A 115,343-nucleotide genomic window follows, 5' to 3' on the forward strand; every position below is an offset into this window, starting at 1 on the left:
GCCGTGGTCCCGGCCCGCGCGCCGAGCGCCCCGACGGTGACGAGGGCGAGCCCCGGACAGAGAACGGTGACGGTCCCCCGGGCCGGCAGAGTGGCCCGGGGCGGGTCGCGTCCGGGCCGGCGAACTCCGCCGAGAGGTGACTGATCGCCTCCCGGCCCGCGAAGGCGAGGAACAGGACGCCCGCCGCGATCCCGACGGAGGTCCGGCCGTACGGCAGGAAGGGGGTGAAGTGCGCGGACCGCGCATGGGTGCCCGACACGGCGATCGTTACCGCCGGCAGCGCCGCCAAGACCCCCGCCAGGAGCGGCCGCAGACGCCCCGGCAGACGCGGGCCGGCCGGGTTGGCCCCCGTAGGCGGTGGCGATCCCGGCCGGGGAGGCGGCACGGTCCCGGCGCGACGCCGAAGCGGGTGGGGAAGCGTTTTCCGCCGCTCTCAGGAGCGGCGGTGGTAAGCCTTGTTGGCGATGCGCCAGCCGTCGTCGACGCGGACCAGAAGGAAGATGTCGGTGAACGTGTCCGCGCCGTGCGAGAGCGTCATGGTGGCGGTCGCGACGGTGCCGTGGACGTCGACGGCGTCGATGCGACGGGACCGGGCCGGCTCGTCCGGGGCCGGCCGGCCCGGGAAGAGGGCGCAGTACTCGTCCAGGGGCCACGAGACGAACACTCCGTCCCGGATGCCCTCGATGTGGGCGGTGGGCAGGAACGCGTCGCGGAAGTGGGCGGGGTCGCCGGTGGCGTGTCCGCGGATGTAGGCGCGGAGCGGTTCGAGCACGGAGTCCTCCACGGCGGGGACCGTGGCGGCGACGGCGATGTCGGCCTCGGCGGCGGCAGGGGCGTCGGCCAGGCCGGCCGCGCTGCGCAAGGGGGTGTTCGACGCGGCGGCCAGCAGTGCCATGTCTTTGGCCAGCGCTCCGATCGTGAACTCGGCCGCGGTGGCGTCCGCCCGGCCGTCGAGGAAGGGGCGCTTGTGTGCCACGAGACCGCCGAGCCGGCCGAGTTCGAGGACGTCCAGCACCTGGGCACGGGGCAGGCCGAGGGCGTCGGCCTGCCGCAGGGAGTCGCGCAGCGCGAGGACGGCACCGGCGAGGCTGCTGTTGGCGATCAGCTTGAGCGCGGCGGCGGTGGAGGCGTCGTCGACGTGCTGCACGGTGCCCAGCGCTTCCAGGACCGGCCGGGCCCGGTCGAGCGCGTCCCGGCCGCCGGCGGCGAGAATCCGCAAAGCACCGGCGGCGACGGCCGGCACGGAACCGAGCACGGGCGCGTGGACGTAGGAGGGGCCGAGCCACCGGGCCAGCCGTGCCGCTTCGGCGGGGGCGATGGTGCTGGTATTCAGCACGATCGCGTCCGCTCGCAGCGAGTCACGCACCTCGTCGAGGACCTGCCGGCAGGCCGGGCCGTCGAACAGCGACAGGAGGACGAGATCGGCCTTCGCCACGGCGTCGTTCGGATCAACCGTCGTCTCGACGGCGCCCGGTGCGCGCCCGGAGCGTGTCCAGCCGACGACGTGCCGGTTCTGGGCGGTGAGCCGGGTCGCGATCGCGACGCCCATGCGCCCCAGGCCGAGGACGGCGATGGTGTGCGGTGTGGTCATGCGCGCCAGCGTGGTGCACCACGACGGCTGCGACAAGCGCAGATCCGGAAGGCCCGCCCTGCGGCTCGCGCATACCGCCTGGGCATACTGACGCCATGGATCTGACGGTGTGGCGAGCCTTCGTGACCGTGTGCCGGCTCGGGTCGCTGTCGGCGGCGGCCGCCGAGCTCCATCACACGCAGTCGGCCGTCTCCCGGCAGATCGCCGGCCTGGAGCGGCAGCTCGGCGTGCCCCTGCTGGAGCGCCACGCGCGCGGTGTGCGCCCCACGCCCGCCGGCGAGGCGTTCCGGCGCCACGCCCTGGCCACGCTCAACGAGGCCGACCGCGCCGTCCGTTCCGCGCGGGACGTTCGCGACGGGACGCTCTGCCGGCCGCTGGCCGTCGGTGCCACCCCCTCTTTGGCCGCGGGAATCGTCCCCGAGGCCATCCGGGGCCTGCTGGAGCGGTCCGGCCCCCTCCGGTGGAGCCTGGTCCCCGGCCTGAGCACACCACTGCACCACCGGGTGCTCGCCGGCGATCTCGACATCGCCGTCGTCACCGACGCACCGCCGGGGCTGCCCGCCCATCCACAGGTCGAACAGCGGTTCCTCGGCCTGGACGACATGGTCGTCGTCCTGCCCGTCGGCCATCCGCAGGCCGGTCGGGGCCCCGTGCACATCCGGACGCTGGCCGACCAGACCTGGGTCGAGGACAACGACGGCTCGGCGGCGCTCCTGCGCCGGCACGCCGCCCGCGCCGGAGTCGGCGCCCGCATCGACCTCACCGCCGCCGACCTGCTCGGCAAGCTCGCCCTGGTCGCGACCGGCCACGCCATCGCGCTGATACCCGGGGTGCTGACGTGCGCGCTGCGGGCCGACGTCACCACCGTGGCCCTCGTCGACGCCCCGACCCGCGGCATCTACACGATCACACCGCGCCGCGACCCCCACCCCTGCGCGGCGCTCCTGTTCGACCAGCTCGCCACGGCCTTCGCCGCGGCCCGCCCGGCCCAAGCCGCTCACCGGCCGACCGCGGCGAACCCCCACGCCGCCGCGCCGGAACTCCACGACGGCGTCACCGACTCGTGAGCCGGGCTCACCGGGATCTCACCGACCGGCCTTACGGCTGCCTTGTTTCCTCGGACTCGGGCAGAACGTCGAACGCACCCCGGAACGACGAAATCCCGCCCGATCCGAAGATCGTGCGGGATTTCGTCAACCGTCCCGAGCTGACTCGGGATCGGCGCTGCGGTGGACCTGAGGGGATTTGAACCCCTGGCCCCCTCGATGCGAACGAGGTGCGCTACCGGACTGCGCCACAGGCCCTTGCAACGAGTGAAACTTTAGCATCCCGATCGGCCTGCTCAAAAACCCGTGCTCCTCACGGCGGCCGGGAGCGACGCAGGTCACATCGGGGGCCGTCGGCCTACTCGTTGGCGGCGCGGGGCCGGTCGCCGTCCTCGTACTGGTCGAAGAGGGGCGTACGGCCGCGTTCGCGGGCGCGGCGGGCGAAGGCGGCCCGGCGGGGCCCGGTACGGGCCGGGTTCTCCGCCCGGTCGTCGGGGCGGCTCGGCTCGGGAGCCGGCACGAGGCCCTCGGCCGGCGCGGCGCCGGCCGGCCCGTCCGCCCCCGGGGCCATGGAGCCGGACCGCGCCGAGCTCCAGGCGTCCGGGGCGCCGAGGTCCACGTCGGCCGTGGCGCGCGGGGCGACGGGGGCGGTGACGTACGTCGGGAGCGGTACCGGGACGGGCTCCCAGCTCTCGCCCTGGCCGGGCCGCCGCTGCCGCTCCCGCTGCTGGTCGACCCATTCGGCGTGGTCGGTCTGCTCCACCAGCGCCCGCCGGTCGGCGGCGAGCGCCTCCAGGCCGGGGTCGGTCTCCGTACCGGGGTCCTCGTCGAGTTCCTCGGTGTCGGGGTCGGCCGCCGGGCCGGCGGCGGGGCGGCGGCGCGGCTGGCGGCGCTCCCGCAGGCGCTGCGCCGCGACCTCGGCGCGGCGGCGGTCCATCTGGAAGGCGAAGCGGCGGCGCTCCTGGCGGCGCAGGTAGGCGATGTACGCGCTGAGCAGCACGGCGGGCACGCCGGGCGCCCACAGGAACGCCAATCCGCCGACGGCGGCGACGATCGACCCGAGGGTGAAGGCGAGGAACAGCACCACGGTGGTGCGCCGGCGGCGCGCGAGCACCTTCGAGCGCCGGGCGCGTGCCGCCGCCGCCTGCGCGGCGGGCGTGGGCCGGGCGGTCTGCCCCTGCCCCCGGGCCGGCGCGGAGGCCGGTTCGCGCTCGTCGCCGTGGACCGGCACGCCCGTCTCCCCGTACGCCTGCCCGGACCGTTCCGGGGCGGGCGGCCGCACGGTCACCTGGGTCTGCCGGCGGGTCCGGGACACGGCGAAGGCCCGGACGTCCACCGAGTCGGTGACGGCGTCCGGGTCGACGTCGCACTCCGCCTCCTCGGCGGAGCGCGCCCGCAGGTCCTTGGCGTACCGGCGCTCCATGCCCGCCCGCCCGGACAGGAGCCGGATGGCGGTGCTGAAGCGTTCCGTCGGACGGGCTTCGTTCAGCTCGTCCTGCCTACGGAGCCACATCGGCACCAAGTAGGCGGCCCAGGCCCCGACGATGACTGCGTAGATGAGGCCGCTGCTGCTCACGCCTCACACGGTAGAGGGGTTTGCTTGGGGCCATCTGCCAATTGAGCCGGTGTGTCGCACGATCTGGCTGATATTTCGAACTTTTTTTGCGACCGATGTGATCGCCCGGACACCAGGCCCACGAATTTCAATACCGCGCGGCGACCGCCATCCGATCAATTTCGAACATTTATTCAATTCCAGTTTCCGGGGCGGGTGGGATTCCCCGGAGTGTTCTGCCCGTTCTGCGCGTTATGGGCATCCTGCTCACGCCGGGCGCGGGTGCGGTGCCAGCGGCTCAGGAGCCCCTCCGGCACCTCTTCCGCGGTCAGGGCGAAGACGAGGTGGTCGCGCCAGGCGCCGTCGATGTGGAGATAGCGCGGGCGCAGGCCCTCCTCGCGGAATCCGAGTTTCTCCACGACCCGGCGGCTCGGGCCGTTCTCGGGGCGAATGCAGACCTCGAGCCGGTGCAGGCCGACGGTGCGGAAACAGTGGTCCACGGCCAGCGCGACGGCCGTCGGCATCACCCCGCGGCCGGCCACCGCCTCGTCCACCCAGTAGCCGACGTGCCCCGAGCACATCGAGCCCCAGGTGATCCCGGCCACCGTCAGCTGGCCCACCAGACGGCCCTGGTACTCGATGACGAACGGCAGCATCCGGCCCGCGTTCGCCTCGGACCTCAGGTGGCGGACCATCTGGCGGTAGGTCGGCCGGTGCGCGATCGGCCCGCTCGGCGTGGGCGGCGGAATGGTCGCCTCCCAGGGGCGCAGCCAGTCCCTGTTGCGCCGGTTGACCTCACGCCAGGCCCGCTGGTCGCGCAGCTTTATCGGCCGGAGGAGGACATCGCCGTCCGCCAGCACCGCGGGCCAGAACGCGCCGTTCAGCTCGCACCCCCGCCGGGTCCGGGATGGTCGCCGCCGCGGATCTGGTCGACGGCGTGGATCAGCAGGGGCTCCAGCACGGCCAGTCCGTCCCTCACGCCGCCCGTGGAGCCCGGCAGGTTGACGATCAGTGTCGTCCGCGCCACGCCGGCCAGGCCCCGGGAGAGGGCCGCCGTCGGCACCTTGTCCCGGCCGTGGGCCCGGATCGCCTCCGCGATGCCCGGCACCTCGCGGTCGAGGACCGCGCGGGTCGCCTCCGGGGTGCGGTCGGTGGGCGAGACGCCCGTGCCGCCGGTGGTGACGACGACGTCGTACCCGGCGGCGACGCCCTCCCGCAGGGCGGCCTCGACCGGGTCGCCGTCGGGGACGACCCGCGGGCCGTCGACGGCGAACCCCAGGCGCCGCAGACCGTCGGCGACCAGCGGGCCGCCCCTGTCCTCGTAGACCCCGGCGGCGGCCCGGTTGGAGGCGGTGACCACCAGCGCGCGATACGTCATGACCGGCTCCAGTCGCCCGACTTGCCGCCCGTCTTCTCCTCCACCCTCACGTCCGTGATGACCGCTCCCTTGTCGACCGCCTTCACCATGTCGATCACGGTGAGCGCGGCGACCGAGACCGCGGTGAGGGCCTCCATCTCGACGCCCGTGCGGTCCGTCGTCCTGACGGTGGCCCGGATCTCCACGGCGTCGTCCGCGACCGACAGGTCCAGTTTCACACCCGACAGCGCCAGAGGGTGGCACAGCGGGATCAGATCGGGGGTCCGCTTGGCGCCCATGATGCCCGCGATCCGCGCGGTGGCCAGGGCGTCGCCCTTGGGGACGCCCTCGCCGCGCAGCAGCTCGACGACGCGGGGCGCCACCAGGACGCGTCCGCTCGCGCGGGCGGTGCGCGCGGTCACGTCCTTGTCCGACACGTCGACCATGCGGGCGGCGCCCGTCTCGTCGATGTGCGTCAGCCGTTCCTGCGTACCTGGGTCCTGCGTACGTCGGTCCTGCGTGCTCATGCTCGTGTGGCGCTCCCGGTCCGGGCCCGGCGCGGTGCGGCGCGCGGGCCTGCTGTGCGCGACACGGTACCGCCACCCCCCGCGGGTCAGCCGAGCAGGACCACCTCGACCTCGGCGCCGGGCTCGACCGACTCGGTGTCCTCGGGGACGACGATCAGCGCGTCGGCGAGGGCGAGGGCCGCGACGAGGTGGGACCCGGCGCCGCCGACCGGGGTGACGGTGCCGTCGGCGTACCTGCCGCGCAGGAACTGCCGGCGGCCCTTCGGCGAGGTCAGCGCCTTGTCGGCGGTCAAGGTCGCGCGGGTGGTGGGCCGGTGGACGTCGTCCAGGCCCATGAGGGCGCGGATGGCGGGGCGGACGAACAGCTCGAAGGAGACGTACGCGGAGACCGGGTTGCCGGGCAGGGCCAGCAGGGGGGTGTGGTCGGGGCCGATCGAGCCGAAGCCCTGGGGCTTGCCGGGCTGCATGGCCAGCTTGCGGAACTCCACGCCGCCGCCCGGCTCGTCCGCGTCGCCGACGTGGGCGAGGGCCTCCTTGACGACGTCGTACGCGCCGACGCTCACGCCGCCGGTGGTGACCATCAGGTCGGCGCGGACCAGCTGGTCCTCGATCGTGTCGCGGAGGGTCTCGGCGTCGTCGGCGACGGCGCCCACGCGGTAGGCGATCGCGCCGGCGTCGCGGGCGGCGGCGGTGAGGGCGAAGCTGTTGGAGTCGTAGATCTGACCGCCGCCCAGCTCCTCGTCGGGCTGGACGAGCTCGCTGCCGGTGGACAGGACGACCACGCGCGGGCGCGGGCGGACCCGGACCGTGCCGCGGCCGATCGCGGCGAGCAGGGCGATCTGCGGCGGGCCGAGGACCGTGCCGGCCGCCAGGGCGCGGTCGCCGGCCTTGACGTCGCTGCCCCGGGCGCGCACATGCGCGCCGACCCCGGCCGGGCGGTACACGTGCACGTGGCCCTCGGCGCCCTCGGGCGCGAGGGCGCGGGCGCGCATGCCGCTCACCGGGCCGCCGCCCAGGCCGCCGTCGGTCCACTCCACGGGGACGACCGTCTGGGCACCGGGCGGCAGCGGCGCGCCGGTCATGATGCGGGCGGCCTGGCCGGGTCCCACGGGCGGCGGGTCGGCCCGGCCGGCCGCCACGTCGCCGACGACCTCCAGGACGGCCGGGTACTCCTCGCTCGCGCCCGCGACGTCCGCGACCCGCACCGCGTACCCGTCCATGGAGCTGTTGTCGAACGGCGGCAGGGAGAGGGGCACCGTGACGTCCTCGACCAGGACGCAGCCCTGGGCGTCGAGCAGGTTCAGCTCGATGGGTTCCAGGGGGCGGACGGTGGTGAGGATGTCCTCCAGGTGGTCGTCGACCGACCAGAGGCGGTCCGGTCCGGCGGGGTCGTGGCCGGTGGTGCGGGGCGCGGCGCTGCTCAACGTTCCTGCATCTCCTCGGCTACGTAATTGCGGAGCCAGGTCCGGAAGTCCGGGCCCAGGTCCTCACGTTCGCACGCGAGCCTGACGATGGCACGCAGGTAGTCGCCGCGGTCGCCGGTGTCGTAGCGGCGGCCCTTGAAGACCACGCCGTGCACCGGGCCGCCGACCTTCTCGTCCGCGGCGAGCTGCTGGAGGGCGTCGGTGAGCTGGATCTCGCCGCCGCGGCCGGGCTCGGTGGTGCGCAGGACGTCGAAGACGTGCGGGTCGAGGACGTAGCGGCCGATGATGGCGTAGTGGGAGGGGGCGTCGGCCGGGTCGGGCTTTTCGACCAGTCCGCTGACCTTGACCACGTCGGCGTCCTGGGTGGTCTCCACGGCGGCGCAGCCGTAGAGGTGGATCTGCTCCGGGGCGACCTCCATGAGGGCGACGACGCTGCCGCCGTACTGCTCCTGGACCTCGATCATGCGCTGGAGCAGCGGGTCGCGCGGGTCGATCAGGTCGTCGCCGAGCAGGACCGCGAAGGGCTCGTCCCCCACGTGCGGGGCGGCGCACAGCACGGCGTGGCCGAGGCCCCTGGGGTCGCCCTGGCGGACGTAGTGCATGGTGGCGAGGTCGCTGGACTCCTGGACCTTGGCCAGGCGCTCGGTGTCGCCCTTCTTCTCGAGGGCGGACTCCAGCTCGTAGTTGCGGTCGAAGTGGTCCTCCAGGGGACGCTTGTTGCGGCCCGTCACCATGAGGACGTCGTCGAGGCCCGCGGACACGGCCTCCTCCACCACGTACTGGATCGCCGGCTTGTCGACGACCGGCAGCATCTCCTTGGGAGTGGCTTTCGTGGCCGGCAGGAACCGGGTGCCGAGGCCGGCCGCGGGGATGACAGCCTTGCTGATCCTGGGGTGCGACTGAGTCATGGCGCCACCTTAATCGGTGCCCTGCACGTAATCGGCGGCTCCGGGGCAATTGCCGCTCATATGAGCACACTGTGAAAGGAGGGGAAGCCGCATGAGCCACGAGGGGTGCGCGGCCGGGCCCGACAAGCGGTCCCTGCGGCGGGAGGTGCTCGCGGCGAGGAACGGGCTGACCGGGGACGACGTGCGGGCGGCGGCCGTCGCGCTGGCCGGGCGGGCACTGGAGCTGCCGGAGGTGGCGCACGCGCGCACGGTGGCGGCGTACGTCTCCGTGGGCACCGAGCCCGGGACGCTCGCGCTGCTGGACGCGCTGCGCGCGCGGGGCGTGCGCGTCCTGCTGCCGGTGCTGCTGCCCGACAACGACCTGGACTGGGGCGAGTACGGCGGGGAGGGCTCCCTCGCGCGCGTGCGGCACGGCGGGCGGATGGCGCTGCTGGAGCCGGCCGGCGAGCGCCTGGGCCCGGACGCCGTGACCGGGGCCGACGTGGTCCTGCTGCCGGGGCTGGCCGTCGACGGGCGCGGCCTGCGGCTGGGGCGCGGCGGCGGGTCGTACGACCGGGTCCTGGCGCGTCTGGAGCGGGCGGGCGCCCGGCCCGCGCTGGTGGTGCTGCTGTACGACGCCGAGGTCGTCGCGCGGGTCCCCGCCCAGCCGCACGACCGGCCGGTGGACGCGGTGGTGACGCCGTCGGGGGTGCGCAGGTTCCGCTGACGCGGGCGCGGCCGGCGCGCCGAGAACGGGAAACGGCCTCCACGCGTGCGTGGAGGCCGTTTCCCGTGCCGTTTCCCGGTCCGGGCCCGGGGTCAGGGCTTGAGCACCAGCGTGTCGCTCGTGCTGCCGTCGACCGCCTTGTCCGAGAAGGACCACGTCAGCAGTTCGCCCTTGACCCACTTGCTCGTCTGGTCGGTGTAGTGGGCGCTGTAGGCGTGTCCGGAGGCGCCGGTGAGGTTGATCCAGCGGGACTTGTCGAGGTCGCCGAGGTTGACCACCATCCGCATGGACGGCACCCACACCACCTCGTAGCCGCCGGCCGCGTTCCAGCCGGTGGCGTTGACGGCCGCCTCGCCGCCGCCGAGCTTCCAGGGGCCGCGGTTGAGGGCGTACTGGAGGAAGCCGGGGCCCTCGGTGCCCAGGGTCTGGTTCCTCAGGAACAGGCCGTGCAGCCGGCCCCAGCTCCAGGTGTCGATGTCCTTGCCGAGCTTGGCGGTCAGCTCCCAGCGGGCGTCGATCATGGCGCGCTTGAACAGCTCGTCACGGTTGTCGGCGCCGGGGCGGGTGCCCGACTTCGGCGTCGTCCACCAGTCGTTGTCCGGGTCGTCCATCAGGGTGCGGACCACCTCGAACCAGCGGTCGCCGCCGTCGGGCTGCGCCTGCGCGGCGTCGCGCTGGCCGCACTCGCGGACCTTCGTGGTCTCGTCGGCGGGCCCGGTGGTGTTCACCGTCTCCACCCACAGGCACTGACCCTTGACGCGCAGCTCCTTGGGCAGCTTGTTGCCGAAGGCCAGCTTGAGGACGTTGCGCCAGACCGCGTTGAAGTAGGCGGCGGCGGCCGAGTCGGCGTCCTGGGTGTAGTCCCAGCCCTCCAGCAGCTTCTGCGCCTGGCGGACCTCCTTGTCCCCCGTGTCGATCTTCAGCAGCTTCGGCACGAGCAGCTTGGCGATCTCGCTGCTGTTGTCCAGCTGCATCTGCCGCATGTCGTCGGTGGAGATCTTGCCGCCGTCGTCGATCTTCTGCTGGATCAGGTCGGTGATCCGCTGGCTGCGGGTGCCGTAGCCCCAGTCCGTGGTGAGCGTGTGGGGGTACTCGTCCTGGTCGACGACGGCCTGGTTGGCGGTGACGATGTAGCCGCGCTCCGGGTCGTACTCGTAGGGCAGCTCGTCCTGGTCGATGTAGCCGGTCCAGCGGTACTTCGAGTCCCAGCCCGGCGCGGGGACGGAGCCGTCGTGCCCCTCCGCGCGCGTGGGGATCTTCCCGGGCAGGGTGTAGCCGATGTGGTTGTCGGTGTCGGCGTAGATCAGGTTCTGCGAGGGCACCTCGAACAGCGTGGCCGCCTCGCGGAAGTCCTGCCAGTCCTTCGCCCGGTTCATGGCGAAGACGGAGTCCATGGTCCGGCCGGGCTCCAGCGCGGTCCAGCGCAGGGCGACGCCGTAGCCGTCGCCGCGGTCGGGGGCGGCGGTGTCGACGGTGGCCTTCTTGCCGACCTTCACCAGCTCGTCGTCGCGGTCGGACAGCAGGGGGCCGTTGTCGGTCTCCCGCACCACGATCTTCTTGGAGGCGCCGCCGGCGACCTTGATGGTCTCCTCGCGCGTCTCGAACGGCACCACCTTGCCGTCGAGCTGGTAGCCGTTGCCGGTGATCTTCTCCAGGTACAGGTCGGAGACGTCGACGCCGGAGTTGGTCAGCCCCCAGGCGATGTCCTGGTTGTGGCCGATCACCACGCCCGGCATGCCCGCGAAGGTGTAGCCGGCGACGTCGTACTGGCACTTGGCGGAGACGCTGCGGCAGTGCAGGCCCATCTGGTACCAGACCGAGGGCAGCGACGGCGCCAGGTGCGGGTCGTTGGCCAGCAGCGGCTTGCCGGTGATGGTGTGCTCGCCGCCGATCACCCAGGAGTTGGAGCCGATGCCGTTGCCGTTCACGCCGACGGCGGTGGGCAGGTCGTCCAGGACGTCCTGGAGGCCGGACAGCTGGCTCCGCAGGGCGGAGGCACCGGAGGCGCCGGCCGTACCCGTGCCGATCCCCGTGCCGGTGCCGGTGCCGGTCCCCGTGCCGGTGGTACCCGGGGCGCCGGTTCCGGTGCCGGCCGACCCGGACAGGCCCGTGCCGCCCGCGGAGGCGCCGGACGAGGAGCCGCCGCCGGACCCGAACGTCTCGGTGAGCTCGTCGTACCGGCCCTCCTGGACGATCGCCTTGTTGCGGCTGTAGGGGTACCGCGGATACAGGTCGGCGATCTGCTTCGGGCCGAGGCGGCTGGTCATCAGGGCGCGGTCGATCTCGTCCTGCATGTTGCCGCGCAGATCCCACGCCATCGCCTTCAGCCAGGCGACCGAGTCGACCGGCGTCCACTTCTCGGGCTTGTAGTCGTGGGTGAGCCCGAGGGCGGCGTACTCCAGGGAGATGTCCTTGCCGTCCTTGCCCGCCAGGTACGCGTTGACCCCCTTGGCGTAGGCCTGGAGGTACTTCTTGGTGGAGTCCGACAGCTTGGTGTCGTACTCCTCCTTCGCGATCCGGTGCCAGCCCAGCGTGCGCAGGAACTCGTCGTTGTCGACCTGGCCCTCGCCGAACATCTCCGACAGGCGCCCGGCCGTCATGTGGCGGCGCACGTCCATCTCGTAGAACCGGTCCTGCGCCTGGACGTAGCCCTGCGCCATGAACAGGTCCTCGTCGGAGGAGGCGTAGACCTGCGGGATGCCGTAGCCGTCTCGCTTGACGTCGACGGGGCCCGACAGGCCCTCCAGCGTGATCGAGCCCTTGGTCTGCGGGAAGGAGGCGCGGACGGTGCTGATCGACCAGTAGGCCCCGTAGGCGAGGCCACCGATGATGGCCAGCACCAGCAGGAGGATGATCAGTCGGGCCTTGCGCCCCTTCTTCCTGCCGGACTTGCCGGGCGGCTTACCCGAAGAGGCGGTGTTGGTGGGGGGCATCGCTGTCCTTGCTGTCCTAACACGAGCGGCAGGTCGGGCTGAAATTCTGACTGAGCGCTGGAGCAACCATAGGCGCAGGGCCCGCCGCCCCTTGACGCGGAGTCGGGAACCGGCGCGGACGGACGTTCGATCTTGCCAAGGCAAGCGTCAAGAAATCGTCAAGAGTTAGGTAAGGTAACGAAGTAGTCGGCCACGGATGCGGTGACTCCGTGTGCCATGGAGAGGTGTGGTGTGGCGTCGCCGGGCGCCCGTGCCCGCCTCACACGTCCACCACTCGCCCGCACCACGTCCACCACTCGCCGGCACCACGTACGCCGCCCCGCGCGAACCGCGCGCCTCCCGCGCGCGACCGGCGGGCACACGCGTGCGTGGCGCGGGTACACCGGGGCGTACACCAGGGAAGGGAACGGCCGCTGACTGTCCACCACCTCAACCAGCTCCTGCTCGTCTGCTCGCTCGTCCTGCTCGTCGCCGTCGCGGCGGTGCGGATCTCCTCGCGCAGCGGGCTGCCCAGCCTGCTCGTCTACCTGGCCATCGGCATCGCCATGGGCCAGGACGGCATCGGCGGCATCCACTTCGACAACGCCGAGCTGACCCAGGTCATCGGCTACGCGGCCCTGGTCGTGATCCTGGCCGAGGGCGGCCTGGGCACGAAGTGGAGGGAGATCCGGCCGGCCCTGCCGGCCGCCTCCGCGCTGGCACTGGCCGGGGTCACGGTGAGCGTCGGGGTGACGGCCGCGGCCGCCCACTACCTGGTCGGACTGGAATGGCGGCAGGCACTGATCATCGGGGCGGTGGTGTCCTCCACGGACGCGGCGGCCGTCTTCTCGGTGCTGCGCCGCATCCCCCTGCCCGCGCGCGTGACGGGCACGCTGGAGGCCGAGTCCGGCTTCAACGACGCCCCCGTGGTCATCCTCGTCGTCTCCTTCTCCACCACCGGGCCGGTGGAGCACTGGTACGTGCTGCTGGGCGTAATAGCGATGGAGCTGGCCATCGGCGCGGCCCTCGGCCTCGCGGTGGGCTGGCTGGGCGCCTGGGGCCTGCGGCACGTGGCCCTGCCCGCCTCCGGCCTGTACCCGATCGCGGTCATGGCGATCGCGGTCACGGCGTACGCGGCGGGCGCCCTCGCCCACGGCAGCGGCTTCCTGGCCGTCTACCTCGCCTCGATGGTCATGGGCAACGCGCGGCTCCCGCACTGGCCCGCCACGCGCGGGTTCGCCGAAGGACTCGGCTGGCTGGCGCAGATCGGCATGTTCGTCCTGCTCGGCCTGCTGGTCACCCCGAGCGAACTGGGCGACGACATCCTGCCCGCCCTCCTCATCGGGCTGGTGCTGACCGTGGTGGCCCGTCCGCTGAGCGTCGTGGCGTGCCTGCTGCCGTTCCGGGTGCCCTGGCAGGAGCAGGCGCTGATGTCCTGGGCGGGGCTGCGCGGCGCGGTGCCCATCATCCTGGCGACCATCCCCATGGTGGAGGGCGTCGCGGGCAGCCGCCGGATCTTCAACATCGTCTTCGTCCTGGTCGTCGTCTACACCCTGATCCAGGGGCCGACGCTGCCGTGGCTGGCCCGCAGGCTCCACCTGGGCGACGCCTCGGAGGCCGCCGACCTCGGCATCGAGTCGGCGCCGCTGGAGCGGCTGCGCGGGCACCTGCTGTCCGTGACGGTCCCCGCGGGGTCGCGCATGCACGGCGTCGAGATCAACGAGCTGCGGCTGCCGGCCGGGGCGGCCGTCACCCTCGTCGTGCGCGAGGGCACGTCGTTCGTGCCGCTGCCCACGACGGTGCTGCGGCACGGGGACGAACTGCTCGTGGTCGCCACCGACCCGGTGCGGGACGCCGCCGAGAAGCGGCTGCGGGCCGTCACCCGGGGCGGCAAGCTCGCCGGATGGCTGGGCACGGCGGGCGGGGACGACCCACGCGGGGGGCGGTGAGAGCGGGGACGGGCCCTCGCGGAGGCGGTGGGCGCGGGGAATCTCCGTGAGGGCGGTAATCGCAGGTGGAGACGTGCGGAGTGCTCGCTTTCACAGGAGGCGCCGCCCGTGGCCTCTGTAGTATGAAGGCGTCACCTGATCGAACCAACTCTGCCTGACGCAGAGCTGGCGCGACCGTATGGCGGCCGGAACGCCCCCTTCCGCGACGGGCGCCGGTATCTACCGCAGTCCGCGCAAGAGGACAGCTCTCGGCGCCCGCGCCCCGCTTCGAGGGGCCGCGCTACCAGGCGGCGGAAAGGCACGGCCGTGGGATCCACGGTCACCACGTCGAAGAACTCGATGGACTCGCAGAACTCGATGGACGCCGGGCGGCCGGAGACCTCGGCAGCCCCCTCCCGCCCGGGGTACGGGCAGCTGCTGCGCACCCGCGGCGCCTGGACGTTCCTGCTGCCCGGCTTCGCGGCACGCCAGCCGTTCGCGATGCTGACGCTCTCCATCGTGCTGCTGGTGCAGCACACGACCGGTTCCTACGGCGCGGCGGGCGCCGCGGCGGCCGTCACCGGCGTCTCCATGGCGGTGTTCGCCCCCTACAGCGGCCGGCTCGCCGACCGTTACGGGCAGCGCGCCGTCCTGCTCCCCGGCGTGCTGGTGCACGCGGTGTCGGGCCTGGCCCTGACCGCGCTCGCCCTCGCGGACGCGCCCCTGTGGGCCCTGTTCGCGGCGGCCGTGCCCACGGGCGCCTCGGTGCCGCAGATCGGGCCCATGGTGCGCGCCCGCTGGGGCGTGAAGCTCAAGGGCTCCCCCCTCATGACCACCGCGGCGGCCTTCGAGTCCGTCACCGACGAGCTGACCTTCGTCGTCGGCCCGCTGCTGGCCACCGCCCTGTGCACGGCCGTGGACCCGGCCGCCGGCCTGGTCACGGAGGCCGCGCTGACCCTGGTCGGCGGCCTGCTGTTCGCCGCGCAGAGGAGCACCCAGCCGCCGGTCGGCGCCGACGGCGGCGGACACGCGCGCGTGGAGCACGCCTCCGCGCTGCGCGTCCCCGGGGTGCGCGTGCTGATCGTGACCTTCCTGGGCATCGGCTCCGTCTTCGGCGGCATGCAGGTCTCGCTCGCCGCGTTCACCGAGTCGATCGGCGAGCCCGGCCTGAACGGCGTCCTGTACGGCATCTTCGCCGCGGGCAACATGCTCTCCGGCGTCGTCTGCGGCGCCATCGCCTGGAAGGTGTCCCCCCAGCGCCGCCTGCTCGTCGGCTACACCGCCCTCGCGCTGACCGCGTCCGGCCTGTGGGCCGCGCACTCGGTGCTCGTCCTCGCCGGTCTCGGCCTGCTGGTCGGCATGTGCATCGCGCCCGCCCTGATCACCGGTTACACGCTGGTCGAGGGCCTGGTCCCGGCCGGTGCCCGGACCGAGGCGTTCACCTGGCTGACGGGCGCGGTGGCGCTCGGCCAGGCCGCCGCCGTGACGGTCTCCGGGCAGCTGGAGGACCGCTTCTGGGGCGGCGCCGGGTTCCTGGTCCCGATGGGCGGCACGGTGCTGGCCCTGGTGACCCTGCTGGCACTGCGGTCCCGCCTGGCGGCACGCCCCCACGACCGCGCCGCCGCACGTGGTGTCGGTCACCGCACCCCCGCCGCAGTGGACTGATCTCGCGGAATACGTCACTATGGATCGTCGTTAGCACTCATTGAGTGAGAGTGCCAGGAGGAAGACAGTGCCGACCTACCAGTACCAGTGCACCGAGTGCGGCGAGGGCCTCGAGGCGGTGCAGAAGTTCACCGACGACGCCCTGACCGAGTGCCCGAGCTGCAAGGGCCGCCTGAAGAAGGTGTTCTCGGCGGTCGGCATCGTCTTCAAGGGCTCCGGCTTCTACCGGAACGACAGCCGCGGCTCCTCGTCGAGCAGCTCGCCGGCGGCGTCGAAGTCGTCCTCCTCGTCCTCCTCGGCGTCCTCGGACTCCGGGTCGTCGAGCACCGGCAGCTCGGCCGGCAGCACCGCCGCCTGAGGCCGCCCGGCTTCCCACGCGCTTCCACAGGACCCTGTCGCCGACGGCGACGGGGTCCCCGGCGTTTCCCGGCGGCGGGGACCGGCGCGTTCGGGGCGGCGGCTAGGGTGCGGGCATGGCGAACAACCTGAACGCCGAGATCGGCGTGATCGGCGGGTCCGGTTTCTACTCGTTCCTCGACGACGTGACCGAAGTCCAGGTGGACACCCCGTACGGGTCCCCCAGTGACTCCCTCTTCCTCGGCGAGGTCGCCGGCCGGCGGGTCGCCTTCCTGCCCCGGCACGGACGCGGCCACCACCTGCCGCCGCACCGGATCAACTACCGGGCCAACCTGTGGGCGCTCAGGTCCGCCGGTGTGCGCCAGGTCCTCGGCCCCTGCGCGGTCGGCGGCCTGCGCCCCGAGTACGGGCCGGGCACGCTGCTGGTGCCGGACCAGTTCGTCGACCGTACGAAGTCCCGGGTCTCGACCTACTTCGACGGACTGCCGCTGCCCGACGGCACCGTGCCGAACGTGGTGCACGTGTCGCTGGCCGACCCGTACTGCCCCACCGGGCGGGCCGCCGCGCTGAAGGCGGCCCGGGACCGGGACTGGGAGCCGGTGGACGGCGGCACGCTGGTCGTGGTCGAGGGACCGCGCTTCTCGACCCGCGCCGAATCCCTCTGGCACCAGGCGCAGGGCTGGTCGGTGGTGGGCATGACCGGCCATCCCGAGGCGGCCCTCGCCCGCGAACTGGAGCTGTGCTACACCTCCCTGACCCTCGTCACCGACCTCGACGCCGGCGCCGAGACCGGCGAAGGGGTCTCGCACGACGAGGTGCTGCGGGTGTTCGCGGCCAACGTCGACCGGCTGCGGGGCGTGCTGTTCGACGCGGTGGCCGCCCTGCCGGCGGCCGGGGAGCGGGACTGCCCGTGCTCGACGGCGCTGGGCGGGATGGACCCGGGGATCGCCCTGCCGTAGACGGGCGGGTGCGAACGGACGGGCGCGGACGGGCGCGGACGGGCGCGGACGGACACGGGCGGACCGGCGGACCGGCGGACCGGCGGACCGGCGAGCGCGAACGGATACGGGCGGGGGACGCACACGGGCGGGCCGACGAGCGAACCCGGACGGGGCGGATGCGGGCGGACCGGTGAACGCGGGCGGACACCGGCGGACCGGCGGACACCGGCGGGCCGGCGGACGTCGGCGGGCCGCCATGGAACTGCTCGTTCGGGTGAGGGAGTTGTCCACAACCGGCCGGTAGCACACGGGTTCCGGCGGACGGTGGCGCGAGACCCCATCGTGGAGGGCGCCAGCCGGTCCCTCGTCGCAGGTGGTGGTTCCCGTGCCCTTCGCCCACTCCTCCCCGTCCTCCCCGTCTCCCTCGTCCTTCTCGTCCCTCCTTCCCGCCTCTTCCTCCGCTGCTCCGTACCCGCTCGGCGCCGACGCCCCGCCCACCCGCGAGGTGCCGCGGTTCGACCCCGTGCGGGTACGCGGCGGGAGGTATCCGCTGCACCGGCTGGTACGGCACCGCGGGCGGGCCGTGGCCGCCTGCCTCGCCGTGACCGCGGCGGCCCTGGTGGCGGCCGGGCCGCGGGACGCCGACCGGGCCCGCGGGCATCCGCAGGGGCAGGCGTCCCGCCCCGCCCACGCGCAGCCGGCCACGGCGCCCGCGCGGGAGCGTCCCGTACGACCGCACGGTGCCGTCGGCACCGTGACGGTGCCGGTGCGGATCGCCGACGCGGCGACGGCCCGGCTGCTGCGGCCGGGCGACCGGGTCGACGTCATCGCCGCCGAGGACACCGCGGCCGGCGGTGGGGCACGGGTCGTCGCCCGCGAAGCGCGGGTGACGAAGGTGCCGGAGGCGGCCGACGGCCCGCAGGACAGCGGGGCGCTGGTCGTGCTCTCGGTGCCGCGCGCCGCCGCGACCCGCCTCGCCGGGGCGGGCGTCACGGCACGGCTGGCGGTGACCCTGTGGTGAGCCGCGTCCTCGCCTTCCTTCGCCGCCTGCGGTCAAGGCCCTTGGGCGAGGAGACGGATTGGACAGGACCGCCCAACGCTCACGTAGGTTGCGGAGCGTTTTGTTCCACACCCTGTGCGTGCGAGGAGATCCCCCGAGGTGAGCGAGAAGAAGGAACCGGGCGTCTGGCAGGGCTTCAAGGCCTTCCTGATGCGCGGGAACGTCGTCGACCTGGCGGTGGCGGTGGTCATCGGTGCCGCCTTCACCAACATCGTGAACTCCGTGGTGAAGGGAATCATCAACCCGCTGGTCGGCGCGTTCGGCACCAAGAACCTGGACGGCTACAGCTCCTGTCTCAAAGGCCCGTGCACCGGCACCGGGGACACCGCCACGGGCGTCCGGATCCTGTGGGGCTCGGTCCTCGGCGCCACCCTCACCTTCCTGATCACCGCGGCCGTCGTCTACTTCCTGATGGTGCTGCCCATGTCGAAGTTCCTGGCCCGGCAGGAGGCCCGCAGGAGGGCCAAGGAGGGCGCGAAGGAGGTCGTGGAGGTCACCGAGCTGGAGGTGCTCAAGGAGATCCGCGACGCGTTGGTGGCGCAGGGGAACCCGGGAGGGCCGGGACAGAGCCGGCCGGAGCGGCAGCAGTAGCAGGGGAGGCGGCGGTGCGGGGCGCGGCGTCCGCGGCCCGCACGGCTCACAGGTGGTGCGGCGGCTTCTCGTCGAGGAAACGCTTCAGGTCGCCCGCGCTCTCGCCGTCGGCCCGCTCGCCCCACCCGCGGTCGGTGTCGTCCGAGGACTGCTGGTCCAGCGGGTCGTCGAAGATCAGCGCGGCCTTCGGGGCGCGCGGCTCGGGCTCGGGGGCGGTGCTCATGCCCCCAGGGTACGGCCCCGGCCGCGCTCCCCCGGCGGTGTGCCGCGGACCGCGGCCACGGGGACGGGCGCCGCGGGCGCGGGCGGAGGCGGGATACAGGAGGGGCGGGGCGGAGTGCAGCAGGGTGGGGCGGGGCCGGGTGACACCGTCGGTGCTCCGCCTGTCGGGCCCCGGTGGCCGGACACACTGGCGGCATGACAGCAGAAGACGCCTTGACGGACGTGGCCGGGCTGCGGGTGGGACACGCGACGCGCACCGGCGGCGGGTGGCTGACGGGCACGACGGTCGTCCTCGCGCCACCGGGCGGGGTGGTCGCCGCCGTGGACGTGCGGGGCGGCGGGCCCGGCACCAAGGAGACCGACGCCCTCGACCCGCGCAACGTCGTGCGGACGGTGGATGCCGTGGTGCTGACCGGCGGCAGTGCGTACGGGCTCGACGCGGCGGCCGGGGTGATGGCCTGGCTGGAGGAACGGGGGCGCGGGGTGCGGGTCGGGCCGGACCCGGCGCACGTGGTGCCGGTGGTGCCCGCCGCCTGTCTCTTCGACCTGGGGCGCGGCGGCGACTTCAAGGCCAGGCCCGACGCGGCGGCCGGGCGGGCCGCGGTCGAGGCCGCCGCGGCGAGCGCACCGGGCGCGCCGGTGGCCCAGGGCTGCGTGGGCGCGGGCACGGGCGCTGTGGCCGGGCTGCTGAAGGGCGGGGTCGGCACCGCGAGCACCGTGCTGCCCTCGGGGATCACGGTGGCGGCGCTGGTGGTGGTCAACGCGGCGGGATCGGTGCTGGATCCGGAGACGGGGGTGCTGTACGGGGAGTTGTTCCAGGGCCGGCCGGTGGACCACCCGGAGGCCGGCGTCCACCGGGCCGCGCGGCGGCGTCTGGCCGAGGCGGCGGAGCGGAACGCGCCGCCCCCGCTGAACACCACGCTCGCCGTGGTCGCCACCGACGCGGACCTGTCCAAGGCGCAGGCGCAGAAGCTGGCCGGCACGGCCCACGACGGCATCGCGCGCGCCGTACGGCCGGCGCATCTGCTCAACGACGGGGACACGGTGTTCGCCCTAGCGACCGGTGGGCGCCCGGTGGACCCCGCGCAGCCGCTCGCGCCGAACGAGGTCCTGGCGGCGGGCGCGGACGTGGTGACGCGGGCGATCGTGCGCGCGGTACGGGCCGCGGAGCCGGTGGACGGGCCCGGTGGGGCCTGGCCGTCGTACGGGGAGTTGTACGGCGGCCACCGGCCCGAGCGGACGCCCGGTGACGGGTGACGGACGCCCGGTGACGGGTGACGGACGCCCGGTGACGGGTGACGGACGACGGGTGACGGGTGGGTGACCGGACGGCAGGCACCCGGTCCGGGCGGCCGATTGTCCCGGTTCTGTCACGTGCCGGCGACCGGGGCCGCCGGGGGGAACCGGGCCGTCCGACGGTCCCTCTTCTCCCACGCACGGAAGCGGAACAGACATACGTGAATGGGGAGAAGCCCGTGACAACGCCGTACGCCGCGCGTCGCGCACTGGGGGCCTGCGCCGCCCTGACGATCGGCGCCCTCACCCTCACGGCCTGCGGTGGCGACGCCGAGGCCGACAACCACGACGGCCGGAACGGCGAGGGCTCCGCCAAGGCCTCCGCCGCGAGGATCACCATCTCCGCGAAGGACGGCTCGACCGGCGCGTCGATCACCTCGACCGGCGTCGAGGTGGACGACGGCAGGCTGACCGAGGTGACGATGACGGTGGCGGGGACGGGGGCCGCCGTACCGGGGACGATCTCCGCGGACGGCCGCAACTGGAAGCCGAAGGAGCAGCTGGAACGCGGGACCGAGTACGAGATAACGGCGACCGCGAAGGACGCGGACGGGCGGACCGCCGCGGCCGACTCCACCTTCACCACGGTCACCCCGGCCAACAGCTTCGTCGGCACCTACACGCCGGACGACGGCACGACGGTCGGTGTGGGGATGCCGGTGTCGTTCAGGTTCGACAAGGCGATCAGCGACCGGAAGGCCGTCCAGTCGCACATCACGGTGACTTCCAGCAGCGGGCAGAAGGTGGTCGGGCACTGGTTCGGGGCGCAGCGGCTGGACTTCCGGCCCCAGGAGTACTGGAAGGCCGGCTCCAAGGTCACGATGAGGATCGATCTGGACGGCGTCGAAGGGGCGAACGGCGTCCACGGGGTGCAGAGGAAGACGGTCACCTTCACCGTCGGCCGCTCGCAGGTCTCCACGGTCGACGCCGCGACGCAGACCATGACGGTGGTGCGGGACGGCAGGACGCTCAGGACCGTCCCCATCTCGGCGGGCAGCGCCGAGAACCCCACCTACAACGGGCAGATGGTGATCTCGGAGAAGTCCTTGCAGACGCACATGGACAGCTCGACGGTCGGTTTCGGCGACGAGTACAGCATCCCGGACGTGCCGCACGCGATGCGCCTGACCCGGTCCGGCACCTTCCTCCACGGCAACTACTGGTACGACCCCGGCAATCCGCCCTTCGGCCGGCAGGGCACCAGCCACGGCTGCGTCGGACTCCGGGACGTGCAGGGGGCACAGGGCGACACGCCGGGCAAGTGGTTCTACGACAACTCCCTCGTCGGGGACGTGGTGATCGTGAAGAACTCCCCCGACGAGACGGTCGCACCGGACAACGGGCTCAACGGATGGAACATGCCGTGGAGCGAGTGGATCACCGGAAGCGCCCTGTGACGAGCGGTTTTTGACCACCCGTGAGGCCGCGCGGGAATTTTTCGCGCGGCCTCCGCGTTTTCCATGCGTACGTTTTCTCGGTTCCCGGACACGTTGTCCGACCGAGGGGCTACGGTATGCACCCACAAGGTGACATGCAGCAACGCCGGGAGAGACCTTGAGCGTTCCGTACGAGACGGCACCGTACGAACCATCCGAGTCGCCCGATTCCCCGGAGGGGCATCTCGCGCGGCTTCTGGGCCGTGCCCTGAACTCGTTCGAACTGCCCGACGAGACGATACGGCGGCTGGACTGCGCGCTGGCGTACGACGGTTCGCTGCACTCCGCGCACCACAGCGCGGGCCTGCACCGGGAGACGTACCGGCACACGTGGCTGCTCGCCGACGGCTCGGCGCTCACGCTCTGGGAGCTCGTCCACAACACCGGGCCGGGCCGGGAGCCGCGGGCCGAGGTCTACGACGACGAGGAGGAGCTGCGGGCCGCCACCGCCCGGCTGCCGCTGCCGCCGGAGACCCCGGACTTCGAGCTGCCGGTACTGGTGCAGCTGCCCCCCGTCCCCGGACCGCGGCACGTCTACACGCCGGACGACTCGGCGGACCACGCGCGCCGGCTGCTGCGCCGCGCGGAGAACCCCGACCGGCCGGGCACGGAGACGGCCGCTCTGCTGGCGCAGGCGTCCGCGCACCGGATCACCCAGGCGTTCGGCCGCCCCGGCCCCGCGGGGCGCGCGGGGCCGGGGCGCGCCGGGCTGTCCTTCTCCTTGTACGAGCACGCGTTCCTGCTCCGTGACGGACAGGAGGTCTCCCTCTGGGAGGTCGAGCACACGGCGACCCCCGACGGCCGCCACATGTGCGAGGTGTACGTCAGCGAGGAGGCCGCCCGGGAGGCGATGGAGCGGCGGGCGGCGCAGGTGTCCTGAGCGGCGGGCGGGCCGCCGGTGCGCCGGGTCGCGGGCGGGGCGGACACGGCGCAGCCCGGATGGCGGTGGCGGGGGCCGGGCGGACATGACGCGGGCCGGCCGGGTCCCCGGGGACGGGGGGCCCGGCCGGCCCGCGGTGGCTCTTGCCGCTACGCGGCCACCGGCTGCTTCGCCGTCCCGGTCCCGGCCGGCGTGTCCGCGGCGGTGCCGGGACCCTGCTGTCCCGCCCCCGGCACCGGTCCGCGCAGGCTCTTGAGGGCGATCACCCCGGCGGTGGTGACGCAGACCCCCGCCGCGATGGCGACCAGGTACAGCAGCGGGTTGCCGATCAGCGGGACCACGAAAACGCCGCCGTGCGGGGCGCGCAGGGTGGCGCCGAAGGCCATCGACAGGGCGCCGGTCAGCGCGCCGCCGGCCATGGACGCCGGGATGACCCGCAGCGGGTCGGCCGCGGCGAACGGGATCGCGCCCTCGGAGATGAAGGAGGCGCCCAACACCCAGGCGGCCTTGCCGTTCTCCCGCTCGGCGGCGTTGAACAGCTTGCCGCGCACGGTCGTCGCCAGGGCCATCGCCAGCGGCGGGACCATGCCGGCCGCCATCGCCGCGGCCATGATCTTCATGGCGGAGTCGCTGGGGTCGGCGACCGCGATACCGGCGGTGGCGAAGGTGTAGGCGACCTTGTTGACCGGGCCGCCGAGGTCGAAGCACATCATCAGGCCGAGCAGGGCGCCGAGCAGGATCGCGTTGGCGCCGGACAGGCCGCCGAGCCAGTCGGTCATCGCCTTCTGCGCGGAGGCGATGGGTTTGCCGATCACGACGAACATCAGGAATCCGACGACGGCCGAGGAGATCAGCGGGATCACCACGACCGGCATGATGCCGCGCAGCGCCGCCGGGATCCGCACCCGCTGGATCGCCATCACCACGGCACCGGAGATCAGACCGGCCGCCAGGCCGCCGAGGAAGCCCGCGTTGATGCTCAGCGCGATCGCGCCGCCGACGAAGCCGGGGACCAGGCCCGGTCGGTCGGCCATGCCGTAGGCGATGTAACCGGCCAGGACCGGGACGAGGAACCCGAAGGCCACGCCGCCGATCTGGAACAGCAGCGCGCCCCAGCTGTCGGCCTGGGTCCACACGAAGTGGTCCATCACCGACGGGGCCTTGTTGATCTCGTAGCCGCCGATCGCGAAGCCGAGGGCGATGAGCAGACCGCCCGCGGCGACGAACGGGACCATGTAACTGACACCGCTCATCAGCCACTTGCGCAGCTTGGTGCCGTAGCCCTCGTCCGGCTCGCCGGCGCGTTCGACGGGCGTCGCGGCCGGGGACGCGGAGGTGGTCTCTCCGCGGGCCGCCTTCTCGCGTACCTCGGCGATCAGTTCGCCGGGACGGTTGACGGCCGCCTTCACGCCGGTGTCGACGGTCGGTTTCCCGGCGAAGCGGCCCTTGTCGCGCACGGGCACGTCGTGGGCGAAGATCACGCCGTCCGCGGCCTCGATCAGCGCCGGGTCCAGCCGGGTGAAGCCGGCCGAGCCCTGGGTCTCGACGGTGACCTCGACGCCCGCCTCGCGGCCCGCGTTCTCCAGCGCCTCGGCCGCCATGTAGGTGTGGGCGATGCCGGTGGGGCAGGAGGTGACGGCGACGATACGGAACGGGCGCCGGTCCCCGTCCGAGGATCCCCCTGGGGTCTCCCCCGGGGTCTCCTTCGGCGTCTCTTCCGGCGGTGTGGTGCCGTCAGTGCCGTCCGTGCTGCCCGTGCCCTCCGTGCTGCCCGTGCCGGCAGTGGCGGCGGGGGCGGCAGTGGCGGCGGAGGTGGCGGGGGCGGCGGCCGGGGGTTCCTCGCCGCGGATCAGCGCCGCCGCGGCCTGCGCGTCCGTCACCGACCGCAGCGCGCTCGTGAACTCGGCGTTCATCAACTGCCGGGCGAGGGCGGACAGGATGGTCAGGTGGGCGTCGTCGGCGCCCGCCGGCGCGGCGATCAGGAAGATCAGGTCGGCCGGGCCGTCCGCCGCGCCGAAGTCGATGCCGTCGGCGCTGCGGCCGAAGGCGAGGGTCGGCTCGGTGACGTGCTCGCTGCGGCAGTGCGGGATGCCGATACCGCCGTCGAGGCCGGTCGGCATCTGCGCCTCGCGGGCGGCCACGTCGGCGAGGAAGCCGTCCAGGTCGGTCACCCGGCCCAGGGCCGCCATCCGCTCGGCGAGGGCGCGCGCCGCGGCTTCCTTGGTGTCGGCGGACAGGTCGAGGTCGACCAGGTCCACGGTGATCATGTCGCTCATCGCGGGCTCCTTCGCTCGCGTATCGCCCGGGGCGTGGGGTGGGCGGGGAGGGTGACGGGGGTGGGGGTGGGGGCGGGGGCCAGGGGGTGGGGGCCGCCGGGGAGGGCCGAGGGGTGAGGGGCGGTGGGGCGGGGGGCGGTCATGACGCCGGCTCCGTCAGGGCGCGGTCCACCGGCACCCGGTCCGTGACCGTCACCGCGGCCGGGTCCAGGTCGTCCGGCGCCGGCATCACGCTGCCGGGCAGCCCGACGGCCGCGGCGCCGTGGGCGACCGCGGAGGCGAGCGCCTCGGGTCCGGTGCCGCCCGCGACGAGGAATCCGGCGAGGGAGGCGTCACCGGCGCCGACGTTGCTGCGCACGGCGTCCACGCGTGCGTGGCCGTACCAGCTGCCCGCGTCGTCCACGAGCAGCTGCCCGTCGGCGCCCAGGCTGGCGAGTACGGCTCGGGCGCCGCGTCCGCGCAGTTCCTCGGCCGCCTTCAGCGCGTCGCCGACGGTGGCCAGGGGACGCCCGACGGCCTCGGCGAGTTCGTCGGCGTTGGGCTTCACCACGTCGGGCCGCTCGCGCAGCGCGTGCAGCAGCGCGGGCCCGGAGGTGTCCAGCGCGATGCGGACGCCGGCGGTGTGCGCCCGCGCGACCAGGTCGGCGTACCAGGACGGGGCGAGCCCGCGGGGCAGGCTGCCGCAGCAGGCGATCCAGTCGGCGCCGTCCGCGTGCCGCCGGACCGTCTCCAGGAGCAGTTCCCGCTCGCCCTCCGACAGCTCCGGCCCCGGCGCGTTGATCTTCGTCAGGACGCCGTCCGCCTCCGCGAGGGCGATGTTGGAACGGGTGGCCCCGGCGACCGGTACCGGGGCGACCTCGATGCCCTGCGCGTCGAGCAGGTCGGCGACGAGGGCGCCCGGCGCCCCGCCCAGGGGCAGGACCGCGACCGTGCGCTGTCCGGCGGCGGCGACCGCGCGGGAGACGTTGACGCCCTTGCCGCCCGGGTCCATCCGCTCGCCGCCGGCACGGACGACCTCGCCGCGGGCGAGGGAGGGGATCTCGTAGGTGCGGTCCAGGGACGGATTGGGGGTGACGGTGAGGATCATGCGCGTACCACTTCCGTGCCGCCGCTCTCGATGGCGGCGGTGTCGTCGGGGCTCAGCCCGCTGTCGGTGACCAGCAGGTCCACGTCGCCCAGACCGCCGAAGCGGGCGAAGTGCTCCTGGCCGTGCTTGGTGGAGTCGGCGAGCAGGACGACCCGGCGGGCGGCGGCCACGGCGGCCCGCTTGACGGCGGCCTCGGCGAGGTCGGGGGTGGTCAGCCCGTGCTCGGCGGAGAAGCCGTTGGCGGCGACGAAGAGGACGTCGGCGCGGATCTCGCCGTACGCGCGCAGCGCCCAGGCGTCCACGGCGGCGCGGGTACGGTGCCGGACGCGGCCTCCGACGAGGTGGAGCTGGATGCCGGGGTGGTCCGCGAGGCGGGCCGCGATGGGCAGGCTGTGGGTGACGACGGTGAGGGACGCCTCCAGGGGGAGGGCGGCGGCGAGCCGCGCCACCGTCGTACCGGCGTCGAGGATGACCGTGCCCCCGGCGGGCAGTTCCGCGAGGGCCGCCTGGGCGATGCGGTCCTTCTCGCCGGCGGCGGTCGACTCGCGCTCGGCGAGGTCCGGCTCGAAGTCGAGGCGCCCGGCCGGGATGGCACCGCCGTGCACCCGGCGGACGAGCCCGGCGCGGTCGAGGGCCTTCAGGTCGCGGCGGATGGTCTCCGCCGTCACCTGGAACGTCTCGGCCAGCGACAGCACGTCCACCCGGCCGCCGTCCCGGGCGAGCCGGAGGATCTCCTGCTGCCGCTCCGGCGCGTACATGTCCGTTTGCCTCCGGCCGTGCCCGAATGTGTGGTTTCACTTCGGAGGCTACGTCGGGATGTCCGAAAAGTAAACACCTTCGGGCAGAGGCGGGCGCAGTACGGGCACAAATGGGCGTTCGTCGTAGGCGGGGTGGCGGGGGGCGGCAAGGAGCGGGAGAAGCGGGGAGGGCGGGTAGGGCCGGGGCCGACCGGAGAAGGCCGGGAGGAGCGGGGAGAGCGGTGACATGGCGGGGGCCCGGCGCCGATGCGCCGGGCCCGCCGTGTCGCGTCGCGCCCCGGATCAGGACGCCGGCACCGGTTCCTTCCCCGGCTCCGCCGGCCGCTGTTCCCCGGCCGGTCCCTCCACATGCCGCGCCGGCCGCTTCGGCAGCGCGAACATCAGCAGGAAGATGGCGCCCATCACGGCGGCCACCCAGCCCAGCGCGTGCCGGAAGCCGTCCACGTACGCCGGGCCGATCCGGGACGGCGCCGGGTGGTCGCCGATCACGCCGAAGAACACCACCGACACCAGGCCGAGGCCGAGCGCGTTGCCCATCTGCTGCACGGTGTTGACCAGGCCCGAAGCCGCCCCCGCGTGCTCACGCGGCACCTCCGACAGCACCGCGTCCGTCAGCGGGGCCACGATCAGGCCCATGCCCGCGCCCATCACCACCAGCGGCAGCGCCATCCGCCACGGGGTGATGCCGAGGCCGTACCGGCCGGACTGCTCCGCGTAGAGCAGCACGCCGGCCGCGAACGTCAGCGCGCCCGCCTGGAGCACCTTGCGCCCGAAGCGCGGGACCAGCTTCTGCACCGACAACCCGGCGGCCACGGACACGGCGATCGAGAACGGCACGCCGGTCAGACCGGCCTTCAGCGGGCTCCAGCCCAGTCCCATCTGCAGGTACAGCGTCCACACCAGGAAGAAGATGCCGAGCCCGATCCCGAAGACGGTCTGGACGGCGATGCCCGCGGCGAAGCTCTTCACCCCGAACAGCGACAGCTCGACCAGCGGGGAGCCGTCCCGCGCGGCCTTGCGCCGCTCGTGGGCCACGAGCACCGCGAAGACGCCGAACGCGCCGGCCATCGAGACGTACCCCCACAGCGGCCAGCCCAGCTCGCGGCCGCGGGTGAGGGGGTAGAGCAGCATCAGCAGGCCGAGGGTGACCAGGGCGACGCCCACCAGGTCCAGCTTCAGGGTGCGCGGTGCCTTGGACTCGGTGATGAAGCGGCTGCCGAGCACCAGACCGGCGAGGCCGACCGGCAGGTTGATGAGGAAGATGGGCCGCCACTCCAGCCCGAACAGGTTCCACTCGGTCAGCAGCGCGCCGAGCAGCGGGCCGGATACCGAGCCCAGGCCGACGACCACGCCGAACAGGCCGAAGACCTTGCCGCGTTCGTGCGCCGGGAAGGTGGCGTGCACGATCGACAGGACCTGCGGCACCATCAGCGCCGCCGTGGCGCCCTGCAGGATGCGCGAGGCGACCAGCATCTCCGGGTTCACGGCCAGGCCGCACAGCGCGGAGGCGATCGTGAACCCGCCGATGCCGAGAAGGAAGATCCGCTTGCGGCCGTGGATGTCGCCGAGCCGGCCACCGGTGATCAGGCCGGCGGCGAAGGCGAGCGCGTACCCGGCGGTGATCCACTGGATCTGGCCGAAAGAGGCGCCCTCGTTCCGCTGGATGGACGGGATGGCGATGTTGACGATCGTGACGTCGACCAGGTCCATGAAGGCCGCGGTCATGACGATCGCGAGGGCGAACCAGCGGCGCCGGTCCCCGGCACCCGCCCCGCCGCCGGAGGCGGGGTGGTCCGGCCGGCCGGACCGGTCGCGGTGATCGGGCCGGGCGGCCCCGTTCGGCCGCCCCGTGGCGGCGTTCTGCTTCTCGCTGAAGGACATGCCCTCGAAACTAGGCCGCCTGTAGGACGGATCGCGTCCTATTGCTGCGACATGCTCGGACGCATGACGACGGATACTCCGGCCCGGCTCCTGACGTTGCTCTCCCTCCTCCAGACGCCCCGTGAATGGCCCGGCGGCGAGCTCGCCGAGCGGCTCGAGGTCTCCCGCCGCACGGTCCGGCGGGACATCGGCCGGCTGCGCGAGCTCGGTTATCCCGTGCAGGCGACCAAGGGCGCCGACGGCGGCTACCGGCTGGTCGCCGGGAAGGCCATGCCGCCGCTCGTGCTCGACGACGAGGAGGCGGTGGCGATCGCGGTCGGGCTGCGCGCCGGGGCGGGACACGCGGTCGAGGGCGTGGACGAGGCGTCGGTGCGGGCGCTGGCCAAACTGGAGCAGGTGCTGCCGTCCCGGCTGCGGCACCGGGTGGCGACCCTCCAGGCCGCGGTGACGCCGCTGACCCACGGGGACGGCCCGGGCATCGCGCCCGAGACGCTGACCGTGATGGCCTCGGCGGTGGCCGGGCGGGAGCGGCTGCGGTTCGCCTACCGCGCCGGGGACGGCACCGGGTCGCGGCGCCTGACCGAGCCGTACCGGCTGGTGTCGACGGGACGGCAGTGGTACCTCGTGGCGTACGACGTCGACCGCGCCGACTGGCGCACCTTCCGGGTCGACCGGGTGAGCGAGCCGTTCGCGACCGGGGCCCGGTTCGCCCCGCGGGAGCTGCCGACGGGGAGTGCGGCGGAGTACCTGCGGCAGTCGATGCGGCGGCGCAACGACTCCTACGAGGTGGTCGTCGCGTTCGACGCGCCGGCGCGGACCGTGGCGGCCCGGCTGCCCGGCCGGCTCGGGCCCCTGGAAGCCGTGGACGGCGGTTCGTGCGTGCTGCGGGCCACGGTGTCGGACTCCCCGGAGTGGATGGCGATACGGCTGGCCATGCTGGGCCTGGACTTCCGGGTGCGGGAGCCGGAGGAACTGGTGCGGTGCGTGAGCGAGTTGGGGGGACGGCTGGTCCGGGCGGCGGCGGGGAGGAAGGCGGCGGTCCCCTCCCCCGGGGGCCGGAGGGGCGACGAGAGGACCGAGCAACCGTGAGAAGACCCGGGAGGAAAAGGGGGGAGCCGGGCTGCGGCGCCCGGGGGGAAGGAGCGCCGAGCCCGGCTCGGGGAGAGTCCCGGCGCTGGGGGGGGAAGCGTCGGGACGTGGCTCTCGGACAGGCGGGGAACACGACCCCGGCCTGGGGCGGTGGAACCGGACGTACGGAGTCGCCCGGTCCCGTGGGTCCTCGGCTCCTCCGAACCGGCGGGCCCGATACTCTTGTTCCCGGCGTCCGAACGGTTGAAGCAGCGTTACACGGCCATGTTTGCGCGGTCTTTCGCCACCCGGCGCACGCCATCGCCGCCGAGTACGCCACCCCACGCCCGCCGGCCGCGCCGGGCCTGCCGGGTCCACCGTGCCCATCGGGTCCACCCCGGCCTACCGGTCCCGCCGGACCGGCCGTACGGCCCGGGCCGGCCGGCCGTACGGCCCGGCGGGCCGCACGACGCGCGGCGCGTCACGCCGCCGCTTCGAACCCGGTGTCGCGGGCCAGCTTCTTCAGCTCCAGCAGCGCGTGCTTCTCGATCTGGCGGATGCGCTCGCGCGTCAGGCCGTGCTCCTTGCCGACCTCGGTCAGCGTGCGCTCCCGGCCGTCCTCGATGCCGTACCGCATCTTGATGATGGAGGCCGTGCGCGGGTCGAGGCGGCCGATGAGGCTGTCGAGCTCCTCGCTGCGCAGCAGCGTCAGCACCGACTGCTCGGGCGACACCGCGGAGGTGTCCTCCAGCAGGTCGCCGAACTGGGTCTCGCCCTCGTCGTCCACCGACATGTTCAGCGAGACCGGGTCACGGGCCCAGTCGAGCACGTCGGTGACGCGCTCCGGCGTGGAGCCGAGCTCGGCGGCGATCTCCGCGGGCTCCGGCTCGCGGCCGTGCTCGCGGTTGAACTCGCGCTGCACGCGCCGGATCCGGCCCAGTTCCTCCACCAGGTGGACGGGCAGCCGGATGGTGCGCGACTGGTCCGCGATCGAGCGCGTGATCGCCTGGCGGATCCACCAGGTGGCGTACGTCGAGAACTTGAAGCCCTTGCGGTAGTCGAACTTCTCCACCGCGCGCACCAGGCCGGCGTTGCCCTCCTGGATCAGGTCGAGCAGGGGCAGACCGCTGCGGGGGTAGCGGCGGGCGACGGCGACGACCAGCCGGAGGTTGGAGCGGATGAAGATGTCCTTGGCCCGCTCGCCCTCGGCGACCAGGGCCTCCAGTTCCTCGCGGGTGGCGTCCGCCCCGGTCTCCTCGTAGCCGTCGAGGACCTGCCGCGCGAACACACCCGCCTCGATGATCTGGGACAGCTCGACCTCCTTCGCGGCGTCGAGCAGCGGGGTCCGCGCGATCTCGTCGAGGTACATACCGACCAGATCGCGGTCCGCGAGCTCGCCGCTGGTGGCGCGAACGCTGCTTGCCGAGTCGGCCGTCTCGCCGGTGGCGGACTGACGACGGGCGACGGCACGGGTTGCCATGCGTGCTCCCTTGCGTCTGGGGTCCCTCCAGGCCCTTGAGGCGCTGGAGGAGGGTCAGCGGGTGGTCCTTCGGACGTTCGGCACGTCCGCGGACGTCTCCGGACCTGTCTCCGGACTCTCCACGGGTGCCCTGCATCCGAGGGAAACAACGACTGGAATCCGGACAGAATTCCCAAGCCGCCCCTCAATTTTTCTGATCATGCAGTACCCTGTGCCGCCACACGAGGAGGCGTGATGCGGCACGAAGCCACGGAGGTCCAGGTCAGACCGGGAGCCGAGGAGGACCTCGCGGCCCTCACCGACCTCTACAACCACTACGTGAGTGAGACGCCCGTCACGTTCGACACCGAGGTCTTCACGCCCGAGGAGCGCCGCCCCTGGCTGCTCTCCCACCCTGAGGACGGGCCGTACCGGCTGATGGTTGCCACGGACGCGGAGTCACAGGACGTCCTGGGGTACGCCACATCGAGCCCCCACCGCCCGAAGCCCGCCTACTCCACGTCCGTGGAGACCACGGTGTACGTCGCCCCGCACGCGGGCCGGCGCGGCATCGGCACGCTGCTCTACGCGTCCCTGTTCGAGGCGCTGGCCGGCGAGGACCTGCACCGGGCCTACGCGGGCATCGCGCAGCCCAACGAGGCGTCGACCCGGCTGCACGAGCGCTTCGGCTTCCGGTACGTCGGCACATACGAGCAGGTCGGCCGCAAGTTCGGCAGGTACTGGGACGTCGCCTGGTACGAGAAGCCCCTGTAGTTCGCCTCGTCCCCGCCGGCCGGACCGCGCGGACCGCCGGCCGGCCCCGCGCCTTGTTTGTTTAACTTTAAAATACAGGTCTCGTAGAGTGGGACACATGAACACGGCACCCGCATCCGCATCCACGCAGGAGCCCCGCTGGCTCACCGACGAGGAGCAGCGCGTCTGGCGCTCGTACATCGAGGCCGCCACCCTGCTGGAGGACCACCTGGACCGCCAGCTCCAGCGCGACGCCGGCATGCCGCACATCTACTACGGCCTGCTCGTCAAGCTCGCCGAGTCCCCGCGCCGACGGCTGCGGATGACGGAGCTGGCCCGGCACGCGAAGATCACCCGCTCCCGCCTCTCGCACGCCGTCGCCCGCCTGGAGAAGAGCGGCTGGGTACGCCGCGAGGACTGCCCCTCCGACAAGCGGGGCCAGTTCGCCGTGCTCACGGACGAGGGACACGAGGTGCTGCGCCGGACCGCGCCGGGTCACGTGGACGCCGTGCGCCAGGCGGTGTTCGACCGTCTCTCCCCCGAGCAGCAGAAGTCCCTCGGCGAGATCATGAGGATCATCGCCGAGGGACTCCAGCCCAGCGAATCGGGCGCGGACCTGCCCTGGCTGCGCTGACCGCCGGTCCGCGACCGCCGATCCGCGGCCGGCGGCCCGCGACCACCGGCCCGCGCGGAAAACCGCCTCCCCCGCCGCACGAGGCGCGGCGTGGCGAGGCGGCCCGGGGGGCGCGTCCGCGGGGACGCGTCCGGAGCGTCGCCGTCAGTGGGCGACGACCGGCACCCGCACCTCGTCCTCGGCGCCCTCACCGGACCCGGTCGCCGCGGACATGTTCGGCCGTCCGGCGTTGACGAAGGTCAGGGCGATGGCCGCCGCCGCGACGAGGATGCCGACGGCGAACCAGATGGCGCTGGTGTAGCCCTGCACCATGCCCTCCAGCCGGACCAGCTGCTGCTGCGACGGGGAGGCCGCCGAGCCGATGTGGCCGGTGATGTAGGACGTGGTCGCGGAGGCCGCGATCGTGTTCAGCAGCGCGGTGCCGATGGCGCCGCCCACCTGCTGCGAGGTGTTGACCATCGCGGAGGCGACACCGGCGTCCTGCGGGCGGACGCCCTGCGTGGCCATGGACATGGCCGGCATGAACGCCGTACCCATGCCGAGGCCCAGCAGCAGCATGCCGGGCAGCAGCACGCCGGCGTAGGACGTGCCGATCTCCAGCCGGGTCAGCAGCAGCATGCCGACGGCGGCGGTCAGGAAGCCGGGGCCCATCAGCAGCCGCGGCGGGACGCGGGTCAGCAGGCGGGCGCCGATCTGGGTGGAGCCCGTGATCATGCCCGCGACCATCGGCAGGAAGGCGAAGCCGGTCCTCACCGGCGAGTAGCCCTTCACGACCTGCAGGTAGTACGTGAGGAACAGGAACAGGCCGAACATCGCGATGATCGCGAGGCCGAGCGAGAGGTAGACACCGCCGCGGTTGCGGTCGGTGACCACGCGCAGCGGCAGCAGCGGGGCCTTGACCCGCGACTCGACCAGCACGAAGGCCAGCAGCAGCACGGCGGAGGCGACGAACATGCCGATCGTCACGCCCTCGCCCCAGCCCTCGGACTCGGCGCGGGTGAAGCCGTAGACGAGCGCGACCAGGCCCAGGGTGGACAGGACGACGCCGGGGATGTCGAGCGCCGAGCGGTTGCGGCTGCCCTCCGGCTCCCGGATGACGAACCAGGCGCCCGCCGCGGCGACCAGGGCGAACGGGATGTTGACGAAGAACGTCCAGCGCCAGTTCAGGTACTCGGTGAGGAAACCGCCGAGGATCAGGCCGACGGCGGCGCCGCCACCGGCGATGGCGCCGTAGATGCCGAACGCCTTGGCACGCTCCCTGGCGTCCGTGAACATCACGGCGAGCAGGGAGAGCGCGGCGGGCGCGAGCAGCGCGCCGAAGGCGCCCTGGAGGGCGCGGGAGCCGAACATCATGGCCTCGTTGGTGGCCGCGCCGCCCAGCGCGGAGGCGGCGGCGAAGCCGGCCAGGCCGGTGACGAACGTGCGCTTGCGGCCCCACAGGTCGGCTATCCGGCCGCCGAACAGCAGCAGGCCGCCGAAGGCGAGGGCGTAGGCCGTGACGACCCACTGCCGGTTGCCGTCGGAGATGCCGAGGTCCTGCTGGGCGGAGGGGAGGGCGATGTTCACGATGGTCGAGTCGAGGACGACCATCAGCTGGGCGAGCGCGATGAAGACGAGCGCCTTCCAGCGGCCGGGATCGGCGGCGCCGGGAGCCTTTGCGGCTGTTTCAGACATGGATGTACCCACTTCGGGACTTCGGAGCTTTCCGGACTTCGGAGCTTCAGGTACTTCGGACGGTCGATAGGGGGCGGGCGAGACGCGACGCCGGGAACGGAGGACGACGTGGAGGAGAACTCGGGACTCGGTCCCGGAGGAGGAGCCGGGAGGGGGCCGGCGCCCGGCACGGGACCGGGAGCGGCGGCTGGGGAGCGCTGAACTGATCGGTCAGGTCTGGCGCAGGTCCTCCAGGGTCACGGCGGTTCCCGGCAGGGCGGAGCGGGCGGGTGCCCGCAGCCCGTCCAGGAACAGCTGCAGGTGGCGGTGGACGAAGCGGTCGACCCGGAAGCACGACGTGCCGGCCGGCGGGCGGCTGAGCTGGGCGGTGGCGACCATCAGGTCGCCGACGTCCACGTCGGCGCGGAGCTGCCCGGCCGCCTTGGCCCGGTCCATGATCTCGGCGACGAGCCGGTCGATCCGTTCACGGGCGGCGACGAGGTCGGGGTGGTGCCGGTCGAAGGTGCTGGACATCATCGGGCACAGGGCGCTGATCCGTTCGTCGGCGGCGGTGTGCACGAAGTGCTCCAGCACCGCGAAGGCGTCGCCGTTCTCCGCGAGCGCGTCCTCGGCCGCCTGCGCCGTGCGGTCCATGACCGAGCAGACGACCTCGCGGACGAGGGCGTCGCGGTCCGGGAAGTTGCGGTACACCGTGGCGTTGCCGACGCCGGCCCGGCGGGCGATCTCGTCGAACGGCACGTCGGGGCCGTGTTCGACGAACATCTCCCGGGCGGCGGTGACGATCCGCTCCCGGTTGCGCAGGGCGTCGGCGCGCGGCCGGGTCGCCTTGTGCGGCACGGGGGAGGCGGTCTGCACGGCGTACTCCTTCGGGAGGGGCGCGGAAGAGCTCGGAGGGAGCGTGGCGGTCACGATCCGGGGACCGAGTCCCCGTTTCGCTCGGACACTCGGCTAAACGGGGAACCGATCCCCGGTTATTTCCACCGCGCCGAACATCCTCCTGTGACCTGCACCACACGCCAAGTGCGGGCTACCGGCGGGAAACCCACGATCGGTCTCCTCCAGCGCGCGCCCGCGCACCCTCCGGACCAGGGTGATCGCAAGGGGTGCAGCCGGAGACCGGCGGCTGCCGTGGTGGCCCGGGAGGTCCGCATGCAGGCCCAGCGCCGTCGGATACGCCTCCCCCGCCCGGCCGCCCTGCCGAACTCCCGCCGCGTGACCGCCCTCGCGTCCGTCACCGCCCTCACCCTCGCCGTCAGCAGCTCCGCCGGCACCGGCCCCCTCACCCCCGGCACCACACCGGCCGGCGCGGGCCCCGTCCCCCTCTCCCGTTCCTCCGCGCACGGCCCCTGCATGATCAGCGGCGGCCCCGAGGTCCAGATGTCGGAGGGCGTCCCCACCTCCGGCGGTTACGCCCGCTCCACCGGCACCGTCCGCGCCCTGACCCTGATGGTCGACTTCCCCGACGCGCCCGGCCAGGGCAGCGCCCTGGCCCGTTACGGCGAGTTCTTCCCGCAGACCGAGCAGTGGTTCCGCACCAGCTCCTACGGCCGTCTCGACTACCGCCCCGAGACGCCGATCCGCGACTGGCTGCGCATGCCGAAGCCGTTCCGGGAGTACGGCATAGAGCGCGGCGCCCCCTTCGACCCCGGCTACCGGGAACTGGTCCAGGACATCGTGGCGATGTCCGACACGAAGATCGACTTCCGCGCGTACGACCTGATGAACGTGCTGGTCACCCCGAACGCGGGCCCCTCCGCCCTGGACACGGTCCTGTCCGTCACCTTCGCCGGCAACCCCGAGGCGCCGGTCGCCGACGGCGTCCCGGTCGCGAACGCGTCCTTCGTCTACTCCCGCCAGGACGACGGCTCCGGCTCCTACCGCAGGACCGGCTACCGCGTCCTGCCGCACGAGAACGGCCACGTCTTCGGCCTGCCCGACCTCTACACCCAGGAGGGCGGGGGCGCGGTCGGCCACTGGGACATCATGAGCGAGGACTGGGGCGCCAACAACGACCTGCTCGGCTGGCACAAGTGGAAGCTGGGCTGGCTGGACGCGGCCCAGGTGCACTGCGCGGCGGCGCCCGGCACGCGGGAGTACACCCTGACCCCGCTCGCCCGCGCGGGCGGCTCGAAACTGGTCTTCGTCCCCCTGGACGCCCGCTCCGGCTACGCCGTCGAACTGCGCACCCGCGGCGGCAACGACGAGGTGGTGTGCCGGCCGGGCGTACTGGTCTACAAGGTCGACGCGGACGTGGACACCGGGATGGGCCCGGTGCGGGTGTACGACTCCCGTCGCGACAGCGGCGGCTGCACCCGCGCCCCGAACGTGCACGCGGAACTCTCCGACGCCGCCTTCACCCCCGGTGAGACCTTCAAGGACCCCCACCGGGGCATCACGATCGTGGTGGCGGGAGCCGACCTGTCGGGGGACCACCGGATACGGGTGACACGGAACTGACCCCCACACCGGTCCAGGGACCGGCGGGGGAACCGGCGGAGGGACCGGCACGGGGACCGGCGGACTACCGTAGGGGCCCTCCCCGACCCGACGGACGCCCGACCGCCGCACCGAAAGACCCGATGCCCCCCATGACCCCGATGGACACCCCCGAGGGCGCCGGCGCCGCACCCGCCGAGGCGGTCGCCCCGCTGCTGCGCGGTCTCGCCGTACTGCGGCGGCTGACCGAGGCGGGCGGCACGCTCAGCCTCAGCGACCTGGAACGGGCCACCGGCCTGGCCCGCTCCACGGTCGACCGCGTCACGGCGACCCTCTCCCGCATGGGGTACGTCCGTCCGGACGGCCGGGACGTCACCCTCGCCCCCCGCCTGATGGAGCTGGGCAACGCCTACCTGGCCGCCCTGCGCCTGCCCGCCCTGCTGGACGCGCGCGCGGACGCCCTCGCCGACGAGCTGGACGAGTCGGTGTCCCTGGCGGTCGGCGACCGGGACGGCATCCGCTTCATCCACCAGGCGACCCGCCGCCGCGCGATGTCCCTGAGCTTCCGCATCGGCGACCTGCTCCCGGCCGAACGCACCGCGCCGGGCCCGCTGTTCGCGACCGAGTGGACGGACGCCGACTGGCGTCGCTGGCGCGCCCGCCGGGCGGCCGACCCGCACGACCACGGCTTCCCCGCCGTACCCCCCGCCGAACGGCCCGCCCCCGACGCCGACTTCGAACGGCGTACGGCGCGGGCGGCGGCCGAGGGCTGGGCGCTGGACGACCAGTTGATCGAGCCGGGCCTGGTCGCCGTGTCCGTACCGGTGCGCGACCCCCGCACCGGCCGGGTGGCGTGCGTGGCGAGCGTGGTGAGCCACACCAGCCGCCACACGGCCGAGGAGCTGCGCGAGGCCCTCCTCCCGCGCCTGCGGTCGGCGGTGGCCCGCATGGAGGACGACCTGCGCACCGCGCCGCCGCCGGTACCCGGCGCGGCCCCCTCGGGCCTGGCCACCTGGACGGGCGCGTCGAAGCAGGAACTGGGCCGGGAGTTCGTCGAGTCGCTGGCGCGCGGCCTCACCGTCCTGACCGCCTTCGGCGAGGGCCGGGCGGAGCTGACCCTCGCCGAGGTCGCGAGGGCCACGGGCCTGGCCCGGGCGACGGCCCGCCGGGCACTGATCACGTACGAGTACGCGGGCCTGGTGGCGCCGGCCCCCGGCCGCACGTTCACCCTCACCCCCCGGGTCCTCTCCCTCGGCTTCCCGCCCCTCTCCCGTACGAGCCTCCCCCAGATCGCCCAGCCCCACCTGGCCGCCCTGGCGGACCGCGTCCAGGAGTCGGCCTCCCTGGCCGTCCTGTCGGACCGTCCGGCGCCGGACCGCGGCGAGACGACCGGCCCCGGCCCGGGCGCCGACATCCGGTACACGGCGCGGGTGACCCCGAGCCGTGTGATGAGCGTCGACATCACGGTGGGCACCCGGCAGCCGGCGTACGCCACCGCCCTGGGCCGCGTCCTGCTGGCCGACCTGCCCGAACCGGGCCGCGCCCTCGGCGACCCGCGCCCCCTCACCCCGTACACGGTCACCGACGCCGCGGAGCTGGCCCGCGTGCTGGAACGGGTCCGGGCGCAGGGCTACGCCCTGACCGACCAGGAGCTGGAGGAGGGCCTGCGCTCGATCGCGGTCCCGGTCCGCGACGGCACGGGCCGGGCGGTGGCCGCGGTGAACGTGGCGATGCACGCGGCCCGGCGGACGCTGGAGGCGTGCGTCGACGAGATCCTGCCGGAGCTGATGGAGACGGCGGGCCGGATCGAGGGCGACCTGCGGGTGGCGGGGAGATTCAGACGGGTGCCCCTGACCTGACCCCGCGGGGACGCCGCCACGGCTTCTGCGGCGGGTGCCGTGAGGGCCGCCGTACGCCGGACCCGCCCCGGACACGGCCGGGGCCTGAGGATCCCGGGCGGTGGGAGTCCCGTTCCCTCACTCCGCCTCCGCTCCGACGCCGGCGCGATCCACCCGATCCGCCATCATGCCGACGCATTCGTCAAGCGCCGCGTGCAACGGGGGCACGAAGGCGGCGAGTTCGACGTCCGAAGCCTCACCCGACTCCAGTACGGCACCGACGACCGCCACCAGCACGGCGGCGGCCTCCAGGGCGTGCAGGTCTGCCAGCGTCTCGAGGAAGCCGCCGGGGCGCGCGACCACGAACGCCTCCTTGCCGGTGGCCGGATCGACGCCGATGCTGCGGGGACGCCACACGTTCATACGGCGGCCTCCCCCGAGAAGCGGCCCCGGCCCGGCTCCGCGCGGACTGCCACCCGGCGCCGCTCCCCCTGAAAGCACCACCGCTCATGCCCGTCCCGCTCGCGCTCCCCTACGGCGACGTACGGCCGGACCAGCGGCAGACCATCGATGGCGATCATCTCCGTGTGCGGACAGGCCGAACGGGACAGGCGGAACGGCCGGGACGTGCACGAAAGCACGGGACGACACCCGGAAACGGCCGCACGGGCGGTGGGGAGCGGCGGCGCGACGGCGCGGTGCGCTCCACCGGGAGGCGGAAAGAGGTGCGGAATTGCGGCCAGTAGGCTGCGCATGGGTCGACTCCCACTCAGTCGGCTCAGGCCCTGGCAAGGAAGTAGCCGCTTCCCGCCGGGGCCGTTCTGTTTTCGGAGCTCACCATAGCGTGGATAACTGCAGATAACTGCGGATGCGTGGAATGCTGCAGTAATCCACGCTGAAATCATGGATCTTGATCGCACGCGTCCGTTGTGGAGGCAGATCGCAGCGGAGATCATCCGACGCATCCAGGACGGCACGTACCCGCCGGGCAGCCGCGTACCGTCCACCCTGGAGATCGCCCAGGAGTTCGGCGTGGTGAACGCGACGGCGGCGAAGGCCATGCGTCACGTACGCGAGCAGGGCTGGACCCGGGGCGAGGTCGGACTCGGGACTTTCGTGGCGGACCCTCTGCCGCCGTCGTCCGGGGCCTCCGCATAGGCGAAGCCTCCCCGGACCAGCCGTGGGCGGGGCGCTCCACCCGCCCGCCGGCCACCGCGCGCTTCCCCTGCCACGGGAAAGCGCAGGCCCACGCCCCACCCCCGAGCGGACGCATCCGCTACCCTGTCATGAGTCAGCCGGTCATCCGGCGACGTCCCTGTCCGGGGCTTCCCGGCAGGCGTCGCGGGAACCATCCGGCCGGCAAGCTTGCACGACCGACCCGAAGACCCGATCAGCGGGCCTCCGGCAAGGTCCTCCGCAGGTCCCGCCTTCGTGGGATGTGTGGAAAATTCCGTCGCCGCAGGTCAGACCGGGTGGCGTGCGACGCCCCAAAACGCGACAGCCTCGAATCTCAAACGCCGTTTCAGCGTTTTCGCAGCTCATAGCGCGTGCGCAGGGTGCAGTGCGACGCCCGGATTCAGTGCGACGCGCGCACGCCGATGAGGGCAGGCCGCGGCCTGTGGCGCACATCTGGCACTACCCGAGTGAACCTGTCACCCGAGGGACGGCATTCGGATTGCTACTTGAGTAGCTAGGCGACAGCCTGGACCGCATGGCAACCTCCCACGCTCCGTCAGCCCCGTCGGTAGTCGACCGCCGCGTCCTCCTCCTGCTCTTGGATGACCAAAATCGCCTAATGCTGTGCGGCGGGTGCTGCGGCGGCTGGACAGTTCCACAGACGCTGCTCGCCGCCGGCACAGGTTTCAAGGACGGGGCCACCCAGCATCTCGCCGAGCGATTTCACATCAGGAACCCTCGCTTCGGATCCCTCTACGGCGTTCACGAAACACGGGAGTCGGACTGCTGGGAACATGACCAGCAAACCGTTTCCCAGGTTTACGTTGTGCGGATCAGCGCGGAAGAGTCGGACTCGTTTCAAACAATGTCTCCGTCACACGCCCGGTGGAAAATCGGCGAGCTCAAGACTCGCCATCGTGACGTATCCCCTGAAGGCGTAGCTCTTCTGGTCGCCGGATACGTGGAAGGTTGGCTTCCCGACGGCCCCATCTCGCTCTACTGATCTGGAGTTCCTGTGCCTCTGCACGCAATCGAGATCATCCTGACTCGGACCGTACGCGGAGTCGAGCTAAAAGCAGCGCGACAGGTCAGCGGCATGCCAATGGCATCGTCACCCGATGGAAAGAGCATCGCAGTTCTCGTATCTGCACGAGACGAGGAGCGTGCCATCGGGCAGGTATGGAGACGACTCCAGGACTCCCTTCCCGTTGACGTGCTGTGCACTTTCTTCCCAGGCGCGGACGGGATGCTACGGATGAGCATCCCCTTCGCACCTGGAGTGAAGAGGCGAATCCGCGCCTGGGCCAAAGCATCGGGAAAGAGCACAGAGGAATTCTTGAGCCAGGCGATCAAAGAAGCATTGGCTCGCGATCGTTCCACGGAAGCAGCCCGTCAGGGATGCGCGTTGAATTTCATGCTCCACACCTGCGCTTGGCTGGATTCACCGCCGAGCGTCCCGGACCACGTTCCCGTTTCGCGACTGCCCACGTCACTCGGAGACCTTTTCCGAAGGATCTCCAATTCCGGAACGCGCATCGTCTTCACCGACGTCACCGGGCCCATTGCCTCACTGATCAGCGAGCGAGAACTGAGGGGACTCGAAGACGCTCTCGCGATTGCGGAATGTGAGGCGCGGAAGACCGACTCCTCGTCCTTCACGCCGCACGACGAAGCAGTTCAGGAGACGCCGGCCGATATCGAGGCCGGGGAGGACGGGGACCCGCATGGAACTGGCTGATCCCCGCGTACTGGTGTGCGGCGACCGGCGGTGGGCCTGGCCCGGCACGGTCGTCGCGGTGTTGGACCGCCTGGAGGCGCGTCACGGAGATCGGCTCGTCGTGATCGAGGGCGCCGCGTCAGGTGCGGACTGGGCGGCGCACGTCTGGTGCGAACGGAACGGGCTCGGTGATGACCGCCATCGCTGTCACCCGGTGGACTGGCAGGCCGCACGACGCGCGAACCCGAGGACCTGGCGCTCGGCCGGGCCCGAGCGGAACACCCGGATGCTCTTGCGGGAGCACCCACAGCTGATCATCGCCTTCCATGCTCGCCTGGGCCCCCGGTCCGGTGGCACGTCGGACATGTGTCTGCGCGGTCTGCTGATCGATGTTCCCACCTGGCTTGTGACCGGGCTGGACCCCGATGTCGGAAGGTGGCTGCTGCTGGCAGAGTTCCCTGAATGGCGCAGGGGCCGTGTGCGTGACGAACTCGATGTGGCCCGGCAGGCGTGGCTCGCTGTTCAAGGTGACGACGATGCCAGCGGGACTGAATAAGGACGCTGACAGGTCCCGCCCCAGGGACACGGGGGACAAGGCCCCTCGACGATCCTTGGCAGTGGCCAGTCACAACTGGTCGAGCCAACGTCGACGACATCTGGGGCCAAAGGCCCGCCGTGTGCTGCCAAGCAGACATCTGAACGCTGGAACGACCCGTTGTCGGTGGTGCCGTTTATCGTGTTACCCAGGTGAAGTACCGGTACAGGCCGCGCACTTCAGGGGGACGTGGGCACAAGCCCGAGAGCGGGGCAGCAGTGGCACAAGGGGACAGCAGCCGTATAGAGCCGGACGACCTGATCCGGGACCGCGAGGTCGACAACACCCAGGGTGACCGGCTGGCTCACAGCCACATCGCTGAGCAGCTGTACGACGTGGTGCTGTCCGTCCCCACGCCGACCAACATCGCCGTATGGGGGCCTTGGGGCAGCGGCAAGTCAGGCGTAGCAAATCTCCTGAAGGGGCTGCTGGAGAAGCAACGGGACGTGCGCTTTGTGCGGTTCGACGCCTTCAAGTACGCGGAGAACCCGCTGCGCAGGAACTTCATCATCGCGGTCGCCACCGCCCTGGGGATCAAGGACGCGAAGTTCCACGACGAACTCTATGGCGGACGGGTCGCCGTGAAGCTTCAGTTCGAGCGGGGCGCAGTATGGCGCCTGCTGAAGATGTTCGGCTGGATGTTCGGCGCTGTTGTCGCCTTCTTCGCCGTTACGATGGCGCTCTTTGCCTGGTTGCACGGAGGGGCCTTCCGACCGACGTTCGCCAACATGCTGGCTGGAGCACTGAAGGCGGGTATCGCGCCAGCGGCCCTGTTGACGTCTCTGATGGTCCTGGTCTCGCGGACCCTCACGCGCGAGCACAAGACGGAAGCAGCCGACAGTGACGAGCAGTTCGAAAGGCTCTTCGCCGACCTCGTCACGCACTCCCGCGTAGAACGGCTCGTTGTCTTCGTCGATGAACTGGACCGCTGTAAGCCCTCCGATGTCGTGGCGACGCTGGACGCCCTGCGCACGTTCCTGGGAGCTGACCGCTGCGTCTTCGTCGTCGCCGCCGACCAGCAGGTTTTGGAAGAGGCACTCACGCGTGCTCTGGAACAGGCCACGCCCCAGGATGCCGTCAACCCGTACTACAGCAGCGGAAGCGGCTACCTGGACAAGGTGTTCCAGTACCAGCTCAGTCTCCCTCCGCTGCTGGTGCCGAAGGTGACCAGCTTCGCCGCCGATTTGGTTCGTGGGCGGGGTGGCGTGTGGGCGGCAGTGGACGTCAACCTTGTGGTGAGCATTCTCGTGCCCTCGCATGTGCGCAGTCCCCGCCGGGTCAAGGCGCTGCTGAACACATTCGTCCTGACGTACCGGCTGGCTCAGCGGCGGGCTGCGGACGGGCTGTTGGAGATTGACCCCGCCACGCGGGTGGAGGAGATCGCCAAACTGGTCTGCCTTCGGGTGGAGTTCCCGCTGTTCGCCAGGGATCTGCTGCTCGACCACCGGCTGTGCGCCTTCGTACTGGCGCTGGATGCCAACCCCGAGGCCGATCTGGGCTTCCCCGTGAGCGAGCAGGTCAAGGACGCCGCCCGCCGCTACGCGAACCTCGACGCACCCGTCGACCAGCATCTCAGTGACCCTGAAGACCTTGACGAGCACGAGAACGAGGACGAGGACAAGAAGGCGGCCGACGTCCGAAAGCACCACGGCCAGCAACTGGTGGCCTATCTCAAGAAGACACGGAACGTGCTGGGCCCGGGCCGTGATCTGATCTTCATGGAGACCAGCGGCAGCGTGTTCCAACTGCCTGCCACTGTGGCCGAGACATTGGAGCAGCAGGCCCAGAACGCCGAGTTGGACGCGGTGCTCCCCTCCGTCGGCGGTCTTCCGGCCGAGGACCGCTCTGCCGCGCTGGCTCTACTCCTACAGCAGGCACGGGACGCGATCGGTCTGGAGGAGGAGAACGTTGCCCATGCCGTCCTGGCCGTCTGCGGTGACACAGCTGTCTCCCTGGACGGCACGGCGGACACCGCGGTCGAGACACTCACCCCGATCCTGACGAATTCCCCGCACGCACTGCCGGACGAGGTACTGCCCGGATGCTGGCGGCTGGCAGTGGCAAGCGACCGTCCGGCGGCAGTCGAGATGCGCACGATCGTCCTGCAGCACTCTGCCGTCCGAGACAACTCCGCCACAGCCGCCATGGTGATGCGCCAGGTCGAGCCAGCCCTCGCAGCAGACCCCGGCCTCGTGCAACAGCTGGTGTCGCATCATCTGCTGGGAGAGGAGGAGGACATGGCTGACATGCTTGCCGAACTCTCCTCTTCTCAAGCAGCAATCCTCATGGAGCAGGTCGGGCCCCACATCGCCAAGGAACTGCGGGCGCTGATCGAGACGCACGAAGAATGGACGAAAGCGCAAGGCCAGCCGACAGCTGTACCGCCGGCTGCGCCTACAGAGCCGGCATCTCCCGACGAGGCGTTGCGGAGGCTGGAGAAGCTTCTGGAGCACTGGTGCGAGGAATGTCCTGAAGCGGCACACGCCGTAGTAGGACTGCTGCTGGCGTTGGACAGCAAATCGGGCCGGGACATCGTGGAACGGAACGCGAACGATATCCCCGTAGTACGGGAGACCGCCTTGGCCCGGGCGGTGCTGTCCAGCGTCCACCGACGTTCGATCAGCCACTGGCCGACGTGGCTGGGTCTGCTGGATCCGCGATCATCCATCGCCGAAATGACCGTCGAGTTCGACACTCCGCTGAAGAAGCTATGGTCACTGGCCAGCAAGTCCGACAGCAGTCCAAAACCCGAGGAGATCGGCCGCGCCGCGGACAGCTTCATGAGGCTTTTCGACGACCAGCCTCCGGGCCGGCATCCGCACATCACTCCTTTCGTCCTGCCTTCGCTGTCCCGACCCTCGACCGACGAGGAAGCCGAGGAGCAACTGCGACTGCTCGACGCGCTTCGGCCACTGGAGAACAGCGGGCTACTGCAGCGTGCGGCCTTTGTCCGCCATCAGGCGGCAAATGTCACCGAGTTGCTCGCCGACGGGGAGAGCCTCCTCGTTTCCGACGACAGCACGATCGTGACCTACATCGAGTCCCTCGTGAACGACTGCCTGCGTGACCTGAGTTCTCCTGGTTCTGCTCCGTTGGCCCCCGAGGAAGCCCGCGCTCTGGTAACGGCACTTGATGAGGGCGGCTGGCTGCCCGGGAATGAGCACACCCGCCTGCAGGTCCGGGCTCGCCACCTGCTGGTGACCGGCGGCGTCGACAGGGACGGTCTTCAGCCGCTGCCGACGGCGGCCGACATGGCCGACTACGCCAGACGCCGTCCCGAGTACGCCGGCCAAACACTGGCCGCGTGGATCGCGCTCGAACAGCCTTCGGCATCGGATCTGCTCAAGGCCGTCTCGGCAGGCCTGCGGCAACTGTCGCCTATGCAAGCCGACGCTGCGTTGCTTCAGGCAGTGGCGTCACGGCTGGCTGCTCTGCCCGCGCAGGACCAGGCCGGCTTCTGGAGAGATCTGCTGGCAGGCCCGGGCACTCGCCTGCCGGCGCAGATGCTGACCTCGGCCGGATGGCCATCGCTTCCGGACGCCTTTACGGCCGAACTGCTGATCGAGCGGTACGCCCGCGCCTCAAGGAATCCCGACCGCCGCGCCGTTCTCGACCTGTGGCGGGCCGCGCACGTCACGAACCCAGCCGCCCGCCGCGAATTGATCCAGACGATCCTCCTGCCCATGCTCGAGGGCAACCAGGGATCCGCCGAACTCGCCATCCAGTATCTGCCTCAGCTGATGGAGTCCGTCCCCAAGGGGATGGGTAAGGCCGTGCGCGAGGCCGTCGAAGCCAGCGGCAAGAAGTGGCGCAGCCTCGAAGAGCGCGGCATCAAGGCACTGACGGCCGTCGGCTACCGCACCGAGCGCACCGGTCTGCTGAGAACGCGTCGCATCAGCCGCAGCAACGACGACTAACGGGCCGACGGAGGCAGCCACCCCTGAGGCCGCACCGTACAGCCGGGCGGGATTCGACCACCCCGTCCGGTACATCGCAGCGACTCCTCGACCCGGCGCGCCAGCGCAAGCTCCTCCAGCCGGGCTGCAGGGAGGAAGGCTCGGCCACTGCGAGCAGCTGCCTCACGGCGTCGGCCGGTGCCGGACCACTCCGTTGACGATCATGATGGAGTGATCCGACCATGCGGTGTGGCAGCTGTCACACACCGCTTTGATCCATCCGAATTCGGCGTCCCCTCGCCGCCGACGGCGTCCAGGCTGCCCGCAGAACTCGCAGATCGTCGCGGACCGAACCTCAGCTGAAAGGACCAGGCCCCGTATCTCGGGAGGCATGGCGGCACCGGAGATGCGGACGCGGACCGCGCTGAGCTTTTCCTTCAGGTCATCGATTCGGTAGCCCGGATCGACGGTGACGATCTGCTCGTGCAGTCGCAGGAGCAGGGGATGCCAGCCCGGCCCGACGGCACGGAGTCGATCCAGCACCTGCCAGGCAGGCCGGCCGCTTCCAATCTGAGGAACTTGCATGCACTCATCCTGCTGCTGCGGCGGGCTTCCGGCCTGGTGCACACCACGCCGGCTTTCCAGAGCCGAAGCGTGCCGACAGTCACGCCGGTGGTAAGCGATGCCCACCAGTCATCGGACCAGGCCGTCCTGGTCGATGCCGAGGGCAGTCCCTCCGTCATCGTGCGTATACCGCGCTCACTCTGCTCACACCAGCTCGCCCTACTTCCGGACAATTACTCAAAGTGGCGCTTTGGCCAAGTTGCGCCGTAGCTGAAAGCTGAACCGCCGCCCATCCTGGGGTTTACGGAGGCTTGCTCAGCACAGCACTGCGCGCCTCGAATCCGAACCGGCCGGATCTGTCTGCTTGGCAGTTACTCATTCCGGTATGTGGCAAATACTTTCGATTGCCGACTCTCACGCCGAGATCCACCCTGATGTGTCGAATATGCCGCCGACCCCTGCACGCCCGCCGAGCAGGGGAAACGACCATGACCATGGGGGACGCGTTGGACATCATGCAGGTCGCGGGTTTGGGGGCCGGTGCCCTGGTCGCCGAGATGGCGAAGAGCACGTGGGAGTCCATGCGGGTCGGCGTGGCCCGGCTCTTCCGGCGGGGTGGCGAGGAGAGCGCCGCGCAGGAGCTGCGGTTGATCGATTCCGCGCGGCAACGGCTTGTCGACAGCTCGGAGAGCGAGCGCGGATCGGTAGAGGACCGGCTGCGGAACGAGCTGATGATCCAGCTGGCAGCGTTTCTGCAGAAGCATCCGGACGCAGCGCAGGAGCTTCAGGACCTGGTTGACCAGGTCAAGGGTGCAAACGACGGCGATGGGGCGCGGACGAGCGTGCACCACAACACCGACAGCATGGTCGTCGTCTCGGGCGGCGACATCAACGCCTCAGGCGGCTTCCACTACCGCGCGCCGGAGCAGAGCCGGTGAGCGAGGAGACCTTCCCGGGGGCCGTCCCGCCGCCACCGCCTCCCCTTCCTGTCACCCCGCCGACACCCGGTTTCCAGGTAAAGGTGGGCGGCAACCAGAACTCGAAGATCATCATTGCGGCCGGCTCCATCACGATGAAGGACAAGCCGCAATTGCCAGTGGTCCACATCCCGCAGGCCGATCTCGACGCCGTACGACGGGCGTGGGTGGAGCTGGATGTGCGCGACGAGCCCGTGCGGACCGCGGAGAAAGCCATCGCCCATCTCACCGGGGAGGGGCCTCGTCTGGCAGTCGTCACGGGCCCGCCCGGATATGGGAAGCGAGCTGCCGGGATCAAGGCGTTGTGGGAGGTGTCCCGGGGGCAGTCGCTCAAGCTTCAGGAGATCGTGCCCGACTGGGAGAAGCCCGGCTCCCCGGACATCGCTGAGCTTCCCAGTGAGTCGGGCACGGGCTATCTGCTGGACGTGGCTGGGGAGATCAGCGCCTGGCAGAATCCCGGCTCGGTTGCTCAGCAGCTGGTGAGTTACGCGCAGGAGCTGAGGTTCTCGGGTTCGTTCCTCGTCGTGATCGCCGACGAACACGGCTGGCCTGAGGCAGTTTCAGGAGCGGTCGCGGGCGTCGTCGTCCGTGCCGTGGCCCGGCCGTCCGCTCTCCGCGTTGCCAGGTCGCATCTGGAGTACCTGCACCGTCAGCCGGGCCGTCTGCCGTGGCTGTCCGCCACAGCGTCGGACACCGGCCTGGCCAAGGAAGCCGCGCAGCAGCTGACCGACGGCAGCCGCCCTGCGGACGCAGCCGACTTGGCCGCCGAACTTGCCGCCGCAGAAGACTCCCCAGAGGGCCTCAAGAGAGCCTTGAGCGCCTTCCAGGAATGGCGCACCGACGTGCGGGACGTCTTCTCTGCGACCGAGAACAACCCGGATGACCGAGCCTTGCTGATCTCTGCTCTGTTCCTCAACGGCAAGGACGCCCTGACGGTTCAGGACGGTGCTCGGGCGCTGCTGGGCGAATCCCCGGAGACGAACGTACGCACGATCCTGACGGGCCCTGATCTGACCAGTCGGCTGACAGCGATGGGCGCAGAGGTCACCGGGCGGACCGTGTCGCTGGACCACAAGCCCGGATACGCCCGAGCCGTCCTGCTCCACCTCTGGCAGCAGCGCGCCGATCTCCACCCGCACCTGCTGAAGTGGCTGGACGTAATCACCTCCCAGAAGGCGGTAGGTGCTGACCGGCTCGCCGCCATCAGCAACCTCCTCGTCGAGCTGGCCATCGCCGAGAACGACGTCCGGGTCGTCCAAAAGGTCCACGCATGGATCGACAACGGAGCCGACAGTCCCGAGCACCGCGCGCTGATCGCCCGCTTCCTGACGGTCGCCGCCGAGTCGGCCACGTTGGGCGCCGCAGTCCGTAGCCTGCTGTTGGACTCGGCTCAGGACGATTCAAAAGCCGTGGCGACCGTCGTCGCCCTGGTCTGCCAGGGCGAATTCGCCCGGCACTACCCGCGCCAGGCCCTCGTCCGTCTGCGTCACATCCTGGACCGGCCCGAGCCGGACGAGGCCGTACGGACGGCGCAGGCGGCGCTGCGGGACATCGCTGCCCGCGAGGGCCAGTTGCCTCGTGTGTGGAGCACGGTCATCAAGTGGGCCACGGAGAAGAAGCTCTTGGCGGGGCACCGGGCGTTTCTGTCGCTGCTTGATCCGCGCGTGGACCCGTACGTTCTGCAGGTCATGCTGGCCGCGGCCGAGCAGAAGCAGGACATCAGGGAAGCGCTCGTCGACGGTTGGAACGCGGCCCTGGCCGACCCTCGGGTCGAAGGTGACTGCCGGCAACTGCTGGCCGCCTGGGCCGAGGTGCGCAAGACGGAAGACGTACCGACCGAGCTCATGACGGAACTCCTCAACCAGATCATTCTGGAGCGCCTGTACGCCACTCCGGTCTCGGCCCTCATCTTCGGTGAGCCGGGAGTCGCCGATGGCGAAGCGGTCATCGATCTGCGCAAGGAACTACGGCTGCCCCCAGCGCTGTCGTCCCTGGTCGCCACGCACGAGCGCGCTTCGGCGGAGGCCTGACCCATGGCCTCCACGCGATGGTCGCGCCGCCGTGCGCGTACAGCGGTCCGGCGTGGCCTGGCCCGCTTCGAGGTCCGGCTGCGCAGCGCATGCCCCGGGATCGGCTTCACCGCCTGGATCACGGCCACGGTCCTGACCGAGCCGCCCTACCCAGGCCCGGTCGAGGAAATCGCAGGGGCAGTGCGCACCACGCTCAGGGACGCTGCGGGCGAGGTCTCGAAGAGATGCGACCCGGCGGACCTCGCCTCGGCGCGGGATGTCTGCGGCCAGCACCTCGCCCGACTGCGTCAACTGCCGACCAACCCTCCCGTCGAGTTCACGGCCGAGCTCACACTCGATCTGCTGCCGGACGACCGGGCCGCCGTAACCGCTCAGCTGGCTGCTCAGCGCCAGCAGGCAGTGACCGACATCCTTCGACGGCAGAAGACCGATGCTCTCGCCGTGGAACTGGCCGACCCCGCAGCCCTGTTGGTGCGATGGATCGAGCGGGACAACGCCGATTGGTCTCAACTCCCCGCCCTCGCCGACAAGGTGAACACGGTCGCGGAGGTGTTCGCCCAACACCGCCCCGAGGACGAACGGACCGTCGAGCACGAAGCCGTCGGAGTGCTGCGCGAATTCCTCGCCAGCTTCCCCGACCACACCCAAAAGCAGATGCTGTTCACCCTCCTGGCCGCCGGCATGGACAGCGCCCAGCGACCACACCACGCCGCGAAGGCGCAGTCCCTGCTCAACGGGCACGCGGGCGATCCGGCGGGTGCATCGTGAGGACGGCGGCGAACATCCACCTCGGGCTCGCGGGAGTGGTGGTTCGGTGAGGACATCCGTGTGGCGGTGGCTGCTTGCTCCGTGGACTAGTTGGCGTGCGTGGCGGCTGGCACGGGCCAGCCAGGGGAATCTCTCCTTCGACGCGGCATGGCGACGTACCAGGCTTGAGAAGCACCCTGATGAGATGCCGTACCAACGGCACGGCCATCTTCCGGCGGACGATGGCGCCGACGACCCGACCGTGCGGCAGCGCTGAGTTCAGGCGCGCTCGCCCCTGCCCCAGCATCTGATGACGAAGCTACCGCGGTTCGGCACCGCTTTGCTGACTTACTTGCGCCTCTGCCGGACAACTGGAAGTCGGTTGGGAAATGGCGTTGTAGCTCACCGCAAGGATGAAGACGCCGAGAGACACGGACTCGTGGATTGCGACCGGCGGACAGCGGACGTGGGAACGGCCCACATAGATACACTCGCATCTTGACGCTAGAGAAAGCCTACTGGATGCTCAGTGGCGCCTCAACGGCCCTTCCAAGGAGCCACGTAGTCCGAAAGGCGGCCGCGTAATTGAGCACGCTGAACAGCGAGACAAGACTGACCATCACCGACGTCAACGACATCGCTACGAGCGGACCTCTCGAAGCTCCGCTGACCCGGTCATCCCTCAGGGACATCGCGGGCGCTTATCTGTCTCTCTGCAAGCCGCGCATAGTTGAGCTGTTGCTAGTCTCGGCCGTTCCCACTCTCTTCGTGGTAAGCCGAGGACTCCCTTCACTCTCCGATTTACTCGTCGTTGTTGTGGGCGGAGCCGGTGCGGCGGCCAGTGCCGGTGCGTTCAATTGCTTCATCGACCGTGACATCGACCAGTTGATGGAGAGAACCAGAAACCGTCCGCTGGCCCGTCATCAGGTCGGCCCCCGCGCGGCGCTGATTTTCGGAACGTGCCTCGGTGCGGTGTCCGTCGGCCTGTTCCTCGTCTTGTCCAACGTCCTCGCCGCGGCGCTCACCCTCTGCGCAATCGGCTACTACGCGCTGGTCTACAGCCTGTTGCTGAAGCGGCGGACACCGCAGAGCACGCTGTGGGGCGGCCTGTGCGGCTCCGCCCCTGTGCTGATCGCCTGGGCAACCGTCGCCGGGTCCCTGTCGTGGACCGCGCTCTGCCTTTTCCTCATCGTCTTCTTCTGGCAGCCGCCGCACTTCTGGGCTCTCGCCATGAAGTACAAGGACGACTACGCCAGGGCCAACATTCCCGTTCTACCGGTAGTGGCTTCCAGCCGGCGTGTCCTGGCCGAGAGCATCGTGCACAGCTGGCTCATGGTGCTCTCCTCGGTCGCCGTATGGCCACTTGCCCCCACTACACCCATTTATGGCGTGCTGTCGATCGCTCTGGGTGGCACTTTTCTCGTCAAGGTGCACAGCATTCACCGTGCCGTGCGACGAGACCGCGATCCGCAGACCATGGCGCTCTTCCACGGATCCATCGCCTACCTCACGCTGCTTTTCGCTGCGCTGGCCGTCGACGCGGTTCTCCACTCTTACACGCCGTGATCAGGCCGATTCGGCCTTGTTGAGTGTCACCGGAAGACTGCTGACACCTGTGATGAAGTTCGACTCAATGCGCCGTACCTCACCCCGGACCTCCACCGAGGAGACTTGCTCGCGCATGACGCGGAGCATCGTTCGCAGTTCCAGCCGAGCGAGCACCGCTCCGATGCAGAAGTGCAGGCCATGACCGAAGGTGAGGTGCCGGTTCGGGGAGCGCCCAATGTCGAAGCGGTCGGGCTCCGAGAACACCCGCTCGTCGCGGTTCGCCGCGACGTTCCACACGGTCACCACATCGCCCGCCCGTATCACCTCACCGTGCAAGGTCACGTCGGACAGGGCGGTCCGCCCGATGTGCGAGGCTGGCGAGGTCCACCGGAGGATCTCCTCGACCGCCGGGTCGACCAGGCGGGGATCCGCGCGCAGTCGCTGCCACTGCTCCGGGTTCTCCGTCAGTGCGAGCAGTCCGCCGCTCATGGCGAGCCGCGCTGTCTCGTCTCCGCCGACGATGAGGTTGTAGCAGTTGAGGAGAACCTCCTCCTTCGTGAGGCGGCGCCCGTCGACCTCACTAGTGGCCAGGAGGCTGACCATGTCGCTGCCCGACGCGTCGCCGCGTACGGCCGCCAGGCCAGCGTAGTACTGCAGGATCCGGCTGCGGGCCACGCGGATCTCGACGTCGGGTTCCTCGGCGCCGCCGGACAGCATCGCCTGGTTCGTCAGCTCCAGGACGCGGGCCCGGTCCTGCTGCGGCACCCCCAGGAGTTCGCAGATCGCGGTCAGGGGGATCTGCGCCGCGACATCCCGGGCGAAGTCGCATTCGCCCCGCTCCAGTGCCCTGCCGACCAGGTCACGCGTCGTGGTCTCGATCGTGTCCTTGACCAGGTCGAGCACCCTGGGTCCGATACCCGAGAGCATCAGCCGCCGCAGGCCTGCGTGCCACCGGCCGTCCGACACGGCGACCATCCGGCCGGCGGCGGTGTCGCCCCCGTGCAGGAGGGTTCCCAGCATGTTGCCCTGAGCGACCGTAAACCTCCTGTGGTCCTTGAGGATGCCCAGCACGTCGGCATACCGGGTGACCACCCAGAAACCGGGAACATCTCCACGCGGGCGATGCCACCAGACGGGAGCCTCCTGTCGGAGCCTCTTCCAGAGAGGTCCCAAATCAGCCGTCGCATGCAGTTTCAGATCCAGCAGGTCCAACTCGTCCAAGTCCTCGAAATCGACGGCTTTCAAACCAAGCACAAGAATTCCTCCCTGATCACGCGGGCTCAGCGGAACGGCCCCGCACGCCTTACGCATCGTGCTCGTTCGACGTCTTTTCACGCCAGAGCGCCGACGTACGGCTGTCCGGTGCGTCTGCGGGACTCCCGTGTATCCATCGCCTGAGAGAGGATCGCCCGGGCGTCGCCGCCCGCAGGGCCGCGACGGCTCCGAGAATCAGCAAAGGAGATGACGGATGAGCAGCAAATGGGTTTCCCGGATCGGCTCCTCACGCCCGGACCGACCCCTTCTCGTGCTCTTTCCCCACGCCGGCAGCGGACCGTCGGCCTATCAACGCTGGCGTACCGTGGCCTCGATGGAGGTGGAGATTCTTGCCGTGCGCTTTCCCGGCCGAGAGACGCGCATCCGTGAGTCCCTGATTCCGGACCTGGACACGCTGGTGGCGCAGACCGCGGCCGGACTCGCCGAGATTCTCAAGAACCGCCGTTTCGCCTTCTTCGGCCACAGCGTGGGCGCCCTCGTGGCCTACGAACTGACCCTGCTCCGCCGCCGGGAGGGCCTTCCCGGCCCGGTCTGCCTCGGGGTCTCCGGATACCCGTCACCACAGGTCCGCATACCGGACCCGCTGCACGAGGAGCCGGACGACAAACTGCTGAACTTCCTGCTGGAGCGGCGCTACGTGCCGCAGACGCTGCTCTCCCAGCGCGGTTTCCTGGAGATGTTCCTGCCCATCCTCCGGGCCGACTTCGCACTGGCCGGCGGCTATCGGCTCCGCGACGAGCGACCGCTGTCCTGTCCCATCCACGCCTTCGCGGCCGATACGGATCCCTTCGCCACTCCGCGCGAGCTGGAGGGCTGGGCCGAGCTCACCGAAACCGAGTTCTCACTGGATCTCTTCCCCGGTGACCACTTCTATCTCTTCGACAGCGGGTCCGAGATCCTCCAGAAAGTCACCAAGCCTTTGCTTTGACAAGGGCTGTGTCCCGTCGACGGGACACGTCTTCGCGCACGCCGTGCAGTGCGTCCGACCATTCCTTGAGTCCGCTCCCGCCCCGGAGCTACGGTGGCGCGGCCCCGGTGTGAGATAAATCGAAGGAGCGATCGCTGTGAATAGAGTTGCTCGGTTCGTTGGGATACCGGCAGGGCGGCGAACCAAGTGGCTTGTTCTGGTGGCCTGGTTATTCATCCTCCTTCTCGTGGGATCCCAGGGCAGCAAGATGTTCACGCTGCAGAAGAACAGCAGCATCAGCACCCTGCCGGACTTCGCGGAATCCGTCGCAGCCGACCAGAAATACCAGAACTTCCCGCAGAGCAGGGAAATGGCCGCGCTCATCGTCTATCAGCGCGCGGCCTCGCTGACCGACGCCGACCGGGCCCGGATCGACCGCGACCGTCAAGCGGTCGACCGGAGGATCACCGCGGGGGCCGAGGTGCACGAGGCCGACTTTGCCCGGGACGACAGGACGGCCGTCGTCCGCGTGGACCTCCCCGTGCCCGGCACCGAGCTGAGCTTCGAGGAGACGGCGGACGTCGGTGACTCCGTGCGCGCCATCCAGCGTGTGGTCGGCCAGGGCGGCGGCGGGCTGGATGTAGCGGTGACGGGTCAGGCGGGCTACACGACAGCCAACGCCGACATCATGCGCGACGTCAACTTGACGCTGTTCCTCGGCACGCTGCTGGTTCTCCTGCTCGTCCTTGTCGTCGCCCATCGCAGCCCCCTGCTGTGGGCGGTGACCCTGGCCGTCGCGGCGTTCGGCCTGGCGGTCGCCGAGGGCACGGTCTACCTGCTTGGCAAGGCCACCGGACTGACGTACACGACGCTGTCACAGGGGCTGCTCACCGTACTCGCGCTGTGCGGCTCGACCCTGTACGGCCTGCTGCTCATTGCCCGTTACCGGGAGGAACTGCGCACACACACCGACCGGCACGAGGCGATGCGCGCCGCGCTTCCCCGGGCCGGCGCGGCCGTCCTCCCCGGCGTGGTCGCCGTGGTCGCCGGCCTGCTGTGCCTGGCGGCGGCGGACCTAGAGACGACACGCGGGCTCGGGCCGGTCAGCGCGGTGGCCGTGGTGTGCGCGCTGGCCGTGTCGGTGACCCTGCTGCCCGCCGCCCTGCTGGTGTTCGGGCGCTGGATCTTCTGGCCCCGCATACCCCGTCCCGGAGCCACGGCGGAACCGGAACCGGGTTTCTGGGGCCGCCTCTCGCAGCGGACCGGCCAGCGGCCCCGGGTGGTCTGGGCGACGACGACCGCGGTGTTCGGCGCGCTGTCGCTGGGACTGCTCGCCTCCCACACCGGTCTCGGCGTGAACGACTCGTTCGCCCACGAACCCCAGGCCGTCACCGGCCAGCGGATGCTCGCGAAGGGATTCCCGGCCGGCACCACGTCACCCGTGATCGTCGTTGCGCGGTCCGGCGCCGCGGAGCGTACCCTGGCGGCGGTGCGCGGCACCGAGGGTGTGGCCGAGCCCCGCCGGGTCGCTCAGGCGGGCGACCTGACCCTGATCACCGCGGTGCCGACATCGCCCCCGGCCGGCCGGGCCGCGCTGGATACCGTGCAGCGCCTGCGGGACACAGTGCGCGCCGTGCCCGGCGCGGACGCCCTGGTCGGCGGCCAGGACGCCATCGCGCTCGACAGGGAGAACGCCGAGTCCCGGGACCGCACGGTCGTCATCCCGCTGCTGCTGCTCGTCCTGGCGCTGACGCTCGGCCTGCTGTTCCGATCCGTCGTCGCCCCCCTGGTGCTGGTCGGGAGTGTGGTCCTGGCCTACGCCGCGGCGCTGGGCCTGTCGGTGGCCGCCCACCGGCCGGTTTTCGGCTTCGCCGGCCAGGACGGAACGCTCGCGCTGCACTCCCTGGCCTATCTGATGACGTTCTGCGTCGGCCACGGCGTCTTCCTGCTGGCGCGGGTGAAGGAAGAGCGCGCCCGCCTCGACACGGAGGCCGGTGTGCACCGCGCGGTCGCCGTCACAGCCCCCGCGCTCACGGGGGCCGCACTGGTGGTCGCCGCCACGTTCGCGGCGCTCGCGCTGCTGCCGCTGGTGGGCGTGGTCGAGGTCGCCGTCGTCGTCGCGCTCGGGGTGCTGCTGGACGCGTTCGTGGTGCGACCGGTGCTGATGCCGGCACTGCTGGTGGACCTCGGGGACCGGATGTGGTGGCCGCGTGCGCTGTCCGCCGGGCCGTCCCCTGGTGCGGCGTCCGGGTCCGCCGAGCCCGTGCGCTCCCGGACCGGTGCGGTGGCGGGAGGCAGCGATGTCTGAGGCCCGACTGGTGCGTTTCGGGCCCGAAAGGCCGACCGCCCCGGTGGTGGTCTGCTTTCCGCACGCCGGCGGCGGCGCCTCGGCGTTCCGCCGCTGGGCCCGTGCCCTGCCCGACGGACTCGAGTTGATGGCCGTTCAGCTTCCGGGGCGCGAGGACCGGGCCGGGGACCCCTTCCTCACCGACTTCGACGCGACGCTCGCGGCGACGGAGGAGCCAGTGGCGGCGGCCGTGGCCGGCAGGCCGTACGCCTTCTTCGGGCACAGCGCCGGCTCGCTGATCGCCTTCGCACTGGCCCGGCGGGTGCGTCGCCTGGCCCGGTCCCTGCCCGCCGCCCTGGCCGTCTCCTCGTTCCCGCCGCCGCACACGCTGCAGCCACGCGCTCTGGACGGCATTCCGGACAAGGCGATTCTGGATTTCCTCAACGGGCTCTCGTACGCTTTTTCGAACGGCGGCGAAGCACAGCCCGACCTGATCAAGGAAATCCTGCCGGTGCTGCGCGCCGACTTCGCCGCGGTCAGCAGCTACCGGCATTCCGAGGAAGCTCCCCTGGAATGTCCGCTGCATGTCTTCGGCGGCACCGTCGACCGCTTCGTCAGACCCGCCGAACTGGAGCGGTGGCGCGCCTACACGGACCGCGAGTTCTCCCTGCACCTCATGCGCGGCGGGCATTTCTATCTCCACCAAAACGCCGCCGGAATCCTGAATGTTCTGGCTGCGCATCTCATCCAGCATCCCATCACCCAGGAGGCCTGACCGGTATGCCCGAAGCCGAGGCGGTACGTTCCATAGGTGTGGTCGGGGGAGGAAGTGCCGGATATCTCGCGGCGCTGACCCTCCGAGCCCATCTTCCGGACACCGAGATCAGCCTGCTGGAGTCGTCGAGTATTCCGGTGATCGGGGTCGGCGAAGCGACCACCTCCGAATTCCCGCCCTTCCTCTACAGAGTGCTGGAATTCGACATCGAGGACTTCTACAGGAAGGTCCTGCCGACGTACAAGCTCGGCATTCGCTTCAACTGGGGCGGCACGGACGAGGACCACTACTTCAACTACCCGTTCGACACCGGCACGGCCGCCGAGTCCCAGGAGTACGACGGGAACATCCGGCGCTGCACGCTCGAGTCCGTGCTCATGTCGGAGCACCGTCATCTCGTCGTCCGGTCCGGTTCCCAGCCGCCGTTCTCGCTGGAGGCGCTGTACCCCTTCGGCTACCACATCGACAACAAGCGGTTCCTCGCCTATCTGCGCGAGACGGCGCTGGCCAGGAACATCACCCACGTCGACTGCACCATCACCGACGTCGAGCAGGGCCCTGACGGGCTCATCACGTCGGTCGTCGACACGGAGGGCAAGCACCACCGGTTCGACTTCTTCATCGACTGCACCGGCTTCAAGTCGCTGCTCTTGGAGAAGACGATGGGCTCCCCGTTCCTGTCCTACGCCTCCAGTCTCCTGACCGACAGCGCCCTGTTCGGTACGGCCGCGCACGACGGGACCATCAAGCCGTACACCCGTGCGCAGACCATGGACAACGGCTGGGCATGGACCATCCCGATGCGGGACGAGGACCACCTGGGCTACGTCTACTCCTCGGACTTCGTCTCGGACGAGGGCGCCGAGGCGGAGTTCCGCCGGGTGTACCCCGGCCTCGGGCCGGTGCGCAGGGTGCGGTTCCGCTCCGGTCGGCACGACGAGTTCGTCAAGGGGAATGTCGCGGCCATCGGCAACTCCTACGGCTTCGTCGAACCACTGGAATCCACGGGCCTGTTCGTCATCTGCCGTCAGTCGCTGCTGCTGTCCATGGCGCTGGCCGAGAGCGGGGGCCGGCTGACGCCGAAGACCACCGACGCGGTGAACGGGGCCATCGCGGACACCTGGGACTTCATCCGCGGGTTCCTTTCCATCCACTACCGCTTCAACACGCGCCGGGACACGGATTTCTGGCGGGCTTGCCGGAGCCGTACCGACATCTCGAGTGTCGAGCATCTGGTGGCCCGTTTCGGTGAACTGGGCGCCCTCACCTATTCGACGTCCGACCTGAGCGTCGGCGGCACCGTCAATTTCGGTGCCTTCGGACATGACGTCCTGCTCTTCGGCCAGCAGGTCCCGCACGCGGCCACCGGTGCCCGGGAAACCAGGGAGGCCTACGAGCGGCGCGCCGTCGGCTATGACCAGCTGGCCAAGGACGCCCTTCCTCAGGCCGCTGCTCTGCGTTTCCTGGAAGAGCATCCCGAAATCCTGCGCGAGCCCACCGTCAGCGAATCCTCCTGGATGGCCAAGTTCATGGGCTCCGTGATCGACATCTGCGAGGAAGCCCTGCGCACGGGGCATTCCAAGGACACCACCATGGCGGAAAGGAATCAGCAGTCATGACCCTCCCCCAGGACGCCGCACCGGCCGGCCGTCTGCTGCACGAGCTGGTGGCCTCCCAGGCCGCGGCCACGCCCGACGCCGTCGCCGTGGAAGCGGGCGACGACCGTGTGACCTATGCGGAACTCAACGCCCGCGCCGACCAGTTGGCCTGGGTGCTCCGTGAGCGGGGTGTCGGTCCCGAATCGGTGGTGGGTGTCTGCCTGCGGCGCGGCATCGAACTCATCGTGTCCTACCTCGCGGTGCTCAAGGCTGGCGGCGCGTACCTGGCCCTGGATCCCGCTGACCCCGGCGAGCGGCTGGCTTACACGATCGAGAACGCGGGCGCAGGCGTGGTGCTCTCCGAGCCCGCCGTCTCCTCCGACTGGCCGCAGGACGCCGCGGCCCGCGTCCTGGACGTGCGCGAGGCGGAGAAGGAGGCGGCCACCACGGTGCGGCAGGGCCCGCCGCCTGCCGAGCTGACCGGCGAGGCGTGCGCGTACATCATCTACACCTCCGGCTCCACCGGCCGGCCCAAGGGCGTGCTCGTCCCGCACCAGGGCATCGTCAACCTGTCGCGGTGGAACGTACGCACGCACGGGATCACCGGTGAGGACCGGTACGCGCTGCTCGCCCGGGTCGCCTTCGACGCCATCTGCTGGGAGACCTGGGGCGCCCTGGCCGGGGGCGCGACCCTGGTCGCCGCGCCGGAGACGGTCAAGCAGGACCCCGACGCGACCCTCGCCTGGCTCGGCGAGCAGGGGATCACGGTGGCGTTCCTGCCGCCACTGCTCGCGGAACGCCTCTACGACAGCCCGTACGCGCAGCAGGTGAAGCTGCGCGTCCTGCTGACCGGCTCCGACCGGCTGGCCCAGCACCCGCCCGCCGGGGTCTCCTTCACGGTGTACAACCACTACGGCCCCACCGAGTACAGCGTGATCGGCGCCGCCGGCCCGGTCCCCGCGGGTGCCGAGGGCGCACCCGTCCTCGGCACCCCGATCGACGGCACCCAGGTGTACGTCCTCGACGACAAGGGTGAGCAAGTGCCGGCCGGCGAGACCGGCGAGATCCACCTCAGCGGCATCGGGCTGGCCCGCGGCTATCTGAACCGCACCGCGCTGACCGCCGAGAAGTTCCTCCCGGACCCCTTCTCCTCCGTTCCGGGCAGCCGTATGTACGCCACTGGCGACCTCGGGCACTGGAATCCGGACGGCACCCTGTCGTTCGAGGGGCGTGCCGACCGCCAGGTGAAAATCCGCGGCTACCGCGTCGAGTGCGGCGAGGTCGAGACGCGGCTGCTGGCTCACCCATTCATCCGTGAGACGGCCGTGGTGGCCGGCCAGGACTCCAGCGGGGCCGCGCGGCTCGTCGCGTACATCGTGTCCGCGCCCGGCCACGAGCCCACCGAGGGAGAGCTCCGCGAGCACCTGGGCGCCGCACTGCCCGAATGGATGATTCCGTCGGTCTACCACCCGCTCACCAGCCTCCCGAAGAACGCCAACGGCAAGGTCGACCACGCCAAGCTGCCCGACCCGCACACCGAACGGCCGGACACGGGCACGGAGTTCGTGGGTCCGCGCAACGCCAGGGAGGAGACCATCGCGCGGATCTGGGCCGAGGTGCTGAACCTCGACACGGTCGGCGTGTACGACAACTTCTTCGATCTGGGCGGGCATTCGCTGCTGGCCACCGAGATCGTCGAGCAGATCGCCACCGAGCTCGACGTCGATCTCGACGTCCGGGCCATCTTCGACTACCCGACGATCGCCGAACTCTCCACGAGCCTCACCTGAGGGAGCGCCATGACCCTGATCATCGATGTCGACAGCCACTTCCAGGAGCCCCCGGACTGGCTGGTGGAGGCGGACGAGAAGCTGGCGGCGCGCATCGAACCGCGCTGGTACTTCCGGACGTCGACACAGGACCTGTTCTCGTTCTTCTCGGACGCGGCACCCGCCGACCGGCTCGCCGTGGACGCGGAGCGGCTCACGGCGTCCATCCAGCAGTCACAAAGTTTCTTCGCCGGCTTCGCCACCCTCAAGGAGGCCGCCGCGGCGGCGAACGAGAGCCGGTTCCGCGGGATGGCGTACCCCTTCGGCGGCTATCTCCCCGCCGAGCGGCTCGCCTGGATGGACAAGAACGAGATCCACGCGCAGATCATCAACCCCGCGTCGGCCCTGGTCACCGTCGACCGGGTGTCGGAGTACCTGGAGCCCGAGGACGTACCGCGCGTCATCCGGGCCTACAACGACTGGGCGGCCGGCGTCGTCAGCGGGCACACCGACCGGCTGCTCACCACCACGCTGCTGTGGTGGGAGAACGTGGAGTGGTGCGTGGCGGAGCTGAGGCGAACCCGCGAACTGGGTGCCCGGGCCTTCCTGATACCGGGCCGCCCGCCCGCCGGGAAGTCGGTCGCGCACGTGGACTACGAGCCGATCTGGGCGGCCGCCAACGAGCTCGGCATGCTCGGTGTGCTGCACTTCGGCTTCCTCGGCGGACCCCAGGTGGCGCCGGGGTGGTACCAGACGGGCCGCGCGGAGCTGAAGGACGTCGGCTATGTGCTGGCGTCCATCTCGGCCGCGACCCCGCAGATGGTGTCGGCCGCGCTGATCGCGGCGGGCGTCTTCGAGCGTTACCCCAACTTCCACCTGACGCTTCAGGAGTACCAGGCGTCCGGGTGGGCGCCGGACTGGGTCCGGGCGCTGGACTACCTGCTGACGCTTCCGGTGCTGCGCAACATCACTGGCCGCTGGTCGCTGCCGCTGAAGCCGAGCGAGTACTTCAAACGGCAGGTTCTCGTGGTGGCGCAGCCCGGTGACCGGGTCCAGCGGGCCATCGAGGAGCTGGACGACTGCGTGGTCTTCTCCTCCGACTTCCCTCACCCGGAAGGGTCGTCGACGCCCACCGCCGACTTCCGCAAGCTGCTGGCGCGGGAGCCGGTGGACAAGGCCAAGGAGGAGCGGTTCTTCGGCGGGAGGATGCACGACATCCTGTCGAGGACGGCATGAAGTTCCGGTTCGGAATCCAGTTCATCGGGGCGAGAACACGGGACGAGTGGGTCGAGGCGGCCCGCCGGGCCGAAAGCCTCGGCTTCTCCACCCTCGTGCTGCCCGACCACTTCGGTGGCGGGCAGCTCGCCCCCATGCCCGCGCTCATGGCCGCAGCCGACGCCACGTCCACGCTGCGGTTGGGCACGCTCGTGCTGTGCAACGACTTCCGGCATCCGGTCATGCTGGCGCAGGAGGCGGCGACGCTGGACCTGCTCAGCGACGGGCGGCTGGAACTGGGCCTGGGCGCGGGCTGGATGCGCGAGGAGTACGAGGCCGTGGACCTGCCCTTCGACCCGGCCGGGACGCGGGTGGAGCGGCTGGAGGAGTCCGTGCGGATCCTGCGCAGCGTGCTGGACGACGGCCGGGTGGACTTCGCCGGAAAGCACTACCGGGTGACGGGGTTCGAGGGGGCGCCGGAGCCGGCGCAGGAGAAGGTGCCGCTGCTGGTGGGCGGCGGTTCGCCGCGGATCCTGCGGATGGCCGGCCGCCATGCTGACATCGTCGGCGTGCACCACAACCTGCGCGCAGGCGAGGCACAGGTGCACGACATCACGCTGGAGGAGACGGAACGGAAGCTGGCGTGGGTGCGCGAGGGCGCCGGTGACCGGTTCTCGGAGCTCGAACTCCAGGTCGGCGTGGGCATCTTCTGGGTCACCCCCCGACCGCACACCGTGCTGGACGGTCTGAGCCGGCGGCTGGGCATGCCGCCCGAGACACTGGCCACGCTGCCCAACGTGCTCGTCGGCAGCGTGTCCGAGATGGCGGACAAGATCCTCGGACTGCGCGAACGGTTCGGAATCAGCTACGTCGTGATCCAGGGCCGCGACATGGAAGCCGCGGCCCCGTTGGTCAGCACCCTGTCCGGCTGCTGACGCCCGTCAGCGCGGCCAGAATCACCGACGGGACGCGGGCACGGAAACACGGAACGTTCCGGCCGGCACCCCTCGCGGATGCCGGCCGGAACGGCTATCGGGGTTATTCGCTCGCCGGGCGCGGCGCTCCGTAGGCCGCGGGCCTCGCGGCACCGGTCCCGCCCGCCCCCAACGCCAGCACCCCACTCGCTCGCCGACAAGGCGCGCGCCCAGAACCGCGACCGTCCCGGCCGACAGCTCTGCGGGTGCCGGCCGGGACGGTCGTTCGGATTACTCGCGGATCACTCGCCGGCCGGGTGGGGGTCGCCGTGGCGGTGTTCGTATTCGGTCATGGCTGCCTTCATGGAGAGGTCCCAGGCCTGGCTGGCCTCGCCGGTGTGGGCCTGGAGACCGATCAGTTCCATGCGGCGCAGGAGGGTGCGGCGGGCGCTGGCGTACCGGTGGGCGTGCTGTCTGCCGATGGTGGCGCGCAGGGGCGGCAGGGTGGTCCCGGGGAGTTTTCGCTCGGGGGCCACCAGGGCCATGGTGACCTGGGGGATCGCCTCCATCAGCGTGGCCAGGACGGCTTCGCCGTGACCGGTGCGCACGCCCTCCCTGGCCGCGTACATCCCGAACGCCATGTGCCGCGACTCGTCCCGGATGACGTTGCGCAGGCCGGTGTGGAGCACCGGCAGACTGCCCCGCAGCTGGCGGACCATGGACAGCATGGCCCCCAGGACGGACATGGCCAGGACGCCCTCCGCCATGAGGTGGTAGTACGTCACCGCCTCGTACCAGGCCCGGGTGTCCTCGGGGTGGAAGCGGACGTGGTCGGTGCGGGTCTTCAACTCCTCGTCGAAGATCGTCGACACCGCCTCGCCGGCGCTCGCCAGCGCGTCCGCGATGACCTCCTCGTGGGAGGGCCGGGACCGCCGCATCGCCTGCAGGTACGTGGCGAAGAACCGGGTGTGCCGCGCCTCGTCGGCGATCTGGGTGCACAGGTACTGGTGGGCGTCCAGGCTGGGCGCGGCGTCGGCGAGCGGCGAGAGGGTGTTGCTGACGGCGGCCTCGCCCAGCACGAACCCCTCGATCATCGACTCCAGTTCACCGCGCGCGTAGGGCCGCATGGCGGCCCAGTCGGCGGCGTCGGAGGCGATGGGCAGCTCCGTCAGCCGCCACTGTCCCTGCTCCCACTTGCGGAAGAGCTCCGCCGGGGAGATGACGCGCTCCTCGTCGGCCTCCATCTGTTCCAGTGCGTCGACGGTCACTGCTCCTCCTCGGCGGGGTCGTTGGCGGAGTCGTGCACGACGACTCCGTCGATCGTTCCGGTCATGAGCTGTTCGAACATGGCGCGCCGCTTCGGCTTTCCGCTGGAGGTACGGCGAACGGCCCCGCGGTTCACGGCGGCGACGACCACGCGTAGGCCACGCGCCTGCCGCCGCAGTGCCCGGTAGACCTCCTCGCTCCACTCCCCGGGTCTCTTCACCACCAGGGCGGCCACGGTGTCCCGGCCGTCGAGGCTGCCGAGCACGACGGAGTAGCGGACCTTCCCCAGGACCTCGAGTCCGCTCAGCGCGTTCTCGATGTCCTCGGCGAACAGCTGGACGCCGCGCACCTTGAGACTGTCCCCGAGCCGGCCGAGGACGTACAGCCGCTCCTTCCAGAAGAACCCGGCGTCCCCGGTGACGAACTCGCCGGGCCACGGCTCGTGTCCGCGGTAGCCGTCGGCGAGCGAGACGCCGCCCACGACGATCTCGCCGAGCACGCCGTCCGGCACGGGGTCTCCCGCCTCGTCCCGCACCTCTACCGTCACGCCCGGCAGCACGCGGCCGCTGGCCGGCAGGTCCAGGGCCTCGGCCGCCGGGACCTCGCCGGAGTCGACCACGACCTTCTCGCCGAGCCGCAGCCGGCCCCGGTCGACCAGGACCCGGTCGACGGGCGCGTCGAGGTCCTTGCCGGACACGGCCAGGACGGCCTCGGCGAGTCCGTAGGCGGGGACGAGCGCGCCGCTGGGCCAGCCGAACGGGGCCAGCCGCCTGGTGAACTCGTCCAGCACCGAACCGTCAATGGGTTCGGCGCCGACCACGTTGACCCGCACCTTGGAGAAGTCGCAGCCCGTCAGCTCCTCGTCGCGCACGCGGCGCAGCATGTGCTTGAGGGAGAACGGCGGTACGGCGGTGATCTGCACCCTGCCGCTGCCGAGCAGCCGCAGCCACCGGCTCGCACCGGTGATGAACTGGTCGGGCTGCATCACCCACAGGTTGGACTGGGTCACCACGCTCGGCAGCACCATGCCCACGAGGCCCATGTCGTGGTGGATGGGCAGCCAGGTGGCGCAGGCGTTGCCGGAGTGGAAGCCCAGCCACCTGACGAGGATGCTGATCTGGGCGTGGAGGGCCTGCGGCGAGACGGCGACGCCCTTTGGGGTGGCGGAGGAGCCCGAGGTGAACTGCAGCAGCGCCGTGGCCGGCAACGCCGCACGGTCCGCTGGAGGGGATCCGGCCGGGGTTCCGGTGGTCTCGTCCAGGGCCAGCGGGCGGTGGCCGAGGTCGCGCAGTGCCGGGCCGAGCTGGTCCAGCAGCTCGGGTTCGAGCACCACCACGCGGGGGGCGGCCACGTCGAGGATCGCGCCCACGTGCCGACCGTATGCCGCGCGGTCCTGGAACAGGGCCGGAGGCACGGCGGGGGACGGTGTGGCCCCTGCGGCGAGCGCGCCGAAGAAGGCAGTGATGAACCCGGGGCCGTTGCGGTGGATGATCGAGACCACGTCGCCGGGCCGTACGCCGGCGGCGGTGAACGCGGCCGCCGCCGCCTTGGTGTGCTCGGCGAGGTCGGAATAGGGCGTGTACTGCCACTCCCCCGCCGGATCCAGGATGTTGACGCCGCGGTCCGCGCGCGGCGCGTCCAGCCAGTCGAGCAGGCCGGGTACGGTCACGTCGTTGCCCTGCATGGTCAGCTCCCTTGGCTCTTGTTCGCTATCTCGGCTACCGCCCGCACGATGAGTACGACGTTGGCCAGGCCCAGCAGGAAGAGCAGCCGGGAACCGATCCAGCTGGTCACCGGGCCGCTCCAGCCCTTCACCACGCCCTGCAACCGTCCCCGGGCGAAGGTGGCCAGCAGCGCGGCGGCCACCAGCAGCACGGTCGGCGGCAGCAGGCTCACGTGGAGGACGGCCGGCACGCACAGCACGACGGGGATCCACAACTGCCAGGCGGGCGCGGCCTGGAACCGCTCCGTCGCGATCGCGCGTTCGGTCCACAGGCTGAGCAGGTAACCGAACGCGGCGGCCAGGAGGATGAACGACGGGACGGTCAGCCAGAGCGGCTTGACCGCGTAATAGTCGACGCCGTCGGGGTGGATGAACAGTACCCCGCCGGCGGTGGCGCCGAAGACGCACGTCTTCAGCGGACGGTTGCCGGTGTTCAGCCACGGGCGCACCAGGATGTACAGGGCGCCGACCTGCGCGCCCATGGCGATCCCGCTCTCCAGGAGCCCGAACGTCTTCAGGCTCCACTCGCCGATCGTCGAGTTGGCGTCGGTCGTCTTGCCCATGGACGACTCGGGGGAGGTGAAGCGGAGCCCGTACATCACCAGGCGTCCCAGGACGCCGCCGACCAGCAGACCCGCCAATGCGCCGACCGTGACACCGACGGAGAGTTTCCACAGAGCTGAGCCCGTGTCACGGTTCTCGGCGGTCCGGGCCGCCTCATTCGCCACTGTCATGGTGCGTGGAGCCTCTTTCGTTCGTCGACCGTCTGATGAGCGGCGCGTCCGGGTCGGTCACGCCGTGGGAGAGGGCTTGTTCGAAACGCCGCGCGAGTTCGGCGACGGTCTCGGACGGCACGCGCGGGGAGTGACCGATGCCGAGGCGCCGGTGCCCGGGCGACTCGTGCATCGAGATGTGCAGGTCGGCGGTGAAGCCCGCGCCCTCCATGCCGTAGGGGATCCGGCGCAGCCGCCCCCCGGCCGGTGCCTCCTGCTCGTGAAAGGTCTGGTACACCACGTCGACCGCCGCTTCGCTGCGGCGCCGCAGCGACCGCAACTCGGGCCGGGCCAGCAGCCGGTGGTAGGGGACCTGGGCCATTTCCAGGGACCTCAGCGTGGTCTCCCGGGCGGCGCGCAGCGCCCGGCGGAAGCTGTCCTCGGCGTCCAGGACGACGGGGACGGTGCTGATGAAGGGGCCCAGGGTGTCCATCAGCGGCCTGAGCCGCCGGGTGGAGACCTCGATGGCGATCAGCGCGGCGGACTGACCCGACAGGCTCCGCAGGGCGATCGACAGGGCCACGAGGCCGGCCATGAAGGGACTGGCCCGTTCTTCGGTGAGCAGCGCGCGCAGGTTGTCGTCGGCGACCGAGTCGAGACCGAAGGAGGCGGCGAGCCCGGACCCGGGAGCCCGCGAGCGCAGCCCGACGCCGGGCAGTTCGTTGGGCCGGGCGTCCTTCAGGGCGATGACGGACTCGTCGACGAGCGCGTCCAGCCGTGGGCCGTACGTGTCGTGCTGCCAGGCCGCGTAGTCGAGATAGCCGACGCGTTCGCCGTACTCGTCGCCCCTGCCGTCGAGCTCCAGCCCGATACGGCGCTCCAGTTCGTCGAGGGTGACGGCGTCGGCGACGGTGTGGTGCACGACCGTGGCGAAGGCGTGTCCGCCACCGGGCAGCGGCGCCAGGGCGCTGGCGAAGACCCGGCCGCCCTGCGGGTCGAGGGGCCGCCGGACGAACTCGCCCAGCAGCGCCAGCGGGTCGGGCCCGCTCAGCAGCTCGGGGCGGGCCTGCCCCGTGGCGTCGGCCTGCTCGACCCGCTGGACGAACCGGCCGTCCTCCCGTCCGATGCGGACGCGCAGCAGCGGGCTGCGCGCCACGACCCGGGCGACGGCGTCGCTCACCTCGGCGGCCGATGTCTCGGGACCGATCTCGTACAGGCGCGGCATGTTGAAGGTGCCGGTGCGGCGCATCCGCGCCAGGAAGAGCATCCACTCCTGCTCGTGGGAGGCGGGGGCCAGGGCCCGGCCTGTGGCGTAGCTCATCAGGTCATGGGCCCGGGTCACTGGCTGGGCACCTCCTCGGCGAGGTGGAACTCCGGCCGAACCTCGATGAGTTCGGGGAACAGCCGCACGTCCAGCCGGCGGCGCAGATAGTCGGCCGACTCGCCGCCGGTGCCGTCGGCGGATCCGATCTGGCGGCGTACCAGCCGCAGGTGGAAGCCCATCCACTCGGAGTGCGCGTCGTCGAGGTCGACCAGCAGCTCGGCGACCTCGCGGACGCCGGTGTCCGGATTGCCGTACACCTTCGCCAGTCCGCCGCGGCGCTCGGCGAGTTCGGCGAAGGCCCCCCACAGGGACGGGCCCGGGCCCCGGCAGGCCTGGACGAACTCGTGGTACTGCCGGGACTGGACCGCGGAGGCCGGGCCGAGGGCCGGTCGGAAGGCGGCGAACTCGGTGGGCAGCATGCCGCAGAGCGTGTTGAGCGTGCCGGAGAGCTGCGCGAGCACGTCGAGCCCGGTGCGCAGTCGGCGCGCGGTCTGCGCGGTGTCCTCCTCCAGCAGCAGCTGCCGGGCCCCGCGGGTCTCCCGCAGGAGGGCCGCCAGCCACAGCTCTGACACCTGGTGGACGGTCACGAACAGGTCCTCGCCCGGCAGCGCGGTGCGGGGTGAGTGGAGTGCGAGCAGCTCTCGGACCCGGATGTACTCCTCATAGGGGTTGGGGGGTGTGCTCACCGCTGTCACCGCTCTCCTTCTGGTCCGCTGCTGGTGGTCCTTCGATCGCGTAGGCGTCGGCCTGCGCCCGGTAGAGGTCGGCGTACCGGCCGCCGGCCGCCATGAGCTCGTCGTGGGAACCCGACTCGACGATCCGGCCGCCCGCCATGACGACGATGCGGTCGGCGAAGCGCACCGAACCGAGGCGGTGGGTTATGACCACGACGACGCCCCGCCCGTCGGCGGTGACGGTGCGGGCGGCCTCGGCGTAGTGCCGGAACAGCCGGTACTCGGTCTCGGCGTCGAGTGAGGCGGTGGGCTCGTCGAGGACGAGCAGGCGGGGGGTCTCCCGCATCATGGAGCGGGCCACCGCCAGCTTCTGCCACTGGCCGGTCGACAGTTCGGTGCCGTCGCTGTGGGAGCGCCCGAGCCGGGTGCGCAGGCCGTCGCGCAGCGACTGTTCGAGCCCCTGCCCGTCGGCCCGGGCCAGGGCGCCGCGTACGGCGTCGGTGTCGTCGATGCGCGGCAGGTCACCGAGCCCGACGACGTGCCCGGCCTCGGTCTCGAACCGGACGAAGTCCTGGTAGGCCGCCGACACCCCGTCCCGCCAGGCATCGGGCCGGACGTCCGCGAGGTCGGCGCCGTGCCAGGTGATCGTGCCTCCGGCCGGGGCGTACAGCCGGCACAGGAGTTTGGCGAGGGTGGTCTTGCCGGCGCCGTTCTCGCCGACGACCGCTATGGTCCGGCCGCCCGGGACGTCCAGGTCGACACCCCGCAGGGCGGGGGTGTCGGCGCCGCGGTAGGTGAAGGTGACGCCCCGCAGGCGGAGCCCGCCGCCCGTGTCGCCGGGTTCCCGCCCGCCCTCCTCGGCGGCCGTGGTCAGGTCGGCGATCCGCAGGTAGCGGTCGGCGGTGGCCCGGGCGCGTACGAGTTGGGTCACCGCGTCGGTCGCCATGGTCACCTGCCCGGTGACCTGCGCGGCCAGCGTCGCGGTCAGCAGGACGTCGCCGACGCCCGCCTTCCCGGCCACGGCCGCCAGCACGGCGACGGCCACCGCGGCGACGTAGGCGGCCGCGAACAGGACGGTGGCGTCGGCCTGGGCGCGGAAGGACCGGTGGGCTCCGCGCTCCCGCTCGCGCTGGGCGGCCTCGGAGAGCTGACGGTGACGTGCCCGTACGGCCTCCTGCGCGCCGAGCACCGACAGCTCCTGCGCGTGCCCGGCGCCGCACATCACGGTGTACATCTCGCGCGCGAGGTTGTCGTCGGGCGTGGCACGCTCGAGGGAACGCTGCCGCCACCGGTCGCCGCGGCGGCTCGCCCACACCGGCACCAGGCCGAGGACGGGGAGCAGCAGCAGGGCCGGGTGCACGTCGGCGAGGACGACCACCGCGAAGGCCAGTTGCCCGAGCGCGCCCATGAGGGTCAGCAGGAAGATGATCACCTGGGCGAGCCGGTTGACGTCCCGTTCGACGAGGGCAAGTTCCTCGGCGACCTGGGGATCCTCGTGATGTGCGATGCTCCACGGCGCCATGCTCATCGCGGCGATGTTCATCTCCACCGCGTGCCTGACGCGTTCCTCCAGGACCGTGCGCAGCCCGAAGGTGTACCAGAGCAGGGCCAGCCAGCTCGCGACGGCGGCGGCGAGGACCATGCCCCAGGTCATGGCCGTACCGTCGTCGCCGTCCACCACGGCGTCGGTGAGCCGGCCGATCAGCAGGGCGACCAGCACCGGGTGGGCCGAGATGGCGAGGGTCATGACCACGGCTCCGACCGCGCGCACCGGATCGGTGCGCAGCGCGAGGCGTGCCATGGCCGCCGTGCCCCGCCAGCTGTCCGCGCTCATCGCACTCCCCCCTGCTCGGTGAACGGCGCGGCCTGGGCGAGGAACATCCGCCGGTACAGGCCGTCCTGGCGCATGAGGTCGTCGTGCGAGCCGGACTCGACGACCCGCCCGCGGTCCAGGACGACGATCCGGTCGACCCGGCGCACGGTGTTGAAGCGGTGCGAGACCACGATGCGGATCATTCCTTCGGTCTCGTCGAGGAGCCGGTCGAAGAACTCGGTCTCGGCGGACGGGTCGATGCTCGCGGTGGGTTCGTCCACCAGCAGGACGCGGGCCCCCTGGTGGAGGGTGAAGAACGCGCGGGCCAGGGCCAGGCGTTGCCACTCGCCGCCGGAGAAGTCGATGCCGCCCGGCAGCCGGGCGCCGAGGACGGTGTCGATGCCGTGGGGCAGCCGCGCCACCCGTTCCCCCAGGCCGACGCGTTGGAGGCAGTCCAGCACCGTTTTGCGGGTCTGCTCGTCGCCGGAGTCAGCGCGCAATACGTGGACGTTCTCGGCGACGGTGAGCGGAAGCCGGGCGAAGTCCTGGAAGACCATGGCAAGGTGCCGCCGCCAGTCGGCCCTGCCCAGCTCGTGCAGGGCGACTCCGTCGGCCTCAATCCGGCCCGAGACGGGCTCCAGCAGCCCCGCGAGCAGCTTGAGCAGCGTGGTCTTGCCCGCGCCGTTCTCGCCGACCAGGGCGACGGATTCGCCGGCGGCGACGCTGAAGGACACGCCGTCGAGGACGGGCCTCGGGGCGCTGCGCGGCTTGGCGGAGGTCTTGTCGTGCGGTTTGTGGTGCGACTCATCGCGGCTCTCGCCGCGCGCCTCGCCGCGCTCCGTAGCGACGTTCGCCGCGGCGTCCGTCCCGTCGGCCGTGGCGCCGACCGCGGCGCCGCCGTTGCTGTCGTACGCGAACGTCACGTCCCGCAGTTCCAGGCGCCGTACCGTCAGGTCCTTCGCCGTGCGGGCCGCCGCGCCGCGAGAGGCGGCGGCCTTGCGCTCCTCCAGTCGGCGCACCGCGGACACGGGGGCCAGGGCGACGTCCAGTCCGAACGCAGCCGTACCGCCGGATACCGCGGAGGCACCGATGAGCGCCTGCAGGAAGACGGCGAACGCCCCGGTCTCCAGGCCGCCGTTCACCCCGTCGTCGACCAGCCGCCAGAAGACCAGGCCGTAGACCGCGACGAGGACGCAGGAGAGCAGCAGGATCTTGGCGTCGCTCGGCCGGCGCCGCCGCCAGGTGGGCCGGATGGCGGCCAGCCATTCCTGGTCCAGACGGGCCAGCACCCAGTCCCGGAGCCCGAAGACCCGGATCTCCTTGGCCGCCGCGCCCTGCACGGCGAGCTTGCGGAAGTACTCGGCGCGGCGCATGACGTGGGCCTGGCCGAAGAGGAGTTCCAGCCGCTTGCCGTTCTCGCGCCCCGCGACGATCCGTACCGCGAACCAGGCCAACGCCACCGCGGCGCCGGCCCAGACGTGGAAGAACATCAGCAGCAAGAGCGGGCCGACGGCGCCGACCAGGGCGGAGGTGACCTCGGCGAGGCCCGCCACCGCGCGCTCCAGCGGCAGCCCGCCGGCCGCTCCCGACAGGATCGCCAGGTCGTCACGGGTCCGGTCGTCCTGGAGGTGGTCGAGGCCGTCGTCGATGGAGCAGGCACGCATGGCCCGCTCCCGCAGCGTGATCTCGATCCGCTGCCCCAGGATCTCACCGACCGCGAACCGGATCTTGCCGGCTACCTGGGTGACCAGGAAGACCGCACTGGCGGCGGCGACGGGGCCGGCGACCCGGCCGGCCCCGTCGTTGAAGCCTAGCCGTGCCGCCTCCGGCAGCCGGCCGACCGTGACGCCGACCAGCAGCATGAAGACGGCGGGTCCGACGCCGCCGATCACGATGGTGAGGAACAGCAGGGCCGTGCTCCCCCGGCCCGACTGCCAGGCCAGCCCGATCAGATCCCGTCGGTTGTGCCGATGGGTGCTCTTCACGTGACGTCCTGCTCCCCCGCCTGTGCGCCCTGCGGGGTGAGGCGGGCCAGCTCCTTGCGCACGCGCTCCTCGTCGAAGGTCGTGCCGCCGCGCTCGGCCAGGCCGGTGACGAGGGCTTCGAGGTCGGCCACGCTGTTGACGTCGGCCGTCTCCTCGCCGGGCAGCGGCGGCAGCTGGAAGATCTCCTCCAGGGCGAAGGCCAGTTCGGCCAGGGCCAGCGAGTCGTAGCCGAGGTCCTCCCGCAGCAGCAGCTCGGCGGTCGCCTGTGCCGGCCGGTCGGGGGCGAGCCGGAGCACGACCTCGCGGACGCTGGCGCGCAGTGCGTCGGTACCGATGGAAGGCATCATGCTCCTTGGGTGGTCATGGCCACCGCCGGGACGGCGCCGGACGGCGAGCGCAGGAAGGCGAGCAGGCGGGACGCCTCCTCGCGGTTGAGGTCGGAGAGCGAGGTCCGGCCGAACTTGTTGAACAGCACCTTGTCGAGCAGCGGGCCCGGGTATCCCTTGGCGGCGACGGCCTTGTCCAGCGAGGCCAACTGCGCCGGCGTCGCCGGGGGCTCCGGCGTCGTGATGGCCTCCATCGAGGTGCGCACGCCGGGCCGGTAGAGGAAGTTGTTGTTGAGCCGCATCTGGTCGTAGTAGTCGGTCTCGTCGTCGAGCGAGAACAGGAACAGGGGCAGCTCGGGCGTCAGGCCCTGCCTGCCGTGCAGGTCGCGGAAGACCTGGCGCATCGCGCGGTACTTGTCGTGCCGCGAGTCGTAGTCCCGGTTGAACGTCTCGATGACCTCCTCGAGGACCTCGCGCTGCGCCGCGTCCGGCTCCGCCTCCGGTGCGATGCCCGCGAACGGCTCCGCCACCGCCTGCAGGTACTGGTCGGCGAGGAAGTTCTCCACCGACAGGAACTTGCTGTAGGGGTTGCGGCCGAAGCGCACGTTGAAGGAGGCCCCGAGGTCCAGGTAGTCGAGGTAGTGCCACAGCAGCGGGGGGATGTAGATCGCGTCGGTCGGGTGGATGACCGCGTAGGCGCCGCCGGCGAGCTCGATGAAGTTCTGTCGCTCCTCCGGGTCCATCACCTGCAGGGAGATCGACCCGAAGTTCCCGAAGGGGTGCAGCCAGGGGGACGACGAGGGCGGGAACAGCGCCACGCCCTTGCTGCCGAAGACCTGGGCGAGCAGCACGTGCCGCTGGTCCATGTCGAAGTGCAGGTGGGCCCAGTTGTGCGGACCGGCGATGAAGGAGTGCAGGTACAGGCTGTGGTGCGGGGTCGTGGGCCAGCAGAACTCGGGCAGGGTGAAGCTCTGCAGGAGGTCGGTGGGCAGGTCCCACTCCGTGACCACCTTGCGGCTCTTCTCCTGGGAGCCGTATCCGTCCAGGTACTCAGCGAGGGTGCTGAGGACCGGATCGGGGGCCTTCTGCTGTGCCTCAGTTGCCTCCTTGCGGGTGTAGTCGATCTGGCGGGTGTACTCGTCCTGGACCAGGACCGGCATGGAGCCGAGCAGTCGGCGCGCCCCGTCGAGCGTGGCCGCCTCCGCGATGGGCTGGTCGGCGTAGATCCCGCGGATGACGACGGGCCTGCGCGGCAGTACGTAGCGTTCCCAGAAGCCGTCGACGTCGGCTGCGGATATCTCGTCGATCTCGAATTTCGGCACGGTGTTCTTCCTTCCTGGGGCGCGGCGGCGTTTCAGGCCCCAGCCCTGACGCGCGCGTCGGCCGTGAACTCGGCGATGGTCCGGCGTTCCAGAACGATGCGTGGATCGATGGGGAGTCCGAGCCGGGCGGTGAGCCGGCTGGAGATGGCGGCCGCCCGCTCCTCGTCACCGCCGAGGGCGTAGAAGTCGTCGTAGATTCCGACCGAGCCGCGGCCGAGGACCTCGGCCCAGACCTCGGCCACGGCCTCCTGCATCCGGTTGCGGGCCGTAGTGGCCCGGGGGGCGGCGGGAGTGGCGGGGAGGACGGTCAGGGTGCCGTCGTTGTTCCAGCGGCCGCGGTCGCCGGTGGCCAGCATCCGGGAGCCGGGAACGCCGGAGAACGGGTCGGGCACGAACGCCGCCGCGGTCCTCGACGCCAGTCCCGCGTAGCCGTGGGCGAGACCGGGGCCGGCGACGTACACCTGACCGGTGGTGCCGATCGGTACGGGCCTCAATTCCTCGTCGAGCACGTGGACCCGCAGGTCGCCGACGAGCCTGCCGTTGACGCAGACCGGTCCGCTCTCGTCGGGCCGGTACTCGTCGGCCACGTCGAAGGGCGGGGCGGTGGCCCCGGGCTCCGGCCGGCCGCCCCGGGTGATCACCAGCCGCGGCGTCGTGTCCTGCGGGCGCGAGCCGTACGACAGCTCCCTGGCCGACGCCGGGTCCAGGACGGCCACCGTGACGCCGTGGCCGGCCGGCCAGGCGGCGCTGCCCTGTGCGGTGCGGGCCGTCTGGTCCGGGCCGATCACCACGGTGGCGCCGGCGGCGAGGGCGGCCCACAGCCGGGCGCCCGAGTCGGCTTGCGCCTCCTCCGGCAGCAGTCCCAGGCGGTCCTCGGGTGTCAGGGAGTGGGCGTCGAGGCATCCGGCAACCCGGGCGGCGAGGGCGTGGTGCGGCAGCGGCATCCGGGTGCCGCCGCGTGCCACGGCGACGAACGCGGTGCTCTCTGCGGACACGGTCACCTGGGACCGTGTGCCGTCGGCGTGGGCCCGCAGGCCGAGCTGCGTCCACGGCGTGGCCCCGTCGGCGGGGGTTTCGGTGAGCAGAACGCCGGCGCCCGCCTCCCGCATGATCCGCTCGCGCCGCTGCGCGGAGGCGGCGGGGTCCAACGGCAGTACGGCGCCACCGGCCAGGAGTACCGCCAGCCCGCCGACGACGGAGTCGGCGGACGGCTCCGCGCAGACTCCGACCACCGTTTCCGGGCCGACGCCGTGGTCTACGAGCGCCGCGGCGAGACCGGCGGCCCGGTCGAGGAGTTCGCCGTACGTGAGGCTCTCCTCGCCCGCCACCACGGCGAGCGCGCCGGGGGCAGAACGCGCCCGCTCGACGACGCGTTCCTGCACGAGCGGCGCGGGCGTGTCCGTGCCCCGGCGTCCGAACGCGTCGGTGAGCAGCTGCTGTTCCTCGTCGGTCAGCAGGTCGAGGCGGGACAGGCGCAGCGCGGGGTCGGCCGCGATCTGGCGGAGGATCAGCAGGTACCGGTCCCAGAGGCGGCGCATCGTGACCGCGTCGAAGAGGTCGGCGGAGTAGACGACCAGCCCGTGCCAGTCGCCGTCGTCCTCCTCGATGAGGTGGAGCTCCACGTCGGCGCGGGTGGTGACCAGGTCCAGGTGGAAGGGGTCGACCTCGAGGCCGTCCAGACCGAGCCGGGCGGCGGCGGCCGAGCCGGAGTCGGTCGGCTGGACAACCTGGAAGAGCACCTGGACCAGCGGGTTGCGGCTCAGGTCACGGACCGGGGCCAGTTCCTCGACCAGTTTCTCGAAGGGCAGTTCCTGGTGGTTGAGGGCGTCGTGCACGCCCTCGCGCACCCGGGCCAGCAGGTCGAGGTACGTCGGGTCGCCGCCGCAGTCGGTGCGCAGCACCAGCCAGTTGGCGAAGAAGCCGATCAGGTGCTCCAGTTCGCGGTACGACCGTCCGGCCACCGGTACGCCCACGGCCACGTCCGAGGCTCCGGACCAGCGGCTGAGCAGCGCGTCGAAAGCCGCGAGGAACACCATGAACAGGGTGGCCGAGCCGCGCTTGGCGACGCCTTCCAGGGAGGCGATCACGTCGGCCGGCACGGTGAAGTCGAGCCGGTGGCCGACGTAGTTGAGCGTGGGGGGCCGCGGTCGGTCGGTGGGCAGCTCCAGCGGCTCCAGACCGGCGAGCCGCTTCGTCCAGTAGGACGTCAGCTCCTCCAGGACGGGACCGCGCAGCCTGCGGCGCTGCCACTCGGCGACGTCGGCGAACTGGACGTCCAGGGTCCTGGGTGCGCCACCGGCGTACAGGGTCTCGAGTTCGTCGGTCAGCACCGACAGGGACCAGCCGTCTGCGGCGATGTGGTGCGAGGCGATGACGAGCACGTGGTCGTCGGCGCCGACCCGGTACAGGCGGGCGCGCAGGAGCTGGTCGGCGGTGAGGTCGAACAGGTCCCGGCCGAAGCGCTCGCCGAGCACCCGGGCCTCGTCGGCGTCGGCCACGTCGACCACCTGGACGTCGACCGGGGCAGCGGGGCGCACCAGCTGGCGCGGCACTCCGCCGACGCGGCCGAACGTGGTGCGCAGGACGGTGTGCCGTTCGGCGACGGTGGTCAGCGCCCGGGACAGGCGTGCCACGTCCACGGGGCCGCGCAGCCGGAAGCCGAGGGCGACGTTGTAGAAGGGCTGGTCGGGCGCGAGTTCGCCGAGGAACCACAGCCGTTCCTGGCCGAAGGACATCGGCAGGTCGGTGCGCCCGACGAGGTCGCCGTGGAACACCCGTGCCGGGCCGGCGCCCTCCACCCGGCCACCGGCCGCCTCGACGCGGTCGGACAGCTCCTCGAGCGTCGGACTCTCCAGCAACGCCGACAACGCCAACTCGACCCCGAACTCACCCCGCAGCCGCGACACCACCTGCGCCGCCAGCAACGAATGCCCGCCCAGATCAAAGAAGTTGTCCTGCGCCCCCACCGACTCCACACCCAAAACCTCGGCCCAGATCCCGGCCACCACCGCCCGCACCGACCCGGCCGGAACAACCTCCACCCGGCCACCAGCCGCCACGACACGGTCGGACAACTCCTCGAGCGTCGGACTCTCCAGCAACGCCGACAACGCCAACTCGACCCCGAACTCACCCCGCAGCCGCGACACCACCTGCGCCGCCAGCAACGAATGCCCGCCCAGATCAAAGAAGTTGTCCTGCGCCCCCACCGACTCCACACCCAAAACCTCGGCCCAGATCCCGGCCACCACCGCCCGCACCGACCCGGCGGGAGCCGGGGTTTCGGCGGACGGTGCCGCGGGCCTGGGCAGGGCGCGCCGGTCGGCCTTGCCGCTGGTGGTCTTCGGCAGCTCCGTCAGGGTGACGAACGCGGATGGGACCATGTAGTGCGGCAGCCGGTCGCGGACGTGGGTACGCAGTTCCTGCTCGGCGACGCTCGCTCCGGCGGGGACCACGTAGGCGACCAGGCGCCGGTCGCCCGGGGTGTCCTCCCGGGCGATCACCGCGGTCTCACGGATCCCGGGGTGCCGGAGCAACTGAGCCTCGATCTCGCCGAGTTCCACGCGGAAGCCGCGGATCTTCACCTGGTCGTCGGCACGCCCCAGGAACTCCACCGAACCGCTGGCGGTCCACCGGCCGAAGTCACCCGTGCGGTAGAGGCGGGCGCCGGGCCGGCCGTCGAACGGGTCGGGCACGAACCGTTCCGCCGTCAGCCCGGGCTGCCCGGCGTACCCGCGGGCCACGCCGATGCCGCCGACGCAGATCTCGCCCCGGGCTCCGACGGGGACCGGCTGGAGCCGGTCGTCGAGGAGGTAGACCCGAGTGTTGTCGACGGGGCCGCCGATCGGCAGCGCTCCGTCGTTGTCCCCGAGTACCGCGGGGAGGTACGTGGCCTGCGTCGAGATGACCGACAGCTCGGTCAGTCCGTAGACGTGGTGGACGGTGTCTATCCGGCCCGTCCAGCGGCGCAGGGTCTGCGCCGGCAGCTGTTCACCGCCGATGACCAGGGTGCGCAGCCGCACGCCGGAGTCCGGGTCGAGGCCGGACCACAGGGCGGGCACGGTCTGGATGATCTCGATGCCGGACTTCCTGATGAACCGTTCCAGGCCGGGCCCCGAGGTGTCGTCGGCGGTCGCCAGGTGCAGCTCGGCACCGCTGACGAGGGCGACGTAGACGTCGAGCACCGACACGTCGAAGACGGGCGAGACCGCCTGGCCCACCTTGGTGCCGCTCTCGACGCCCCAGGTGCGTGCCGAGGACAGCGCGATGTTGACGATGCCGCGGTGCGGCACCATGACTCCCTTGGGCCGGCCCGTGGAGCCGGAGGTGAAGATGACGTACGCGCAGTGGTCGGGGCCGACCGCGACGGGCGGCGGTCCCGGGCGCTCCTGTCCCGCGGTGTGCACGTCGACGACCCGGCACCCGGTCGGCGCCGCCCAGTCCGGGGCGACGTCCGGTGCGGAGACGACCAGCGAGGCGCCCGCCGTATCGATCATGTAGGCGAGGCGGTCGGCGGGGTCGCCCGGGGACAGCGGGAGGAAGGCGCCGCCCGCCTTGAGGACGGCGAGCTGGGCGACGACCGAGTCGATGCCGCGGTCGAGGCACACTCCCACCACGGAGTCGGGCCGCAGCCCGTGGTCGTACAGCGTCCAGGCCAGCCGGTCGGCGCGGGCGTCGAGCTCCGCGTAGCTGATCGAGATGTCCCCGCGGACGACGGCCACGCGGTCCGGCGTACGCCGGGCCTGTGCGGCGACGAGCTCGTGCAGGGGGAGGTCGGGGACCGCTCGCTCGGTCCGGTTGAACCCGGAGACGACGTCGTGCCGCTCCTCCTCGGACAGCAGGTCCAGCCGGGACAGCGGCAGGTGCGGTGCGGCCGCGAACTGCCTGAGTACCCGGACGTACCGCGCCCACAGCCGGCGCATGGTCGGCTCGTCGAACAGCTCGGTGGAGTAGACGAGTTGCCCCGACCAGGCGCCGGAGGCGTCCTGCGCCACCTGCATCTCCAGGTCGAGCCGGGTGGTCAGGACGTCCACCTCGAACGACTCGGCCTCCAGGCCGGGCAGGTCGAGTCCGCCCGCCCCGGCCTCGCGGGCGCCCGCAACGTGGAAGAGCACCTGGACGAGCGGGTTGCGGCTCAGGTCCCGGACCGGGGCCAGCTCCTCGACGAGCTTCTCGAACGGCAGCTCCTGGTGGTCGAAGGCCGCGTGGGCGTCGCCCCGCACGCGCTCCAGCAGTTCCGCGAGCGTGGGGTCGCCGGCGCAGGAGGTGCGCAGCACCACGGTGTTGACGAGGAAGCCCATCAGGGACTCCAGCCTGCGGTGCGACCGGCCCGCCACCGGGACTCCGACGGCGATGTCCGGCTGCCCCGACCAGTGGCTGAGCAGCGCGTCGAAGGCAGCGAGCAGCACCATGAAGAGCGTGGCCGACGCACGCTTGGCGACGGCCTCCAGCTCCTCGACGAGGTCGTCGGGCAGCGCGAACGTCAGCCGGTTCCCCGCGTAGCTGAGCGCCGCGGGACGCGGGTGGTCCGTGGGCACCTCCAGCGGGACGAGCCCGGCGAGGCGCTCCTTCCAGTAGGCGCGCTGCCCGTCCAGCGCCCCGCTCTCCAGCCGCTCCCGCTGCCAGCGCGCGTAGTCGGCGAACTGCAGGTCCAGCGGGCCGAGTTCGGCTCCCGCGTAGAGGGCGGAGAGCTCCTCGCACAGGAGCGACATGGACCAGCCGTCGGCGAGGATGTGGTGCACCACGAACAGCAGGACGTGCTCACCGCCGGCCGACCTCAGCAGCCCGTAGCGGACCGGCGGTCCCGCCTCCAGGTCGAAAGGACGCAACAGCCACGTGCGGGTGGTTTCGCGGGCCGCGTCGAGGTCGGGGACGTCGACGGTCTCCAGGGAGACGGGAGCGGCCGGTTGTACGACCTGACGGGGTACGCCGTCGACGCGGGCGAACGACGTGCGCAGTACGGCGTGCCGCTCGGCCAGGGCGTCCAGTGCCCCGGTGAGCCGCGGCAGATCGAGTTCTCCGCGCAGGCGGAAGGCGAGCGCCACGTTGTAGAAGGGCTGTCCGGCGGCGAGTTCGCTCAGGTACCACAGCCGTTCCTGGTCGAACGAGAGCGGCAGCTCCCGCTCGTGCGCGAGATCACCGTCGTAGAACCGGACGGGCCCGTCCGTCTCGCCCGGCCCGGATCCGTCCGTGCTGTCCGCCCGGGCGGACTCCACCCGTGCGGCGAGCCGGTCCACGTCCGGCCCGTCGAGCAGCGCGGAGATCTGCAGGTCGACGCCGAACGCCTCCCGTACCCGGGCCATGACCTGGGCGGCCAGCAGCGAGTGACCACCCAGGTCGTAGAAGTCGTCGTCGAGACCGACTCGTTCGACGCCGAGGACCTCCGCCCAGATGGCGGCGATGGTCTCCTGCACGGGTGTCCGGGCGGCGACGGGGGCGAGGGCGTCCTCGGCCCGGGAGCCGCTCGGCCGGGGCAGTGCCTGCCGGTCCACCTTGCCGCTGGCCGTCTTCGGCAGTTCGGGGAGGACCACGACCGCGGAGGGCACCATGTAGTCGGGCAGCCGGTCGCGCAGGTCGGACCTGAGCCGCGCCGGAGGGAGGGCGCCGTCGGCGGCGACGACGTAGGCGACCAGCCGTTTGTCGCCGGGCGTGTCCTCGCGCGCCGTGACGGCGGCCTCCCGGACGTCCGGGTGGGCCAGGACGTGCGCCTCGACCTCGCCCAGTTCGACGCGGAAACCCCGGATCTTCACCTGGTCGTCCACGCGGCCGAGGAAGGTGACGGTGCCGTCCTCGGAGCGGCTGCCGTAGTCCCCGGTGCGGTAGAGCCGGGCGCCGGGTTCGCCGGAGAAGGGGTCCGGCACGAAGCGGTCCGCCGTCTGGGCCGGGCGGCCGACGTATCCCCGGGCGACGCCCGTTCCGCCGACGTAAATCTCGCCTCGCTGCCCCGCTGCGACCGGTCGCATGTCCGCGTCGAGCACGTGGACGGTGGTGCCGGGGAGGGCGACGCCGATCGACGGGTAGTCGCGGACCGGCGGCGACACCTCGCCGCTGGTGCAGATGACCGTGGCCTCGGTGGGGCCGTAGGCGCTGACGAAGACGCGGCCCCTCGCCCAGTGGTCGGCGACCTCCGGTGGCACGGCCTCACCGCCGGAGATCAGCTGCCGCAGCCGCGGGAGTTCGGCCCGCGGCATGGACTGCAGCGCGGCGGAGAGCACGGCGGCCGTGGTGACCTCGTACTTCTCCAGTACGTGCAACAGGTCGCCGCCGGAGCCGACGGTGTCCGGCGGCAGCAGGACCAGGGTGCCGCCGTTGCACAGGGCGAGGCAGAAGTCGAAGACGCTGGCGTCGAACCGCACCGGGGCCAGCTGGAGCACACGCTCCCCCGGACCGTGCCGGTACAGCGTGCGCTGCGCTCGGGCGAGGTTGACGACCGCGCGGTGCGGGACGACGACGCCCTTGGGGGTGCCGGTGGATCCGGATGTGTAGATCACGTAGATGGCGTTGTCGGCGTCGCCGCGGGTGTCGAGGGGTGCCGCGGAGTACCGCGCGACCTCGTCCGCGGTGTCGTCGACGTCGACCACCGTCCACGGACCGTCGGGCCATGGGGAGGTGATGCCGGATCGGCTCAGGACCAGGGGGGCGCCGGCGTCCGCGAGCATGAAGGCCACGCGGTCCGGTGGATCCGCCGGGTCCAGCGGCAGGTAGGCACCGCCCGCCTTCATGACGGCGAGCAGAGCCACCACCTGGTCGATCCCCCGCTCCAGGCACAGCCCGACCACGGTTTCCGGTCCGGCTCCCCGCTCGCGCAGGAATCGGGCCAGTCGACTGGCGCGCCCGTCGAGTTCGCCATAGCTGATCTGTTCCGTTCCGCAGACCACGGCAACCGATTCGGGAGAAATCCGCGCCTGGTCGGAAACCAACTCGTGGAGCAGAGACCGATCCGGCATTTCCGCTCAGCCCTCCTGAGCCGTGCTCGCTGCGACGGCCTTGCGCACGCTCAACGGCCGTATGTCGGTCCACACGTTTTCGATATGGGCGAGGCAGTCCTCCTTCGGACCACTGAATCCCGCCTCATGCCACCCCGTTGGCAATTCCTTTTCCTTTGGCCAGATCGAGTACTGCTCCTCGTGGTTGACCACCACGGAGTATTCGTCTGCACCCATCATCCCGATACCTCATTCCACACGCCGGAGTAGGCTGTGACCAGCGACAGCGGATGCTATTTATGTCCCTTCTCGGGCGTCAAGGTTCAGAGGGGCAGGTGCCGTTGACCGACACCGACGAGATCGCCATGCCGAAGAAGCTCCACCGCTTCCCTGTCGAGTACTCGCCGAATCCACTCGTCGAGTGAGGTTCCGGCTCTGCTCGCGGCTTGTTCCCAGCGCCGCATTCGTTCGGCCGGCGCTTTGAGCGTGACGGTGGCAGCGGTGACGTCCTGGATTCTGTCGCCGGTCGCCTTGCTTTCCTTGATATTCCGGCGCAGTTCGGTGACGGACCATCCCTCCTGCTCGGCACGGTCGAGCCACAGCTCCTGTTCTTCCTCGGTCAGGGCCGCGACTTCGGCGTGGTGTTGCATGCTCAGCGTGTCCCGTCGACGGGACACGTCGAACTTCCTTGCCACCCAGGCGTAGTTCCGCAGTGTCTTGTAGTGGAGCGAGCTCGCCTCGATTGCTCGTTTGTACCGGTCCGGGTACCGGTTCTGCCCGTAGATGAGCCAGTCGCCGAGCCACCAGGACGAGGCGTCCGTGATGGAGAATATTTCGACACCGATCGAGATCCAGGCCTCCAGGGGAACGGCCCGTGGAAAGGTCAGACTGGTGCGTTTCTTCTGGACCTTCACCGAAGAGACACCGGGGCGTCGTACATTCATGGGAATTCCCCCGTTCGACATTGCTGTACTGGAACAGACCGGCTCAGGAAGAAATCGAGACGATGGCCGGTGCGACGTTGCGGATACCGCCCCGCTTGAGGGACCTCACCAGGGACTCCGCCTCCGCGCGGTCGTCGGCGAGCAGGCAGCCGGGCTGGATGCGGAGTCTGTCGATGGCGTCGGCGGGGACGCTGAGGGCCGGGTCGGCCAGCTCGGTCACCTGCACTCCGTCGAGTGGCGCGGGGCCGCCAAGCCACTCCGCCACCACGTCCTCGGCACCCGGCAGACGATGCGGGACAGGCACGATGACGAGGATCTCGGCCAGCCCGCCGGGGGCGGCGAGCGCTTTGGGAAGGCACCCGACGATGTCCTTGACCAGGTCTGACGCGTCGAGGACGGGAGCGTCCCCGGACGGGTCCGGCCGGCCGGGGGCGCGGCCGGGCGCGTTGAACAGGACGTGGTCGACGGGACCGAACTCCTCCAGTCCCGCGCGGAAGTCCCCCACCTCGAAGGCTGCCTCGCGTCCGGCGAGAAGCGCGTTCAGGCGGGCGTAGGCCACGGCTCGCGGATCGATGTCGATACCCGCCACGGACGCGTAACGGTCGGAGCGGTGCAGCGCCAGAACACCGGACCCGGTGCCCACGTCCAGGAGTCGTTTTCCGCGGGGTGCGGTGTTCTGCAGCAGAAGCAGGGTGCTGGCATGCGGGGGCATCACCGGATCGAAGGCGCCTTCGGCTTTTTTGGCCATGACCGGGTACCCGTCGAATTCCGCCCGGCACTCGAACAACCGATCCGAGAGGTAATACGCTGACCCGAGCGGCGAGATGGAGACACGGGCGCTTATCTTTCCGCCAGCGTCCTGCACGATTTCAAGGGCGTCGAACGCGGAGCGCAGGGTACGGGAGATCCGGCGCTCGTAGAGGTCGAGCGCGATCTCGCCGTTCCTGACGAAGAGTTCCGTCAGCACGCCCGCCGGGTCGGCGGAGAGTTCGTTTGCTCGGTCTCGTGACCAGAGGGAGTAGAGGGCGGAGTTGCGCAACAGGTCCGTATCGCCGGCCGCTCCGAGAAGTGATGCGGCGGAATCGGAGGTGAATCCATGTGCCGCCAGTTCGTCACCCAATCCGTGCAGGGCGGAGGTGAAGGCGGGCGATCTGGTCGCCGACGCATCGATCCAGGGAATCATGGGGAGTCCACCTTGTGAGTCGACTGAACGAACTGACGGTCCACATAGAGCAACGGGGTTGATTCCTGCGGGGCCAGACGCACGTCCACGACAAGACCTATCAGCAGAAGATGGGTCGAGCGGTCGACGACCTGGTCGAGTTCGCAGACGAAACTCGCTGGGGAATCCGCGAGCAAGGGCACACCCGGCCGTTCCTCGCGCCACTCCCCGTAGGAGAAGCGGGCTTCGCCCCATACTCCAGAGATCAGTCCGGCGAACGCCTCGGCGACGGGCCGTTGCCGGGCGGACAATACGTTTACAGCGAAGGCCGGGACCGTCCGGACGGCCGCCCCAAGACGGGTGTCCTTGTTGATGCACGCCACGAGTGACGGAGGGTCTGCCGTGAGGGAGCAGACGGCGGTTGCCGTAAGACCGCACGGCTCACCGTTTTCCGTGCTTCCGGTGATCACGCAGACCCCGCCGGCCAGGCGCCTCATGCCCACGCGAAAGTCGTCAGAAGGCCGTTGGATCACCGTGAACTCCCCCGACGTACACGTTGCTTGAGCAGGTCCTGAATTGGCCCGTACTGGCAATCGATTAGAGCAACGCCGGATGTGAGTGGGAAGAAACAGCCCGCTCGCGACTCCGGCCCTCGACGCCGCGCGTCGGCCCGTCAAACACAGACGGCCGAACAATGACTCGATCCGGTCGGGAAGTGGCTGGATTCCAGCCACTCACATGCGCATAAGCCCTTTCTGACGGTACGTCAGCATCCCCTTCACCTCGGACGGGAGTCCGGCACCGAATGGCAAGGCATCCTTGACAAACTCGATTTGTCAATCAAACATTGCCGAGTCCTGCTTGCCGTCGACACGCAAGGAAGCGGATCGCGCATGAACGCCTCTCCCCCCACCCCCCTGCGTTTCCCGCCCGTGTTACGCCGGGTCGTCCTGGTGACCGTGCTCGGCTCGGTCATGACGTACCTCGACGCGACGATCGTCAACGTCGCCCTGCGTTCCCTGTCCGACGACCTCGACACGTCGCTGGCCACGATCCAGTGGCTGGTCACGGCCTATCTCCTGGGGCTCGCGGCCGTGATCCCGGCGAGCGGTTGGGCCGCGGCCACCTTCGGGGCCAAGCGGGTGTACGTGTTGTCCATCGCCGGCTTCACCGTCGCCTCACTGGCCTGCGGACTCGCCCAGAACGTCGAGCAGTTGATCGCCTTCCGCGCCCTCCAGGGCGCCGCCGGCGGTCTCGCGCTGCCGATCGCCACGATGATCATCGTGCGGCTCGCGGGTCCCGAGCGTCTCGCCCGCGTCATGAGCATCAGCGGGATCCCGACCCTGCTCGCCCCGGTGTTCGGCCCCGTGCTGGGCGGTTTCCTGGTCGAACACGCGGGCTGGCACTGGATTTTCTACATCAACGTGCCGATCGGGGTGCTGACCGTCGTCCTCGCCCAGTGGCTGGTTCCGGCGGACACCGCGCAGCAGGGCGGGCGGCTCGACGTCCCGGGCCTGTTCCTGATGTCCCTCGGATTCGCGGCCCTCACCTACGGTCTCGCCGAGATCGGTACGACCGCGCGCGTGATGTCCGCGCAGGTGCTCGTCTCGCTCGCCGTCGGCGTGGTCCTGATCGCCCTCTTCGCCCTCCACGCGCTGCGGGCCGCCCAACCTCTCGTCGACATCCGCCTGTTCCGCAACAAGCTCTACTCGGCGGCCCAGCTGACCAACGTCTGCCTCGGCTCCGCGGTCTTCGGATCGGTCATCCTGATGCCGCTCTACTTCCAGATCGTGCGCGGCGAGGACCCCGTGGCCACGGGCCTGCTGCTGATCCCCCAGGGCATCGGGGCCGGTTTCGCGATGATGGTCAGCGCCCGGCTGACGGACAAACTGGGCAGCGGACGGGCGGCCCTCCTCGGCGGCGCCGTCAGCACCGTCGCCACCGTCCCCTTCCTGGTCATCGACGCGGACTCCTCCTACTGGTTCCTGGGGCTGGCCATGGTCCTCCGCGGCTTCGGGATCGGGGCGTGCGCCATCCCCGCGACCACCGCCGCCTACCGGGTCATCCCTCCGGCCAAGGTCAACGACGCCACGATCCAGATCGGCATCCTGCAGCGCGTGGGCGGCTCCACGGGCACGGCCCTGTTCGCGGTGGTCCTGCAGAACGAACTCGGTTCCGCGAACAGCGCGACGGCACAGGCCTCCGCCTTCGGCACCACCTTCTGGTGGGTCCTCGCCACGGCGGTCCTGGCCACCGCACCGACCCTGTTGCTCACGGCGGCCGAACGCCGCGCGGCCGCACCCGTCGCCGTACCGGAGAACGCCTAGCCGACCCCCGAGGGAACCGAATCACAGGCCCCTGGCCTGCCGCGTTCCCGTGTGCGGCCCCCCCCTCGCCCTCGAGTGTTCCCGCATCGACGCCCACGTCGCCGGCACATCGGACGACATGGGCGTCGTCATGTGCGGACGGCCCTGTCCGACGGCACATTCCTGGACCCGGAAGCGGACCGTTCGCTACCTTCACGCTTCGTCCGGCAAGGCCGCGGAGCCCGCTCGGCTTTCCCAACTACGCGGCTGCCCAGGCTGGTTGCAGCGCTGCGCGCTCCTGGCCCTCCGACTCCCATGGACGAGGTGAATGTGACGCAACGTGCTGTCGAGAAGGACACCTCCCAGTCGTCCGCCCGCGACGGCGGGGGTTCTTCCCCTGCCCGCCGTCGTGCCCTCGGTTACGGACTGCTGGTCGTCCTGCCCCTGCTTGCCGCCACCGTGCTCCTGGTCTCCCACGGCGACCGCCCGGCCCGCGCGGCTGCCGGGAGTCCCGACAACCACGCGGCCGCGGCGCTGTTCTTCGCCATCGCGGTGGTGGTGGGCGCGGCCCGGCTGGCCGGCCTGCTCGCGGCACGCCTCGGGCAGCCCCAGGTCATCGGCGAACTCCTGGCGGGCATCACCCTCGGCCCGACGGTGCTGGACCGCCTCGCCCCGTCCGTCCGGGCCTGGCTCTTCCCCCAGGCCGCCGTCACCGGCATCAACGCGCTGGCCCAACTCGGCCTCGTGCTGTTCATGTTCGGCGTCGGCCAGGAGGTCGTACGCAACAGCCGTGACCGGGCCGGTCGCGACGGCGGCCTGATCGCCCTGACCTCCCTCGTGCTGCCGTTCGCGGCGGGCACCGCCATCGCCCTGCCGCTGGCGTCGCGGTTCGCGGGCGCCGCCGGTGACAGTCTCACGTTCGCCCTCTTCGTCGGCTGCGCGCTCAGCATCACCGCCTTCCCGGTCCTCGCGCGCATCCTCACCGACCTGGACCTGATCCGAACGCGCACGGGACGCCTCAGTCTCTTCTCCGCCGCCATCGGTGACGGCATCTGCTGGCTGCTGCTGACGGCGACCCTGCTCCTGGCGCAGGGCGGTGACCTGTCCTCGCTGTGGCGGCCCGTGCTCCTGACGCTGCTGACGGCCGTCGTCCTGCTCGGTCCGGTCCGTGCCGGACTGGCCCGTTACCTGGTCCACGGCGACCGGCAACCGAAGGCCGCGTTCGTGCTGATGATCGCCGTCGTCGGTATCGCGGGCTCGGCGGGGATCACGGCCCTGCTGGGAATCCACCAGCTCATCGGGGCCTTCCTCTTCGGGCTGGCCTGGCCGGCGGCGCTGCCTCCCGAGACCTCCGTCGTCCCCTCGCTCGGCACCATGGCGCACCTGCTCCTGCCGTTCTTCTTCCTGGGCTTCGGTGTGTCCGTGGATCTGGGCGACCTGCCGCTCACCACCGAGACGCTGGCCGTCGCCTGTCTGCTGACGGCCGTGGCGATCGTCACCAAGGTCGGCGGTGTCGCCCTGGCCGCCCACTTGTGCGGGATGGGCCGCAGGGAGGCGGCGACCCTCGGCCTGCTGATGAACGCACGAGGACTCACCGAACTGGTGGTGCTGGGCATCGGCCACGAGGCCCGGCTCATCGACGGCGAGATGTTCGCCATGCTCACCCTGGTCGCCCTGGTGACCACGCTGATGACGGGCCCGGGTGTACGGCTCCTCGCCGGACTGCGCGGACCGGGACGGGAGCCGACGCCGTGACCGGCCACGAGCGGCCGGCGAGCGGACACGGAATCGCCACGCCGCCCACCCTCGCACCGTTCATCCCCGCGCCGCCCACTCGCACACCGCGACCACCGTCCGCCTCCTCTTCCCCCCACGGAGCCGCTGCCTCATGACACCGCGAGAACTTCCCGTCGCCGGAGCCCGCAACCTGTTCGGCGGCGCGCTCGCCTTCAAACGCGACCAGCTGGGCTTCCTGGCCGAGAACATCCGCCGCCACGGCGACCTGTTCCGGTTCAGTCCCCTCGGTGTCCCCATGGTCCTGGCCAACCACCCCGACCACATCCAGCACATCCTCGTGGACGGGGAGGAGCGCTACGACAAGGACGCGACCATCTTCAAGGTCGTCAGACCAGTGCTCCGCAACGGCCTGATCTCCATAGCCGACAAAGAGCAGTGGAGCCGCCAGCGGCGCATGATGGCGCCCCATTTCACCCCGCGCACGGTCGCCGGGTTCGCCGAGAACATGACGAGCGAGACCGTGCGCATGCTGGAGCGCTGGGAGCGCCGTCCGCGTTCCGTCGGTGACGTCCTGGACGTCACCGACGAGATAGGCCAGCTGGCGCTGCGGATCGTCAACCGATCGCTGTTCAGCGCCGACGTGAGCCGGGCCGCCCAGGCCTTCGAGCGCGCCTTCGCCGCCGCCAACAATGTGCTCGGCTCGTTCTTCCGGTTCCCCTTCCCGCCACTGAGCTGGCCCACCGCGCGCCGCCGTCGGCTGCGCCGCGCCATCGACGACATGGACCACTTCGTCTCCGGCGTGATCCGCGAGCGACTGAGCGGCGAGGGCGCCGGGCACACGGACGCGCAGCGGCCGGACCTGCTGACGCTGCTCCTGCACAGCGTGGACGACGACGGCACCGCAATGGACCTGGAACAGCTCCACCACGAGGTGCTCAACCTCTGCATCGGCGCCTTCGAAACCACGACCAACACCCTCTCCTGGGCGTTCTACCTGCTGGCACGGCATCCGCAGGCAGAGGAGCGCCTGCACGCCGAGGTCGACCAGGTGCTCGCGGGGCGCGTCCCGCGGTTCGAGGACCTGCCGCAGCTCACCTACACCCGCAGGGTCATCGACGAGACGCTGCGCATCTACTCCCCCGCCTACCAGACCATGCGGCACGCACGCGAAGAGGACGTCATCGCCGGCTACCGCATCCCGTCCGGCAGCAACGTGCTCCTCAACAGCTATCTGCTGCATCGGCACCCGGAGTTCTGGCCGGACCCGGATCGGTTCGACCCCGAGAACTTCGCGCCGGAGCGCGTGGCCGCGCGGCCGAAGCACGCGTACATCCCCTTCGGCAGCGGCCGGCGCGTGTGCATCGGCAAGCACTTCGCCCTGACCGAACTGACGCTGGCGCTCGCCACGGTGGCGCGCGGACACCGGCTGCTGCTGCCGGACGGTGCGCCCGTCGTGGAACCGGAGCCGCTGATCACGCTGCACCCGCGCGGCGGGGTCCACCTCCGCCTCGTACGCCGCTGAAGCCCCCCACCCCCTCTCCACTGGAGCTGCTGTGATCGACGTAGCCTGCCCGTTCCCCTTCGCGGTCAGCCCGCACGCCCCACAAGCCCGTAAGCACCTGTCGATCTGGACGCGGGACACCGGCCTCCTGCGCGGTACCCGCGCCCGGGAACGCTTCGAACGCGCGGACTTCGGCTGGTTCGCGGCGCTGGTCTATCCGACGGCCGACGCGGAGACGCTAAAGCTGATGGCCGAGTGGTTCGCGTGGCTCTTCCTGGTGGACGACCAGCTGGACGACGGGGACTTCGGCCGCTCCCCGGAACGCATGGCGCAGGCGGTCCGCCTGATGCGGCGGATACTCGACGATCCGTCCGCAGAGCGTGGCACACCCCTGCCCCCGGCCGCCGACGCGCTCGCGGACCTGTGGCGCCGTACGGCGAGCCGGGCGTCGCCGGCGTGGCGCGGGAGGTTCGCGGACCATCTGGAGCAGTGCCTGACCGCGGCCACCGTCTGGGAGGCCGGGAACCGGATGCGCGGGGCCGTACCGTCCGAGGACTCCTACATCGCCAACCGGCGGCACACCGGCGCCATCTACGTGTGCATGGACCTCATCGAGATCGTGGAGCGGATGGAGGTCCCGGTCGAGGACTACACCGCGTCCACGTTCCGCACCGCGCTGGACGCCGCCTGCGACGTCGTGTGCTGGGTCAACGACGTGCACTCGCTTTCCAAGGAGCGCTCCCTGGGCGAGGTCCACAACTTCGTCTACGTCGTGGAGCACCACCGCCGGCTCGACGAGCGCCAGGCGCTGGAGGCGGTGGGCGCCGCGATCGCGCAGCGCACGGAGGTCTTCCTGGCCGCCGAGGAGCGCCTGCTGCGGGAGCACCCCAACGACGTGCCGTGGCTGCGTCCCGCTCTGGCGGGGATGCGGTCGTGGATGCGCGGCAACCTCGACTGGTCGCGGCGCACGCAGCGCTACGCGTCCGGTCCGGCGGAGGGCGACTCTGGCAGCTACCTGGAGGCCGACCTGATGGACGTGCGCCCGTGACCGCCGTCAGCGCCGAGCAGGACGTGTGGGGTCTGCTGTCCCAGGTCCGGCAGCTGACGGAACCGGCCCTGCGCAAGGCCGTACGACGGCTGCCCGAGCCGACGCGTGCCGTGGCGGAGTACCACTTCGGCTGGCGGGACCAGGAGGGCAACCCGGCCACCGGAGACTGGGGCAAGGGGATACGCGGAGCGCTGGTCGTCGCCTCCGCGCGGGCCATGGGCGCCGATCCGGAGCAGGCGGTACCGGCGGCCGCGGGTGTCGAGCTGGTCCACAACTTCTCGCTCGTGCACGACGACCTCATGGACCGGGACGCGCTGCGCCGCAAACGCCCGGCGGTGTGGTCCCTGTTCGGCGACGCGCAGGCCGTGTTGACGGGAGACGCGCTGCTGGTCGTGGCGATGGAGGTGCTGGCCGAGGACCGCACGATGCTCGGGGAGCTGTGCGACGCGCTGCTGGCCCTGGTGGCCGGACAGAGCGCGGACCTGGCCTTCGAGCAGCGCACGGATGTCGATCTCGACGAGTGCCTGGCCATGGCCGCCGGGAAGACGGCAGCGCTGCTGTCGAGTGCGTGTGCGCTCGGTGGGCTGGCGGCGCGGGCGACACCACGGCAGACGAACGCCCTGCGCCGGTTCGGACACCACATGGGGCTGGCCTTCCAGCTCGTCGACGACCTGCTGGGCATCTGGGGCTGCAGCTCGGTCTCGGGCAAGCCGGTCGGGGCGGACCTCAGGCGGCGCAAGAAGACGTTGCCGGTCGTGGCGGCGCTGCGCGCAGACGTGCCCGAGGCCTGGCGGCTTGCCCAGGTGTACCTGTCGGGGACCGGGCCGCTCGGTGAGGCCGAGATCCGCGAGGCCGCCCGTCTGGTCGACCGGGCGGGCGGGCGCGCCTGGGCGGAACAGGAGGCACAACGGCAGCGGGACAGGGCCCTGGCGGCACTGGCGGCGGCCGATCCGGAACCCGAGGGCGTCCGGACGCTCACGTCGCTCGCCGAGGTGATCACCCAACGCCACTGGTGAGTCGGACCGGCGGCATCTCCGGCGGCGTCGAACGTGACGCTGTCGGCGCGGGTGAAGGGGTTGGCCTCGGTCACCAGCAGGGGCCCTCGGCGGCTCCCTGGCCGCCAGCGCCCATCCGCGCCACCGCCCGGCCGGGCCGCGGTTCCGGACAGCGTCACGCCGCTCCGGTCCCGTTCACAGGACACGCCCGGTCGTCGGGCGCCACGGGGAAGCGCGCGTCGGCCCGGCCACCGGCCTGCGCTGCCAACGAGTCAGTCGATGTCGGCGAGGACCTTGCCGAGTCGTTCCAGGCCCTCCTCCAGGACCTCCGCCGGTCGTGCGAAGCTGACGCGGAGTGCCTTTTCGGCGCCGAAGACCTCGGCCGGCATCACCAGCGTCCGGTGGTGCTCCAGCAGCCGCTCGGCGATGTCCCGGGAGGAGGACGCGGTCAGGGTGTTCACCCAGGCGAAGGGGGTGCCCTGCGGCGGGACCAGCCGCACGGTGTCGCTGTGCCGATTCGCGAACTCCCGCAGGGTCCGCAGACCGGGTTCCACCAGGCGCCGGTAGCGATCGACGTGCTCCGCGCGGCGCCGCAGCACGAGCTCGGCCGTACGCTCCCAGACCAGGGAGTTCGAGACCGTGGTGTAGCGCTTGTAGTTGACGACTCCTTCGACGACGTCGGCGGCGGCGGCGCACACCCATCCCAGCCGCAGGGCGGGCATCCCGAACACCTTGGACAGGCCCGAGACCGAGATGGCCCGGGGGTGGCGGTGGACCACCGACTCCCCGAAGTCCAGCAGGTACTCCTCGTCGTTGACCACCCAGATGCCCCGCTCGGCCGCCACCTCCATGACGGCCGTGAAGTCGTCGGGGCCGAGCACGCAACCGGAGGGATTCCCCGGGCTGTTGAGGATGATCATCCGGGTGTGCGTTTCCAGGGCCCGTTTCAGCGCCTGGATGTCGAAGCGGGTGCCGGGCGGCCAGGGCAGCACGGTGACGTCGCATCCGATGTGCCGGGGCACCTCCCAGGCCTGCTGCCAGCCGGGGCTGGTGGTGACCACGTGGTCACCGGCCCGGAGCAGCGTGCGGTACAGCAGGTAGAGCGCCTCCTGGGCGCCGTGCGTCACGGCGACGTGATCGGCGGAGACGGCCACGCCGCCGTACATGTCCGCGATCGCGCGCCGCAGCTGCGGCCGGCCGCGGTCGAGGCTGTAGTCGAGCTCCCATTCCGGCTGAATTTCCAGATCGCCAAGGAGCTGGAACTGCACGCCGCTTTCCGCGAGGTCGATGTCGTACCTTCCCTGCGCCTCGTCGAAAAGCCAGTGCTGGATGGCGTACTCGGATATGCTCACGCGCTCGACTCCCTCTCTCTCGTCAAGTCAAAGGTGACCACGACCACGTCCCGGTGGGCAGTGGCGCCGGGGAATTTCGGGGTGATAGGGCTGACATAGTGCACGACCCTGCGGTCATCGAGGTAGAGCGTTTCTCCCGGAGCCATCACCCGGTCCAGTAGCACATCACCCTCTCCATCCCCTTCACGGACGAGCGAGATACCGCCGCTCACGTTCTCGGCGGCGACCACGGTCACGGCGATGCCGTCGAATCCGTCCCGGTGGAAACCTTCCGGAGCGGGCAGACCAACCAGCCCGTCACCAGCGACGATGCGGATCTGGTGACAACCGATGACGAAGTCGTCGCTCCCGATGAGCTTCCGCACACCAGGGTCGCGGACCAGTTCCTCGGCGAACTCACGCACCGGCTTTCCCAGTGGACCGAAGCGCCGTTCGATCCCTCCCGCATAACCGTTCAGATCCTCGCTCTGCAGGAAGGGCGAATCCTCCTGCCAGAGAATCTCGTCGCTCTCGATCCGAGCGGTTCCGAACGCCCGGAAACGAAACGGAGTCTGTGACTTCACATACTCGTCCGGAGGCAGGCTGTTGAAGCTCAGGACAAGCTCGTCCGATATCTTTCCGCACACATTGAAGAGAGCCAGACGCATGCATGTGCTCCGCATTCCCCGACGAATCCGAACGACGATGTTCGCCGAGTCGAACACAGTGCGATCCGAGGGGTCAAGATTTGAGCGCGCCGACCGCCGGCCGCCCCTACGGCACCTCTCCCGCCATGGCCGGAAACCGCAGTCCCGCTCCCGTTAGAGGCAAGCCAAGCTTGACAAACTTCCAACTGTCAAGGAGTACTTGCCTCATGACTCTTCCCGACCTTGACGACCTCATCGCCGAAGTGGACCGGACGTGTGACTCAGCCCACCGCCCCGGCGGGCAGGACCAGCCCGACTGGCTTGCGCTGCTGACGGTGGCCGCTGGCATCTCCGGCCAACTGCAGGCGCTTGCCGACGACTTGGTGGAGGACTACGTCGAGCACTGTCGCATGCACGGCGTCTCCTGGGCGGACATCGGCGCGGCCCTCGGCGTCACCCGGCAGGCGGTTCAGCAGCGCTTCCACGCGCCGCACAAGCGGTACACCCCGGAGATGCTGACCGAGGGCCTGCGACAGGCCATGACACACATGAAGCGCGCCGCCGTGCAGCACCGCAACAACTACCTCGGAACAGAGCACCTGTTGTACGGCCTGACCGCGGAGGAGGACGACGTCCCTGAGAACACGGCAATCCACCTCCTGCGCGCGGTGGGCGCCTCGCCAGAGAAGATCCACCGGGCGGTGGAGTCCCGGCTCAGCTGGGGGGCCTCTCAGGCGGCGGAACGCATCGCGTGGACTCCCTTCTCCCGCAAGGCCATCGCCATCGCGGAAGAACGGGCGACACAAGGGGGGTCCTCGGCGCTGATCGACTGCGATCACCTGCTGCTCGGGCTCGCCCAGATCGGCCGGGGCTTGGCCGCGACAATGCTGAGCGAGGCCGGCATCACCCTGGAGGTCCTCGAAGAGGCCGTCGTACAGGGCAGGTCGGCCGTCGACTCCCCCCAGGGCATCTGAGGCCGCGGACCGTGCCGACCCGGCGCAGGGGCGGTCAGGCCGGCACGAGGTGCGGCGTGGTGAGGACCGACAGGGTGGAGGTCCACTCGGGCTGATACTGCCCCGCTCCACCCTGTTCGGGGGCCGGCGTGCGCCCCAGGTGCAGCGTGGTGAACCCCTTGCGGCCGAGGTCCGCAATGAGGTACCGCAGCAGGGCGTGGTCCGGGGCGAGGTGCCGGTGCCCGGCATCCGTCACCGGCACCAGGGAGTAGCAGTGGCGGCCGCGCGTCAGGCACAGCCGCGCCGCGACCACCGTGTCATCGACCGCCAGGGTCGCGATGAACGTCTTCGTCGCGTCGAGCCGGCGCAGGACAGATCTCCAATGATCCAGGTCAGACACCGGTCTCGACCCGGAGAACAGGGGGTCGTACCAGCGCGGCGCACGCAGGGCAGCCATGACGGCATGGGCGTCCAACAGGGCCTGGGGGTGGTGCGTGCGGGCGTACGTCACCCGCTGCTGCGCGGCGGCACGATCCCAGGCACGCTGCCTCCGCTGGTGCTCCCGCCGGGTGGAGCGGGACAGAGCGGCATAGACGAAGGGCAGGCGCACGCGGGCGTACTTGGTGTCGACGTGGTTCCACCCGGCACTCTGGGATATCTGCTTCAGGGACCGCCCCAAGCCGCTGGTGGCGAGGACGTCCGTCATGCTGACGCTCTCGCCCTCCTCCTCGGTCAGCAGCATCAGATGGAACACGAACGACGCCGCGACAGCGGGGTCATCCGCGTGCGGGCCCACGGGCCGGATGCATTCGGCGTACGGCGCCGAGAGCGGGACGATGCGTGTGTCGGCTCCATCCTCGTGACGGGCGAGAGCCAGAGCGGCGAGCGGTCTTCCCGTCGGCGACGTCGCGACAAGGATGACGGGTGTCGTCGTCGGGGCGAGGTGCTGCGCCCAAGCGATGAGCCAGTCCGGCGATTGGAACGGCGTGGCGGCCGTATCCCTGGCGTACAGCTCCCGCCAAGGACCGCCGAGGAAGTCCATGGCCTGCGAACCGGTGTACATGCATAGGGCGTGACTCATGGTCGTCCTCTTGCCGTTCTGTACGTGGGGGGTTGGCCGTACGAGGGGGCACGAATCGTGAAGGGTCCGGCTTCAGACTGGCGTCATCACCGCAGCGGGGCTTCGCAGTGGACGGGCACCTCTGGTGTGACGGGTGAATGGCGCCCGGAGCGGGATGAACCCGCCTACGGCTTCACCCCCGGCAGCATGGAGTTGCTCATGCGAATGTGAAGCGCCTCCTCACCTGGGCGTACGGGGTAGGTCCGCGCGGCGATCCCGGCCGCGCCCTTGATCACCGCGTACGCTCCGACCAAGCATGGCTGAGTTCTTGGCGAAGCGTCCAAGATATTGGCACCTGGCCTCAGCCGGGGTCAACCAGAGTGAGGTGTGGTCCAACAAGTGCCGCAGAGTGACGGCTGTACCATCCTGAAGGCGCAACAGGCCGAACTGGCGCAAGGAGCATGGTCATGAAGCCAGAGGGTGACCAGGAACAGCAGCGCTCATTGGCTGAACGTTTGAACTCGCTGTTCGCGTTGGTGCGATGGACCGACGCGCACGGTCGGCAACGCGAGTACTCCACCGCCGAGGTGGCCAAGGCAGTCACCACTGACCCGTCGCATCCGACGACCCTGTCCCGGAGTTATCTGGCGATGTTGCGCAACGGGTCGCACGCCAACCCGACGTTGAGCGTGCTGGAGGGTCTTGCCAAGTTCTTCGACGACCACCGCTCGCCGGGAACACCGCCGATCACGGTGCAGTGGCTGGTCGCGCAAGAGGATCCCGAGGACGAGCTCCTGCGGCAGCGACTTGCCGATCATCAGGTACGAGCGATCGCGATGAGAGCGGGTGAGATGACCCCGGCCATGCGCAAGCAACTGCTGAAGATGATTGAGATCTTCAACCAGGACGGCACCCCCGATCCCGACCTTGGAGAATGAGAAGGGAAACCATGGTCGTACGCGAACGTGAGCTCCGCCGCCACTGCAGACATCTGCTGCGGAAACTCGACATTCAACCTCCCCTGCGCGTAGACGAGTTGTGCCGCAAGCTCGGTGAACATCTAGGCAAACCCATCCGGCTGATTCCCTGGGCGCTTCCAGTCCCGGGCCCGTTCGGACTCTGGATGTCCCGTCGGGACGAAGAGGTGATCTTCTATCAGGAGGAAACCACCCGCGTTCACCAGGATCACATCATCCTGCATGAGGTAGGCCATATCCTCGCCGATCACCAGGATGACGGTGACATAGGCGACGATCTCCCTGATCTTGGCCCGGAATTCCCTCACGACTTGACCACACGAGGCTTTCGTCGTACCTGCTACTCCGAGGACTACGAGCGCGAGGCCGAACTGATAGCGACGATCATCCAGGAGTGGGCGGTGATCATCGACTACATCACTCCCCGTGCACCCGAGGACCCAGCTCTCGGTCCGCTGCGCTCCGCACTGAGCCCCCAGTGGGGGTGGATGTAATGTTCCAAGTGCCTCTGATCGCCTTGCTGAGCATCGGGGTGCTCTGGAAGGGCATCGACCTGGCACGCGCCTCCCACGACAGGGTGCTGCGCTTCCTCGTCGCCTCCTTGCTCATGCTGCTGTGCGGAGAAGTACTCAGCCTTCCCGAGGTCAACGGGGCGATCGACGCCGCCACGGCCGTCGGCGTCGGCAAGGTGGCGTTCAACGGAATCTACATGTCGGGCCTGTTCTCCCTCATCCTGTTCTTCACCTCCTCTGCGCGCAGCAAGAACGGCTCATATCGTCGGCAGGTACGGACCAACGCCAGCCTCCTCGCCGGTGCCCTGATCGCCCTAGCGATCTCCATGGCCGCCACACCTGCGACGATGCGAGGCCACTCATTGGGCACCCCATACATGGCGGAGCCGACCATCGCCTCGTTCTACATCATCGGGAACGCCTACTTCGTCTACGCCTATCTAGCCTCCGCGGTCTGGGCTCTGCGCTACGGGCGCAAAGCGTCCCGGCACCTCGGACTCGGCTTGTGCACCATGGCCCTGGGACTCCTCGGACTGACCATCACCGCAGTCAACCGGATGATTCTGGTGATTCTGCGCATCGACAAACCCGGGTCGCATGAGGCGTTCAATACGGTGAACTGGTCCATAACCGACTGGGCCATGGGAATCGTTCTCATTGGAATCTGTTACTCGGCCTGCGTTCAGTTGATCACACGCCTGCGGTCGATCGTGCACCACCGCCGCATGTACCACGAGCTCACTCCTCTGTGGACGGCCCTGACCACCGCCTACCCAGAACTCGTGCTCAACCGGACACCAGCCGGTTCCAACTGGGATCGTCTCCGTCAGCCCGGTACCCACGAGCAGCGGTTCTATCGTCGGCTCATCGAATGCCGAGATGGACTGGTGCGCCTTAGTCCCTACGTGACGCGCGTCGCGCCTGATGCCGATCTCGCCCATGGCCCGGCCGATCAAATCGCTCGGCACATCACCAAGGCACTGGCGCTGAAGCAGACTAGCGAGTCTCCGCATACCGAGTTGTCCGCCGCTCGGATCGCGTTACCGGCCAGCAATGACCTGGGCGCCGACGCCCGTGAACTCATCGCCGTATCCCACGCCCTACGCGAGAGGAAATCGTGAACAAGGTACTGATCACTGCGGATCGTGTCATCGCCGGGCCTGCGGACCAGGTGATCGTCGACGGCGCCGTGCTCGTCGAGTCCGGCGTCATCGCCGCGGTCGGTCCTGCCACCGAGTTGGACGCGTTAGCGGATACGCAAGTGCCCCGGTTGCGGTGTCCCGGAGCGACAGTGATGCCCGGAATGATGGACTGTCATGTCCACCTCGCCTTCGATGCGGGTCCGAACTTGATCAGCGCAGTGGCCGATGCCAACCCGGATGAGCTGTCCACCGCTATGGCGGACCGTGCCCGGCAGATGCTGGCAGCAGGAGTGACGACCGTACGCGATCTCGGTGACCGTGACGGGCTCACCGTGGCGTTGCGTGCCTCCATCGACTCCGGGATCACAGTCGGACCCCGTATCGTCGCGGCAACCGCACCATTGACATCACGCGGCGGTCACTGCGGCTTCCTCGGCGGCGAAGTGACCACGGATGAAGACATCCGAACACAGATTGCCCGCAACGCGGCAGCCGGAGCCGACCTGATCAAGGTGATGGCCTCTGGCGGCGCGCTCACCCCGAACGGTCCACGCATGTGGGAGGCGCAGTTCACACCCCGCCAACTGCACCTGATTGTCGAGGAAGCGACACGCCATGGCCTCCGAGTGGCCGCTCACGCTCACGGCACTGAGACCATTGGTCATTGTGTGGCTGCTGGCGTCCAGACTATTGAGCACTGTTCCTGGCGCACCGCGGAGGGCATCGTCTACGACCCAGCGATCACGCAGCGTATCGTCGACAACGACATCTCCATCTGCCGCTGCGTCTCCGGGGACTGGCAACTATTCCTTGAGCAGATGGGGCCTGAACGCTCAAAGGCGATGATCGAGGTCATTCAGGAGATGCGCGAGGCCGGTGTCCGGTTCATCGCCGGCACAGACGCCGGCGTGCCGGGGGCACGGTTCGACGACTACGTCGGCATGCTCGAGTTCTTCGCCTCGCTCGGCTTCAAACACGCCGAGATCCTCGATATGGCCACTGTCAACCCCGCCCATGCCCTCGGATTGTCCGATACCGGCGCCTTGGCGCCCGGCATGCGCGCCGACCTCATCATCATCGATGGCAACCCCTTGACCGAATTGGCCGCCCTCCGCCGGATCCAACATGTCTTCACGGCGGGCCGCTCGGTCACCAAGTGAGGGGTGCTCGACGGGGCCTGTCACCGGGCAGTGTTCAGGCCCGGGCCCTCATGGACGGCGAATGACACACCATGACGGTGGTCTCCGACCGCGTCCCGGACGCCGCCCCCACCGGAGGATGATGTCGAGACAGGTGATGTTCGCGTAGGCCCTGGCCTGGAGGAGTGGGACTCGAGCTGTGGACATGGGAGCCCAGAGGCGGATGACCGGCTTCACCGTGCTCACCGCGCAGCAGCCCAACCGTGGACTGACTCGGTGACAAAGGCGGTTCCAGTCGGTCGACCAGCGGCTGAAGATGCTGGAGCTGTCGGGATGCGGAGGCGAAGTGATCACGCGCCGCCCTGTCCTGTCACCTCGACATCGTCCTGAGGCTCGCGCTCTGCTTCAGGCACGGCCCAACACCATGCAAGGTACTTCAAGTCGAGACAGTGCCGGGACAGGCCCTTCGACACCGTCGTCACCCTGACCCAGATCTCAGACCACGTACTCAAGGTGCTCGGCGCGGCCACCACCGATCAGGCGGTCGCCGACCGCTCGCGCTGCCAGAGAAAGCCTATGCCTACCTGGGGGAACCCTCTCGATTGTGCCCGACGAGACTCTGCCCTGCCTTCGGCATGCACCCTGTCGCCACAACCTCACCTCAGGCATCGAAATCGCGAGCGCGCTGTGCATCCGTCTTGATCCAGCTCTCTCGGCAGTCTTTCGCCGTATTGCTTAATCCTCTTTAGTTTTATGGGCAAGGTTGGCACATGGCGGTGGGCCTGCCGTCGCCGTACGACACGTATGAGGAAGGCCTATGGATGGGTCGTGGCCCCCGCGCCTGGGCCTGGGCGACCAGGTGCGGTTCGTGGGTCGAGCTTGGGTGGTGGCCGGTTTCGACCACGGCTTCGTCCAACTGACAGAGCCGCTGGGCAACATGGTCAGCCCCAGGGTTGCGGAGCTCGTCCTGTCCACAGACTTCGAGGTTCTGACACGAGGCCCTCGTATTCCTTCGGTCCCAGTCCCGCCGGCGACCGAGGCAGTCTTCGCCCAAGCCCGTTGGTGGGAACGGCACATCACGGAAGTCATCAGCGGTCTGCCCCTCGGATCCGCCCCCGATGCCCTGCCCCGCGCTGAGTACGATCCCGCAGTCCGCTCGCTGAGCGAAAGGGAAGCAGCCAAGGCCGCCGAACTCACGGCAGCGGGGGTATCCGGTGTATCCGCGCGCACCGTGCGGCGCCGTCGTCAGCGATACCAGGCGGAAGGGATCGACGGACTGGTCGACGGGCGAACTGTGCGCGAGCCGGCTCCGGGCGCACGCCAGGACCCACGTGTTCTGGAGATGCTGCTGACGCTCATGACGGACGACGCCCGGTGGGGGCATACCGCGTCGGCCGAGGAATACCGACGGTCCGTGGGTCGCATGCTGGACACACAATACGGCACTGGCGCGGTACCGTTGCCCTCACGGTCCACGTTCCAGCGGCTGGTGAAAGCAGTACGTGACCAGCACGGCGGTGCAGACGGGATCACCGTGATCGACGAGAACGGAATCAGGCTCTCCCGGCCTGGCGAGCGCGTATACGTTGACACGTTCGAACTGGCACTCCCCACGCACCTCGCCCGCCGCTCTCTTCAATCAGTGCGGATGACGGTCGCGGTCGACGAACTCACACGGATGATCTGCACCTTGATGGTACACACGTCCCAAGAGGAGGCGGACGGACCGACCCTGCTGGCCCGTCTGTGCAGTCCACCTGCTCAGCGTGGAGCGCACCGGAGTGGTGATGAGCGCGTGGCCGTGCCGCTGATCCTGCCTGAGTCACTGGTGTTCGACAGGTTGCGGATGCGCCGGGGACACGAGTTCCTGGACGAGTGCCACGCCACAGGCATCCGGATCGAGAGGCGCCGCCCGGTGGACAAGGCAGCCGGAGAGCGCATCACCCGCAGACTCGTCCCCCTCTTCAGCACGGAGCTGACGACTCTCACGGGGGACCCCTCCCATGACGACGTCTCTCTCATCAGCTGGTTGCAGGATCGGGCCGAGCAGTGGGTGGAGTCGGTCTGGCAACACCAGCCCCAGTGGGGGCTGCAGGCGACAGGCGGCCGCCGCCGACATGCGACGCCCTCTTCGGCGTACGAGGCCTGTGTCGCCAGGCTCGGATGGGTGCATCTGCCACTGGGCAGGCACGCGGTGGAGCGCCTTCTGCCCAGCGTGACCCGTCACGTGACGGAGAGGGGTGTGCTCGTCAAAGGGCGCCGCTACTTCCACGCCAACCTCGCCTCCTTGCGGTCAACTGGCCCCGTTGAAGTCCGATTTGACCCGTACGACACGCATCAGGTGTGGGTGCGTAGGAGTGCGGATGCCTGGTTGCAGGTGCCCCTGGCCACGAACGGCTTGGGGCCACCGCCCTCCATGCGGGCCTGGGGGAGCACCGGCATCACGCACCGTTCCCTGCGGTATGTCCCCGCTCGCGAGTCGTCGCTTGAGCTGGACTCGGTCCAGGAACGGCTGTCCTATCACGCTCAACTCCCTGTCCTCCGCACACCGTTTCTCCAGGAGGTGCTCCTGCTTGGCGCCCGGCTCGCCATGCTGAACCAGACTCCCGCAGGAGGCAGGCAGGGGCTGTTGATCACTGGGCCGCCCCGCAGCGGAAAGACCACTGCCCTGAAGGAACTGGGGCGGCACTTCGCTCAGACGGCCTTCACCGGTCTTCCGTCCGGCCCGGCCGCTTACCTGCGCCTTCACCCGGCCGACAGTGACCGGACGGCACTCCTCCGACTGGGGAAGCTCGTCGGCCTCCCTCCTTGCCCAAGCAGGACAAGCACAGCCGCCGTCTCTGAGGCGTTACAGGAAGCCCTGGTCTCATCGGAAACGGGGCTGGTTCTGGTGGACGACGCCCTCGCCGAAGTCCCAACGTCCCGGAATTCACGCGTGGTTGATGCGCTGCGTTTCCTGGCCGACCAGGTCTCGGCCCTCTTCATCTATGCCGCCTCGGGCACCGCGGAGAACCCGTTCGCGTCAGCGCACGAGGCAGGTCAGGGACGTCTGGCTCATGTGCAGGCAGCCCCTGTACCGTACGGTCCGGATTGGGGACACCTGGTCGATACCCTCGACAAGGCCCTCCGCCTGCGCCATCACCAGCCCGGCTCCCTGCTCCGGCTGGCGCCGGCACTACACCACAGGACTGGCGGCTGGGCAGGAGCCCTGGCCCACCTCGTTCGCTCTGCCTCCATCGACGCGATCCTCTCCGGGCGTGAGGAGATCACTGAACGGGGCTTCGACTCCATCACCGTGTGAAAGGCAGGGCATCACTACGCCGCAGGACATGGCAGTCAGCGTCAGAGACCAGGTTTGATGAGCAACCCCGGATGCTGATGACGCTTAAGCCTTGCATTCGTGCACCATCGGGGATGTGGCCGTGTCCCTCTAGCTCTCTGTGTTCGGTGACGGGGAGAGGCGGCAGGTCTGTCTGGGCGCAATACCGATCGTGTGCCCGCCATCCCCGACCGGATCTGATCGTGTCTGCCCTCCTCTGCCATATGGGCAGACGACCTGCCTTACCCACCTCTACTGTGGCTCCCATGAGTCAGCTCGAAGGCCACCTGCCCTCGGCGGACTGGGTGGCTCAGGACCTGGAGCAGATGCTCCGCGAGTGCGACGCGCTCATCGAGTCCCACGAAGAGCAACTGCGCCGGCTGCGCGAGTCGATCGCCGAGCTTGAGGTGGAGCTCGAGCTCGCCCGCGGCAATCGGGACGAGGCCAGCCGTGTTCTGGAAACCCTGCGTGCGGCCGTGCGGGAGGGCCAGCAGCTGCGTGCCACTCGAACCCAGTCGCCCAGTTCGCACCTGCGCGTTGTCCCCGACTCAGGGAAATCGCCCATGCCTCCCGCCGATTCCGAAACCGGTACGCCCGAGGCCACGCAGCTCCCTCCCGGAAATCGGGTCATCCTCGGGGGAGCGCGATCCGTGATCATCATGAAGGTGATCTCGACCGACGGCCGGCGGGAGTGGAGCGCTCGGGCAGTCACCGAGGCCCTCGGCGAACCCGCCGATGCCGTACGCCGAAACCGCTCCGTTCTGGACAATCTCTGCAAGCGCGGCGTGCTGGCCAAGAGCGAGAGGACCAACCGCGAGGGCAACGGCAAGAACGTCTTCTACCGGCTCGCGGCCCCCTGGCAGGCCGCTTGACCCCAAGGCGACGTGGCCTGAGAGTCCGAAACCCCAGCTACAACTTCACAGCAAATGACCGCCGCCGCGTCTGGCCTCTTGGTTGGTAGCCCTCTGGCCTGGACACGGCGGCGGTCAGCGCCCTCAGGTCGCCGTCCTCGACGCTACCCGCTTCCGGTAGCGCGCACCGGGCGTTCGGCCAACTCAACCGCGAAGGGTCGAACAGCCATGCCCGAATGCCCATTACGTTCTAGAGCGGCGTTCGTCGCGTTCCGCCGTGCCACCATCCCGCTGCCGGGTGATCCCCTCGGCCTGCGGCTGCACCTTGCGCCCACTCTCGTCCCTCGGCCACTCCAGGTGATTGGGCCAGAGCGGTTCCCCGAGAGCACCCTCCAAATTGGCCACGGTGAGCAGGTCGGGCCACACGGAGCCGGCCAGCACGTTGGAGATCACCTGCCGATTGACGTCACTCGCCTGGGCCAGCGCGTTGGCGCTGATCTTCTGGCGCTCCATGGCCTCCGCGAGTGCGCGGGCCACCGCCTGGGCCACCTGCGCCCCGAGATGGTGATCCATCACGGCGTACGGCCAAAGGCCGTCGACGACGTATTCGCACGGCTTCTGGGCACGTCGATTTCCTCCAGGCATGTGAACAGTGTGACGGAGCGGCCGACAAGGTGCGCCCCACCCTGGATGATGCTATTCAAGTGGCAAGAGCCTGTGAGTGTCAACACCCGCGTTCGTGCGCGGGAAGCTCGCGACGTCTCCAGGAGCAGGGCCTGCGAGGAAGGAGTCAGGCGGTGACGCACACCCGCCGGAATGCCCCCGCGCCGCCGGGAAAGCCCCTTCCGACGGACCGGGTCCTCGCCCATGAGCATCTGGCGATCACCCGGGCGTCATGTGCAGCCAAAGGCCCCTTCACAGCACGCGATCTCGAGAGCGTCACCGGAGTCCCGGCCCGCCGCTGCGGGCTCGTCCTGGCCTTCGTGCGCGCTTACGGGCTCGTCGAGAGCGCGCCGGGACGGAGCGTCTATCGGCCTACCGAAGCAGGGAAAAGAGCGGCCGGAGCCTGGGAGACAGGCGAGGGGAAGGGCCTCCGGGCGCTGCGCGAGGCGTGGAAAACGTCCTGGTTCGCCCTGTGCGCGAGCAGACGCCTGGCCCAGGGCCCCGCGCTAAGGATCGGCCTCGTGAGCAAACTGATGACGCTCTCCAACGTCGCAGAGACACAACGCCGCAAGGTGGAAATCCTCGTCGACCTCATGGTGGCCGTCGGCATGCTGCACCCCGAGGACGACGGTTACCTGCGCTGGAACGAGAACACCGCCATCCCGAAGCCGCGCACCCAGCCCCGAACGGCAGCCGCCGACTCAGTAGCAGCCGGTACGTCTCTCGACCCCCCGGACGAGAACGCGAAGCCCGAGAGCCCCATTCCGCCACCACGCCCGCACGCCGACGCGCCGGCTCCCCACACCACGAACGAGGACCTGATCCGTCTGCTCAGCCCACCGATCCTGCTCGCCGACCTGGCCCGCCTGTCCGCCGAGGACATGGTCGCCCTGCACGGTCACCTCCACGGGCTGGCCACGATCCTCGCCAAGCTGAGGGGGCCGTCGATGACGTAGGCCGTCGCGCGAACAGCAGGTCCGGCAGCGCCGCATCCCTTGGCCGGGTGGCACTGCCGGACCCCCGCCTCCACCACTGGTACGCGCGGCACAGCCGCGCGCTCGAGGGGCTTCGGCATGCCCTCGCACAGGGCAAGGCCCACGGTAGCGGGCGCGCGCCCCTTCACCGCAACACTGCACCGCGCGCCTGTCCGCGCGGCCTGAAACGGGAAGGTGCCCGTGGCCAGGACGAAAATCAAGAACGCTCTCCTGTCCGTCGCCCGCGTCTGGCGGCAACGCGCCGCCGCCGGCGAACTCAGCCTCGAGACCGTCATCCTCTACACCCAGATCGTCGAACGTCTCCTACGCTTCGCCGAGGCGCAGGGCGTGACCTACCTGGACGACGTCTCCGCCCAGCTCGCCTCGCACTTCATCGATGCGCCAGGACATGACCGTCACCGGGGCATTATCCTCAACCCGGCCGGCGGCACCCGCCGCCAGCGCCGTTCAGCCCTTGAGGCGCTCTTCGCAGAGGCACGGGCCCTCGGCCTGACCAAAGCGGCCCCGCTCGTCGACCTTCCGCCAATTCCCCGGAGCCCCCGCAAGCGGGGAACCGAACTGGCCGACCAGGACGTGCAGTTGCTCCGCTTCCACGCGGAACGCGGCATGCCGGCCACGCGCCACGCAGCCCTCCTGGCCCTGCTCCTGGCCGGACTGCACACCGCGGAGATCGCCGCCGCGACAACGGACGACCTTGACCTCACCGAAGCCGAGGTATGGACGAACGGCGCCACCCGAACCCGCGGCCGCAGCTGCCACCTCGACGAGTGGGGAGTACGGATGCTGTGGCTGCGCCGCACCCACCTCCTGCGCGACACGGAAGCAGGACCGCCGCCACGCCTGGTCGCTACGGCTTCATCGGCATACCGCTCGCAGGCCAGCGTCTGCTCCGGATTCGGCGACATCGCCCGCCGCAGCGGGCTCGCCACCCGTGAGCGCAGGGTCGAACCCAAGGACGTCACCCGCTACGTCGCCCGGGCCCTCCTCAACGAAACCGGCCAGCTATCCGAGGTCGCCCGCCGCCTGGGGCTGTCCTCCCTCGACGCCGCCGCCGCGCTCGCCGGCCACCGGTGGAATCCTGAGGACGAAGGCGGCGAGGTGGCGTGACCACGGCCAAGAAGCGCTCCCGCCGGACCAAGGGGAAGAGCACCAAGGGCCGGGACTGGCTGGTGGGCCCGATCCCCGACGACGTCTTCGGTTCCGCCTCAGACCCCGCGCCTCAGCCAGGCCCCCAAGCGCCCCCACTTGCGATCGACGAGCGGTTCGAGTATCTCCTGAGCAATCCCGACCTGTTCGAGGCGGTCCGGCAGACACTGCCCGCCCGGGAACCCGGCAGCGTCGGACGCCCGCCGGGATACCCGCCCTACATCTACTTCGTCTTCCTCTGCGCAATTTCCGTCTTCGGCTCGGCCCGAAGCACAGCACGACATCTCCAACGCGATCTCTGATGGAACCCGGTACGCGAAGCCGTACGCAAGCACCTGGGGTCAGGAGAAGCAGATTCCCTCAAACCAACCGGCCCCAGCCTGAGCCAGTGGAACTACTTCTTCAAGAACCACCTCAAAAAACACATGGGTGCCGTGCGTGACGCAAGCCGGGAACTGTGGATCCGCCAAGCCCTCGACATGGGCATGATGGCGGAATCAGGGTCACGCGGAAGCTGGATCCGCCCCGAGCGCGACCAGGTCCTCCACGGCGACGCAACAGTTGCTAAACCGCCCTCCAAACACACCCGGCACGAAACCGTGGACAAGGAAACGGGAGAAATTCGACGCCACCGGGTAGACCCAGACGCCAGCAACACCACCGAGGGTGGAGGGAAGCCGGTTTACGGAAACAAGTTCCTCTCCCTAGCCGTTCGTGTAGCCCGCACTCCGCACAGTCGTGTCATCTTGGCCCTGGAATCCGTCCGCACCAAATCGAGAAAGCGCGACCCTGAGCGGGAAGACGAAGGCACCGCCGTGGTGCGTCTCGTCCGCCACCTCCTGAGCAAAGCGCCCGGAATCCGCGCATTCACATACGACACCGCCCTCCGTGGCGTCCATCGAGCCCCTCTGATCGCTGATGGAATTGTCGTTTTCACCCGCCAACATGGCGGGCTTAAACCTCATCCCCTACAGCGTTACGAAAAGCACTACAAAAACGGCAAGTGCGGCCACGATCTCTATGCCACCGAGGGGCGGGTCTGCGAGCGCCACTTCACGGTGGACGGCGAGACATACTATGCGCCCCTTCCCGTCGAAGAACTGGAGCGCCGAAAGCAGAATAGGAGCCGCTTCTACCACCGCCTCGTCATCCCCTGCTCGCGCGGTGATCACGAATTCCGCATCCGCGTGGACGAAACCAGAGAGGACCGCGAAATCGACCCGTCTACCAAAAAGCCGCGCTTCAACCGGGCCGAACATCTGAGGCAGATCCCACCCGCCACGCCAGCTGGTCGCCGACTTCTGGGATTCCGGCAGGACAGTGAGTCGAACCACTCCCGCTTCGACCAGGCATACCCACACGAACGAGTCCCCGCCTACGGCGCCAACGCCGGCCTCCTGATCTACATCGGCTACGCCTGGGTCAACAACTCCATCACCCGGGCCCTGGGCCAGAAGCCGCTCGGCCTCGCTGCCTGACCCCACCACCCCGAGGGCTGACGCCCGTACCGGAGCCTCCCACACCGAGGCCATCCGCCAGATCTGACCTGCCACCCGCGGCCAAGATGACCAACCTTCCAGCCGTCGCAGCGCCAGCCGCTACACTGTGGGCGGTGGCACAGCTGCAGGCCAGCCCTGCCACCGCAACACTGCTGGGAACGCGTCTGAGGCCCGCATCATTTGGGCGCTAATTTCAGACACGTTTTCAGACAGATCCCCGCCTTCGTAGCTCAGGGGATAGAGCACCGCTCTCCTAAAGCGGGTGTCGCAGGTTCGAATCCTGCCGGGGGCACAGGAAGAAGGGCCAGCTCAGGAGGGGTTTCCTCCCGGGCTGGCCCTTCATCGTGTTCGAGGCCGTGCCACACGCGTGCCACTAGAGTCCACACGGATGCCACATCTCCTAGCCGGACGCCCCTCCCCCGCCGTCGCGGATCATGGCCCCGAGCCGCTCGGCGATGGCCCGGTCCCGGTCGCTGGTCATGTGCTGGTAGATCAGCGCGGCCCGCGAGCTGCTGTGGCCCATCCGCGTCATCAGCTCCCGCGTGCTGGCCCCGGCCGTCGAGGCCAGCGTGTTGCCCGTGTGCCGCAGATCGTGGAAGTGCAGCTCGTCTGTGACGCCCGCGGCCTTCCGGGCCTTGACCCAGTCGTCGCGGAAGTTGCTCCGCCGCAGCTGCCCGCCCTGCGGCCCGAGGAAGACGTGCCCGTCGCGGCCGGGAGCGGCGAAGTGCTCCAAGTGCTGCGTGACCGCGTCGAGCAGTTCGGCCGGGAAGGAGACAGAGCGCACCCCAGCCGCGGATTTCGGTGCCTTGTCGAAGAGCCGGCCGTCCTGCAACTCGGCCTGAGCCCGGCGCACGGTGACTGTCAGCCCTTCCAGGTCGACATCCCGTCGCCGCAGGGCCGCCAGCTCCCCGAACCGCAGGGTGGTGAAGGCCGCCAGGAGCACGAGCAGCCGGTAGCGCGGCGCGATGGAGTCGGCGACGGCAAAGACCTCCGCCACCGTGAGGACCGGCCGCTCGGGCACGTCGTAACGGTCCGCGCCCTTGATGCGGCACGGGTTGCGCCGGATCAGCTCGTCGTCCACGGCCGTGTTCATCAGGGCACGCAGCAGCTGGTACGCCTTGACGACCGTCGGCTCACCGACGCCGGCCGCGAGGAGCTTTCCGCGCCAGCTGCGCACCCGGGCAGTCGTCACGTCGGCCACGCTCCCGGCCCCGAAGGTGGGCAAGATGTGCAGCCGCATCACCGACTCGTTCCGCTCACGGGTGCGATCGGCGAGCTTCCGGTCCCGCAGCCATGCGGTGGCGTACTCCTCGAAGTTGACCGCTCCGGCGTCCGGGTCCGACCACTGCCCGCGCGCGATGTCCGACTCGATGTGCGTCAGGGCGACCTGGGCATCGGTCTTGGTCGCGTACGTCTTCTCGGCCGGACGCAGCTGCCCCGTTTCTGGATCGCGGTAGCGGACCTGCCAGCGCCCGGACGGAAGCTGCCGGACCGAGCCGAAGCTTCGGCGCTTTCCCTTCCTGTTGGCCATCAGGCAGCCCTCCGCAGGGAGCTGTACTGGTGCCGGTGGCCGATCGGCTGCACCGTGTTGGCGTCGATGAAGGCGTTCAGAGCACTCTCCGGGATGCGGACGTGTCGGCCGACCTTGACGAACACGATGCGTCGCTCGGCGATCAGGCGGCGCGGGAAGCGTTCCGTAGTGCCGAGGAGTTCGGCCACCTGCGCCACGGTGAGGTAGCGATCAGCCACGGGTGGGCTCTCCTTCCGTTCCGGGGGCGGGTTCGAGGGATGCGGCCAGCCAGGCTTCGGTGTCGGACAGGCCGGTGCCGGCGAAGACCCAGTGGGCGAGGACATATGTCGTGTCGGGCTCGGGGCCGTTCGCCACCGCTGCGGTGGCCTGTGCGCAGCGCCATGCGGCGCGGGCGTCGCGGAGGGCGCCGAGGGTGGTGGAGTAGCGGCGGGACTTGGTGGAGAAGTGGCCGCGGAAACCGAGCATGTGAGCCCAGGCGCGCAGGCGGAGGTGTTCGAGGTCCTTGCGCGCGCCGAGGGTCCAGGCGGTGCGGATGAGGCGGCGGGCGTGGTCGCTGATGTCGAGCTGGGCCAGTTCGGCGGCGAACTTCAGCGGCCGGTCGAGGGCACCTGTCGCGGTCTCGGCTCCCTTGGTGGCGTACTTGGCGATGTAGGCGGCGACGGCCCGTTCGGTCAGCTCCTGGCCGTCGTCGAAGTCGGCGGAGCGGATGGTGCGGACGTCGAGCTGGCGGCCGAAGGTGAAGGTGTGGGCGCGGCCGTCGATGGCCGGGCTGTCGACGCGGACGGCGGCGGCCGCGGCGCGGATGGCGTCGGTCAGCAGCTCGGCCGTGGCCCAGGCCGGGGGCGGGGTGTCGCCGCCGCCGGGGCCGTCGAGGCGGATGACGGCGTGGAAGTGGACGGCGCCGCGCTTCTGGTACTCGGCGACCTTGGCGAAGGACACACGGGCGTGGTCGCGGAAGGCCCGTTGCGTGAGGCCGGCGCGCTTGGCGACCTCCCGGCGCAGGTAGGTGGAGAAGCGCCGCCAGAGCGGACCGGCGTGCGCGTTCCAGAGGACGGCCGCTTCGTAGTCGTAGGCGTCCGGGTCCAGCGGGGTGCCGAGTGCGGGGTCGTCCTGGTCGTGGCGGATGCCGCAGCGACAGGGGCGGACGGTGCCGGCCGGGCCGGTGGGGCGGTTGTGGACGGGGCCGAAGCTCGGGGCGGTGAAGGTGGCGAAGACGCGCGGGTGGGCGGCGACGTGTTCGGGGACGCCCTTGCCGCCGCGCAGCCCGGAGGTGATCAGGTGGAAGGTGTCGCGGCGGTAGACCTCGGCGCAGGCCGCGCAGCGGGTGGTGCGCCGGTTGTTGCAGCGCACGAGGAGTTGTCCGGCCGGGAGGTCGGCCGAGTCGAGGTGGTGCAGGACGCGGCCGATCTCGCCGGTGCGGGTGTCGACGGCGTACTCGGTGCGGTGGCCGTCGAGGCGGATGGGGGTGGTGCAGCCGCCCAGTCCCGAAAGCTGGCGGAGGATACCCGGCAGGGTGCCGTGCTGGGCGAGCCTTGCGAGTTCCGGGAGCGGGGGCGGGGTGGTGCGGGTGAAGATGGCTTCTCTCCTTCTGGCTGGATCGGTCAGGAGGAACGGGACCCCGGGGCGGCGGATGCTTGGCGGTGTCAGGCCGCCCCGGGAGTCGTGCGCCGTATCAGCGCCGCCGCTGATCTCGGAGCAGAGAGCGCAGGACCACGGCGGCTACGGCCACGGAGACGGCCGAGACGGCGACGACGGCCAGGAGCGCGGTGAGGACCACCCCGCCCACGACCACGGCCGCGACCGTGCCGGTACCGATCGGGACCGGCGGAAGCGAGCGCCGTACGGGCGCCGGGCCGGCGGGCGTGTGGGAGTGGGCGGGCGGCGGCGTGGGGCTGTCGGGGTACTTGGGCAGGAACACGGCGGAACTCTCCTCATCTACTCGTCTAGGCATGTGAGCTGTTGATGACGTCCACTCCGGAGCGCGTGCCGGACTCGATGGCGGGCGCGAGGAAGGTGCGCGAGAGCCAGAAGCCGAACAGGGCGATCAGGACGACGATCCAGACGCGGATGCCGAGGAACTTGACCGCTCCCCAGGCGAAGAAGCCGAGGACGACGACCAGCGGCAGGCTGACGGTCACGGTGTGCGGGTCCTTTCAGCGGACGGGACAGCGGTGGGTGCGGGCGGCCAGCTCGGCGGCGGCGCGGCTGTCGTAGTCGGCGGAGAAGCCGCAGCGCGGAGCCGTGCAGGCGGCGGTGTGCTTCTCCCGGCCGCGGCCGTCGTACGACGTGCCGACCTGTACCGGGCCGATGCGGGTGACGGAGCGGAAGCGGCGGTGGGCGGTCATGTGGTCTCCCTTCAGAGGCTCAGAGGCTCAGGGTTCAGAGGTGGGCGGCGATGGCTTCGGCCATGGGGGCGGGGACGCCGAGGCGGGCGCGCAGGGTCGGGGTGTCGATGGGTGTTCCGGTGCGGGTGTGGTGCTCGGCGGCGACCTTGCGGGCGTGCTCGACCAGGGCGGCCGGGACGGCGACGGCAGGGCGTACGGGTGGCGCTTCCACGGCGGCCGGTCGCGTGGGCGGCTCCTCGGGTGAGGGTTCGGGGTTGTCCTCCTGGCCCTCGATGTCCTCACCGTGCTCGGCGGACTCGGCGGACTCAGTGCTTCCGTCGGCCCTCGATGGCGTGGAGTGGGCGAGGAGCGTTCCGCCGAGGAAGGCGACCGCGGGCCAGCCGGCGACGAGGATGCGCAGCCAGGTCGGGACCTGGTTCATGTCGAGCAGGCCGGCGGTGGCGACGTTCGCGCCGAGGGAGGCGGCGAGCGCGATCAGGAACCAGCACCACCCGGCCGCTTTCGCGTCGCCGGACCGCAGTCGGCGCCAGGCGGCGACAAGCAGCAGGTCGACCGAGACGGGATAGGCCCACGCCTTCCACCCGTCCTGCCCGGCCGCCGCGGCGAGGTCGTGCAGGTGGGCGAAGGACAGTGCGGCGGCGATGACCGCTTGGACGAGCACCGCGTCGACGCGGGCCAGGTGGGCGCGCATGCTGCGGCTCCTTTTCGGATTCGGGCAGGGGAGGGGTAGGGACTTGGCGCGAGGCGGTCACGCCGACCGGGCGGGGAAAGGGCCGGTCAGTCGGTCACCGGGCGCGGCTGGACGACCGGCACCGGGGTCTCGACCGGCCGTACGGGCTTCTCGGGCCGGAAGGGCTTGAGCACGGGCAGGTCGGGCGCCAGGTGCGCCGACGCCCGGCAGATTTCGGCGGCCTCTCCGAGGGAGAGGTACGGGGTGCGGATGCGGGACCAGCCGCCGGAGGTGTCACCGGCCACGGCCAGGCCGGGCCGTTCGGGGGCGATGGCGCAGGCGGCTGTGACCGCCTCGGGTGCGATGTCGCCGAGTGCCATCTTGGCGGAGGCTTCGTCGTTGACGCGGTGACAGACGCGGCCGGTCAACTGAGCCCGCAGCATGGTCGCTCCCTTGCCCAGTTCGGCGCCGAAGCGCTGCCCGCAGACTTCCAGGTAGATGCCGGCCGCGCGGCCGAGCTGGGCGAGGCGGATGAGCTGGGTGACCATCTCGTCGCGCCGTTCCTCGTCCTTCTTCGTGGCGATGAGGAAGAGTTCGGCCACCTCGTCGACGAACAGCACGACGGGCACCGGGCGTTCATGCTCGGGCAGGCCCCAGATGTCGGAGGTGATGTTCTCCGCCGGGGTGTCGGGCGCGATGCCCTGCCGGGCCTTGATCAGGTCGTATCGGTCCTCCATTTCCTTGACGAGCACGGGCAGCAGTTCGGCCGCCTGTTCCGGGTCGGTCGCCAGCGCCGACAGCCGGGCGGCGAACGGCGCCAGCTCCACGCCCCGCTTGCAGTCGATGCCGACCAGGGCGACCGGCTGACAGGCCAGTCCCGTGATCAGGTGCCGCAGGTACATGGACTTGCCGGACAGCGTCGCGCCGAGGGTGAGCTGATGCGGGATGGTCCGGTAGTCGCGCACGAAGGGAGTCGCGTCCTCGCGTAGCGCCACCGGCACCTTCAACAGCCCCGCGTCGGCGTTGCGGGGCATCCGCACCCGCCGCAGCACGTCGAAGCCGACGAGCCGCAGTTCGACGACACCCGGCTTGACCGTCTTCACGTACACGGCGTGGACGCCCCATGCGTGCCGCAGCCGTTCGGCCGAGGCGGCGACGTCGGCGGGTTCCTGCCCCGGAGCGAGCCGCAGACGGAGCCGCAGCCCGGTCGAGGTGGGCCGGATGATGCCCCGGCGAGGCGGCACGGGCCGGACCTCACGGCGGGTAGTGGCCCTGACCGCCAGGACCCGCAGCCGGGACGGTGCCATGGTCAGGCCGCACGCCTCCATGACCGAGCCGTACGAGCCGAGCAGCCGGGCCGTGGATATCGGCAGGCCGACCGCGGACCGTAGACCGCCGGATGCTTGGCCCGGGCGTAGGCAGCCCCGCCGCCGAGCGCGGCGAGGGGGCCACCCACTTCCAGGAGCGTCGTCAGGTCGGCCATCAGGCGGCGGCCCCCGCGGCGGCCGGGAAGGCGGCCGGGGTCACGGCGGCGGCGCGGAAGGCGATGCCGTGCCGCTGCTGCCCGTTGAACACGGACTCCCACGGGCGGGCCACCAGCCCCGGCAGCGAGACCGGCGAGCCGAGGACGAGTCCTTCGGACACGCCGCTCTCCGGAACCGTGACCTTGATCAGCGACGATTCCCCGTCCTCGATGTAGACGACGCCGATCGTCATCAGCGCCTCACCGCTGACGGCGTCCTTGGCGACCTCCCCCGTCTGCCGGTCGCGGACCTTGGGCTCGGGCGCCTCGGTGAGCAGGATCGTCGCGGCCGAGGTCTCCACACGGATGGTGCGCAAGTTCTCTTCCCATCTACTCGTCTAGACAAGATGCAGCCTGCGAACCCGATCTCCGGGTTCGCGCGGACCACCTTGCCACACAACTTGCCCACTCGTCTATACGAGTAAGCGTGTTGGGGTGTACGAGTTCGGAGAAGCGTCCCCGCGCACCACCGCTGATCACGCGATCAGGTCGCCGGGAGCTGGTACGACAGCACGTACGCATCCGCCGCCATCACCGTGTCGCAGACCTCCACGGCCCGCCCCTCGGTGTCGTACGCGGTCCGGATCAGGTGGATCACGGGCACACCGGAGGCCAGCCGGAGCGTCTTGACCTCGGTCGGCGAGGGCATCCGGGCGCGGATCTCCTCCTCGAAGTGGTCCAGGCGGTGCCCCAGCTCTTCCAGCCGGGCATAGATGCCGCCTGGGCCGGGGTTGGGCTCGGCGATCGGCGTGCCCCGCACGATGTCGAGCGGCAGGTACGAGGTGGCGAACTCCACCGGCCGGCCGTCCAGCAGATACCGGCGCCGCCGGGCGAGCACCCGCCGCACGGACCCGAGCCGGGCGGACACGTCCTGGCTGGCCTTCTCCTCCTTGACCTCCAGACTGTCCACCTGGGGGTGACTGCCGGCCGCGTCCGCCTCCACGATGAACGCGGATTTCCCCTGCTCGCGGTGGCGCCGGGCGAACCGGTCGGAGGCGAGCCGCCGTACGGGCGGCCGTGGTCGCACGAAGACGCCCTTGCCGTGTTCGGCGTGCACGAGCCCTTCCCCTTGGAGGATGGAGAAGGAGTTGCGGACCGTCATCCGGGAGACGCCGTAGTGCTCGACCAGCTCGGCCTCGGAGGGCAGCTTCTCGCCCTCCTTGAAGCGCCCGCGGTCGATGGCCTCGCGCAGCTGGTCGGCGATCTGCCGGAAGACCGCGCGATCGCTCGTGGGGTCGAGATCGCCGAGCAGGCCGGACGGGAGAGAGGGCATCTGTACTCCTTTACGTATCTAGACGAGTGAGCGAGTGTTGTTGCTACGGTGGAGAGCCTAGCCAGCCGAGAGGGCCGAGGACCGTGAGCACAGAACGCCCGCACTCCGTGAGCGTCGCCGGAGTCATCGTCGACGCCCAGGGCCGGGCCCTCCTGATCAAGCGCCGTGACAACGGCCACTGGGAACCCCCGGGCGGAGTCCTCGAACGCGAGGAGACCATCCCCGAAGCCCTCCAGCGCGAAGTCCTAGAAGAGACCGGAATCAAGATCGCGCTTCCCGCGACCCTGACCGGCGTCTACAAGAACATGAAGGGCCTGATCGTCTCCCTGGTCTTCCGCTGCGAGGCCGCCGACGGCACGCCCACCACCGGAAACGAGACCCGCGCACTGCGCTGGGCCACCCGTGAGGAAGTCATCGAACTCGCCGACGAGGCGTATGCGATCCGCGTCCTGGACGCACTCGACGCAGCAGCCCCGCCGGCCGTCCGCGCCCACGACGGCGTGAAACTCGTCTAGCCCGAACCCGCTGCACATGGCGGCCTACCAACACGAAGGAACTTGTATGCACGAGTATACGAGTACAGCCCGGGTCTGGGGACTGTCTTGCCCAGGTTTCCCGGAAGAGGTCAGCCGGGCCCGCCGCTGGACGCGCGACATCCTGCGCGGATCTCCCCTGGTCGACGACGCCGAGCTGATCGTGAGCGAACTGAGCGCGAACGCGATCCTCCACACGGCCAGCGGCACGCGGT

98 protein-coding genes, 2 tRNA genes and 1 pseudogene (1 of these 101 cut by a window edge) are annotated in these 115,343 nt (G+C 70.6%); 51 read left to right on the forward strand and 50 right to left on the reverse strand.

The annotated features are described in order from the left end of the window. Window positions 1–433: 433 nt before the first annotated feature. Window positions 434–1,600: a nuclear transport factor 2 family protein gene (locus tag ACSU6Z_RS11925; protein WP_437050271.1), complete on the reverse strand. Its 1,167-nt coding sequence runs from the start codon at window positions 1,598–1,600 to the stop codon at window positions 434–436. 86 nt (window positions 1,601–1,686) lie between these two features. Here ACSU6Z_RS11925 and ACSU6Z_RS11930 point away from each other — a divergent pair, with 86 nt between their 5' ends. Continuing rightward, window positions 1,687–2,658, forward strand: a complete 972-nt coding sequence (locus ACSU6Z_RS11930) for a LysR family transcriptional regulator (RefSeq protein WP_437045084.1) — start codon at window positions 1,687–1,689, stop codon at window positions 2,656–2,658. Between the two features lie 163 nt (window positions 2,659–2,821). On the opposite strand, the gene ACSU6Z_RS11935 is transcribed toward ACSU6Z_RS11930, so the two are convergent. The 7 genes from ACSU6Z_RS11935 to galU form a co-directional block, all read right to left on the reverse strand. Continuing rightward, window positions 2,822–2,895, reverse strand: a tRNA-Ala gene (locus ACSU6Z_RS11935). Window positions 2,896–2,995: 100 nt separating this feature from the next. Further along, entirely contained in the window at window positions 2,996–4,213 is a 1,218-nt protein-coding gene (gene sepX, locus ACSU6Z_RS11940; protein WP_437045086.1) for a divisome protein SepX/GlpR, read from the reverse strand. A gap of 173 nt (window positions 4,214–4,386) precedes the next feature. After that, window positions 4,387–5,052 carry a GNAT family N-acetyltransferase gene (locus ACSU6Z_RS11945; protein WP_437045088.1) on the reverse strand — a complete coding sequence of 222 codons (666 nt, stop codon included), beginning with the start codon at window positions 5,050–5,052 and terminating at the stop codon, window positions 4,387–4,389. Window positions 5,053–5,072: 20 nt separating this feature from the next. Next, entirely contained in the window at window positions 5,073–5,570 is a 498-nt protein-coding gene (locus ACSU6Z_RS11950) for a MogA/MoaB family molybdenum cofactor biosynthesis protein (protein ID WP_437045090.1), read from the reverse strand. Further along, entirely contained in the window at window positions 5,567–6,076 is a 510-nt protein-coding gene (gene moaC, locus ACSU6Z_RS11955; protein ID WP_437045092.1) for a cyclic pyranopterin monophosphate synthase MoaC, read from the reverse strand. Before moaC ends, ACSU6Z_RS11950 begins: the two co-directional genes overlap by 4 nt. 86 nt (window positions 6,077–6,162) lie before the next feature. Beyond that, on the reverse strand, window positions 6,163–7,500 hold the full coding sequence (gene glp / locus ACSU6Z_RS11960; protein ID WP_437045094.1) for a molybdotransferase-like divisome protein Glp: 1,338 nt from the start codon (window positions 7,498–7,500) through the stop codon (window positions 6,163–6,165). Continuing rightward, window positions 7,497–8,408 (reverse strand): UTP--glucose-1-phosphate uridylyltransferase GalU, encoded by a 912-nt coding sequence (galU, locus tag ACSU6Z_RS11965; protein WP_437045096.1) that lies wholly within the window; start codon window positions 8,406–8,408, stop codon window positions 7,497–7,499. Before galU ends, glp begins: the two co-directional genes overlap by 4 nt. Window positions 8,409–8,499: 91 nt before the next feature. Here galU and ACSU6Z_RS11970 point away from each other — a divergent pair, with 91 nt between their 5' ends. Next, on the forward strand, window positions 8,500–9,114 hold the full coding sequence (locus tag ACSU6Z_RS11970) for a 5-formyltetrahydrofolate cyclo-ligase (RefSeq protein ID WP_437045098.1): 615 nt from the start codon (window positions 8,500–8,502) through the stop codon (window positions 9,112–9,114). Window positions 9,115–9,206: 92 nt separating this feature from the next. On the opposite strand, the gene ACSU6Z_RS11975 is transcribed toward ACSU6Z_RS11970, so the two are convergent. Next, window positions 9,207–12,047 (reverse strand): penicillin acylase family protein, encoded by a 2,841-nt coding sequence (locus ACSU6Z_RS11975; protein ID WP_437045100.1) that lies wholly within the window; start codon window positions 12,045–12,047, stop codon window positions 9,207–9,209. A gap of 368 nt (window positions 12,048–12,415) precedes the next feature. Here ACSU6Z_RS11975 and ACSU6Z_RS11980 point away from each other — a divergent pair, with 368 nt between their 5' ends. From ACSU6Z_RS11980 to mscL, 6 genes are all read left to right on the forward strand, one after another. Then, entirely contained in the window at window positions 12,416–13,975 is a 1,560-nt protein-coding gene (locus tag ACSU6Z_RS11980; protein ID WP_437045102.1) for a potassium/proton antiporter, read from the forward strand. A 306-nt stretch (window positions 13,976–14,281) separates the two neighbouring features. Next, on the forward strand, window positions 14,282–15,619 hold the full coding sequence (locus ACSU6Z_RS11985; protein WP_437045104.1) for an MFS transporter: 1,338 nt from the start codon (window positions 14,282–14,284) through the stop codon (window positions 15,617–15,619). A gap of 67 nt (window positions 15,620–15,686) precedes the next feature. Next, the gene (locus tag ACSU6Z_RS11990; RefSeq protein ID WP_437045106.1) at window positions 15,687–15,977 is read left to right on the forward strand and encodes an FmdB family zinc ribbon protein; all 291 of its coding nucleotides are present in this window, start codon (window positions 15,687–15,689) and stop codon (window positions 15,975–15,977) included. Window positions 15,978–16,092: 115 nt separating this feature from the next. Next, window positions 16,093–16,935: an S-methyl-5'-thioadenosine phosphorylase gene (locus ACSU6Z_RS11995; protein WP_437045108.1), complete on the forward strand. Its 843-nt coding sequence runs from the start codon at window positions 16,093–16,095 to the stop codon at window positions 16,933–16,935. 367 nt (window positions 16,936–17,302) lie between these two features. Next, on the forward strand, window positions 17,303–17,938 hold the full coding sequence (locus tag ACSU6Z_RS12000; RefSeq protein ID WP_437045110.1) for a hypothetical protein: 636 nt from the start codon (window positions 17,303–17,305) through the stop codon (window positions 17,936–17,938). Between the two features lie 138 nt (window positions 17,939–18,076). After that, window positions 18,077–18,568, forward strand: coding sequence for a large conductance mechanosensitive channel protein MscL (gene mscL, locus ACSU6Z_RS12005; protein WP_437045112.1), 492 nt, complete (start codon window positions 18,077–18,079; stop codon window positions 18,566–18,568). Window positions 18,569–18,614: 46 nt separating this feature from the next. Here mscL and ACSU6Z_RS12010 read toward each other — a convergent pair whose 3' ends face one another. After that, window positions 18,615–18,791: a hypothetical protein gene (locus tag ACSU6Z_RS12010; RefSeq protein WP_437045114.1), complete on the reverse strand. Its 177-nt coding sequence runs from the start codon at window positions 18,789–18,791 to the stop codon at window positions 18,615–18,617. Between the two features lie 194 nt (window positions 18,792–18,985). Between ACSU6Z_RS12010 and ACSU6Z_RS12015 the strand changes: the two genes are divergently transcribed. The 3 genes from ACSU6Z_RS12015 to ACSU6Z_RS12025 all read left to right on the forward strand — a co-directional run bounded on the left by ACSU6Z_RS12015 (window position 18,986) and on the right by ACSU6Z_RS12025 (window position 22,402). Further along, window positions 18,986–20,047, forward strand: coding sequence for a P1 family peptidase (locus ACSU6Z_RS12015; protein ID WP_437045116.1), 1,062 nt, complete (start codon window positions 18,986–18,988; stop codon window positions 20,045–20,047). 218 nt (window positions 20,048–20,265) lie between these two features. Continuing rightward, complete coding sequence (locus ACSU6Z_RS12020; RefSeq protein WP_437045117.1) at window positions 20,266–21,483, forward strand: L,D-transpeptidase; 1,218 nt, start codon at window positions 20,266–20,268, stop codon at window positions 21,481–21,483. 157 nt (window positions 21,484–21,640) lie between these two features. Continuing rightward, window positions 21,641–22,402 (forward strand): DUF6227 family protein, encoded by a 762-nt coding sequence (locus tag ACSU6Z_RS12025; protein ID WP_437045119.1) that lies wholly within the window; start codon window positions 21,641–21,643, stop codon window positions 22,400–22,402. Between the two features lie 149 nt (window positions 22,403–22,551). On the opposite strand, the gene ACSU6Z_RS12030 is transcribed toward ACSU6Z_RS12025, so the two are convergent. From ACSU6Z_RS12030 to ACSU6Z_RS12045, 4 genes are all read right to left on the reverse strand, one after another. Continuing rightward, window positions 22,552–24,678 (reverse strand): PTS fructose transporter subunit IIABC, encoded by a 2,127-nt coding sequence (locus ACSU6Z_RS12030; RefSeq protein WP_437045121.1) that lies wholly within the window; start codon window positions 24,676–24,678, stop codon window positions 22,552–22,554. A gap of 139 nt (window positions 24,679–24,817) precedes the next feature. Next, window positions 24,818–25,765, reverse strand: coding sequence for a 1-phosphofructokinase (gene pfkB / locus ACSU6Z_RS12035; protein ID WP_437045123.1), 948 nt, complete (start codon window positions 25,763–25,765; stop codon window positions 24,818–24,820). Further along, a complete protein-coding gene (locus ACSU6Z_RS12040) occupies window positions 25,762–26,523 on the reverse strand; it encodes a DeoR/GlpR family DNA-binding transcription regulator (RefSeq protein ID WP_437045125.1) in 762 nt (253 codons plus the stop codon). The genes pfkB and ACSU6Z_RS12040 overlap by 4 nt, the downstream gene beginning before the upstream one ends. Before the next feature lie 282 nt (window positions 26,524–26,805). Next, window positions 26,806–28,404, reverse strand: coding sequence for an MFS transporter (locus ACSU6Z_RS12045; protein ID WP_437045127.1), 1,599 nt, complete (start codon window positions 28,402–28,404; stop codon window positions 26,806–26,808). 63 nt (window positions 28,405–28,467) lie between these two features. Between ACSU6Z_RS12045 and ACSU6Z_RS12050 the strand changes: the two genes are divergently transcribed. Further along, complete coding sequence (locus ACSU6Z_RS12050) at window positions 28,468–29,493, forward strand: helix-turn-helix transcriptional regulator (protein ID WP_437045129.1); 1,026 nt, start codon at window positions 28,468–28,470, stop codon at window positions 29,491–29,493. Between the two features lie 460 nt (window positions 29,494–29,953). On the opposite strand, the gene ACSU6Z_RS12055 is transcribed toward ACSU6Z_RS12050, so the two are convergent. Beyond that, a complete protein-coding gene (locus ACSU6Z_RS12055; protein WP_437045131.1) occupies window positions 29,954–30,952 on the reverse strand; it encodes a sigma-70 family RNA polymerase sigma factor in 999 nt (332 codons plus the stop codon). A gap of 234 nt (window positions 30,953–31,186) precedes the next feature. Here ACSU6Z_RS12055 and ACSU6Z_RS12060 point away from each other — a divergent pair, with 234 nt between their 5' ends. Both ACSU6Z_RS12060 and ACSU6Z_RS12065 read left to right on the forward strand, forming a co-directional pair. Then, a complete protein-coding gene (locus ACSU6Z_RS12060; protein ID WP_437045133.1) occupies window positions 31,187–31,705 on the forward strand; it encodes an N-acetyltransferase family protein in 519 nt (172 codons plus the stop codon). A gap of 97 nt (window positions 31,706–31,802) precedes the next feature. Continuing rightward, the gene (locus ACSU6Z_RS12065) at window positions 31,803–32,318 is read left to right on the forward strand and encodes a MarR family winged helix-turn-helix transcriptional regulator (RefSeq protein WP_437045135.1); all 516 of its coding nucleotides are present in this window, start codon (window positions 31,803–31,805) and stop codon (window positions 32,316–32,318) included. Window positions 32,319–32,462: 144 nt separating this feature from the next. Here the strand turns inward: ACSU6Z_RS12065 and ACSU6Z_RS12070 are convergent, their stop codons facing one another. Both ACSU6Z_RS12070 and ACSU6Z_RS12075 read right to left on the reverse strand, forming a co-directional pair. Beyond that, entirely contained in the window at window positions 32,463–33,992 is a 1,530-nt protein-coding gene (locus ACSU6Z_RS12070) for an MFS transporter (protein ID WP_437045137.1), read from the reverse strand. A 210-nt stretch (window positions 33,993–34,202) separates the two neighbouring features. Next, window positions 34,203–34,847, reverse strand: coding sequence for a TetR/AcrR family transcriptional regulator (locus ACSU6Z_RS12075; RefSeq protein ID WP_437045139.1), 645 nt, complete (start codon window positions 34,845–34,847; stop codon window positions 34,203–34,205). A 294-nt stretch (window positions 34,848–35,141) separates the two neighbouring features. Between ACSU6Z_RS12075 and ACSU6Z_RS12080 the strand changes: the two genes are divergently transcribed. Both ACSU6Z_RS12080 and ACSU6Z_RS12085 read left to right on the forward strand, forming a co-directional pair. After that, complete coding sequence (locus ACSU6Z_RS12080) at window positions 35,142–36,449, forward strand: M6 family metalloprotease domain-containing protein (protein WP_437045141.1); 1,308 nt, start codon at window positions 35,142–35,144, stop codon at window positions 36,447–36,449. A 122-nt stretch (window positions 36,450–36,571) separates the two neighbouring features. Next, complete coding sequence (locus tag ACSU6Z_RS12085; protein ID WP_437045143.1) at window positions 36,572–38,287, forward strand: IclR family transcriptional regulator domain-containing protein; 1,716 nt, start codon at window positions 36,572–36,574, stop codon at window positions 38,285–38,287. A gap of 117 nt (window positions 38,288–38,404) precedes the next feature. Here the strand turns inward: ACSU6Z_RS12085 and ACSU6Z_RS12090 are convergent, their stop codons facing one another. Both ACSU6Z_RS12090 and ACSU6Z_RS12095 read right to left on the reverse strand, forming a co-directional pair. Continuing rightward, a complete protein-coding gene (locus ACSU6Z_RS12090; RefSeq protein ID WP_437045145.1) occupies window positions 38,405–38,689 on the reverse strand; it encodes a hypothetical protein in 285 nt (94 codons plus the stop codon). Continuing rightward, on the reverse strand, window positions 38,686–38,847 hold the full coding sequence (locus ACSU6Z_RS12095; RefSeq protein WP_437045147.1) for a hypothetical protein: 162 nt from the start codon (window positions 38,845–38,847) through the stop codon (window positions 38,686–38,688). The genes ACSU6Z_RS12090 and ACSU6Z_RS12095 overlap by 4 nt, the downstream gene beginning before the upstream one ends. Window positions 38,848–39,169: 322 nt before the next feature. On the opposite strand from ACSU6Z_RS12095, the gene ACSU6Z_RS12100 reads away from it, so the two are divergent. The 5 genes from ACSU6Z_RS12100 (at window position 39,170) to ACSU6Z_RS12120 (ending at window position 45,671) form a co-directional block, all read left to right on the forward strand. Further along, complete coding sequence (locus tag ACSU6Z_RS12100) at window positions 39,170–39,424, forward strand: GntR family transcriptional regulator (RefSeq protein ID WP_437045149.1); 255 nt, start codon at window positions 39,170–39,172, stop codon at window positions 39,422–39,424. 553 nt (window positions 39,425–39,977) lie between these two features. Then, window positions 39,978–40,445, forward strand: a complete 468-nt coding sequence (locus ACSU6Z_RS12105) for a hypothetical protein (protein ID WP_437045151.1) — start codon at window positions 39,978–39,980, stop codon at window positions 40,443–40,445. A gap of 252 nt (window positions 40,446–40,697) precedes the next feature. Next, window positions 40,698–41,180: a hypothetical protein gene (locus ACSU6Z_RS12110; RefSeq protein WP_355535293.1), complete on the forward strand. Its 483-nt coding sequence runs from the start codon at window positions 40,698–40,700 to the stop codon at window positions 41,178–41,180. Next, the gene (locus tag ACSU6Z_RS12115) at window positions 41,167–41,715 is read left to right on the forward strand and encodes an SLOG family protein (protein ID WP_437045153.1); all 549 of its coding nucleotides are present in this window, start codon (window positions 41,167–41,169) and stop codon (window positions 41,713–41,715) included. The genes ACSU6Z_RS12110 and ACSU6Z_RS12115 overlap by 14 nt, the downstream gene beginning before the upstream one ends. A 257-nt stretch (window positions 41,716–41,972) precedes the next feature. After that, window positions 41,973–45,671, forward strand: a complete 3,699-nt coding sequence (locus ACSU6Z_RS12120) for a P-loop NTPase fold protein (protein ID WP_437045155.1) — start codon at window positions 41,973–41,975, stop codon at window positions 45,669–45,671. A gap of 162 nt (window positions 45,672–45,833) precedes the next feature. Here ACSU6Z_RS12120 and ACSU6Z_RS12125 read toward each other — a convergent pair whose 3' ends face one another. Further along, complete coding sequence (locus tag ACSU6Z_RS12125) at window positions 45,834–46,235, reverse strand: hypothetical protein (RefSeq protein WP_437045157.1); 402 nt, start codon at window positions 46,233–46,235, stop codon at window positions 45,834–45,836. 467 nt (window positions 46,236–46,702) lie between these two features. Between ACSU6Z_RS12125 and ACSU6Z_RS12130 the strand changes: the two genes are divergently transcribed. The 4 genes from ACSU6Z_RS12130 (at window position 46,703) to ACSU6Z_RS12145 (ending at window position 51,534) form a co-directional block, all read left to right on the forward strand. After that, window positions 46,703–47,152: a hypothetical protein gene (locus ACSU6Z_RS12130; protein WP_437045159.1), complete on the forward strand. Its 450-nt coding sequence runs from the start codon at window positions 46,703–46,705 to the stop codon at window positions 47,150–47,152. Then, window positions 47,149–49,221, forward strand: coding sequence for a hypothetical protein (locus ACSU6Z_RS12135; RefSeq protein ID WP_437045160.1), 2,073 nt, complete (start codon window positions 47,149–47,151; stop codon window positions 49,219–49,221). Before ACSU6Z_RS12130 ends, ACSU6Z_RS12135 begins: the two co-directional genes overlap by 4 nt. A gap of 3 nt (window positions 49,222–49,224) precedes the next feature. Beyond that, a complete protein-coding gene (locus ACSU6Z_RS12140) occupies window positions 49,225–49,989 on the forward strand; it encodes a hypothetical protein (RefSeq protein ID WP_437045162.1) in 765 nt (254 codons plus the stop codon). Between the two features lie 564 nt (window positions 49,990–50,553). Then, window positions 50,554–51,534, forward strand: a complete 981-nt coding sequence (locus ACSU6Z_RS12145) for a heme o synthase (protein ID WP_437045164.1) — start codon at window positions 50,554–50,556, stop codon at window positions 51,532–51,534. Here ACSU6Z_RS12145 and ACSU6Z_RS12150 read toward each other — a convergent pair whose 3' ends face one another. Continuing rightward, window positions 51,535–52,770: a cytochrome P450 gene (locus ACSU6Z_RS12150; RefSeq protein WP_437045166.1), complete on the reverse strand. Its 1,236-nt coding sequence runs from the start codon at window positions 52,768–52,770 to the stop codon at window positions 51,535–51,537. A 214-nt stretch (window positions 52,771–52,984) separates the two neighbouring features. Between ACSU6Z_RS12150 and ACSU6Z_RS12155 the strand changes: the two genes are divergently transcribed. The 7 genes from ACSU6Z_RS12155 to ACSU6Z_RS12185 all read left to right on the forward strand — a co-directional run bounded on the left by ACSU6Z_RS12155 (window position 52,985) and on the right by ACSU6Z_RS12185 (window position 62,277). Next, window positions 52,985–53,719, forward strand: a complete 735-nt coding sequence (locus ACSU6Z_RS12155) for a thioesterase II family protein (RefSeq protein ID WP_437045168.1) — start codon at window positions 52,985–52,987, stop codon at window positions 53,717–53,719. Between the two features lie 226 nt (window positions 53,720–53,945). After that, on the forward strand, window positions 53,946–56,006 hold the full coding sequence (locus ACSU6Z_RS12160) for an MMPL family transporter (RefSeq protein WP_437045170.1): 2,061 nt from the start codon (window positions 53,946–53,948) through the stop codon (window positions 56,004–56,006). Continuing rightward, entirely contained in the window at window positions 55,999–56,760 is a 762-nt protein-coding gene (locus tag ACSU6Z_RS12165; RefSeq protein ID WP_437045172.1) for a thioesterase II family protein, read from the forward strand. The genes ACSU6Z_RS12160 and ACSU6Z_RS12165 overlap by 8 nt, the downstream gene beginning before the upstream one ends. Before the next feature lie 5 nt (window positions 56,761–56,765). Beyond that, on the forward strand, window positions 56,766–58,379 hold the full coding sequence (locus ACSU6Z_RS12170) for a tryptophan halogenase family protein (protein ID WP_437045174.1): 1,614 nt from the start codon (window positions 56,766–56,768) through the stop codon (window positions 58,377–58,379). Beyond that, window positions 58,376–60,148, forward strand: a complete 1,773-nt coding sequence (locus ACSU6Z_RS12175; protein WP_437045176.1) for a non-ribosomal peptide synthetase — start codon at window positions 58,376–58,378, stop codon at window positions 60,146–60,148. The genes ACSU6Z_RS12170 and ACSU6Z_RS12175 overlap by 4 nt, the downstream gene beginning before the upstream one ends. 9 nt (window positions 60,149–60,157) lie before the next feature. Beyond that, the gene (locus tag ACSU6Z_RS12180; RefSeq protein WP_437045178.1) at window positions 60,158–61,363 is read left to right on the forward strand and encodes an amidohydrolase family protein; all 1,206 of its coding nucleotides are present in this window, start codon (window positions 60,158–60,160) and stop codon (window positions 61,361–61,363) included. Next, the gene (locus ACSU6Z_RS12185) at window positions 61,360–62,277 is read left to right on the forward strand and encodes a TIGR03621 family F420-dependent LLM class oxidoreductase (protein WP_437045180.1); all 918 of its coding nucleotides are present in this window, start codon (window positions 61,360–61,362) and stop codon (window positions 62,275–62,277) included. Before ACSU6Z_RS12180 ends, ACSU6Z_RS12185 begins: the two co-directional genes overlap by 4 nt. 281 nt (window positions 62,278–62,558) lie before the next feature. Here ACSU6Z_RS12185 and ACSU6Z_RS12190 read toward each other — a convergent pair whose 3' ends face one another. The 14 genes from ACSU6Z_RS12190 to ACSU6Z_RS12255 all read right to left on the reverse strand — a co-directional run bounded on the left by ACSU6Z_RS12190 (window position 62,559) and on the right by ACSU6Z_RS12255 (window position 83,930). Beyond that, window positions 62,559–63,524 (reverse strand): ribonucleotide-diphosphate reductase subunit beta, encoded by a 966-nt coding sequence (locus tag ACSU6Z_RS12190; RefSeq protein WP_437045182.1) that lies wholly within the window; start codon window positions 63,522–63,524, stop codon window positions 62,559–62,561. After that, a complete protein-coding gene (locus ACSU6Z_RS12195) occupies window positions 63,521–65,206 on the reverse strand; it encodes an AMP-binding protein (RefSeq protein ID WP_437045184.1) in 1,686 nt (561 codons plus the stop codon). The genes ACSU6Z_RS12190 and ACSU6Z_RS12195 overlap by 4 nt, the downstream gene beginning before the upstream one ends. A 2-nt stretch (window positions 65,207–65,208) precedes the next feature. Further along, window positions 65,209–65,979, reverse strand: a complete 771-nt coding sequence (locus ACSU6Z_RS12200; RefSeq protein ID WP_437045186.1) for a hypothetical protein — start codon at window positions 65,977–65,979, stop codon at window positions 65,209–65,211. Then, window positions 65,963–67,279: a condensation domain-containing protein gene (locus tag ACSU6Z_RS12205; RefSeq protein ID WP_437045188.1), complete on the reverse strand. Its 1,317-nt coding sequence runs from the start codon at window positions 67,277–67,279 to the stop codon at window positions 65,963–65,965. The genes ACSU6Z_RS12200 and ACSU6Z_RS12205 overlap by 17 nt, the downstream gene beginning before the upstream one ends. 17 nt (window positions 67,280–67,296) lie before the next feature. Then, the gene (locus ACSU6Z_RS12210) at window positions 67,297–67,968 is read right to left on the reverse strand and encodes a tryptophan 2,3-dioxygenase family protein (RefSeq protein ID WP_437045190.1); all 672 of its coding nucleotides are present in this window, start codon (window positions 67,966–67,968) and stop codon (window positions 67,297–67,299) included. Then, on the reverse strand, window positions 67,943–69,790 hold the full coding sequence (locus ACSU6Z_RS12215) for an ABC transporter ATP-binding protein (protein WP_437045192.1): 1,848 nt from the start codon (window positions 69,788–69,790) through the stop codon (window positions 67,943–67,945). The genes ACSU6Z_RS12210 and ACSU6Z_RS12215 overlap by 26 nt, the downstream gene beginning before the upstream one ends. Then, on the reverse strand, window positions 69,787–71,754 hold the full coding sequence (locus tag ACSU6Z_RS12220) for an ABC transporter ATP-binding protein (protein WP_437045194.1): 1,968 nt from the start codon (window positions 71,752–71,754) through the stop codon (window positions 69,787–69,789). The genes ACSU6Z_RS12215 and ACSU6Z_RS12220 overlap by 4 nt, the downstream gene beginning before the upstream one ends. Beyond that, entirely contained in the window at window positions 71,751–72,098 is a 348-nt protein-coding gene (locus ACSU6Z_RS12225) for a hypothetical protein (RefSeq protein WP_437045196.1), read from the reverse strand. Before ACSU6Z_RS12225 ends, ACSU6Z_RS12220 begins: the two co-directional genes overlap by 4 nt. Beyond that, a complete protein-coding gene (locus ACSU6Z_RS12230; RefSeq protein WP_437045198.1) occupies window positions 72,098–73,402 on the reverse strand; it encodes a cupin-like domain-containing protein in 1,305 nt (434 codons plus the stop codon). Before ACSU6Z_RS12230 ends, ACSU6Z_RS12225 begins: the two co-directional genes overlap by 1 nt. Before the next feature lie 32 nt (window positions 73,403–73,434). After that, a complete protein-coding gene (locus ACSU6Z_RS12235; protein WP_437045200.1) occupies window positions 73,435–81,348 on the reverse strand; it encodes an amino acid adenylation domain-containing protein in 7,914 nt (2,637 codons plus the stop codon). A gap of 6 nt (window positions 81,349–81,354) precedes the next feature. Beyond that, window positions 81,355–81,567 carry an MbtH family protein gene (locus ACSU6Z_RS12240; RefSeq protein WP_437045202.1) on the reverse strand — a complete coding sequence of 71 codons (213 nt, stop codon included), beginning with the start codon at window positions 81,565–81,567 and terminating at the stop codon, window positions 81,355–81,357. 83 nt (window positions 81,568–81,650) lie between these two features. After that, the gene (locus ACSU6Z_RS12245; RefSeq protein ID WP_437045204.1) at window positions 81,651–82,241 is read right to left on the reverse strand and encodes an LmbU family transcriptional regulator; all 591 of its coding nucleotides are present in this window, start codon (window positions 82,239–82,241) and stop codon (window positions 81,651–81,653) included. Window positions 82,242–82,314: 73 nt separating this feature from the next. Then, window positions 82,315–83,454, reverse strand: coding sequence for a 50S ribosomal protein L11 methyltransferase (locus tag ACSU6Z_RS12250; protein ID WP_437045206.1), 1,140 nt, complete (start codon window positions 83,452–83,454; stop codon window positions 82,315–82,317). Further along, window positions 83,451–83,930, reverse strand: a complete 480-nt coding sequence (locus ACSU6Z_RS12255; protein ID WP_437050273.1) for a flavin reductase family protein — start codon at window positions 83,928–83,930, stop codon at window positions 83,451–83,453. The genes ACSU6Z_RS12250 and ACSU6Z_RS12255 overlap by 4 nt, the downstream gene beginning before the upstream one ends. A gap of 396 nt (window positions 83,931–84,326) precedes the next feature. On the opposite strand from ACSU6Z_RS12255, the gene ACSU6Z_RS12260 reads away from it, so the two are divergent. The 5 genes from ACSU6Z_RS12260 (at window position 84,327) to ACSU6Z_RS12280 (ending at window position 91,041) form a co-directional block, all read left to right on the forward strand. Then, on the forward strand, window positions 84,327–85,760 hold the full coding sequence (locus tag ACSU6Z_RS12260; RefSeq protein WP_437045208.1) for a DHA2 family efflux MFS transporter permease subunit: 1,434 nt from the start codon (window positions 84,327–84,329) through the stop codon (window positions 85,758–85,760). A gap of 309 nt (window positions 85,761–86,069) precedes the next feature. Next, entirely contained in the window at window positions 86,070–87,494 is a 1,425-nt protein-coding gene (locus ACSU6Z_RS12265) for a cation:proton antiporter domain-containing protein (protein WP_437045210.1), read from the forward strand. A 133-nt stretch (window positions 87,495–87,627) separates the two neighbouring features. Continuing rightward, window positions 87,628–88,998: a cytochrome P450 gene (locus ACSU6Z_RS12270; protein WP_437045212.1), complete on the forward strand. Its 1,371-nt coding sequence runs from the start codon at window positions 87,628–87,630 to the stop codon at window positions 88,996–88,998. Between the two features lie 31 nt (window positions 88,999–89,029). Then, a complete protein-coding gene (locus ACSU6Z_RS12275) occupies window positions 89,030–90,025 on the forward strand; it encodes a terpene synthase family protein (RefSeq protein ID WP_437045214.1) in 996 nt (331 codons plus the stop codon). Then, window positions 90,022–91,041 carry a polyprenyl synthetase family protein gene (locus tag ACSU6Z_RS12280; protein WP_437045216.1) on the forward strand — a complete coding sequence of 340 codons (1,020 nt, stop codon included), beginning with the start codon at window positions 90,022–90,024 and terminating at the stop codon, window positions 91,039–91,041. Before ACSU6Z_RS12275 ends, ACSU6Z_RS12280 begins: the two co-directional genes overlap by 4 nt. Window positions 91,042–91,292: 251 nt before the next feature. Here the strand turns inward: ACSU6Z_RS12280 and ACSU6Z_RS12285 are convergent, their stop codons facing one another. Then, window positions 91,293–92,372: a pyridoxal phosphate-dependent aminotransferase gene (locus ACSU6Z_RS12285; RefSeq protein WP_437045218.1), complete on the reverse strand. Its 1,080-nt coding sequence runs from the start codon at window positions 92,370–92,372 to the stop codon at window positions 91,293–91,295. Continuing rightward, window positions 92,369–93,019, reverse strand: coding sequence for a 2OG-Fe dioxygenase family protein (locus ACSU6Z_RS12290; protein ID WP_437045220.1), 651 nt, complete (start codon window positions 93,017–93,019; stop codon window positions 92,369–92,371). Before ACSU6Z_RS12290 ends, ACSU6Z_RS12285 begins: the two co-directional genes overlap by 4 nt. A 206-nt stretch (window positions 93,020–93,225) precedes the next feature. Between ACSU6Z_RS12290 and ACSU6Z_RS12295 the strand changes: the two genes are divergently transcribed. Continuing rightward, window positions 93,226–93,972 (forward strand): Clp protease N-terminal domain-containing protein, encoded by a 747-nt coding sequence (locus tag ACSU6Z_RS12295; RefSeq protein ID WP_437045222.1) that lies wholly within the window; start codon window positions 93,226–93,228, stop codon window positions 93,970–93,972. Between the two features lie 34 nt (window positions 93,973–94,006). On the opposite strand, the gene ACSU6Z_RS12300 is transcribed toward ACSU6Z_RS12295, so the two are convergent. Continuing rightward, a complete protein-coding gene (locus tag ACSU6Z_RS12300; protein WP_437045224.1) occupies window positions 94,007–95,014 on the reverse strand; it encodes a GNAT family N-acetyltransferase in 1,008 nt (335 codons plus the stop codon). 464 nt (window positions 95,015–95,478) lie between these two features. Between ACSU6Z_RS12300 and ACSU6Z_RS12305 the strand changes: the two genes are divergently transcribed. After that, the gene (locus ACSU6Z_RS12305) at window positions 95,479–95,949 is read left to right on the forward strand and encodes a hypothetical protein (RefSeq protein WP_437045226.1); all 471 of its coding nucleotides are present in this window, start codon (window positions 95,479–95,481) and stop codon (window positions 95,947–95,949) included. Between the two features lie 122 nt (window positions 95,950–96,071). Here the strand turns inward: ACSU6Z_RS12305 and ACSU6Z_RS12310 are convergent, their stop codons facing one another. Next, window positions 96,072–96,296, reverse strand: coding sequence for a hypothetical protein (locus ACSU6Z_RS12310; RefSeq protein ID WP_437045228.1), 225 nt, complete (start codon window positions 96,294–96,296; stop codon window positions 96,072–96,074). A gap of 3 nt (window positions 96,297–96,299) precedes the next feature. Between ACSU6Z_RS12310 and ACSU6Z_RS12315 the strand changes: the two genes are divergently transcribed. The 5 genes from ACSU6Z_RS12315 (at window position 96,300) to ACSU6Z_RS12335 (ending at window position 102,972) form a co-directional block, all read left to right on the forward strand. Continuing rightward, complete coding sequence (locus ACSU6Z_RS12315) at window positions 96,300–96,482, forward strand: hypothetical protein (RefSeq protein ID WP_355535177.1); 183 nt, start codon at window positions 96,300–96,302, stop codon at window positions 96,480–96,482. Window positions 96,483–96,490: 8 nt separating this feature from the next. After that, window positions 96,491–97,621 carry an MAB_1171c family putative transporter gene (locus ACSU6Z_RS12320; RefSeq protein WP_437045230.1) on the forward strand — a complete coding sequence of 377 codons (1,131 nt, stop codon included), beginning with the start codon at window positions 96,491–96,493 and terminating at the stop codon, window positions 97,619–97,621. Beyond that, on the forward strand, window positions 97,618–98,802 hold the full coding sequence (locus tag ACSU6Z_RS12325) for an amidohydrolase family protein (protein ID WP_437045232.1): 1,185 nt from the start codon (window positions 97,618–97,620) through the stop codon (window positions 98,800–98,802). The genes ACSU6Z_RS12320 and ACSU6Z_RS12325 overlap by 4 nt, the downstream gene beginning before the upstream one ends. An 865-nt stretch (window positions 98,803–99,667) precedes the next feature. Continuing rightward, window positions 99,668–102,082 carry a Mu transposase C-terminal domain-containing protein gene (locus ACSU6Z_RS12330; RefSeq protein ID WP_437045233.1) on the forward strand — a complete coding sequence of 805 codons (2,415 nt, stop codon included), beginning with the start codon at window positions 99,668–99,670 and terminating at the stop codon, window positions 102,080–102,082. 284 nt (window positions 102,083–102,366) lie between these two features. Beyond that, the gene (locus ACSU6Z_RS12335) at window positions 102,367–102,972 is read left to right on the forward strand and encodes a hypothetical protein (RefSeq protein ID WP_437045235.1); all 606 of its coding nucleotides are present in this window, start codon (window positions 102,367–102,369) and stop codon (window positions 102,970–102,972) included. A gap of 222 nt (window positions 102,973–103,194) precedes the next feature. Here ACSU6Z_RS12335 and ACSU6Z_RS12340 read toward each other — a convergent pair whose 3' ends face one another. Beyond that, window positions 103,195–103,524, reverse strand: a complete 330-nt coding sequence (locus ACSU6Z_RS12340; protein ID WP_437045237.1) for a helix-turn-helix domain-containing protein — start codon at window positions 103,522–103,524, stop codon at window positions 103,195–103,197. A gap of 611 nt (window positions 103,525–104,135) precedes the next feature. On the opposite strand from ACSU6Z_RS12340, the gene ACSU6Z_RS12345 reads away from it, so the two are divergent. The 5 genes from ACSU6Z_RS12345 (at window position 104,136) to ACSU6Z_RS12365 (ending at window position 107,546) form a co-directional block, all read left to right on the forward strand. Continuing rightward, complete coding sequence (locus ACSU6Z_RS12345; protein ID WP_437045239.1) at window positions 104,136–104,570, forward strand: hypothetical protein; 435 nt, start codon at window positions 104,136–104,138, stop codon at window positions 104,568–104,570. 219 nt (window positions 104,571–104,789) lie between these two features. After that, window positions 104,790–105,716 (forward strand): hypothetical protein, encoded by a 927-nt coding sequence (locus tag ACSU6Z_RS12350; protein ID WP_437045241.1) that lies wholly within the window; start codon window positions 104,790–104,792, stop codon window positions 105,714–105,716. After that, a complete protein-coding gene (locus ACSU6Z_RS12355) occupies window positions 105,713–106,057 on the forward strand; it encodes a hypothetical protein (RefSeq protein WP_437045243.1) in 345 nt (114 codons plus the stop codon). The genes ACSU6Z_RS12350 and ACSU6Z_RS12355 overlap by 4 nt, the downstream gene beginning before the upstream one ends. Before the next feature lie 132 nt (window positions 106,058–106,189). After that, window positions 106,190–107,233: a hypothetical protein gene (locus ACSU6Z_RS12360; RefSeq protein WP_437045245.1), complete on the forward strand. Its 1,044-nt coding sequence runs from the start codon at window positions 106,190–106,192 to the stop codon at window positions 107,231–107,233. A 240-nt stretch (window positions 107,234–107,473) separates the two neighbouring features. After that, window positions 107,474–107,546 (forward strand) — tRNA-Arg (locus tag ACSU6Z_RS12365). Between the two features lie 108 nt (window positions 107,547–107,654). Here the strand turns inward: ACSU6Z_RS12365 and ACSU6Z_RS12370 are convergent. The 10 genes and pseudogenes from ACSU6Z_RS12370 to ACSU6Z_RS12415 form a co-directional block, all read right to left on the reverse strand. Beyond that, complete coding sequence (locus ACSU6Z_RS12370) at window positions 107,655–108,785, reverse strand: tyrosine-type recombinase/integrase (protein ID WP_437045247.1); 1,131 nt, start codon at window positions 108,783–108,785, stop codon at window positions 107,655–107,657. Beyond that, on the reverse strand, window positions 108,785–109,003 hold the full coding sequence (locus ACSU6Z_RS12375) for a helix-turn-helix domain-containing protein (RefSeq protein WP_437045249.1): 219 nt from the start codon (window positions 109,001–109,003) through the stop codon (window positions 108,785–108,787). Before ACSU6Z_RS12375 ends, ACSU6Z_RS12370 begins: the two co-directional genes overlap by 1 nt. Then, window positions 108,996–110,297, reverse strand: coding sequence for a replication initiator (locus ACSU6Z_RS12380; RefSeq protein WP_437050275.1), 1,302 nt, complete (start codon window positions 110,295–110,297; stop codon window positions 108,996–108,998). Before ACSU6Z_RS12380 ends, ACSU6Z_RS12375 begins: the two co-directional genes overlap by 8 nt. Window positions 110,298–110,457: 160 nt before the next feature. Next, the gene (locus ACSU6Z_RS12385; RefSeq protein WP_437045251.1) at window positions 110,458–110,703 is read right to left on the reverse strand and encodes a SpdD protein; all 246 of its coding nucleotides are present in this window, start codon (window positions 110,701–110,703) and stop codon (window positions 110,458–110,460) included. Between the two features lie 25 nt (window positions 110,704–110,728). Next, window positions 110,729–110,923: a hypothetical protein gene (locus ACSU6Z_RS12390; protein WP_437045253.1), complete on the reverse strand. Its 195-nt coding sequence runs from the start codon at window positions 110,921–110,923 to the stop codon at window positions 110,729–110,731. Window positions 110,924–110,938: 15 nt separating this feature from the next. Further along, window positions 110,939–111,130, reverse strand: coding sequence for a mobile element transfer protein (locus ACSU6Z_RS12395; RefSeq protein WP_189214718.1), 192 nt, complete (start codon window positions 111,128–111,130; stop codon window positions 110,939–110,941). Between the two features lie 34 nt (window positions 111,131–111,164). Then, window positions 111,165–111,821 (reverse strand): DUF2637 domain-containing protein, encoded by a 657-nt coding sequence (locus ACSU6Z_RS12400; RefSeq protein WP_437045255.1) that lies wholly within the window; start codon window positions 111,819–111,821, stop codon window positions 111,165–111,167. 86 nt (window positions 111,822–111,907) lie between these two features. Next, window positions 111,908–113,283, reverse strand: a pseudogene (locus ACSU6Z_RS12405) (FtsK/SpoIIIE domain-containing protein). Then, window positions 113,283–113,639 (reverse strand): SCO3933 family regulatory protein, encoded by a 357-nt coding sequence (locus ACSU6Z_RS12410; protein WP_344603116.1) that lies wholly within the window; start codon window positions 113,637–113,639, stop codon window positions 113,283–113,285. The pseudogene ACSU6Z_RS12405 and the gene ACSU6Z_RS12410 overlap by 1 nt, the downstream one beginning before the upstream one ends. A 167-nt stretch (window positions 113,640–113,806) precedes the next feature. Further along, entirely contained in the window at window positions 113,807–114,595 is a 789-nt protein-coding gene (locus ACSU6Z_RS12415) for a GntR family transcriptional regulator (protein ID WP_437045257.1), read from the reverse strand. A 107-nt stretch (window positions 114,596–114,702) separates the two neighbouring features. Between ACSU6Z_RS12415 and ACSU6Z_RS12420 the strand changes: the two genes are divergently transcribed. Beyond that, window positions 114,703–115,110, forward strand: coding sequence for an NUDIX hydrolase (locus tag ACSU6Z_RS12420; RefSeq protein ID WP_437050277.1), 408 nt, complete (start codon window positions 114,703–114,705; stop codon window positions 115,108–115,110). A gap of 46 nt (window positions 115,111–115,156) precedes the next feature. After that, window positions 115,157–115,343, forward strand: partial view of an ATP-binding protein gene (locus ACSU6Z_RS12425; protein WP_437045259.1) — the beginning only. The gene runs 245 nt beyond the window's last position; only the first 187 of its 432 coding nucleotides appear in the window; it begins with the start codon at window positions 115,157–115,159; its stop codon lies beyond the right edge, outside the window.

It is taken from the genome of Streptomyces sp. enrichment culture, assembly GCF_964273145.1.
Lineage (GTDB): Bacteria > Actinomycetota > Actinomycetes > Streptomycetales > Streptomycetaceae > Streptomyces.

Coding starts and splice junctions, on each gene's coding strand:
- ACSU6Z_RS12235 (WP_437045200.1), bottom strand. CDS start 81,348: ATGCCGGATCGGTCTCTGCTCCACGAGTTGGTTTCCGACCAGGCGCGG.
- ACSU6Z_RS12305 (WP_437045226.1), top strand. CDS start 95,479: ATGAAGCCAGAGGGTGACCAGGAACAGCAGCGCTCATTGGCTGAACGT.
- ACSU6Z_RS12270 (WP_437045212.1), top strand. CDS start 87,628: ATGACACCGCGAGAACTTCCCGTCGCCGGAGCCCGCAACCTGTTCGGC.
- ACSU6Z_RS12180 (WP_437045178.1), top strand. CDS start 60,158: ATGACCCTGATCATCGATGTCGACAGCCACTTCCAGGAGCCCCCGGAC.
- ACSU6Z_RS12335 (WP_437045235.1), top strand. CDS start 102,367: ATGAGTCAGCTCGAAGGCCACCTGCCCTCGGCGGACTGGGTGGCTCAG.
- ACSU6Z_RS12045 (WP_437045127.1), bottom strand. CDS start 28,404: ATGTCCTTCAGCGAGAAGCAGAACGCCGCCACGGGGCGGCCGAACGGG.
- ACSU6Z_RS12055 (WP_437045131.1), bottom strand. CDS start 30,952: ATGGCAACCCGTGCCGTCGCCCGTCGTCAGTCCGCCACCGGCGAGACG.
- ACSU6Z_RS12205 (WP_437045188.1), bottom strand. CDS start 67,279: ATGAGCTACGCCACAGGCCGGGCCCTGGCCCCCGCCTCCCACGAGCAG.
- ACSU6Z_RS12260 (WP_437045208.1), top strand. CDS start 84,327: ATGAACGCCTCTCCCCCCACCCCCCTGCGTTTCCCGCCCGTGTTACGC.
- ACSU6Z_RS12095 (WP_437045147.1), bottom strand. CDS start 38,847: ATGATCGCCATCGATGGTCTGCCGCTGGTCCGGCCGTACGTCGCCGTA.
- ACSU6Z_RS12415 (WP_437045257.1), bottom strand. CDS start 114,595: ATGCCCTCTCTCCCGTCCGGCCTGCTCGGCGATCTCGACCCCACGAGC.
- ACSU6Z_RS12080 (WP_437045141.1), top strand. CDS start 35,142: ATGCAGGCCCAGCGCCGTCGGATACGCCTCCCCCGCCCGGCCGCCCTG.
- ACSU6Z_RS12155 (WP_437045168.1), top strand. CDS start 52,985: ATGAGCAGCAAATGGGTTTCCCGGATCGGCTCCTCACGCCCGGACCGA.
- ACSU6Z_RS11975 (WP_437045100.1), bottom strand. CDS start 12,047: ATGCCCCCCACCAACACCGCCTCTTCGGGTAAGCCGCCCGGCAAGTCC.
- ACSU6Z_RS12290 (WP_437045220.1), bottom strand. CDS start 93,019: ATGCGTCTGGCTCTCTTCAATGTGTGCGGAAAGATATCGGACGAGCTT.
- ACSU6Z_RS12010 (WP_437045114.1), bottom strand. CDS start 18,791: ATGAGCACCGCCCCCGAGCCCGAGCCGCGCGCCCCGAAGGCCGCGCTG.
- pfkB (WP_437045123.1), bottom strand. CDS start 25,765: ATGATCCTCACCGTCACCCCCAATCCGTCCCTGGACCGCACCTACGAG.
- ACSU6Z_RS12100 (WP_437045149.1), top strand. CDS start 39,170: ATGGATCTTGATCGCACGCGTCCGTTGTGGAGGCAGATCGCAGCGGAG.
- ACSU6Z_RS12060 (WP_437045133.1), top strand. CDS start 31,187: ATGCGGCACGAAGCCACGGAGGTCCAGGTCAGACCGGGAGCCGAGGAG.
- ACSU6Z_RS12070 (WP_437045137.1), bottom strand. CDS start 33,992: ATGTCTGAAACAGCCGCAAAGGCTCCCGGCGCCGCCGATCCCGGCCGC.
- ACSU6Z_RS12085 (WP_437045143.1), top strand. CDS start 36,572: ATGCCCCCCATGACCCCGATGGACACCCCCGAGGGCGCCGGCGCCGCA.
- ACSU6Z_RS12015 (WP_437045116.1), top strand. CDS start 18,986: ATGACAGCAGAAGACGCCTTGACGGACGTGGCCGGGCTGCGGGTGGGA.
- ACSU6Z_RS12185 (WP_437045180.1), top strand. CDS start 61,360: ATGAAGTTCCGGTTCGGAATCCAGTTCATCGGGGCGAGAACACGGGAC.
- ACSU6Z_RS12255 (WP_437050273.1), bottom strand. CDS start 83,930: ATGAGGCGCCTGGCCGGCGGGGTCTGCGTGATCACCGGAAGCACGGAA.
- ACSU6Z_RS12105 (WP_437045151.1), top strand. CDS start 39,978: ATGGCAACCTCCCACGCTCCGTCAGCCCCGTCGGTAGTCGACCGCCGC.
- ACSU6Z_RS11950 (WP_437045090.1), bottom strand. CDS start 5,570: ATGACGTATCGCGCGCTGGTGGTCACCGCCTCCAACCGGGCCGCCGCC.
- ACSU6Z_RS12175 (WP_437045176.1), top strand. CDS start 58,376: ATGACCCTCCCCCAGGACGCCGCACCGGCCGGCCGTCTGCTGCACGAG.
- ACSU6Z_RS12050 (WP_437045129.1), top strand. CDS start 28,468: ATGACGACGGATACTCCGGCCCGGCTCCTGACGTTGCTCTCCCTCCTC.
- ACSU6Z_RS12370 (WP_437045247.1), bottom strand. CDS start 108,785: ATGGCCAACAGGAAGGGAAAGCGCCGAAGCTTCGGCTCGGTCCGGCAG.
- ACSU6Z_RS12115 (WP_437045153.1), top strand. CDS start 41,167: ATGGAACTGGCTGATCCCCGCGTACTGGTGTGCGGCGACCGGCGGTGG.
- ACSU6Z_RS12165 (WP_437045172.1), top strand. CDS start 55,999: ATGTCTGAGGCCCGACTGGTGCGTTTCGGGCCCGAAAGGCCGACCGCC.
- galU (WP_437045096.1), bottom strand. CDS start 8,408: ATGACTCAGTCGCACCCCAGGATCAGCAAGGCTGTCATCCCCGCGGCC.
- ACSU6Z_RS12130 (WP_437045159.1), top strand. CDS start 46,703: ATGACCATGGGGGACGCGTTGGACATCATGCAGGTCGCGGGTTTGGGG.
- ACSU6Z_RS12340 (WP_437045237.1), bottom strand. CDS start 103,524: ATGGATCACCATCTCGGGGCGCAGGTGGCCCAGGCGGTGGCCCGCGCA.
- ACSU6Z_RS11930 (WP_437045084.1), top strand. CDS start 1,687: ATGGATCTGACGGTGTGGCGAGCCTTCGTGACCGTGTGCCGGCTCGGG.
- ACSU6Z_RS12030 (WP_437045121.1), bottom strand. CDS start 24,678: ATGAGCGACATGATCACCGTGGACCTGGTCGACCTCGACCTGTCCGCC.
- ACSU6Z_RS11970 (WP_437045098.1), top strand. CDS start 8,500: ATGAGCCACGAGGGGTGCGCGGCCGGGCCCGACAAGCGGTCCCTGCGG.
- ACSU6Z_RS11995 (WP_437045108.1), top strand. CDS start 16,093: ATGGCGAACAACCTGAACGCCGAGATCGGCGTGATCGGCGGGTCCGGT.
- ACSU6Z_RS12400 (WP_437045255.1), bottom strand. CDS start 111,821: ATGCGCGCCCACCTGGCCCGCGTCGACGCGGTGCTCGTCCAAGCGGTC.
- ACSU6Z_RS12170 (WP_437045174.1), top strand. CDS start 56,766: ATGCCCGAAGCCGAGGCGGTACGTTCCATAGGTGTGGTCGGGGGAGGA.
- ACSU6Z_RS12090 (WP_437045145.1), bottom strand. CDS start 38,689: ATGAACGTGTGGCGTCCCCGCAGCATCGGCGTCGATCCGGCCACCGGC.
- ACSU6Z_RS12140 (WP_437045162.1), top strand. CDS start 49,225: ATGGCCTCCACGCGATGGTCGCGCCGCCGTGCGCGTACAGCGGTCCGG.
- ACSU6Z_RS12040 (WP_437045125.1), bottom strand. CDS start 26,523: ATGTACGCGCCGGAGCGGCAGCAGGAGATCCTCCGGCTCGCCCGGGAC.
- ACSU6Z_RS12300 (WP_437045224.1), bottom strand. CDS start 95,014: ATGTACACCGGTTCGCAGGCCATGGACTTCCTCGGCGGTCCTTGGCGG.
- ACSU6Z_RS12250 (WP_437045206.1), bottom strand. CDS start 83,454: ATGATTCCCTGGATCGATGCGTCGGCGACCAGATCGCCCGCCTTCACC.
- ACSU6Z_RS12395 (WP_189214718.1), bottom strand. CDS start 111,130: ATGACCGCCCACCGCCGCTTCCGCTCCGTCACCCGCATCGGCCCGGTA.
- ACSU6Z_RS12200 (WP_437045186.1), bottom strand. CDS start 65,979: ATGACAGTGGCGAATGAGGCGGCCCGGACCGCCGAGAACCGTGACACG.
- ACSU6Z_RS12065 (WP_437045135.1), top strand. CDS start 31,803: ATGAACACGGCACCCGCATCCGCATCCACGCAGGAGCCCCGCTGGCTC.
- ACSU6Z_RS12225 (WP_437045196.1), bottom strand. CDS start 72,098: ATGCCTTCCATCGGTACCGACGCACTGCGCGCCAGCGTCCGCGAGGTC.
- ACSU6Z_RS12110 (WP_355535293.1), top strand. CDS start 40,698: ATGAGCATCCCCTTCGCACCTGGAGTGAAGAGGCGAATCCGCGCCTGG.
- moaC (WP_437045092.1), bottom strand. CDS start 6,076: ATGAGCACGCAGGACCGACGTACGCAGGACCCAGGTACGCAGGAACGG.
- ACSU6Z_RS12215 (WP_437045192.1), bottom strand. CDS start 69,790: ATGAGCGCGGACAGCTGGCGGGGCACGGCGGCCATGGCACGCCTCGCG.
- ACSU6Z_RS12240 (WP_437045202.1), bottom strand. CDS start 81,567: ATGATGGGTGCAGACGAATACTCCGTGGTGGTCAACCACGAGGAGCAG.
- ACSU6Z_RS12295 (WP_437045222.1), top strand. CDS start 93,226: ATGACTCTTCCCGACCTTGACGACCTCATCGCCGAAGTGGACCGGACG.
- ACSU6Z_RS12125 (WP_437045157.1), bottom strand. CDS start 46,235: ATGCAAGTTCCTCAGATTGGAAGCGGCCGGCCTGCCTGGCAGGTGCTG.
- ACSU6Z_RS12195 (WP_437045184.1), bottom strand. CDS start 65,206: ATGCAGGGCAACGACGTGACCGTACCCGGCCTGCTCGACTGGCTGGAC.